The organism is Streptomyces sp. NPDC050085 (assembly GCF_044460595.1).
Taxonomy (GTDB): Bacteria; Actinomycetota; Actinomycetes; order Streptomycetales; family Streptomycetaceae; genus Streptomyces.
The window spans coordinates 455104-567546 of sequence record NZ_JBITJZ010000003.1 but is presented as its reverse complement, the minus strand read 5'-3'; the positions used below and the strand labels follow the sequence as shown (position 1 = coordinate 567546).

The following is a 112443-nucleotide window of genomic DNA, read 5'->3' as shown; positions in this document are numbered from 1 at the left end:
TGTTCCTGGAGCCGCGCGATGCGCTCCTCAAGCCCGTCGTAGGCTCGCGACAGGGCATTGGCCTTGCGCTTGTTCCGCGTCGTGCAATCAGAACGAGTCAGCTTGTGCAGACGCTCCAGAAGCGGTCCCGCGTCGCGTACGTAGCGGCGCACGGCGGAGTCCGTCCACTCGCCGGTGCCGTACCCGTGAAAGCGCAGGTGCAGCTCGACGAGGCGCGAGACATCCTTCACGAGCTCGTTGGAGTACTTGAGCGCCGTCATGCGCTTCTTCGTCATCTTGGCGCCGACCACCTCGTGGTGGTGGAAGGAGACCCGGCCGTCCTTCTCGAAGCGGCGGGTGCGCGGCTTGCCGATGTCGTGCAGCAGCGCCGCGAGACGCAGCGTCAGATCGGGGCCGTCCGTCTCCAGCGCCATGGCCTGCTCGAGCACGATCAGCGTGTGGTCGTACACGTCCTTGTGCCGGTGGTGCTCGTCGCGCTCGAGACGCAGGGCGGGCAGCTCGGGCAGGACGTGGTCGGCCAGGCCGGTGTCGACGAGCAGAGTGAGGCCCTTGCGCGGGTGCGCGGAGAGGATCAGCTTGTTCAGCTCGTCCCGGACGCGCTCGGCGGAGACGATCTCGATGCGGCCCGCCATCGCCTTCATCGCCGCGACGACCTCAGGGGCCACCTCGAAGTCGAGCTGCGCGGCGAAGCGGGCGGCCCGCATCATCCGCAGCGGGTCGTCGGAGAAGGAGTCCTCGGGCGTACCGGGCGTGCGCAGGATCCGCGCGGCCAGGTCGTCGAGACCTCCGTGCGGGTCGATGAAGTCCTTCTCAGGGAGAGCGACGGCCATCGCGTTCACCGTGAAGTCACGGCGGACGAGGTCTTCCTCGATGGAATTGCCGTACGACACCTCGGGCTTGCGCGAGGTGCGGTCGTACGCCTCGGAGCGATAGGTCGTGACCTCGATCTCGAAGGTCTGGTCGACGCCCTCGACGCGACCGTTCTTCTGGCAGCCGACGGTGCCGAACGCGATCCCGACCTCCCAGACGGCGTCGGCCCAGGGACGGACGATCTTCAGTACGTCCTCGGGGCGGGCATCGGTGGTGAAGTCCAGGTCGTTGCCGAGCCGGCCGAGCAATGCGTCCCGGACCGAACCACCGACCAGGGCGAGGGAGAACCCGGCCTCCTGGAATCGGCGGGCGAGGTCGTCGGCGACAGGCGAAACCCGCAGCAGCTCGCTGACGGCGCGGCGCTGCACCTCGCTCAGGGCACTGGCATTGTCTTCATTGGCGTTCGGCACAACAGGAAAGGGTACGTGGCTCGGGTGGCCCGAACCGAACCGTTTCCCGGGGCCGTGACAAGACCGCCGGAGCGGCCCCCTACCCTGGCTCCACGATCTTGTGGGAGCGGACCGTGGCACTCAGCCACAGTGCTCCTCGTTACCATGCGTGGACACATCTGCGACCACTGACGACGACGAGGGACGGACGAGCGCGTGGCCGAGGCGGCAGACTTTCCCGGGATGAGCCCCTCACCTGCCCGCCGACTGCTGCGGCGCACCGGAACCCTGCTCGCCGCGGCGCCGCTCCTGGCTGCGCTGCCCTTGCTGCCCGGCACCGCCCCCGCGTCGGCGGCGACCCCGACGACCGCCACCGCCGACGCGACCGGTACGAGCACGGTCGACGTGACGGTGAACCAGCTTTCGCCCACTGTGCCGACGGAGCAGGACACGCTCACGGTCCGCGGCAAGATCACCAACAACGGCCGGCAAGCGATCACGGACGCCCATGTCGGCCTGCGGGTCGGCATCTCCTACGCCGGACGCTCGGCGATCGACGCCGCCGCGAAGAGCAGTACGGGCGGCTCCCCGGAGGGCACGGAGGTCGCGAGCAAGTACGCGCAGAAGGTCGCGAAGCTCGCCCCCGGTGCGACCCAGGACTTCACGCTGTCGGTGCCGGTCGAGGAACTGCATCTCAACGCCGACGGCGTCTACCAGATCAGCGTCGCCCTCAAGGGCGAGACGGCCGCCCTGCCGTACCCGACGACGCTCGGCATCCAGCGGACCTTCCTGCCCTGGCAGCCCGACGACGCGGACACCCGGACGAAGACCACCGTTCTGTGGCCGCTGATCTCCGACACCCATCTCACCGCGGAAACGGGAACGGACGAGCAGCAGACGCCCGTCTTCGACGACGACAGTCTGGCCCAGCAGATCGGTCCCGGCGGCCGTCTCCAGCAGATGCTGGAGCTCGGCAGCGGCCTCGACATCACCTGGGTGATCGACCCCGATCTGCTCGCCTCGGTCGACGCGATGACGGAGACGTACAAGATCAAGGATGCGGACGGGACGTTCACGTCCGGCAAGAACCAGGCGATCGCCAAGGAGTGGCTGGGCGAGCTGCAGAACGCCGTGCAGGGCCAGAAGGTGGTCACACTGCCGTTCGCCGACCCGGACCTGGCCTCGCTCGCGCACAACGGCACGAAGGTGACCGGGTCGCTCGGGCACCTCAAGGACGCCACGGACGCCGCCGTCGCGGCCGTCGACACGATCCTTCACGTGAAGGCGGACACGTCCTACGCGTGGCCCGCCGAGGGCGCCGTGGACAAGGACATCGTCAAGGTCGCCACTTCCGCGGGCGCGAACAAGATCATCGCGCGCAGTGACTCCCTCCAGGACGACCTCGCCTACACGCCGTCCGCTGCCCGTCCCATCGGTGGCGGCGCCACGGCCGTGGTCGCCGACGCCCGCCTGTCGACCGCGTTCCAGGGGGACATGGCACGCGCCGAGACCTCGACGCTCGCCGTCCAGAAGTTCCTCGCCCAGAGCCTGATGCTCAACCTGCAGACCGACAAGCAGCGCAGCGTCGTCGTCGCCCCGCAGCGCACCCCCACCACCAGCCAGGCCCACTCCATGGCCCAGGCCGTGCGGGCGCTGCAGGACGGCACCTGGTCGCAGTCCCAGAGCTTGTCGGCCGCCGCCTCCTCGAAGCCGGACCCGGGCGCGACCACCCAGGTTCCGTCCGCACGCTCGTACCCCGCGTCCCTGCGCAGGCAGGAGCTGTCGAGGCCCGCGTTCGAGGAGATCCAGGAAACCCAGCGCTCCCTGGAGAACTTCAAGGTCGTCCTCAGCGACCCGTCCCGGGTGGTGACGCCGTTCGGCCGCGCGATGGACCGGGAGATGTCCACGTCCTGGCGTTCCAAGGCGGCGGCCTCCCAGTCGTTCCGTGACGGCGTCTCGTCGTACCTCTCCGAACTCAGCGGCCAGGTCTCGCTGATCCCGAAGTCCGGCGTCAGACTCTCGGGCCGCAGCGCGACGATCCCGGTGTCCGTGCAGAACAACCTGTGGCAGGACGTCGACCACCTCGTCCTGCGCCTCACCTCGGCCAACGGCACCCGCCTCAAGATCGGCGACGGGGCCTCCGAGGACAAGCTCGTGAAGATCGCCAGCGGGCACAGCCAGTCCGTGAAGTTCACGACCACGGCCAAGGCGACCGGCCCGGTCACCGTCTACGCCCAGCTGTTCACCGCGGACAACCAGCCCTATGGCAAGAAGATCGCCTTCAAGGTGGACGCCACGGAGATCACGCCGACCGTGATGCTCGTCATCGGCGGCGGCGTCCTGCTGCTCGTCCTGGCCGGGTTCCGGATGTACACCCAGCGCAAGCGTGCCGCCGCCCAGCAGGCGCAGGACGGCCCGCAGGAGGATTCCGCCGCGGCCGTACAGGACGCGCCGGAATCCGACTCGGTGCCCACCGCGCGGGCAGACGTTCCGCAGCAGCCGAGTGACCCGACGGCTGACACCTCTTCCGAAAGCACGGCCCCGTCGGGCACGGGTGAGAGAGTGGACCGTTGAGCGATGTCGTGGCCGGTGGGCCGGGGACGATGAGGTGGGGTAACCATGAACGCGCCGTACGACGGTGACCGTGGCCAGGGCCAGGGCGGCTCTGCCTCGGGCGATGGCCACCCGTACGCCGGCTCCTACGGGGCCGACGGTCAGGTACCGCCGCCCCAGCCCGCCCCCGACGCGTATCCACAGGACGCGTACCTCCAGGACGCCTACGACCAGGATCCGTACCGGGCGCACGACCTCGCCGCCCAGGACCCGGTGACCGAGGCGCTGTACGACCGCGCGGCGCACCCGCCGCCGCCCCCCGGCACGTACCAGGCGCAACCGCTGTACGCGCCGCCGCCCACGAACCAGTACCAGCCCGACCCCCGCGTGTGGGCGCAGACGCCCGCGCCGGAGCCCGAGGGCCCCACTCAGTACCTGCCGTACGGCGACGACGCGCGCACGACCCAGTTCGTGGGCGTCGACGACCTGGTGACGCAGGCCGCCGAGGAGCGTCACGAGCCGGACGCCTTCGCCCACCTCTTCCGGGACCAGCAGCCCGGCTACACCGGAGGCCGTGCACCGGCGCAGCCGCCGGTCGACGACGCGACCCGGGTCCTCGGCCAGGCAGCGGTGCCGGTGCCCCCGCCGGCAGCGGCTCCCGCGCCCGCCCCGAAGAAGGGCGGCCGCGCGGCGGGCCTCATGAAGTCGAGTGCGGTGATGGCCGCGGGCACGCTGGTCTCCCGGCTGACCGGCTTCGTCCGCACCATGGTGATCACCGCGGCGCTCGGCGCCGGACTCCTCGGTGACACCTGGACGGTCGCGTACACGCTGCCGACGATGATCTACATCCTGACCGTCGGCGGCGGCCTCAACTCGGTGTTCGTACCGCAGCTCGTCCGCTCCATGAAGGAGGACGAGGACGGCGGCGAGGCCTACGCCAACCGGCTGCTCACCCTCGTGATGGTCGCCCTCGCGGTGATCGTCGCGATCGTCGTCTTCGCGGCACCCCTGCTGATCAAGCTGATGTCGGACACGGTCTCCAGCAATCCGGCCGCCGACAACGTGGGCGTCACCTTCGCCCGCTACTGCCTGCCCACGATCTTCTTCATGGGTGTGCACGTGGTCATGGGCCAGATCCTGAACGCCCGTGGGAAGTTCGGCGCGATGATGTGGACCCCGGTCCTGAACAACATCGTCATGATCTTCACGTTCGGCATGTTCATCTGGGTCTACGGCACCGCGGCCGAGAGCAGGATGGGCGTCACGACCATCCCGCCGGACGGCGTCCGCATGCTCGGCCTCGGCACCCTGCTCGGCCTGATGGTCCAGGCGCTGGCGATGATCCCGTACCTGCGCGAGACCGGCTTCCGCTTCCGCCTCCGCTTCGACTGGAAGGGCCACGGCCTCGGCAAGGCCGTGAAGCTCGCGAAGTGGACCGTCCTGTTCGTCCTCGCCAACCAGGCCGGTGTCATCGTCGTCACCCAGCTCGCCACCGCGGCGGGCGAGGCCTCCCCGGTCAAGGGCACGGGCATCCTGGGCTACTCGAACGCCCAGCTGATCTGGGGCATGCCGCAGGCCATCATCACGGTCTCCGTCATGGCCGCGATGCTGCCGCGCATCTCGCGCGCCGCCCACGACGGCGACCCCGGCGCGGTCCGCGACGACATCTCCTCGGGCCTGCGCACCTCGGCGGTCGCGATCGTCCCGGTGGCCTTCATGTTCGTGGCACTCGGCGTCCCGATGTGCACCCTGCTCTTCGGCTCCAGCGGCATCGAGGCCGCCCAGTCCATGGGCTACATCCTCATGGCGTTCGGTCTCGGCCTCATCCCGTTCTCCGTGCAGTACGTGGTGCTGCGCGGCTTCTACGCGTACGAGGACACCCGGACGCCCTTCTACAACACGGTCATCGTCGCCGCCGTCAACGCCGCCGCCTCGGCCCTGTGCTACGTCATCCTGCCCGCCCGGTGGGCAGTCGTCGGCATGGCCTTCTCGTACGGTCTCGCGTACGCGATCGGGGTCGGTGTCGCGTGGCGACGCCTGGGCAAGCGGCTCGGTGGCGACCTGGACGGCCCGAACGTCGTGCGTACGTACGCCCGCCTCTGCCTCGCGTCCGTTCCCGCCACGATCATCGGCGGCGGAATCGGGTACGCGCTCACCAAGGCACTCGGCCACGGCGCGTTCGGGTCGATCGCGGCGCTGGTCGTCGGTGGCGCCGTACTGCTCGGCGTCTTCTACGTGGCCGCGCGCAAGATGCGCATCGAAGAGCTGAATTCGATGGTCGGAATGGTGCGCGGACGCCTCGGCCGCTGACTCGGCCGGAAGTGCGCACAACCATCGGCGACCACCGCGTGTCGTGCATAGCGCGAGACTGTGGGCACAATTGGGTTTGGCGTCGCAGTGAATGCAACGGATGGGGAGGCAGGAACGACGGTGGCGGAACGGAGCACGGCTGCCGTCGACGTGGCCGACAACGGCGGTGACGAACCGCTGGCCGCCAAGGCGGACAAGGCGGAGCAGGCCACGGCCGACGGGGTGGCCAAGACCGGGGAGCGGGACACCACGGCAGCTGAAGAGAGCGCGGACACGGCGGAGACGGGCACGCACATGAGCCCCGGCGCGGCCTCGCCGCCCGAGCTGCACAGCGGCCACAAGCTCGCCAGACGCTATCGACTCGAAGAGTGCGTCACCCGTCTGGACGGTTTCAGCAGCTGGCGTGCGGTCGACGAGAAGCTCCGTCGCGCCGTCGGCGTGCACCTCCTGCCTGCCGACCACGCACGGGCCCGCTCGGTGCTCGCCGCGGCCCGCTCGTCGGCGCTGCTCGGCGACCCCCGCTTCGTGCAGGTCCTGGACGCGGTGGAGGAGAACGACCTCGTCTACGTCGTCCACGAGTGGCTGCCCGACGCGACCGAACTCACGGCCCTGCTCGCCGTGAACACCCTGGAGACGCACGACGCGTACCAGATGGTCAACCAGGTCTCGCACGCCATGGCGGCCGCCCATCGCGAGGGTCTCGCGCATCTGCGGCTCACGCCGAGCGCCGTACTGCGCACCTCCACCGGACAGTGGCGCATCCGCGGCCTCGCCGTGAACGCGGCACTGCGCGGCATCACGTCCGACACTCCGCAGCGCAGCGACGCCGAGGCGATCGGGGCACTGCTGTATGCCTCCCTGACGCAGCGCTGGCCGTACGAAAACGACGCATACGGCCTGTCCGGGCTGCCCAAGGACGTCGGCCTCATCGCCCCGGACCAGGTCCGCGCCGGCGTGCACCGCGGCCTCGCAGAGCTCGCCATGCGCGCTCTCGCCAACCACGGAGCGACCGCTTCCCGCCAGGAACCGCCGTGCACCACGCCGGAGGACCTGGTGAAGGCCATCGGCGAGATGCCCAAGATCCGCCCGCCGGAGCCCGCGTTCACCGCGCCTCCGGAGTACCAGCGGACCACGTACCAGCAGGGGACGTACGGCCGCCCGGCTGTGCCCGGCGCCACCCAGCCCGTGCCCACGCCGCCGGCCCCGCTGCAGGGCCGCACCGGGAAGGCCCTCAAGTGGGCCGTCTCGGCGTTGCTGATCGCCGCCCTGGGCCTCGGCAGCTGGCAGCTCGCGGACGCCCTCATGGACCGCGGCAGCTCCGGCAGTTCCGAGACGACGCACACGAAGGACGGCGGCGGCAAGGACGCCAAGAAGCCGACGAAACCGTTGACCATCGAGGGCGCCAAGGAATACGTCGCCAAGGGCGACGCTCAGGCGCCCGGTGACGTGCAGAAGACGTACGACGGCGACAGCGCTTCGTACTGGCGGACCAACTCGTTCTACGACGGCCCTGAGATGGTCATAAAGCCCGGCGTCGGCATCGTCTACGACCTCGGCTCCGAGCAGGAGGTGTCGTCCGCCTCGATAAAGCTCCGTTACGGCGGTGACCACACCACCGTCTCGTTGTACGCGTCGGACTCGCTCAGCCCTGCTTCGGTCGACGGCCTGAAGCGGATCGGTGCCAAGGACCAGACCACCACCACGACGGCGACCTTCAAGGCCGATGAGCCGGTGAAGACGAGGTATGTGCTCGTCTGGCTGACCGCACTGCCCCACGCGGGCAAGGATGGGTACAGCGACGCTGGCTTCAAGCAGGGCATCACGGATGTGAAGTTCACCGGCTGACGACGCGTAACGGGACGGAGCTCGCAGGGGGAGGGGGTTCGGCAGTGGACGACGCCTACGGCGGAGTGAGCGATCAGGACCTCCTCGCCCGCCATGTCGAGGGCGACAAGGACGCCTTCGGCGAGATCGTGCGGCGCCACCGGGACCGGCTCTGGGCCGTGGCCCTGAGGACGCTCGGAGACCGGGAGGAAGCCGCCGACGCGGTGCAGGATGCCCTCGTCTCCGCCTACCGCGCCGCACACACCTTCCGCGGCCAGTCCGCCGTGACGACCTGGCTGCACCGCATCACCGTCAACGCGTGCCTGGACCGGGCCCGCAAGATGGCCTCGCGCAAGACCGCTCCCGTGGACGACACCGAGCGCTTCGACCAGCTTCTGGAGCCACACGAATCGGCTGCCGCCCCCGCGGAGCGCAACGACCTCCATCGGGAACTCCTGGAAGCCCTGGGATCGCTGCCGCCCGACCAACGGGCCGCTCTCGTCCTCGTCGACATGCAGGGCTACCCGGTCGCCGAGGCGGCCCGGATCCTCGACGTTCCCACCGGAACCGTCAAAAGCCGCTGCGCCCGTGGCAGAGCCAGACTTCTCCCTCTCCTGACACATCTCCGTACGGAGAGCGGTGACCAGGGAAGTGGCGAGAACCCGCCCCCTGGACGGAACCGGACGCAGGGGACATCCGTCCCACCCGCAGCGGGGCCTCGGGACGAGGCAGGACCAAATGATTCGGCTGCGGTGAAGGGCGGAGGTGGGCGAGCGTGACATCCACGACCGACACGGCAGAACATCCAGAGGTCACCGAGATCTCCGACCTCGCCGAAGGCCTGCTGCCCCCCTCCCGTACGTCCGACGTCCGGCGGCACATCGACGACTGTGTCCTGTGTGCCGACGTCTACGCCTCGGTGGAGGAGATCCGCGGCATGCTCGGCGCTCTGCCGGACCCCGTGCCGATGCCCGAGGACCTCGTCGGCAGGATCGACGCTGCACTGGCCGCCGAAGCGGAAGCCGCAGCCGATCCCGTTTCACGTGAAACATCGACCGCCGCCGAGCCCGAATCGGCTCCGCGTTCCTCGGATCGACCCGCTGGACATCCCCGTGCCGCCGCCGGTCCGGGACGCAAGGCGCGACGCTCCCGGCGCCGCACAGGCGCCGCACTCGGCGCGGTCCTGACCGCGGCCGCACTCGGCGTGGGAGCACTGCTCCTGCAGAACGGCGGCGGTTCCTCTACTGCGGGTCACACCTCGGCCAGTGGGGCGACGGACACCCTCGCCGAGGGTTCGCTGGGCTCGAAGGTGTCCGAGCTGCTCACCAAGCAGGGGGAGAACGTCGCACCGCCCACCTCCGAGGAGCCGTCGTTCGGCACCAAGGAAAGCGGCCCCAAGACGCCGAACACGGTCCCGACGATCCCGAAGCAAGCCGTCTCCGTGCCGCCCTGCATCCAGCTGGGAACCCACCGGGTCGAGAAGCCGCTCGCGGCCACGGAAGGCACGTACGAAGGAAAGAACGCCTACCTCGTCGTGCTGCCGCACAAGACCGACCCCGCGCATCGCGTCACGGCCTTCATCGTGGACTCCGCCTGTGTGAAACAGGCGTCCTCCGCGGGCAAGCTGCTGTACACCCACGACTACGACCGCGGCTGACACCTGCCGCGAGGGGCACCCGAACGCACTCCCGACGTGCGACCGGACACGTCGGGAATGCACGCCCCGTAGGATCCGTTGGGTGGGGTGAGAGTCCTGAGAAGAGGCTCCCCCGGCAGTACGCAGCAGTCCCGCAGAGACGAGGAATCAAGCCGTGAGCGACGTCCGTAACGTGATCATCATCGGCTCCGGGCCCGCCGGCTACACGGCGGCGCTCTACACCGCGCGCGCGTCGCTGAAGCCGCTTGTGTTCGAAGGCGCCGTCACCGCCGGTGGTGCGCTCATGAACACTACCGAGGTGGAGAACTTCCCCGGCTTCCAGGACGGCATCATGGGCCCCGAGCTCATGGACAACATGCGCGGCCAGGCCGAGCGCTTCGGCGCCGAGCTCGTCCCCGACGACGTCGTGGCCGTCGACCTCACCGGCGAGATCAAGACCGTGACGGACACCGCGGGCACCGTGCACCGCGCGAAGGCCGTCATCGTCACCACCGGCTCCCAGCACCGCAAGCTCGGCCTGCCGAACGAGGACGCGCTCTCCGGCCGCGGTGTCTCGTGGTGCGCGACGTGCGACGGCTTCTTCTTCAAGGACCAGGACATCGCCGTGATCGGTGGTGGCGATACCGCGATGGAGGAGGCGACCTTCCTCTCGCGCTTCGCCAAGTCCGTGACGATCGTGCACCGTCGCGACACCCTGCGCGCCTCCAAGGCAATGCAGGAGCGTGCCTTCGCCGACCCGAAGATCAAGTTCGTATGGGACAGCGAGGTCGCCGAGGTCAAGGGTGAGCAGAAGCTCGCCGGTCTGACCCTGCGCAACCTGAAGACGGGCGAGACGTCCGAGCTGCCGGTGACGGGCCTGTTCATCGCGATCGGCCATGACCCGCGCACGGAGCTCTTCAAGGGCCAGCTCGAGCTGGACGACGAGGGGTACCTGAAGGTGCAGGCCCCGTCGACGCGCACGAACCTGACCGGTGTGTTCGGCGCCGGCGACGTCGTGGACCACACCTACCGCCAGGCCATCACGGCCGCCGGCACGGGCTGCTCCGCGGCTCTCGACGCCGAGCGCTTCCTGGCTGCGCTCGCCGACAGTGAGGCGGCCGAGCCCGAGAAGACGCCGACCGCCAGCGTCTGACCCTCAACTTCCACTCCCACCCCCACCCAAGAAAAGAGGAGCCCGCTGTGGCCGGCAACCTGAAGAACGTGACGGATGCCTCCTTCGACGAGGACGTCCTGAAGAGCGACAAGCCCGTCCTGGTCGACTTCTGGGCCGCTTGGTGCGGTCCGTGCCGCCAGATCGCGCCGTCGCTCGAGGCCATCGCTGCCGAGTACGGCGACAAGATCGAGATCGTCAAGCTGAACATCGACGAGAACCCGGACACGGCCGCCAAGTACGGCGTCATGTCCATCCCGACCCTGAACGTCTACCAGGGTGGCGAGGTCGCCAAGACCATCGTCGGTGCCAAGCCCAAGGCCGCCATCGTGCGCGACCTCGAGGACTTCATCGCCGAGTAGTTCACGACGCCGTTTCACGGAGGCAGAAGCTGTTTCACGTGAAACAGCGACGGGCCAACCCCCTCGGGGTTGGCCCGTCGGCGTTTCCGGGGCTCATCACAACGGCCGCAGCGCCGGCTCCTTCTGCACGGCGCCCAGCAGCCGGTCCAACGCCAGCTCGACGTCCTCTTTCCACGACAGCGTCGTCCGCAGTTCCAGACGCAGCCGCGGGTACGCAGGATGGGGTCGGACCGTCTTGAAGCCGACGGCCAGCAGATGGTCCGCCGGGAGCAGACACGCGGGTTCCTTCCACTGAGCGTCCCCGAAAGCTTCGATGGCCTTGAAGCCCCGGCGCAGCAGATCCTTGGCGACGGTCTGCACGATGACGCGCCCGAGCCCCTGGCTCTGATAACCGGGCATGATCCAGGCCGTCATCAACTGCACGGCATCGGGGGACACGGGGCTCGTGGGAAACGCGATGGACCGAGGTACGTACGCAGGGGGTGCGTACAGCACGAAACCGACCGGGACATCATCGACGTAGACGACGCGACCGCAGGATCCCCACTCCAGCAGAACCGCGGAGATCCAGGCTTCCTTCTCCAGTTCCGGAGTGCCGGCTCTCAGCGCGGCCTCACCACTGACTGGGTCAAGCTCCCAGAAGACACACGACCGGCAACGGTTGGGAAGGTCCGGAAGGTTGTCCAGCGTGAGCGGTACGAGCCGACGCCCCATGAAGGCAGTTCCTCGCTTCCTTCGCCCGCCGCGACGCGGGCGGCCGTCAGAGCGCTCCGTTCCCTGAGCAGACTGCCGACGAAGCCGCCGACCGCGCCCAGTCCGAGACCTGCGGTCATCAGTCCGGTGCGACTCACCGATCGCATGACCCCCGCCTCCCCTATGAGGTGTCGCCGGGTGGATGCGCTCTTCCCGCTCGCATCGTAACCAGGAAGCGATTCCATCGATACCGTAGGAAAGCAAAGAGCGGGCCGTGTTCCGGTACACACCGGACACAGCCCGCTTTTCGGTCTTCGTAGGACGGTCAGTCCTGTTCGTCGTCCTCGCTCGCCTCAGGGAGGGTGTTCTGCAGAACCGGTCCCTCGCCCGGTGCAAGCGTGCCGATGATGCGTTCCAGATCGTCCATCGACGCGAACTCGACGACGATCTTTCCCTTCTTCTGGCCGAGGTCGACCTTCACCCGCGTCTCGAACCGGTCCGAGAGCCTCGTCGCGAGGTCGCTCAGCGCGGGAGAGACACGCGTGCCTGCCCGCGGCCCCTTGGCTCGCGTCGTGCTCGTGGGCCGCGAGCCCATGAGGGTCACGATCTCCTCGACGGCCCGCACCGAAAGCCCTTCGGCCACAATGCGGTGAGCCAGGCGGTCCTGCTCCTCCGAGTCCTCGACGGAGAGCAGCGCACGGGCGTGGCCCGCGGACAACACACCCGCCGCAACTCGCCTCTGCACCGCAGGCGAGAGCTTCAGCAGACGCAGCGTGTTGGACACCTGCGGGCGGGACCGGCCGATGCGGTCCGCCAGCTGGTCGTGCGTACAGTTGAAGTCCTTGAGCAACTGGTCGTAGGCGGCGGCCTCTTCCAGCGGGTTCAGCTGCGCACGGTGCAGGTTCTCCAGGAGTGCGTCGAGAAGGAGCTTCTCGTCCTCCGTGGCCCGCACAATGGCCGGGATGCGCTCGAGTCCCGCCTCCCGGCAGGCCCTCCAGCGCCGCTCGCCCATGATGAGTTCGTAGCGCCCGGTGCCCACCTGCCGTACGACGACGGGCTGCAGCAGGCCGACTTCCCTGATGGACGTGATGAGCTCAGCGAGAGCGTCCTCGTCGAACACATCGCGCGGCTGGCGCGGGTTGGGCGAGATGGCGTCGAGCGGCACCTCTGCGAAGTACGCTCCGGCGGAACGGTCGAGGCCGTCCACCGCGCTGCTCGTCGGCTCCTCGGTTTCCCGTGAAACATTGGCCTGCGAAAGCGATGCCACCTTCGCCGCGGCCACTCCACGTTCCGCTGTCAGCACCGGCACTGCCGTGGGAGAAGTCGAAGCTCCTCCTGCCGCAGCCGTAGGCGCCGACTTTTCCGGGGTGGGGGCAGCCGGGATCAGCGCGCCGAGACCGCGGCCCAGTCCCCTCCGTCGCTCGCTCACTGAATACCCTCCGGCGTGCTCTGCTGGTCAAGTTGCGTACCCATGTGGGCTTGCTGGGCGTCGTAGTGGATCCCTACTCCGCGCAGCGCCATCTCGCGTGCCGCCTCGAGGTAGGAGAGGGCACCGCTCGACCCTGGATCGTAGGTCAGAACGGTCTGCCCATAGCTCGGTGCCTCCGAGATACGCACCGACCGCGGAATGCTCGTCCTCAGTACCTCGTCGCCGAAGTGGCTGCGGACCTCGTCGGCAACCTGGGAGGCGAGCCGCGTGCGCCCGTCGTACATCGTCAGGAGGATCGTTGAGACGTGCAGGTTCGGGTTGAGGTGCCCCCGGACGAGATCAACGTTCCTCAGGAGCTGGCCGAGCCCCTCCAGTGCGTAGTACTCGCACTGGATCGGGATCAGCACTTCCGCCCCCGCGACGAGGGCGTTGACCGTCAGAAGTCCGAGCGACGGCGGGCAGTCGATGAGGATGTAGTCCAGCGGCTGCTCGTAGGCCTGGATGGCACGCTGCAGCCGGCTCTCCCGTGCGACGAGAGAGACCAGCTCGATCTCCGCACCAGCGAGGTCGATGGTGGCAGGCGCACAGAAGAGGCCTTCGACATCCGGGACCGGCTGGACCACTTCGGAGAGTGGCCTGCTGTCGACCAACACGTCGTAGATGGAGGGCACTTCGGCGTGATGATCGATACCCAGAGCCGTGGAGGCGTTGCCCTGCGGGTCCAGGTCGATCACCAGGACGCGCGCGCCGTGCAGCGCGAGCGAGGCAGCCAGGTTGACCGTGGTTGTGGTCTTGCCGACCCCGCCCTTCTGGTTGGCCACCACCATGACGCGCGTCTGCTCCGGACGCGGCAGGCCTTCGCCCGCGCGACCGAGAGCTTCCACTGCCAATTGGGCAGCGCGACCGATGGGTGTGTCGTCCATCGGGGTCGGTGTTTCACGTGAAACATCCTCCCCCGCCGACTCGGTGCGGGGACCGGGGACCGGATCGGTCATCGGTCCCGCGATGTTGGCGTCGGACCGCAAGGATTCACTCTCCTCGACTTCAGGCTCGCAATGAACAGAGCCTCCCATGCCTTCGGGGTCGAGAACCAGCGAGGCCCGGTCTTCTGTGGACGAATCCCCTTCTGTGGACAACTCCGTGCCCGAATCGAGGGATCCGAGAGGTCTACGGTCGCGGGGAGCGGCCGCTGCGCGGCCGCGACTGATGATGCCATGCAGCAGTGAGCGACGTTTCACGTGAAACACGATGCACCGCAGCCCGGTGCGCTCTCGTGCGACACCCCGAGATGCGTACGTTTGACAGCTTGTGTGGAGTACCGCTGGTCGTCAGGACGGATCAGCGGTACTCATCACGAACAGCTGCGAGACGATCAGCGACGGCGCCGGACCCGTCCCGTGCGCGCGGCCTTGGCTCGCTTGGCCGCGAACCGCACACCGCCGGGGCTCTCCCCGACCTCTACACGCACCACGGTGGACAGGGGATCGACCACGCCCTCCCCGACATGCAGCACCGAGGTCTCGACTGCGCCGAGCTTGCTCAGAGCCGCACCGGCGCCCTTGATCTCTTCCTCGGCTGTGTCGCCCTTCAGCGCCAACATCTCGCCGTACGGCCGCAGCAGAGGGACTCCCCACGCGGCCAGGCGGTCCAGCGGAGCCACGGCGCGGGCGGTGACGACATGGACGGGCTGGAGCTTGCCCAGGACTTCCTCGGCACGCCCGCGCACCACCGTCACATGATCGAGGCCCAGCAGTTCGACGACCTCGGTCAGAAAGTTCGTACGGCGGAGCAGCGGCTCAAGAAGCGTGATCTTGAGGTCCGGGCGGACCAAGGCCAGCGGGATACCGGGCAGACCGGCACCGGAACCGACGTCGCACACGGTGACGCCCTCCGGGACCACCTCGGAGAGCACGGCGCAGTTGAGGATGTGTCGTTCCCACAGACGGGGCACCTCGCGGGGGCCGATGAGGCCGCGCTGCACTCCCGCGTCAGCGAGGAGCTCCGCGTACCGGACAGCATCCGGGAAGCGCTCGCCGAATACCGTCCGGGCCTGCTCCGGAGCCGGGGGGAGTTCTGCTGCCTCCGTCACGAGGACCGTCCTTCCGTACCGCACTACCGCACTGGGTGGCTGCTGACTAACAGGCTGACAAAGATCGGCCCCGCCTGCGAACAGACGGGGCCGGAAAGCGACGTACCGCTCAGGCAGGAAGCACGACGACGAAGCGCTGCGGCTCCTCGCCCTCGGACTCGCTGCGCAGACCGGCGGCCTTGACCGCGTCGTGCACGACCTTGCGCTCGAAGGGCGTCATCGGCTTCATCTTGACCGGCTCACCGGTGCTCTTCACCTCGGCCGCGGCCTTGGCGCCCTGCTCGGTGAGCTCGGCACGCTTCTTGGCCCGGTACCCGGCGATGTCCAGCATCAGACGGCTGCGGTCGCCCGTCTCACGGTGCACGGCCAGGCGGGTCAGCTCCTGGAGGGCCTCGAGGACCTCTCCGTCACGGCCGACCAGCTTCTGCAGATCGCGGCTGTTCGCATCACTGACGATGGACACGGCGGCGCGGTCGGCCTCGACGTCCATGTCGATGTCACCGTCGAGGTCGGCGATGTCCAGCAGACCCTCGAGGTAGTCCGCAGCGATCTCACCCTCCTGCTCGAGGCGGGTCAGGGTGTCGCCACCCTCAGGAGCGGCGGAGGTGGTGCCTTCCGTCACGGGATGGACTCCTTCTTACGTCGAGGCTTACTTCTTGGACGAGGACTTGGAGCGCGGAGGCTGGCCCTTGCGCTGACCGGACCGGGCCTTGCTCCGGCCGTTCGAACCGCCGGCGGGCTTGGCTCCGGTCTGCTTGGCCTTCGGGGCCTCGTCCTCGGGGGCGTCCTTCTTCTCCAGCGAGGGCTTCGCCGGGGAGGAGTCGGACTTGGCGGCAGGGGTGGCGCTGGTCCCCGACTGGCGCTGCGACTTGGACTGCCGCTTGGGCTGCTGTCGCTTCGGGGTACCGGCGGACGTGCCGTCCTCGTCCAGGACCTCGGTGGCCGCCGAGCTCTTCACGACGGATCCGTCGGTCTGCGCCGCGAGACCGGCCTTGCTCAGGCCGTTGATGAACTTGCGCTCGTAGTCGTTGCGGTCGCGGCCCTTGGAGACGATGGCCTTGACGATGTTCTTCTCACGCTTGGTGCGCGTGGCGCTGTGCGAGACGACGTGCTTCTGCAGGCCCTCGAGCATCTTCTCCTGGGCCTTGCTGCCCGGAGTGGGGTTCCGGCTGATCACGTACATCTGCTGGCCCATGGTCCACACGTTGGTGGTCAGCCAGTAGACGAGAACACCGACGGGGAAGTTGATGCCCATGAACAGGAAGATGACCGGGAAGACGTACATCAGCATCTTCTGCTGCTGCATGAACGGCGTCTTCACCGTCAGGTCGACGTTCTTGGTCATCAGCTGACGCTGCGTGTAGAACTGCGACGCCGACATCAGAATGATCATGACCGCGGTGACCACGCGGACGTCCGTCAGGGAGGCGCCCATCGCCTGGACCTCGGCGGCGCTGTCCATGAACTTGGAGGCCAGCGGGGCACCGAAGATGTGCGCCTTCTGCGCGCTGTCCAGCAGCGACTGGTCGATGACGCCGATCTTCTTGCCATCGGCGATGCCGGCGAGCACGTGGTACAGAGCGAAGAAGAACGGCGACTGCACGAGGATGGGAAGGCACGAGGAGAGCGGGTTGGTACCCGTCTCCTTGTACAGCTTCATCATCTCTTCGGACTGACGCTGCTTGTCGTTCTTGTAGCGCTCCTGGATCGCCTTCATCTGAGGCTGGAGCAGCTGCATGTTCCGCGTCGACTTGATCTGCTTCACGAAGAGCGGGATCAGGCAGATGCGGATCAGCACCACCAGGGACACGATCGACAGACCCCAGGCCCATCCGGTGTCAGGCCCGAAGATGGCGCCGAAGACCTTGTGGAACTGGACGATGACCCAGGACACCGGGGTCGTGAGAAACGCGAAGACGCCAGAAATCGCGTTGACGATATCGGAAATCATGTCCCTGATCAGGCTCCTTGGGCATTGGGCGAAGTCGCTGCGGACGGGTTGTCCTGGGCAGAGGGGCTGTCGCCCTCAACGACGGGGGCCGCTTTCTTGTCCCCGCGCACGGCGTCGCGCAGCATCTCGTGCCAGCGCGGACGCTTGCGTGGCGGAACGTGGTCGACACCGCCGAGCGACCACGGGTTGCACCGAAGGATGCGCCAGGCGGTGAGGGCTGTTCCCTTGATCGCACCGTGCCGGTCGATGGCCGTGAAGCCGTAGTGGGAACACGATGGGTAGTACTTGCACACCGGACCGAGCAGTGGACTGATGGTCCACTGGTAGATCTTGATCAGAGCGAGCAGTGGGTACTTCATCGCGCGCCCCCTCCCAGCAGCCGCTGAAGGGCGGCATCCAGGTCTCGGGCCAGCTGTGCGTGGGTGGCGTCGCCCGCTCCGGGCAACGCGCGTACGACTACCAGGCTACCTGGGGGCAACAAGGCCACCCGGTCGCGCATGAGGTGTCGAAGTCTGCGCTTCACCGCGTTCCGTACGACGGCTCCACCCACGGCCTTGCTCACGACGAAACCCGCACGCGACGGGGAGACGCTCTCCCCAAGCGCGTGCGGGTCCGGTGAACCGCTACGTAGATGGACGACGAGAAGCGGGCGGCCGGCCCGGCGTCCTCGGCGTACCGCGGTCGCGAAGTCCTCGCGCCGCCTCAGCCGATGCTCGGTAGGCAGCACGTCATGACCTGATTACGAGATCAGGCGGACAGGCTGGCGCGACCCTTGCCACGACGGTTGGCGAGAATCGCACGACCGGCGCGGGTCCGCATGCGAAGGCGGAAACCGTGGGTCTTGGCGCGACGACGGTTGTTCGGCTGGAAGGTGCGCTTGCTCACTCGGGGGCTCCAGAAAAAATCGGGTGGTGGCGGGACATCGCCTGGCTGTCACCGTGCGCCCACGAGTAGCTCGCAATACGCCCGAGTGCACCGCTACACAGACCACGAAGAACTCGCAGGCCATGACCTTGCCCATCGGAGGCAGGCGGCAGCAGCCATCGACAACTCGACCTGGTTACGGTACGCGCGGCTACGCCATCCGGTCAAACCAGCGTCACGCGGGAGACACTGTCCACAGGCTGGGGACAACAACTTGAACCGCAGCGGTCGCGCTGACTACCGTGGCTGAACTCCGATTCGTTCCCTTCCCACCACCCCACCCGATTTTCTTCCCGACCCGTCCCAGAACCACACGTTCGTGGGACCAGCGAGAGAGCGTGCCCTGTGGCTGACGTACCTGCCGATCTTGCCGCAGTGTGGCCACGAGTTCTGGAGCAACTCCTCGGGGAAGGTCGCGGGCAGGGCGTCGAGACGAAGGACGAGCACTGGATCCGGCGCTGTCAGCCCCTGGCCCTGGTGGCCGACACGGCTCTTCTCGCGGTGCCCAACGAATTCGCGAAGGGCGTACTCGAGGGCCGGCTCGCCCCGGTCGTCAGCGAGACCCTGAGCCGCGAGTGCGGGCGCCCCATCCGGATCGCGATCACGGTCGACGACTCCGTGGGCGAGACCCCCGCGCCTCCCGCGCCGCCGGTCCAGCAGCACCGCTACGAGGACACCGAGCCGCCCGCCGCTCCCGGCCAGTCGCACGACACGTACGAGAAGCGCGACACGTACGACGGCTACGACGGGTACGAGCGCCGCGGTCCTGACGAGCACGGCCAGGGCCCGCGCGGTGAGCAGCCGCAGGGACCCCGTGGCGACCAGCTGCCGACCGCGCGCCCCGCCTACCCGGACTACCAGCGCCCCGAGCCGGGCGCCTGGCCGCGGCCGCAGCAGGACGAGTACGGCTGGCAGCAGCCCCGGCTCGGCTTCCCCGAGCGCGACCCGTACGCGACGCCGCACCAGCAGCCGCAGCACGACTACCGGCAGCAGGAACGGTCGCCCTACGAGCAGCAGCCGTACGAGCCCGAGCGCGGCCGCTACGACCAGCAGCCGGAACGCTCGCCCTACGAGCAGAAGTCCGCGGAGCGGCCCTCCTATGAAGAGCGGTCTTCGTACGAGGAGCGCCCTCCTTACGAAGACCGGGGTCCCTACGACCCGTCGCACGAGCGTCAGCAGCGACGTGAGCCGGGTGAGCCCCCGATGGGCGGCGGCCGCCCCGGGCAGGACGGCGGCGACCGCGGTCGTGGTGTGCCCAGCGGCGCTCCCGGCCCTCTGGCCGCGCAGCCCGCGCCGGCGACCGGCCCCGGAGAGCCCACCGCGCGGCTGAACCCCAAGTACCTCTTCGACACGTTCGTCATCGGCGCGTCGAACCGCTTCGCGCACGCGGCCGCTGTCGCTGTCGCCGAGGCACCGGCCAAGGCCTACAACCCTCTGTTCATCTATGGGGAGTCGGGCCTCGGCAAGACGCACCTGCTGCACGCCATCGGGCACTACGCGCGCAGTCTGTATCCGGGCACGCGCGTGCGGTACGTGAGCTCCGAAGAGTTCACCAACGAGTTCATCAACTCCATCCGCGACGGCAAGGGCGACAGCTTCCGCAAGCGGTACCGCGAGATGGACATCCTTCTTGTCGACGACATCCAGTTCCTCGCGGACAAGGAGTCGACGCAGGAGGAGTTCTTCCACACCTTCAACACGCTCCACAACGCCAACAAGCAGATCGTGCTCTCCAGCGACCGGCCGCCCAAGCAGCTGGTGACGCTGGAGGACCGGCTGCGCAACCGGTTCGAGTGGGGCCTGATCACGGACGTCCAGCCGCCCGAGCTGGAGACCCGTATCGCGATCCTTCGTAAGAAGGCAGTGCAGGAGCAGCTCAACGCTCCGCCGGAGGTGCTCGAGTTCATCGCGTCCCGCATCTCGCGCAACATCCGCGAGCTGGAAGGGGCGTTGATCCGGGTCACGGCGTTCGCGTCGCTGAACCGGCAGCCCGTGGACCTGGGACTGACGGAGATCGTCCTCAAGGACCTGATCCCCGGTGGCGAGGACGCGTCCCCGGAGATCACCGCGCCGGCCATCATGGCGGCGACGGCGGACTACTTCGGCCTGACGGTGGAGGACCTCTGCGGATCCTCGCGCAGCCGCGTCCTGGTGACGGCCCGCCAGATCGCGATGTACCTGTGCCGCGAGCTGACGGACCTCTCCCTGCCCAAGATCGGCGCCCAGTTCGGCGGCCGCGACCACACCACCGTGATGCACGCGGACCGCAAGATCCGCGCTCTGATGGCCGAGCGGCGCTCGATCTACAACCAGGTCACCGAGCTCACGAACCGCATCAAGAACGGCTGACACAGGCGCAGTTACGTCCCTGAAGGGCGCCCCGGGAACGTCTCCCCGGGGCGCCCTTCTACGTATGCGCGCACGTTCGTACGGAGCCGGTGTTCGATTTCAGGGCGCGTTACGGGTGTTCTCCACAGATGTGCCAGGTTTCTGCGGTCCACACCCTGGGGACCGGGAAGTTGTCCAGACGGCGTCCACAGAGCGCCCTGGTGACAGGGCATCAGACCTGGTCAGGCGGCTGTGGATTCGTGGACAGACGCTCTCCACACCCTGTGGACAGATTTTTCTTCCACAGGGTGTGCATTTCGTTGTCCACCGTCGACCCACAGGATGACAGCTGTTGTGCACAGCGATCGGGAGCTTCTCCACACCGCTGTCCACTGTTCGGCAACGCGACGCGCCTCGTCACCGGGACGAGTGAAAGGCGTCACACCAAGGGGGTCGGTTGGGCTGTGGGGAACGTGGGTAAAGCTGGGGACGGCGCTGGGGAGAAGTGCCCCGAGGCTGTGCATCGGGTGTGCAGAACTTTTCGCCGTCCACAGAAACCACCGGTTGTCCACCGGCTCGGCCCACAGGTGCAGTGGACAAAAAGCCGCCTCTGACCTGCGATTTAGCGGTTATCCACGGTTTCCACAGCCCCTACTACTACTCCCAACTAGAGAGAGCTGGGAATTCGTTTCGAAGACGGGGCTGTGCACAACTCGCTCTCGGCACCTCGACCGCGCCCCGGCACGACTTGACCGAGGCGGGCAACGACTGTCAGTGCGGTGCGTCAGACTGTTCCCCGGTGTTCTCCCCAGCTGTGGGCCGAGCGACACCGACGTCTGACGACGAAGACCGAGACCAGTGCAGGGCGAGAGCAGCCAGCAACACGCAGGAGGCGGCTTACGGTGAAGATCCGGGTGGAACGCGACGTACTCGCGGAGGCAGTGGCCTGGGCGGCGCGCAGCCTCCCGGCACGACCGCCTGCGCCCGTCCTCGCGGGCCTTCTGCTGAAGGCCGAGGAGGGCGCACTCAGCCTGTCGAGCTTCGACTACGAGGTCTCGGCACGCGTCTCTGTGGACGCGGAGGTCGACGAAGAGGGCACGGTGCTCGTCTCCGGCCGCCTTCTCGCCGACATCTGCCGCGCCCTCCCCAACCGTCCGGTGGAGATCTCCACAGACGGTGTACGAGCGACCGTGGTCTGTGGCTCCTCGCGGTTCACACTCCACACCCTGCCTGTGGAGGAGTACCCGGCACTGCCGCAGATGCCGACCGCCACGGGCACCGTCCCGGGCGAGGTGTTCGCCTCTGCCGCTCAGCAGGTGGCCATCGCCGCCGGCCGCGACGACACGCTGCCCGTCCTCACCGGTGTGCGCATCGAGATCGAGGGCGACACGGTGACGCTGGCGTCCACCGACCGCTACCGCTTCGCCGTGCGCGAGTTCCTGTGGAAGCCGGAGGACCCGGAGGCCTCCGCGGTCGCCCTGGTGCCCGCCAAGACGCTCCTGGACACCGCCAAGGCCCTCACGAGCGGCGACACGGTGACGCTGGCGCTGTCCGGCTCCGGTGCCGGTGAAGGCCTCATCGGCTTCGAGGGCGCCGGTCGCCGTACGACCACCCGCCTCCTCGAGGGCGACCTGCCGAAGTACCGCACGCTGTTCCCGACGGAGTTCAACTCCGTGGCCGTCATCGAGACCGCTCCCTTCGTGGAGGCCGTCAAGCGTGTGGCCCTCGTCGCCGAGCGGAACACCCCGGTGCGGCTCAGCTTCGAGCAGGGCGTGCTCATCCTGGAGGCCGGTTCCAGCGACGACGCACAGGCTGTGGAAAGGGTCGACGCGAACCTGGAGGGCGACGACATCTCGATCGCCTTCAACCCGACCTTCCTGCTGGACGGCCTGAGCGCGATCGACTCCCCGGTCGCGCAGCTGTCGTTCACGACGTCCACCAAGCCCGCGCTGCTCAGCGGCAAGCCGGCCGTGGACGCCGAGGCGGACGACGCGTACAAGTACCTGATCATGCCGGTGCGTCTTTCGGGCTGAGGCAGCCGACGGGCAGGCCGCTCGGGGTTCGCCTGAGCGGCTTTGCCCACAGGTGTGCGTGACGGTCCGGGTTTAGGCTCGGATACAGGTACGAGATCCACATGCAGGCGTGTTTCGTACCGCTCTCGCACCACCTCACGCCCCGTCGCAACGTAAGGAACCACTGATGGAGCTCGGTCTCGTCGGCCTCGGCAAGATGGGCGGCAACATGCGCGAGCGCATCCGCCGCGCAGGCCACACCGTCATCGGCTACGACCGCAATCCGGACCTCGCGGACGTCCACAGCCTCGAAGAACTTGTGGGCAAGCTCAAGGGTCCGCGCGTGGTGTGGGTGATGGTGCCCGCCGGTGCCGCGACCCAGTCCACGGTCGACGAGCTGGCCGAGCTGCTCCAGCCCGGCGACATCGTCGTCGACGGTGGGAACTCGCGCTGGACGGACGACGAGAAGCACGCCGCGGAGCTGGCGGCCAAGGGCATCGGCTTCGTCGACTGCGGCGTCTCCGGCGGCGTCTGGGGCCTGGAGAACGGCTACGCGCTGATGTACGGCGGCTCCGCCGAGGACGTCGCCAAGGTCCAGCCGGTCTTCGACGCCCTGAAGCCGGAGGGCGACTTCGGTTCCGTGCACGCGGGCAAGGTCGGCGCCGGGCACTTCGCGAAGATGGTTCACAACGGCATCGAGTACGCGATGATGCAGGCCTACGCCGAGGGCTGGGAGCTCCTGGAGGCCGTGGACTCGGTGACCGACGTGCGCGAGGTCTTCCGCTCCTGGCAGGAGGGCACGGTCATCCGCTCCTGGCTCCTCGACCTGGCGGTCAACGCCCTGGACGAAGACGAGCACCTGGACAAGCTGCGCGGCTTCGCGCAGGACTCGGGTGAGGGTCGCTGGACCGTGGAAGCCGCCATCGACAACGCGGTCCCGCTGCCGGCGATCACCGCGTCGCTGTTCGCACGCTTCGCCTCGCGCCAGGAGGACTCGCCGCAGATGAAGATGATCGCGGCCCTGCGCAACCAGTTCGGCGGCCACGCCGTCGAGAAGAAGTGACTCGCGGCAAGAAGTAATCCACAGCTGTAGACAACTGCTGTTCAGAACGTTGGGGGAGGTCGGCCCACGACCATGCATGTCACGCATCTGTCGCTGGCCGACTTCCGCTCGTACGCCCGGGCCGAGGTCCCTCTCGACCCGGGCGTCACCGCGTTCGTGGGCCCCAACGGGCAGGGCAAGACGAACCTCGTCGAGGCCGTCGGCTACCTCGCCACCCTGGGCAGCCACCGCGTCTCCTCGGACGCGCCTCTGGTGCGCATGGGCGCCGAGCGCGCGGTCATCCGCGCCCAGGTGCGCCAGGGCGAGCGCCAGCAGCTCGTCGAGCTTGAGCTCAACCCCGGCCGGGCCAATCGCGCCCGTATCAACAGGTCGTCGCAGGTCAGGCCGCGTGACGTGCTGGGCATCGTGCGGACCGTGCTGTTCGCCCCCGAGGACCTCGCCCTCGTCAAGGGCGACCCCGGCGAGCGCAGGCGCTTCCTCGACGAGCTGATCACCGCCCGCTCCCCGCGCATGGCCGGTGTGCGCTCCGACTACGACCGTGTCCTCAAGCAGCGCAATACGCTCCTGAAGTCCGCGGCACTGGCGAGGCGCCACGGCGGCCGCTCCATGGACCTGTCCACCCTCGACGTCTGGGATCAGCACCTCGCGCGCGTGGGCGCGGAGCTGCTGGCCCAGAGGCTCGATCTGGTCGCGACGCTGCAGCCGCTGGCCGACAAGGCGTACGAGCAGCTGGCACCCGGCGGCGGGCCGATCGCCCTGGACTACAAGCCGTCCTCGCCCGAAATCGTCGGCCACGCGCGCGAGGAGCTCTACGAGCAGTTGCTGGCCGCCCTCGAAGGCGCGCGCAAGCAGGAGATCGAGCGGGGCGTCACCCTCGTAGGACCGCACCGGGACGAACTGCTGCTGAAACTCGGTCAGTTGCCCGCCAAGGGCTACGCGAGCCATGGCGAATCCTGGTCGTACGCGCTGGCGCTGCGGCTCGCCTCGTACGACCTGCTGCGGGCCGAGGGGAACGAGCCGGTGCTCGTCCTCGACGACGTCTTCGCCGAACTGGACGCCCGTCGCCGGGAGCGGCTCGCCGAGCTCGTGGCCCCGGGTGAGCAGGTGCTGGTGACGGCCGCGGTCGACGACGACGTACCGGATCTGCTGACCGGGACGCGGTACGCGGTCACCGAGGGGACGGTGGAGCGGCTGTGAGCGGCGACGGCGCGCCCGCGGGAGGAGCCGGAGAAACCGGGGGATCGCGGGAACCAAAAGCGGAGAACGAGCCTTCTGGAGTCGACCTCGCCCGTGTCGCCCTACGTGCGGCGAAAGAAGCTGCACGCGCGCGTGGTGCGGCGGCCCAGCAGAAGAAGCAGGCTCGGCGTGGCAACGGCCTGCGCTCGGGGGCGCGCGCCGACGGGCGCGACCCGATGGGGCTCGGCCCCGCCATCAACCGGCTGATCACCGAGCGCGGCTGGGAGACGCCCGCCGCCGTCGGTGGCGTGATGGGGCGCTGGCCGCAGATCGTCGGCGAGGATCTCGCCAAGCACTGTGTGCCGCAGAAGTACGACGAGGACGAGCGCGTCCTCGTCGTGCAGTGCGATTCGACGGCGTGGGCGACACAGGTCCGGATGCTTGCTCCGCAGCTGGTCAGGCGCCTCAACGAGGATCTCGGGCACGGCACCGTGCGCCGCATCGACATCAAGAACCCCGGTGGTGGCCCGCGCCGCTACGGCCCCTTGCGCGCCCCGGGAAGCACGGGTCACGACGACACCTACGGGTGAGACCGCGCCCACGGTAGCGGGGGGTTGACACCCCGAAGCGCTGAGTGCCGCTGTGAGCCTCCTGGAGCCCCGTTCCGAATAGGGGGAGTCGGCCGAGACCGGTTCAGGGCGGCACGTGCGGACTCAGGTACCGGCAAACCCCCATCACTGTCGGCGCTACCGGTACACTGGAAGCTAATCCCGCCCCACTTGTGGGACGCACTGAGCAACGCTGACTAGGGCTTACCGAACCAACACGCCGCAGCCGCTCCGGTCACCAACCGGGAGCTTGGCCTGTGCTGTGCCAGAAAGGGCGCTTCGTGGCCGATTCCGGCAACCCCAACGAGAACATTCCGTCCACCGACGCAGACGCGCACGCCAACGTAGGGGCCACAGACGCCTCCTACGACGCGAGCGCGATCACCGTCCTCGAAGGGCTGGACGCGGTCCGCAAGCGACCCGGCATGTACATCGGTTCGACCGGTGAGCGTGGCCTGCACCACATGGTGCAGGAGGTCGTGGACAACTCCGTCGACGAGGCCCTGGCCGGGCATGCGGACACGATCGACGTCACGATCCTGCCCGACGGCGGCGTCCGCGTCATCGACAACGGCCGCGGCATCCCTGTCGGCATCATCCCCTCCGAGGGCAAGCCGGCCGTCGAGGTCGTGCTGACCGTCCTGCACGCGGGCGGCAAGTTCGGCGGCGGCGGCTACGCCGTGTCCGGTGGTCTGCACGGCGTGGGTGTCTCCGTCGTGAACGCGCTGTCCACGAAGGTCTCCGTCGAGATCAAGACGGACGGCTACCGCTGGACGCAGGACTACAAGATGGGCGCCCCGACCGCGCCACTCGCCCAGCACGAGGCCACGGACGAGACCGGTACCTCGGTCACCTTCTGGGCCGACGGCGACATCTTCGAGACCACCGAGTACTCCTTCGAGACGCTGTCGCGGCGCTTCCAGGAGATGGCCTTCCTCAACAAGGGCCTGACGATCAAGCTCACGGACGAGCGCGAGTCGGCCAAGGCGGTCGCGGGTGCCGACACCGCGGACACCTCGGACGACAACGAAGCGCGCACGGTGACGTACCACTACGAAGGCGGCATCGTCGACTTCGTGAAGTACCTCAACTCCCGTAAGGGCGAGGTCGTTCACCCCTCCGTGATCGACATCGAGGCCGAGGACAAGGAGAAGCTCCTTTCCGTCGAGGTCGCGATGCAGTGGAACACGAGCTACAGCGAGGGCGTCTACTCCTTCGCCAACACGATCCACACGCACGAGGGCGGCACCCACGAGGAAGGCTTCCGCGCGGCGCTGACCGGTCTCATCAACCGGTACGCGCGCGACAAGAAGCTGCTGCGCGAGAAGGACGACAACCTCACGGGTGACGACATCCGCGAGGGTCTGACCGCGATCATCTCGGTCAAGCTCGGTGAGCCGCAGTTCGAGGGCCAGACCAAGACCAAGCTGGGCAACACCGAGGCGAAGACCTTCGTCCAGAAGGTCGTGCACGAGCACCTCACGGACTGGCTCGACCGGAACCCGAACGAGGCCGCGGACATCATCCGCAAGTCGATCCAGGCGGCCACCGCGCGCGTGGCGGCCCGCAAGGCGCGCGACCTGACGCGCCGCAAGGGCCTGCTGGAGTCCGCGTCCCTGCCGGGCAAGCTCTCCGACTGCCAGTCGAACGACCCCACCAAGTGCGAGATCTTCATCGTCGAGGGTGACTCCGCCGGCGGCTCGGCCAAGTCCGGCCGGAACCCGCAGTACCAGGCGATTCTCCCGATCCGAGGCAAGATCCTCAACGTCGAGAAGGCGCGGATCGACAAGATCCTGCAGAACCAGGAGATCCAGGCACTGATCTCCGCCTTCGGCACCGGAGTCCACGAGGACTTCGACATCGAGAAGCTCCGCTATCACAAGATCATCCTGATGGCGGACGCCGACGTCGACGGTCAGCACATCAACACGCTGCTCCTGACCTTCCTGTTCCGCTTCATGCGGCCGCTGGTCGAAGCCGGCCACGTCTACCTGTCGCGCCCGCCGCTCTACAAGATCAAGTGGGGTCGTGAGGACTTCGAGTACGCGTACTCGGACCGTGAGCGCGACGCCCTGATCGAGCTGGGCAGGCAGGCCGGCAAGCGCATCAAGGACGACTCGGTCCAGCGCTTCAAGGGTCTCGGTGAGATGAACGCCGAAGAGCTGCGCATCACGACCATGGACCAGGAGCACCGCGTCCTCGGCCTGGTCACGCTCGACGATGCCGCGCAGGCCGACGACCTGTTCTCGGTCCTCATGGGTGAGGACGTCGAGGCCCGCCGTTCGTTCATCCAGCGCAACGCCAAGGACGTCCGCTTCCTCGACATCTGAGTCGGTCTCAGCTGACCGCCACAGAAAGGATCTTCACCAGCAATGGCCGACGAGAACACCCCCGGTACGACTGGCACCCCTGAAGAGGGCAGCGACGTCGTGATGCGGATCGAGCCCGTCGGGCTCGAGACGGAGATGCAGCGCTCGTACCTCGACTACGCGATGTCCGTCATCGTGTCCCGCGCGCTGCCCGACGTACGGGACGGTCTCAAGCCCGTCCACCGTCGTGTCCTGTACGCCATGTACGACGGCGGCTACCGGCCCGAGAAGGGCTTCTACAAGTGTGCCCGCGTCGTCGGCGACGTCATGGGCAACTACCACCCCCACGGCGACTCCTCGATCTACGACGCCCTGGTGCGCCTCGCCCAGCCGTGGTCGATGCGCATGCCGTTGGTCGACTCCAACGGAAACTTCGGCTCTCCGGGCAACGACCCGGCGGCCGCCATGCGCTACACCGAGTGCAAGATGGCGCCGCTGTCCATGGAGATGGTCCGGGACATCGACGAGGAGACCGTCGACTTCACGGACAACTACGACGGCCGCTCCCAGGAGCCGACCGTCCTGCCCGCCCGCTTCCCGAACCTGCTGATCAACGGCTCGGCCGGGATCGCGGTCGGCATGGCCACCAACATCCCGCCGCACAACCTGCGCGAGGTCGCGGCCGGCGCCCAGTGGTACCTGGAGAACCCGGAGGCCTCGCACGAGGAGCTCCTGGACGCCCTCATCGAGCGCATCAAGGGCCCCGACTTCCCGACGGGCGCCCTTGTAGTGGGCCGTAAGGGCATCGAGGAGGCGTACCGCACGGGCCGCGGCTCCATCACGATGCGCGCGGTCGTCGCGGTCGAGGAGATCCAGAACCGCCAGTGCCTGGTGGTCACGGAACTGCCCTACCAGGTGAACCCCGACAACCTGGCGCAGAAGATCGCCGACCTCGTGAAGGACGGCAAGGTCGGCGGCATCGCGGACGTCCGCGACGAGACGTCGTCCCGCACGGGCCAGCGCCTGGTCATCGTCCTGAAGCGCGACGCGGTCGCCAAGGTCGTCCTGAACAACCTGTACAAGCACACCGACCTGCAGACGAACTTCGGCGCCAACATGCTGGCGCTCGTCGACGGCGTGCCGCGCACGCTGTCCCTGGACGCGTTCATCCGCCACTGGGTGACGCACCAGGTCGAGGTCATCGTCCGCCGGACGAAGTTCCGCCTGCGCAAGGCCGAGGAGCGCGCCCACATCCTGCGCGGCCTCCTGAAGGCCCTGGACGCCATCGACGAGGTCATCGCCCTCATCCGGCGCAGCGAGACCGTGGACGTCGCGCGAGAGGGCCTCATGGGCCTTCTGACGATCGACGAGATCCAGGCCAACGCCATCCTCGAGATGCAGCTGCGCCGGCTCGCCGCCCTGGAGCGCCAGAAGATCGTCGCCGAGCACGACGAGCTGCAGCAGAAGATCAACGAGTACAACGCGATCCTGGCCTCGCCCGAGCGGCAGCGCCAGATCATCAGCGAGGAACTGCAGCAGATCGTCGACAAGTTCGGCGACGACCGCCGCACCAAGCTGGTGCCCTTCGAAGGCGACATGTCCATCGAGGACCTCATCGCCGAAGAGGACATCGTCGTCACCATCTCGCGCGGCGGCTACGTCAAGCGCACCAAGACCGACGACTACCGCTCCCAGAAGCGCGGCGGCAAGGGCGTACGCGGCACGAAGCTCAAGGAAGACGACATCGTCGACCACTTCTTCGTGTCCACGACGCACCATTGGCTGCTCTTCTTCACCAATAAGGGACGCGTCTACCGCGCCAAGGCGTACGAGCTTCCGGACGCGGGCCGTGACGCGCGCGGCCAGCACGTGGCGAACCTGCTCGCCTTCCAGCCGGACGAGGCGATCGCCGAGATCCTCGCGATCCGCGACTACGACGCGGCGCCTTACCTGGTCCTCGCCACCAAGGCGGGCCTCGTCAAGAAGACGTCCCTGAAGGACTACGACTCGCCGCGCTCCGGCGGTGTCATCGCCATCAACCTCCGCGAAGCGGCGGACGGTTCGGACGACGAGCTGATCGGCGCCGAGCTGGTCTCGGCCGAGGACGATCTGCTGCTCATCAGCAAGAAGGCGCAATCGATCCGATTCACCGCTACGGACGATGCACTGCGCCCGATGGGCCGTGCCACCTCGGGTGTCAAGGGCATGAGTTTCCGCGAGGGCGACGAACTGCTCTCGATGAATGTCGTCCGGCCCGGTACGTTCGTCTTCACCGCCACCGACGGTGGGTACGCGAAGCGGACCGCCGTCGACGAGTACCGCGTCCAGGGTCGCGGTGGCCTCGGCATCAAGGCCGCCAAGATCGTGGAGGACCGTGGTTCGCTCGTCGGCGCGCTGGTGGTCGAGGAGACGGATGAGATCCTCGCCATCACGTTGTCCGGCGGTGTGATTCGTACGCGAGTCAACGAGGTCAGGGAGACGGGCCGTGACACCATGGGCGTCCAACTGATCAACCTGGGCAAGCGCGATGCCGTCGTCGGTATCGCTCGTAATGCCGAGGCCGGCCGTGAGGCCGAGGAAGTCGACGGTGACGCCGCGGACGCGGACGACATCGTGACCGACGAATCGGACCAGAGCGAGACGGCCGTCGGAACGGACGAGGGCGAGCAGTCCTCGGCCGAGTAGCGCGAGGAGAGAGTCATCGTGAGCGGAGCCACGGGCGCAGGCTCTACCGGAACATCCACCGGTACGGAAACCGAGGGCGGCCGTGGCCCCGCTCATGACTCGAAGGACTCGCACGAGTCTCATGGATCCCAGGGGGGAACTGTGACGGACACCCGAGGTCCGCAGACCCAGCAGTACGCGGCCGGTGGCGGTGCCCTGCCCGGGGAGCGGCAGCAGCCGCAGCAACCGGCTCAGCCGTACCACCCGCCGCAGGCCTACCAGAACGCGCCGACCGGCGCGGTCCGCAGGCCGCGCACCGGTGCGCGCACCACTCCGCGCACCCGCAAGGCCCGCCTGCGCGTGGCCAAGGCTGACCCGTGGTCGGTGATGAAGGTCAGCTTCCTGCTCTCCATCGCGCTCGGTATCTGCACGATCATCGCGGCCGCGGTGCTGTGGATGGTCATGGACGCCATGGGCGTCTTCTCCACGGTCGGCGGCACGATCTCCGAGGCCACGGGCTCGAACGAGTCCAACGGCTTCGATCTCCAGTCGTTCCTGTCGCTCCCGCGCGTGCTGATGTTCACGACGGTCATCGCGGTCATCGACGTCGTCCTGGCGACGGCGCTCGCGACGCTCGGCGCGTTCATCTACAACCTCTCCGCGGGCTTCGTCGGCGGTATCGAGCTCACGCTCGCCGAGGACGAGTAAGCGCGCTTCAAGCGGCTGAGGGCCCTTCGTGGGCGGCTGTCGGGCGGGCCGGGACTATCGATTTTGGGACTGGCCGCCTGGTGCGCTAATCTTCAGAGGTCAGCGCGCGGGACACACTCCGCAAAGCGCGGCGGGGCTATAGCTCAGTTGGTTAGAGCGCATCCCTGATAAGGATGAGGCCACAGGTTCAAATCCTGTTAGCCCCACATCATGAGGACCCTCAAGCGGAGCGCTTGGGGGTCTTCTGCTGTCTGTACGCACACCAGCGCATGGCACGCCGAAAAGGGCCCTCTCAGCCGAAGGTGATGGCTGGGGCCTCGTCGGACTCTCTGCGGTGCTGTTGCGGTTGTGGTGGTGCGGTGGGGTGGTGCGGTCTGCCCGGGTGGGCCGGGTCGAGGTGCACCGGTGACACAGGCGGCGTATCAGCAGCCGCCTCTTCTTCTCGCACTGTTCTGGGTCGTCCTACTGGTGCTGCGTATTGCTCGTGACTACGACTACGTATGTGCTGCGCACTGCGCACTGCGCTACTTCGTACCGCGCTGCTTCGTGCGCTACTTCGTGCTGCGTTGCTGTGCACTGCGGTGCTGCTGTTCCTGCTGTTCCTGCGTGGTGCCCTGCTCGTGGAGCTGCAGCTGGAAGCTGCTGGAGCTGGAGCTGGAGCTGGAGCTGGTCGGTTGGTGTGCCGGCCGTGGGCTACGGATGGGCCGTGAGTGCTTCGGCCGTCAGTTCCGTGTCGCTGTCGGACTGCTCGTCGGCCGGCGGACGGTTGCGGCCGCTGGGGGAGGATCCGTGGGCCTCGGCGCGGATGCGCTGCTTCATCGTCGGCGGCAGCGACCTCTTGAAGGCCCAGAAGGGGCGGGCCGATGTGGCGGCGGGGGCACTCGCCGCGGTGCTGTGCGTCGCCTCCTCCGCCTGCTGGACGGGAGCGGCCGCGGCGGCCGGGGAGACGAGGCCGAGTGCGGAGAAGAGCGCGATGAAGGCAGAGATGACGACGGTCCACAGCGTCATGACCCGGTTCTTGGTCATGGTCCCTCACTTTCAGGTTGGGCGATTTGCGTACTTTCCTCATGATGTGTATGCGGGGCGGAGAGTGGGGGACCCGAGTCCGTGGCGCGTCGATCTTCAGATGAACACCACTCGGATGGGTGCAGGACGCCCTTTTCGGCGCGTGAAGCGGCGAATCTCACGCTCTGGGGAGAGGTGGGGTGCTCCACGGACTCCGGTCGTCCGGTTCTACTGCGGTGTCCCGGGCGGGAGTTGGGGTGGATCCAGGTCACCGATCGGTATCGGTCGGTGTGTATAGTCGGGCGCCAGAGGTCCCCTACGTCAAGGAAAGACGAGGTCGCGCGGTGAAGAAGCTTCTCCTGGTCGCACTGGCCGCCATCGGCGGGCTCCTCGTGTACCGCCAGATCCAGGCGGATCGCGCCGAGCAGGATCTGTGGACGGAGGCGACCGACTCCGTGCCCACGGGTTCGTGAGTATCCACACCAGTCTTTTTCACAGGCCCCGGTCGCAGCAGCGGCCGGGGCTTTGTGCTGCCCGGACATGCGGCCGGACGTACGGCCCGGACGTACGGCCACGCGTTGCGGGCGGCGAGGGCCGGCGGTATTCACGGATGCGACGCCCTTGCCGCGGCGGCCAACCCGTAGCGGGAGTGGCGCGATTCAGGCGCACGGCGGACAGTGAGCGGACCGAAACGGCAGGATGACCCCTCATGGGGAGACTCATGAGGCGGCTGGTGACGGGGTGGCGGGGCCGGGGCGGGTCCGCGGCCTGTGCGGGTGTGGGCGCGGTGGGCGCGATGCTCGCGGTGATCGCTCTGCCGGGTGCCGCGGTGGCGGCCGGGGTCTCCGATCCGTACGTCTACGCCAAGGGCGCACAGACGGTGAGCGGGGCGCAGGACAGCACTGAGGCGCCGTTGCTCAGGACGGGTGGGACGTATCGCAGTTCCCTCGGGACAGGGGTGAAGGGCGCCGCGTACTACAAGGTCGAGCTGGACCGTGCGGCCAACGCGTACGTCTCGGTGGTGGCAGTGCCGCCGCTCGGGCCGCGGGTCAAGGTGGCGTACTCGGACGGCGTGACCGTGACCCTTCAGGATCGCAACGGCAACCGCTGCGACTCGGAACACGCGACGTTCAGGTCCGGTGCGTATCCGCAGCCGGTCGCGGCCGTGGCGGAGCGTCTCGTACGGCCGGGCGGAATGCGGTGTCAGGCGGCCGGTACGTACTACGTGCTGGTCGAGCGGAAGACCGACGCCGAGTCCACGCAGGAGGTCTGGGGACTCGAACTGCACGTGGCCACCGAGCCGGGCCTGGTGTCCGCGGCGCCCACCGAAGGGCCGACCGCCTGGCCGTCGGCGTCGGTCGAGCCGCCGTCCGGGAAGGCGGTGCCGCGCACGGGAGGCACGGGCTTCAACGATGCCGAGGCGCTGCCGGCCGGGGCGTGGAAGGACGGGATCCGGCCGGGGCAGAGCCGCTTCTACCGGGTTCCGGTGGACTGGGGGCAGCAGCTCTTCGTGGATGCCGAGTTGGGCAGTGCGGCGGGTGATGTGACGCGGCGGGGGTTCGTGACGGGGGCGCTCGACCTCGAGCTGTACAACCCTGCGCGGGCGTCGGTCGTGGCGAAGGAGGCGTCGTACGCGGGCGATCCCACGTCGGCGGCGTTCGACCCGCTGCCGCCCGTGGCGTACGAGAACCGCTACTTGATGCGGGCCGACCAGTCGGCGATGCGGCTGGCCGGTTGGTACTACCTCAAGGTCACGCTCAATCCCGCGATGGCGCAGAAGTTCGGGGACAAGGAGTCGGGGGTGACGCTGCGGGTGACCGTCGGCGGGGCCGCGCGACAAGCCCCCGACTATGTGCGGGATCCGGGCGATTTCCAGGTGACGGCTGCGGACCGGGAGGCCGCGCAGCAGGGGGAGGGCGGGGCCGTGTGGGCCGAGGGCCCGGGGGCCGGTGAGGGTTCGGGCGGGGATGCTGGCGCGGAGGGTGCCGCGGCCGGTGGTGCCGGTTCCGGAGGGGGCTCTGCCGGTGATGGTCCGGGCGGCACGGGTTCGGCCTCGCCGTCCTCGCCCGCCGCTTCTTCTTCGTCTACGTCGTCGGGGAGCGGCGGGATGATGCTGCTCGGGCTGGCCGGGGTCGGGACGGGCGCCGCGTTGGTGTTGTGGCTCGGGGTGTGGCGGGTGGTGGCGGTGCGGCGGGTGAGGGCGGGGAGTTGAAGCTGGGAGCTGGGAGCCCGCGAGGTGAGGGAGGGGAGCTGAGGCGGGGAGCTGAGGCAGGGAGGTCAGGGCCGGGCGGGCCTCATGCCTGGGTCAGGGCCCAGATGCCCACCGCGAAGCAGAGCGCGGCTATGAACAGGACCGGGACCGTCACCTTCGGGGGCGGTCCCGGTCGGCGTCGGGAGAGCTGGCGGCCGCGGCGCGGATTCTCGTCGGCTCGACGTGGAACCTCTCGGGCGCGAGCGGTGTACAGAGAGTGACGGTCTTCTTCGTGCGGGACCACGGTGGTCACCGCGTGGGCCGGGTGAGGGGATGGGGAGAGGGCATGAGCAGCAGGTGCATGAGGGGCAGCGGTGTGAGGGACAGCGGTGTGAGGGACCGGCGTATGGGGCGCGGGGGTATGAGTGGCAGGAGTGTGGGGGAGCTGGTCCGGGGCGGGCGTCGGTTCTGGTTCTTGCCGTTGGGGTGGTGCCGGCAGCGAGGTGTCGGGGCGCATCGACGGCATGGGGGGTACTGGGGGAACCGGTGGTGGCGAGAGGCGGTCGCCGGGGAGCACCGGCGGCGGGAGGTGGAAGCTGCCCGTCTCCGACATAGGGGCGCGAGCGGGTTCCGACGGCGGCTGAGGTGGCCGGGGCGGTGTCGGTTCGGGCCTGCGCTCGGGTCGGAGTTCGCAGGCGGACACGGGCTCGGGCGCGGGCGCGGGATCAGGCCGGTGTTCGGGTGCGGACGTGGGGGCGGCCGGCGTCGTGCCGGAGGCATGCTTGCCCTGCGCGGCATGCAGGGGGCGTGCCCTGCGGCCGCGGACGGCGGGGCCGTTCGGGCCGAACCCGGGCGGGAGCGGGCCGAGTTGGTCGAAGACCTCGATCAGTTCGTCGTCGGGGCCCGGCTCCGGCAGGAGCTCGGCGGCGGAGAGAAGAGCCTTGCGGGCGCCGGTCGCCGTGCGGAAGCGGGCCTCGGGATCGGGCTGGAGCAGTCCGGCGAGGACGCTCCACAGCGGGCCGGGCACGCCGGTCGGGGCGCTGGGCGTGCCGTGCTCGGCGAAGTGCTCGATGAGGGCCTGGGCATCGGGCCGGGCGCCTTCGAGGAGATACAGCGCGACGAGACCCGTGGCGAAGAGGTCCGCGGGGAAGTCCGGTTCGGCGCCCATGGCCTGCTCGGGTGCGAAGTAACCGGGCGTTCCCACCACGTAGTTGGTTTCCGTGAGGCGCGGCTCGCCCTTGCGCATCGCGATGCCGAAGTCGGAGACCCGCAGATGGGGCAGGCCGGTACCGGTGGCCTCGAGGAGGATGTTGGCGGGCTTGATGTCGCGGTGCACCACGCCCTCGGCGTGCACGGCGGTGAGTCCCGACAGGAGCTGGTCGAGCAGTACGCAGACGAACTGCGGTGGCAGGGGGCCGTAGTCGCCGATCAGGTGGACGAGCGAGCCGCCGCCGACCAGGTCCATGGTGAACAGGACCTTGTCGTCGTCCGCGGCCCAGCTGGCCGGGGCCAGGACGTGCGGATGGTCGATGCGCAGCGCCTGTTCCCGCACGAAGCGCAGCAGGGTGTGGGCGTCGCTCTGCTGCAGGACCTTGGCCGCCACATAGCGGCGGCGGCGATGGTCCCAGGCTCGCCAGACCGCGCCCACTCCCCCGCGGCCGATCGGATCGGCCAGTTCGTACCGGCCGGCGAAGACCTCACCCATGGTTGTGCGCCGCTCCCCTCTCGGGCCTGCGATGCGGAAGGCTGCCTCGGAGGCCGCACGAGGACCTCCGGCTTGCCCCGCGGCCGCCGCCGTCGGTGGCGGTCACGGGGCCGGTTCCAGAGCTGTGCCTGGTCGGGGTCAGCTCTGGTGTGCCTGGTAGTGGGCGACCGCGTCGGAGGTGCGCCCCGCGCCGTACACCCGGAGGAACTCTGCCAGTTCCGGGTGGGTGGGGGCGAGGGAGTCGGCGGCATCGATGATGTCGCCGGCCGCCGAGACGGAGCGCAGCAGCGACTGGATCTCACGCACCACGCGCTTCACGGTGGGCGCGCCCGAACCGGACGCGGTCTGGCCGGAGTTGGTGAGCACCGAGCCGCCCTGCGACTTCTTGATCTCGTCCATGCGCTCGGTGGCCTCGGCGGCGCTGACACTGCCGTCGGCGACCTGACCGGCCAGATCCTGCAGAAGCTGGACGCGCTGCACCACCGCGGGGTTGCCGATCTTGGCTCGCTGGCCGCTCATCAGCTGGGACAGCATGGGCGCGGAGAGCCCGAGGACACCCGCGAGGCGGGCCTGGTTCAGACCGAGGTCCTCGATCAGGCGACGGAAGAGCGCCCCCAGCGGCTCCCCGTACCAGTTCCGCTGGAGCTCCCGGGCTCTTGCGGTAGCTTCCTGTTGTGCGGCGTCCATTGCGTCTCCCCATCGCTTCCCCAAGTACGGTGCTTCGCTGCCGCGAAGCACGTGGGGCATCTTACGGAGAGTGGTCGCCCGCCGGGACCCCCAATCCTTTTGCGGGATCTGGGGGGTGACCCGGTACTCTGGTCTGCGTTGCTCACCCGGAGTTCGAATGCTCCGGTGGGATGCATCGTTTTCGGGGCCTTAGCTCAGTTGGTAGAGCGCTGTCTTTGCATGGCAGATGTCAGGGGTTCGACTCCCCTAGGCTCCACAGCCCGAAGCCCCTCGGACCAGGTTCTGTCCTGGTCCGAGGGGCTTCGTCGTGCGCGGGCGTGCGCGGTGTGCGCGGTGTGCGCAGCGCTCAGATGCGGTCCTCCGGGTCGAGCTCGGCCTCTGCCTCGGCCTGCTTCGCCTGGACCTCCGGGTCGAGGGCGTCCTGGCTGCCGTCGACCGACGAGAGCGGGGAGCTGTCCGGGACCTCGGTGGCGGCCGGGGGTTCGACCAGCCAGTCCGGGTTGGCCTGCTTGTCCCACCACTTCCACGCGGCGAAGGCGCCGCCGGCCAGGATGCCGAGCACGGCCAGGCCCTTGGCGAGACGGCCTGCGCGGGCCCGGCGCTCGTGCTTGCGGGCCAGCCTCTGGATCTCCTTCGGGGAGACCTGGCCGCGCAGCGCGGCGAGCGCGGCGACGCTGCGGGCCGTCGCTTCCTCGCGAACCGGCCCGGCCGCGGCGACGGCGTGCTCGATGCGCGGCTTCGAGTAGTCGGCGGCCTGCCGGGCCGCGTGGCGGGTGCGGACCGCTGCCTCGTGTGCGGCGTGGTCGACCTTCGGCGGGACATGGCTGCGGGCCTGCTCAAGACGCGGGGCGAGGTGCGCGCCGTACTGGGCGCGTGCCTGCTGGGCGGCCTGCGAGACCTTGGGGCCGAGGACGACGCGCGCCTCGTGCGCGTACTGCGTCGCACGGTCCTTGGCCGTCTCTGCGTAGGGCGCCACCACTTCCGCGGCGTGCAGCACGCTGTCCTTCGCCGAGCCGGTCGCGGCGCGCACGCTGTCGATGCGGGTCACGGGATCCTCCTCCTCGGTGGCGTACAGGCTTTTCACCTTTCCACCCTTTTGCGGATCATGCCTGCCGGAAGCGCCAATGCGGTGGTAAGGCTTGTTAAGGATTGGTAGGGCTGAATAAGGATCGGTACGAGGCCTGGCGACGACAATGCCACGGATCGTGGCGGGGCGCGCCTCCTCGGTGCCGAGTAGACCGGTTTTCGGTGGCTGAAACCCCGTGCCGCAACCGGACCGTGCGAGGATCGGGGCGGCACAGAAGTCAACGGAAGGCAGATCGTGGCCGAGCAGCTGTACGCCACCCTCAAGACCAACCAGGGCGACATCGAGGTCAGGCTCCTGCCGAACCACGCGCCGAAGACGGTCAAGAACTTCGTGGAGCTCGCCAAGGGTGAGCGTGAGTGGACCAACCCGGAGACCGGCGAGAAGTCCACGGCCCCGCTCTACGACGGCACGGTCTTCCACCGGGTGATCAGCGGCTTCATGATCCAGGGCGGCGACCCGCTGGGCAACGGCACGGGCGGGCCGGGCTACCAGTTCGAGGACGAGTTCCACCCCGACCTGGCCTTCACCAAGCCGTACCTGCTCGCCATGGCCAACGCGGGGCCGGGGACGAACGGCTCGCAGTTCTTCATCACCGTCTCGCCGACGGCCTGGCTGACCCGCAAGCACACGATCTTCGGCGAGGTCGTCGACGAGGCGGGTCAGAAGGTCGTGGACGCGATCGCGGCCACGCAGACGAACCCGCGCACCGACCGTCCCGTCAACGACGTGGTCATCGAGTCCGTGGTCGTCGAGACCCGATAGCTCCGGGGCCCGGTCAAGGGAACCTTTTCGCCCCGCTCGTCCGTAAAGATGGGCGGGGCGATGCGTTGCCGCGCGGCGCCGACGTACGCGTACGAGACCGCTCTCTTCGAGGGGACGACCGCCATGGACCAGGCGCCCGGCAGCCCGCAGGAACCGCAGGACGCGCAGGGCCTGCCCGGCTGCTACCGGCATCCGGACCGGGAGACCGGCGTGCGCTGCACCCGCTGCGAGCGGCCCGTCTGCCCCGAGTGCATGGTCAGCGCCTCGGTCGGGTTCCAGTGCCCCGAGTGCGTGCGCAGCGGGTCGGGGACCGGGCACGCGCCCAGTGCCAATCGGCCTCGGACCATGGCCGGCGGCGCGGTCGCCGCGGATCCGCGTCTGGTGACGAAGGTCCTCATCGGGGTCTGTCTGGCCGTGTACCTGGTGCAGCTGTCGGTCGGGGACACGTTCACGGACCGGTTCGACATGCTCGGCCTCGCCTGGGTGCCGGGATTCGACACTCCGCAGGGGGTCGCGGAGGGGCAGTGGTACCGGCTGCTGACCGCGATGTTCCTGCACGGCAGCTACATCCACATCGCGTTCAACATGCTCAGCCTGTGGTGGATCGGCGGTCCGCTGGAGGCGGCGCTCGGCCGTGCCCGTTATCTCGCGCTCTACTTCGTCTCCGGGCTCGCGGGCAGCGCCCTGTCGTATCTGCTCGCCGCCTCGAACCAGCCCTCGCTCGGCGCTTCCGGCGCGATCTTCGGGCTGTTCGGCGCGACGGCCATCCTGATGCGACGGCTCAACTACGACCTGCGGCCCGTCATCGCGCTGCTCGTGATCAACCTGATCTTCACGTTCAATCCGGCCTTCAACATCGCTTGGCAGGCTCACATCGGCGGTCTCGCCGGCGGCCTCGTCGTCGGATACGCCATGGTCCACGCCCCCCGAGAGCGGCGCTCGCTCATCCAGTACGGGGCCTGTGCCCTGGTCTTGGTCGCTGTGATCGTCACGGTCGTCGTCAGGACCTCGCAGCTCACTTGAGCCCGGTTATCCACCGATGTTGGCCCCTGTTGTCCACAGCACGTGCCGGATCTTGTGCATGCTGTGCGGAACGACCGCGCCCCTCGCCTCTGACCTGGGATTTTCCCAGGAGGGGCAAGGGGCGAACGTGTGCTCGACAGGTGCTGGATTAGTCACACCGGCGTCAACAGCCTAAGGGTTATCCACAGATCGTAGAGTTATCCCCACTGTGGACAACGGGTGTGGATAACTCAGTGGATAGCTTGGGGCAGAGCTACTTCCACTGTGTGGAGACACCGAAGCCGGCGGCGATGAAGCCGAAGCCCACGACGATGTTCCAGTTGCCGAGGGAGTCGATCGGCAATGAGCCGTCGGTCACGTAGAAGACCACGATCCAGGCGAGCCCGATGACGAACATCGCGAGCATCACCGGGGCCACCCAACCGCGGTTGGTCAGCTTGATGTTTGCCGCCTGCTTCGACGCCGGAGGCGGCGTGTAGTCGGCCTTCTTGCGGATACGTGACTTCGGCACGAGGGTCTCTCCTGTCGATGCGCTGCGTGGCCGCGCAGGGGACGTGGGCTGGCTGGTCCGGAGCAGCGTACAAGGGGAAGTTCTGAGGGCTTCTCACGCTCCCCCGGGCGTCCGTTAGCGTAGTGCTTCCGCGGCCGTGAAGGAGATAAGGGTACGTTGAGCAATTTCCGGCCCGTACGCGTGCTCACCGTGGGTGTTTTCGCCCTCGCGGGGCTCATCTTCTTCACCAGTTTCAATACGGCCAAGGGCACCAATATCCGCACGGATGCGTCCCTTTTGAAGCTCTCCGACCTCATTCAGGAGCGCAGCCGCAAGAACAAGGAACTGGAAGAGGCCAACGGCGGGGCCCGTGACGACGTAGAGGCGCTCGCCGAGCGGGACGACGGGTCCACGAAGGCCGAGGACGAGAAGCTCGACGGCCTGGAGCAGGCGTCCGGGACGAAGAAGCTCAAGGGCGAGGGCGTCTCCGTGACCCTCGACGACGCCCCGCCGAACGCCACCGCCAAGCTCCCCGGCTACCCCGAGCCGCAGCCCAACGACCTGGTCATCCACCAGCAGGACCTGCAGGCCGTCGTGAACGCCCTGTGGCACGGCGGCGCCAAGGGCATCAAGGTCATGGACCAGCGGCTGATCTCGACCTCCGCCGTGCGCTGCGTCGGGAACACCCTGATCCTGCAGGGACGCGTCTACTCGCCCCCGTACAAGATCACCGCGGTCGGCGACCCGGAGAAGATGAAGCAGGCCGTCGCGGCCTCTCCGGAGATCCAGAACTACATGCTCTACGTCAATGCGTACGGGCTCGGCTGGAAAGTCGAGGACGACGGGGCGGTGACTCTTCCCGGCTACTCGGGCACAGTGGATCTCCACTACGCGAAGCCCGTCGAGTAGCGGGGTAGCTGCCCCTGGGGGACCGGTGTCGGTGCGAGTCGTCGTCAGGACGTTCAGCGAGCTGTGCATCACCGTGGGCGCCGTGATCGTGCTGTTCGTCGTGTATGTGCTGTTCTGGACCGGTGTGAAGGCCGACAGCGCGATGAACCAGCAGATCGACGACCTTCAGGACCAGTGGGCGAAGCGGCCGGTCGCCACCGCGTCCCCGGCGCCCCGTCCGGGTGCGACGGACTCCGCGCCGCCGAAGCCGGCCGCGTACAAGGACGGTGACCCGTTCGCCGTGATGTACATCCCGCGGCTTGGTTTCACGTGGAACAAGCCGGTCCTCGAGGACACGAAGGTCGGGACCCTCAAGAAGGGGCTCGGGCACTACGCGGGCACCGCGCAGCTCGGGCAGAAGGGGAACTTCGCGGTGGCCGGGCACCGTCGCACCTACGGCGACCCCTTCAAGGACTTCCCGAAGCTGCGCCCCGGTGACCAGGTGGTTCTCACCGACGGGACGACCTGGTTCACGTACGTCATCGACACCAAGCCGTACAAGACGCTGCCCAGCGACATCGGCGTCATCGATCCCGTGCCGCGCAAGTCCGGTTTCAAGGAGCCCGGCCGCTATCTGACGCTCACCACGTGCGAGCCGGAGTGGGGGCACAGCCACAGGCTGATCGTCTGGGGGCATCTGGATGCCACTCAGCCTGTGGAGGCCGGGAAACCTGAGGCGTTGCCCCGTTAGTCTGGTGCTCGTACGCAGACGGGTGTGGCGGGTATGGAGGGAGCGACCGGCATGTACGGCTGGATCTGGCGGCATCTGCCGGGCAACGCGTGGGTGAGGGCCGCGACTTCGATCGTGCTCGTCCTCGCCGTCGTCTACGTCCTCTTCCAGTACATCTTCCCGTGGGCCGAGCCTCTGCTGCCCTTCAATGATGTGACGGTGGACGGCCAGTGAGCTCGCGCAAGACCCGGATTCTCGTCGTCGACAACTACGACAGCTTCGTCTTCAACCTGGTCCAGTACCTGTACCAGTTGGGCGCGGAGTGCGAGGTGCTGCGCAACGACGAGGTGACCACCGCGCACGCGCAGGACGGCTTCGACGGGGTTCTCCTGTCACCCGGTCCGGGCGCTCCCGAGCAGGCCGGTGTGTGCATCGAGATGGTGCGGCACTGCGCGGCGACCGGAGTGCCGGTCTTCGGCGTCTGCCTCGGCATGCAGTCGATGCAGGTCGCGTACGGCGGTGTGGTGGACCGGGCGCCTGAGCTGCTGCACGGCAAGACCTCGCTGGTGCGGCACGAGGGCAAGGGCGTCTTCGCCGGACTTCCCGACCCGTTCACCGCGACCCGGTACCACTCGCTGGCCGCCGAGCCGGGGACGGTGCCGGACGAGCTCGAGATCACGGCCCGGACCGAGGACGGCATCATCATGGGGCTCCGCCACCGTGAACTGCCCGTCGAGGGCGTCCAGTTCCACCCCGAGTCCGTCCTGACCGAGCACGGGCACCTGATGCTGGCCAACTGGCTCGCCGAGTGCGGGGACGCGGAGGCGGTCGGGCGCTCGGCCGGTCTTGCCCCGGTCGTGGGCAGGGCCTCGGCGTGACCACGCTGCGCCCGGAGCGGGAGGGATCCGGAGGGTTCGAGGAGGCTGTGAACGGCCTCGACGACCCTCTGAACGACCCGTTGCCGGGGCAGCATCCCTCGCCCTGGTTCCGGACGGCCGAGGGCGCCCAGGAGCCCGTACAGCAACAGGCACAACAGCAGGCACAACAGCAGGCACAGCAGCAGTCCCCGCAGCCGCAGCGCGTCGAGCCCGAGCCCGAGTGGTACGACCCCGAGGGGTACGCCCAGGACTGGTACGGCGGGACGGCCGACCAGCCGGCACAGGAGCCCGTACGCGAACCCGTACGCGAACCCGTACGGGACGACGAGACCGTGGCCCTGCGCACGGCCGACACCCGGCGAATAGCCGAGCCCGAGCCCCCTTCCGAGGCGGAGGCGGACGACGAACCCGAACCCGTCGCCACCGGCGGCCGGGCCGCGCGCAGGAAGGCCGCCAAGAAGGGCGGCAGGCGGCGTGCGGGAAGCCCCCGGACGGAGGCCCGGGAAGGCCAGGAGGACGACGGCAAGCCGCTGACGCGCGTCGAGGCACGGCAGGCCGCACGCGCCGCCAAGCCCACGGCAGGGGTCATCGCCAGCCGTGCGATCGGCGAAGTCTTCATCACCCTCGGGGTGTTGATGCTGCTCTTCGTCACCTACCAGCTGTGGTGGTCGAACATCCGGGCCAACCAGCTGGCGGGCAACGCCCGGCACCACCTCGAGGACGACTGGGCGAGCGGCAAGGGAAAGCCGGATTCGTTCGAACCGGGGCAGGGTTTCGCGATCCTGTACATACCGAAGCTCGATGTCGTCGTGCCGATCGCCGAGGGCATCAGCAAGCCGAAGGTCCTCGACAAGGGCATGGTCGGGCACTACGACAAGAGCAGCATTCCGACCGCGATGCCCGAGGCGAAGACGGGGAACTTCGCGCTCGCCGGGCACCGCAACACCCATGGCGAGCCGTTCCGTTACATCAACCGTCTCGAGCCGGGCGATCCGATCGTGGTCGAGACGCAGGACACGTACTACGTGTACAAGATGGCGAGCGTGCTGCGGCAGACGTCGCCGAAGAACACGGCGGTGCTCAACCCGATACCAGTGGGCTCCGGATTCACCAAGGCGGGGCGTTACATCACCCTTACGACGTGCACGCCGGAATTCACCAGTACGTATCGAATGATCGTCTGGGGCAAGATGGTCGAGGAGCGGCCGCGCAGCAAGGGCAAGCCGGACGCGCTCGTCGAGTAGGCGCCGCACCAACCGGCTGCGGCACCACGGGCACAGGGACGGGACAACGGGCAGTGGCAGCGAGGACCGACCATGCGGAAGAGGCCGAGACGAAGGCCCCCGCACCCCCGCCGCGCCGCGGCCGCATCGCGGCAGCGATCAGCGTTTTCGGCGAACTGCTCATCACGGTCGGGCTGTTGCTCGGCCTCTTCGTCGTCTACTCGCTGTGGTGGACGAACGTCGTCGCCGACCGCACGGCCAGCAAGCAGGGGAACAAGGTCCGCGACCACTGGGCGCAGGACACCGGACCCGGCGCCCTGGACACCAAGGACGGCATCGGGTTCCTGCACGTACCGTCGATGAACAAGGGTGAGGTCCTGGTCGAGAAGGGCACGTCGACGAGCGTCCTGAACGACGGTGTCGCCGGCTACTACACGGACCCCGTGAAGGCGGCCCTGCCGACCACCGGCAAGCCGGGCAACTTCACGCTGGCCGCCCACCGGGACGGCCACGGCGCCAAGTTCCACAACATCGACAAGATCAAGAAGGGCGACACGATCGTCTACGAGACCAAGGACGACTGGTACGTCTACAAGGTCTACGACATCCTCCCGGAGACCTCGAAGTACAACGTGGACGTCCTCGACCAGGTCCCCAAGGAGTCGGGCAAGAAGAAGCCCGGGCACTACATCACGCTGACGACGTGCACGCCGGTCTACACGTCGCGCTACCGGTACGTCGTGTGGGGCGAGCTGGACCGGGTCGAGAAGGTCGACAGTGCGCGGACGCCGCCGAAGGAACTGCGGTAGGAACTGCGGTAGGACGCCGAGGATCCGAGGAAACGACAGAGCCCCGGCCCCCTCTTCGGGGGCCGGGGCTCTGTCACGTACGGACGGGGGCGGCCGTCACTGGCCGCCGATGAGGCCGCCGTTGTCCTGGCCGCCGTCGCCGTTCCCGCCGCCGATGGTGGTGAGCACCACCTGCGTGTTGGCCGGGTCGGACGGGGTGTTGGGTGCCGGGGTCTGTGCCATGACCCGGGCGTTGTCGCCCTGGTCGCCGTTGACCTGGATGTTGGTGAAGCCCTTGTCCTGCAGCATCTGCCGGGCGTCCTTCAGCTTCTGGCCCATCACGCCCGGCACCGGGGTCTGCGTCGGCGTCTCCGCCGCCTTGGCGACCTTCAGGGTCACCGTGGAGTCCGGCTGGGCCTGCGTGTTGGCCGGCAGGCTTTGAGAGAAGACCTTGCCCGCCTCGACTGTGGTGTTCTCCTCCTCGGTGCAGGTGCCCTTGAGACCGGCCTCTTCGAGCTTGGCCTTGGCGTCGTCGCAGGAGAGCGTGCCGTCAGCGACCTGCGGGACGGTGATGAGTTCCTTCTCCTTGGCGACGGTCAGGGTGATCTGCGTGCCCTTCTCGACCTTGCCGCTGTCCGGGTCCTGCTTGGTGACCGTGCCCGGCGTCCGGTCGGACTCCTCGGTCTCCTTGGTGACGTTGTCGAAGCCCTTGTCGTGCAGCTCGGAGACGGCCTCGTCGTACTTCAGGCCCTTGACGTCCGGCACCGTGATCTTCGGCGCACCCGTCGACATGTTGACGGTGATCGTGCCGTTCTTGTCGATCTGGCCGGAGGCCGGGTCCTGCTTGCAGACCTTGCCCTTGGGCTGGTCCTCGCATTCCATCGGGTCGCCCTTGACGACCTTCAGGTCGACGTTGCCCGCCTTCTGCTCGGCGTCCTGGAACGTCTCGCCCACCAGCGCCGGCACGTCGACCTTGTCGCTGCCGCCTCCGCCGCCGCTGGAGATCCACTTGCCGATCAGGACGGCGCCGACCAGGACCAGGATGCCGGCGAGCACGAGCAGCACCGTCGAGGTGCGGTTCTTGCCCTGCTTGCGGCGGTCGGGCCGGTCGTCGTAGCCGTAGCCGCCGTCGTCCGGGTTGACCGGGGGCAGCATCGACGTGGGGGCCGCGCCGTTCTGCGGGCGCAGCATCGCCGTCTGCTGGTCGTCCCCGTATCCGTTGGTCCCGCCGTAGCCGACCGCGCCCATGGCGGCGGTCGCGGCGACCGGCTGCCCGTCGAGGCACGCCTCGATGTCGGCGCGCATCTCGTCGGCCGACTGGTAGCGGTAGTCCGGGTCCTTGGTGAGGGCCTTCAGGACGATGGCGTCCATCTCGGGCGTGATCTCGCCGTCGAAGACGCTCGGGGCCTGGGGCTCTTCCCGTACGTGCTGGTACGCGACCGCGACCGGGGAGTCGCCGACGAACGGCGGCCGGACCGTCAGCAGCTCGTAGAGCAGGCAGCCGGTCGAATAGAGGTCGGAACGGGCGTCGACCTGCTCGCCCTTCGCCTGCTCGGGCGAGAGGTACTGGGCCGTGCCGATGACCGCCGCGGTCTGCGTCATCGTCATGCCGGCGTCGCCCATGGCGCGGGCGATGCCGAAGTCCATGACCTTCACCTGGCCGGTGCGGGTCAGCATGACGTTGGCCGGCTTGATGTCGCGGTGGACGATGCCCGCCCGGTGCGAGTACTCCAGGGCCTGGAGGATGCCGACGGTCATCTCCATGGCACGCTCCGGCAGGAGCTTGCGGCCGGAGTGCAGCAGCTCGCGGAGCGTGGATCCGTCGACGTACTCCATCACGATGTACGGGATGGAGATGTTGTCGACGTAGTCCTCGCCCGTGTCGTACACCGCCACGATCGCGGGATGGTTGAGCGAGGCGGCCGACTGGGCCTCCCGGCGGAACCGGGCCTGGAACGACGGGTCGCGCGCGAGGTCCACCCGCAGCGTCTTCACCGCCACGGTGCGGCCGAGCCGGGTGTCATGCGCGAGGTAGACCTCCGCCATGCCACCACGGCCGAGCACCTGGCCCAGCTCGTACCGGCCGCCGAGGCGACGCGGCTCTTCCATGGTTACCTACCAGCCCTCTCCGTCGGTCCCGACCGTCCCGTGCGGGGTCGGGCGGTGTGCTGTCCGGGCATACCGTACCCGGCTTGCCCGACGTGACCTGGCCGCCACCGTGACCCGTGACAGGACCGGTATCACCACGTGCGCCCATGTGAAGAACAGGTGACCGGACTCACATCGTCCGGCGAACTCCCGTCCCCCGCCTGCTTGCTGCTGACGACTACTTGCTGTTGATGACGGCCTTCATCACGTCCGTCGCGATCGGGGCGGCGAGGCCACCGCCGGAGATGTCCCCGCGGTCGGCGTCACTGTCCTCGACGACGACGGCCACGGCGACCGGGGTTCCCGTGCTCGTCTTCGCGTACGAGACGAACCAGGCGTACGGGGTGCCCTCGTTGTTCACGCCGTTCTGCGCGGTACCGGTCTTGCCGCCGACGGTGACGCCGGGGATCTGCGCCTTCTGGCCCGTGCCGGTCTTGACGACCGTCTCCATCATCGACTGGAGCGCCTGCGCGTTCTTCGGCGAGAGCGGCTGGCTCATCTCCTTGGGCTCGGTCTTCTCGATCGTGTCGAGGTTCGCGGCCTTCAGTTCGTCGACCATGTACGGCTGCATGAGCTTGCCGTCGTTCGCGATCGCGGAGGCGACCATGGCCATCTGCAGCGGGGTCGCGGCGGTGTCGTACTGGCCGATCGAGGACAGGGCCGTCTGCGACGGGTTCATGTCCTTGTCGAAGCGCGACGCGTTCGAGCGGACCGGGACGAACTGCTCCTCGTTGAAGCCGAACTTCTCGGCCTCCTCGCGCATGGTGTCGACGCCCATGTCCTGGCCGAGCTTGCCGAAGACGGAGTTGCAGGAGACGCGCAGGGCCTCACGCAGCGGCACGTTCTTGCACTGGATGGTGCCCTCGTTCCTCAGGGGCGTCGTCGTGCCCTTCATGATGAACGGCACCGGCGAGTCCGTCGCGGCGTCCGGGTCGGTCACCTTCCCGCTCTCCAGGGCGGCCGCGGCCGTGACCAGCTTGAACGTGGAGCCCGGCGGATAGGTCTCGCGCAGCGCCCGGTTCAGGAGCGGCTTGTCCTTGTCCTTGTCGAGCTGCTGGAAGGTCTTGCTGTCCTTGGTGGAGTTGCCGGCGAAGACCGAGGGGTCGTACGACGGCGTGGACGCGAGCGCGAGGATCTTGCCGGTGGAGGGCTCGATGGCGGCCACGGCGCCCTTGCCGCGGTTCTTCAGGCCGTCGTACGCGGCCTTCTGCGCGGCCGCGTTGAGCGTCGTGACGACGTTGCCGCCCTGCTTCTTCTTGCCGGTGATCATGTCGAGCGTGCGGCGGAAGAAGAGCCGGTCGTCGTTGCCGGTGAGGATGCCGTCTTCGATGGACTCGAGCTGGGTGGCGCCGACGATCTGCGAGGCGTAACCGGTGACGGGCGACCACATGGGCCCGTTCTTCCAGGTCCGCTTGTACTTCAGGTCGGTGCCGGAGGTCGCGGCCGAGCCGGTGATCGAGTTGCCGTCCACGATGATGTTGCCGCGCGGCTGGGCGTAGCGCTCGATGGTGACGCGGCGGTTCTTCTCGTTCGACTGCAGCGAGTCCGCCTGGACGTACTGGAGCCAGTTGTCGCGGATGAGCAGCGCGAGGACGAGCAGACCACAGAAGATCGCGATGCGGCGCAGGGGCTTGTTCACGGTCGGACCACCTGGGTCATCTCGGCGTCGGGGCTGGGGGCGGGCGAGGGCGCGGGGCGTCGGGCCGTGTCGCTGATGCGGATCAGGATGCCGATGAGCGCCCAGTTCGCGATGACGGAGGAACCGCCGTACGCGAGGAACGGCATCGTCATACCGGTCAGCGGGATGAGGCCCATGACACCGCCGGCGACGACGAACACCTGGATGGCGAAGGCGCCGGACAGGCCGACCGCGAGCAGCTTGCCGAACGGGTCGCGGGCGGCGAGCGCGGTGCGCACACCCCGCTCGACGATCAGCCCGTAGATGAGCAGGATCGCCATGACGCCGGCCAGACCCATTTCCTCGCCGTACGTGGCGAGGACGAAGTCGGAGTTGGCGGCGAAGCCGATCAGGTCGGAGTTGCCCTGCCCGAGCCCGGTGCCGAGGACGCCGCCGGAGCCGAACGCCATCAGGGACTGGGCGATCTGGTCGGACCCGGTGGACTGGATGACCGCGTCCGAGAACGGGTTCAGCCAGGCGTCCACACGCTGCTGTACGTGCGGCTCGAAGCTCGCGACGCCGACCGCGCCGACCGCGGACATCAGCAGACCGAAGACGATCCAGCTGGTCCGCTCGGTGGCGACGTACAGCATCACGACGAACATGCCGAAGAACAGCAGCGACGTACCGAGGTCCGTCTCGAAGACGAGGATCAGGATCGACATCGCCCAGACGACGATGATCGGGCCGAGGTCACGCCCGCGCGGGAGGTAAAGACCCATGAAACGGCGGCTGGCCAGCGCCAGCGCGTCCCGCTTCACCATCAGATATCCGGCGAAGAAGATCGCGATGACGATCTTCGCGAACTCACCGGGCTGGATGGAGAAGCCGCCGACGTGGATCCAGATCTTCGCGCCGTAGATGTTCATGCCGAGTCCGGGCACGAGCGGCAGCAGCAGCAGGATGATCGAGCCGACCATCGAGATGTACGTGTAGCGCTGCAGGATGCGGTGGTCCTTGAGCAGCATCAGGACGCCGACGAACAGCGCGATGCCGATCGCCGAGTACATCAGCTGCTTGGGGGCGTCCGGGCTGAAGCCGCCGTACGCCACCTTCGCCAGCCGCTGCAGCCTGTCCGACTGGTCGAGCCGCCAGATGACGACCAGGCCGAGCCCGTTGAGCAGCGTGGCAAGCGGCAGGAGCAGCGGGTCCGCGTACGCCGCGAACTTCCGTACGACGAGGTGGGCGACGCCCGCGAGCAGGCCGAGGCCGAGCCCGTAGCCGAGCAGGCCCGCGGGCAGCGAGCCGTCGATGGCCAGGCCCACATTGGCGTACGCGAACACGGGGATGACCACGGCGAACGCGAGCAGTGCCAGCTCGGTGTTGCGCCGGCTGGGCGCGCCGATGGCGCCGATGGTCGACGTATGGGTCGTGGAAGAACTACTACTCATGGCGTGCTGAGGCCCCCAACGGCTTCTACTGCTGTGCGCACGCCTTGGCCAGCTGCTGCTCTTCCTCGGAGAGAGTGGGGCCAGGGGTGGGCGTGGGAGAGGTCTTAGAGGACTGAGAGGGAGGTGTCTTGCCGGACGGCGAGTTCGAGGCGTTCGGCGTGGGCGTCTCGGCACGGTACGACGTCTTCGTCGCGGTGCCGCCGGTGGTCGTGCCGCCGGCTTCGCCCTCACCCGTCTTCGCGTTCTTCTCGTTCTCGGCCTTCTGCTGATCGGCCTGCTTCTTGCACGCTTCGGCCTGCGCCGACAGCTCGACGATCTTGTCCTGGGCGGCCGCGAGGTCGCCTTCGGCGATGGTCGACTCGACCTGCTTCTGCTGGTACGGAGGCAGGTACTTGAGCTCGATCTCCGGGTGGTCCTTCTCGACCTTGGACAGGCTCACCCAGGCGAGATCCTGGTTGATGCCGCGGTAGAGCGCCACGTGTTCCTCGTTCGCTCCGACGTAGTACTGCGTCTGCGTCCAGCGGTAACCGCCGTACAGGCCGCCGCCGATGACGGCCAGCGCGAGCGCGGAGTAGAGGGATCTCTTGATCCACTTCCGGCCGCGGCCCGGCTTGACGAAGTCCTCGTCGCCGTACGCGCCGAAGCCCCCCTCGGGTGCGTAGGCGTCGGTGGCGCCGCTGCCGGGCGGGCCGAACTCGCCGCCACCGCCACCGCCAGCGCCCTGTCCGGGGACGGGCCGGCCCAGGCTGGAGGCGCGTCCGGCCGGGGTGTCCATGCTGCCGTTGTCGTGCAGCTGGTGCTGGTTCTCGGCGACCGCGCCCACGATGACCGGGGCATCGGAGATCTGTCCCGCGAGGGTGTCGCCGCTGTCGATGTCCAGGACGTCGGCCACGATCACCGTGACGTTGTCCGGGCCGCCGCCGCGCAGCGCCAGCTGGATCAGGTCCTGGACCGTCTCCTGGGGGCCCTGGTAGCTGGCGAGGGTCTCCTCCATCGTCTGGTGCGAGACGACGCCGGACAGACCGTCCGAGCAGATCAAGTACCGGTCGCCGGCGCGGACTTCACGGATGGAGAGGTCGGGCTCGACGTGGTCGCCGCTGCCGAGCGCCCGCATGAGGAGCGACCGCTGCGGGTGCGTCGTGGCCTCTTCCTCGGTGATGCGGCCCTCGTCGACGAGGCGCTGCACCCACGTGTGGTCCTGCGTGATCTGCGTCAGTACGCCGTCACGCAGCAGGTACGCACGCGAGTCGCCCACGTGTACGAGGCCGAGGCGCTGGCCGGTCCACAGCAGGGCGGTGAGGGTCGTCCCCATGCCCTCGAGCTGCGGATCCTCCTCGACCATCATGCGGAGCTGGTCGTTGGCCCGCTGCACGGCCGTGCCGAGCGAGGTCAGGATGTCGGATCCCGGCACGTCGTCGTCGAGCGCGACGATCGTCGAGATCACCTCGGACGAGGCGACCTCACCGGCGGCCTGGCCGCCCATGCCGTCGGCGATCGCGAGCAGCCGCGGACCGGCGTAGCCCGAGTCCTCGTTGCCCTCGCGGATCATGCCTTTGTGCGATCCGGCGGCGAAGCGCAGTGACAGACTCATGCGCACCTGCCCCGTCGATTCCGACTCCGGGTACATCCGCACCGTGCCCACCCTCCGGTCGGGAGCGCGCCGGTGTCCTGCCTCAGGACCACCGCGTCGGCTCGCTCGCTCCGCTCATTCATGATGTAGCACTACTTCCGCAGCTCGATGACGGTCTTGCCGATGCGGATCGGTGCGCCCAGCGGGACCGGTGTCGGGGTCGTGAGGCGGGTCCGGTCGAGATACGTGCCGTTCGTGGACCCGAGATCCTCGACGATCCACTGGCCGTCCCGGTCCGGATAGATCCTGGCGTGCCTGCTCGACGCGTAGTCGTCGTCGAGGACGATCGTGCTGTCGTGCGCGCGGCCGAGGGTGATGGTCTGCCCCTGCAGCGCCACCGTGGTCCCCGTGAGGGTGCCCTCGGAGACGACCAGCTTGGACGGGGCGCCGCGGCGCTGACGCCCGCCGCCCGACTGCTGCTGCTGGCGCTGCGGCGGCGGCGCCGACTGGCGGGCGGCCTGCTGCGGGCGCCCGCTGTCACGGCGCGCGCCGCGCTGCGTGACGCGCGTACCGAACAGGTCGCTGCGGATGACCTGGACGGCCACGATCACGAACAGCCACAGAACGGCCAGGAAACCCAGCCGCATGACCGTCAGGGTCAGCTCTGACATTGCCCCCGCTTCACCCTTCGGCTTGCCGGTAAACGATGGTGGTTTGGCCCACGACGATCCGCGAGCCGTCGCGGAGCGTAGCGCGGGTCGTGTGCTGCCCGTCCACCACGATCCCGTTGGTGGAACCCAGATCCTGGATCGTCGAGGGCGTTCCGGTCCGGATCTCGCAGTGCCGGCGCGATACGCCGGGGTCATCGATCCGCACGTCGGCCTCGGTGGACCGGCCGAGCACGAGGGTGGGGCGGGAGATCTGGTGGCGGGTGCCGTTGATCTCGATCCAGTGGCGTACGCGGGCGCCCGGCATCGGGCCCGCGCCGGGGCGCTGGGCCGCGGGCGCGGGAGCCTGGGCCGGGCGGCCCGGAGGCGGCGCGGCCGGCATCGGCGGCAGGCCGGGCGAGGGCGCCGCCGCGGGCGGGTAGCCGTAGCCACCCGGTGCCGGGTTGGGCCGGGGCGCCGTGGGGCGCTGCTGCTCGGGCCGGTCCTGGCTGCTGGACGACGCGAGGGTGCGGCTGCGCACGCGGTACAGACCCGTGTCCAGGTCCTCCGCCTTCTCCAGGTGGACCTTGATGGGGCCCATGAAGGTGTAGCGCTGCTGCTTCGCGTAGTCGCGCACCATGCCGGACAGCTCGTCGCCGAGCTGGCCCGAGTAGGGGCTCAGGCGCTCGTAGTCGGGCGCGCTCAGCTCCACGATGAAGTCATTGGGGACGACGGTCCGCTCGCGGTTCCAGATCGTCGCGTTGTTGTCGCACTCGCGCTGCAGCGCGCCCGCGATCTCGACCGGCTGCACCTCGGACTTGAAGACCTTGGCGAAGGTGCCGTTGACCAGACCCTCGAGGCGCTGCTCGAACTTCTTCAGGACTCCCATGGGGCACCTCCTCCTTTGTAGCCGTCCTGCTCGACCTGCTTGCCGTTGTACGTCCTGTTGTACGTCCTGCTGCCCTACGTCCTGCTGCCGTACGTCCTGTTGCCGTACGCCCTGTTGTACGTGCTGTTGTGCGGGCTGCTGTACGTGGTCCTGTCCGCGGTCCCGTACCCACTGCCTTCTTGGTACTGCTTACTGATCGTATCCACGCGCCGGGAAATCGGCTGGTTCCCCCTGTCAGCCCGGTCCATGAGTGTCGACACTCACAACCCGTCCTGACAGGGATCGTAGAGCGGGCCCTCGGACAGTGTCCCGTACGCGGCTGTGGAGCGGTCGGGCTCCGGCCGAGCCCGCGCCGACTTCGTCCCCGGGCCCTGCTGCGTACGTCCATGACGTCCATGAAGACGCGAACGAACGGCTCCGGGTGCCGTGCAGGTGCCCGCGGAAACGGATGTGAATCCACCCTCTCCAGCGTGCTAATCTTCTGGATGTCGGCAGGCGCTCACCCCGAAAGGGCGAGGGAGCCGGGTGACACACCCAATGCGCGGGTGGCGGAATAGGCAGACGCGCTGGATTCAGGTTCCAGTGCCCGCAAGGGCGTGGGGGTTCAACTCCCCCCTCGCGCACAGCGAAAAGCCCCGCAGGTCTTCGGATCTGCGGGGCTTTTGCGTTGCCGTGGTCGTGGTCGTGGTCGTTGTCGTGGCCGCGGTCAGTGAGAACAGGGCGCCGCAGGCCGATGGCCTGCGGCGCCCTGTGGGTTATGTCACCTTCATGCCGCGTGCCGGGCGGCGATCTCCTTGCCCTTCTGCTCGGCGTCGACGAGCGCCTGCTCGCGGGAGGCCTCGTAGAGCGGGACGAGCTCGGCCATGGCCGGGTTCTGAGGGGCCATCGTCAGCTCCGGGACGATGAAGTCGAGGTCCAGGGCGAGGGTGTCGCGCAGGGTCGCCTCCAGGTAGTTCTGCACGTACTCCATGCCCTCGCGCGGGGTGCCCGGCGCGTAGGAGCCGCCGCGGCTGGCGACGACGGTGACCGGGGTGCCCTTGGCGGGCGGTACCTCTACGCCGGCGGTGCGGCCGAACAGGATCACGTTGTCCAGCCACGCCTTCAGCGTCGACGGGATCGAGTAGTTGTACATGGGGGCGCCGATGAGGACGGCGTCCGCCTGCTCCAGCTCCTCTATGAGCTTCACGCGCTCGGCGAAGGCCGCGGCCTGCTCGGGCGTGTGCGTGGCCGGATCGGTGAAGCCGGCGAGGTGGGTGTCGGCGGTGATGTGCGGCACCGGGTCGGCGGCCAGGTCGCGGTAGACCACCGTGCCCTCGGGGTGCTGTGCCAGCCAGGCCTTGCGGAAGGCGTCCGTGACGGGGCGCGAGGCGGAGGCGGGGCCGGAGAAGACGGACGAGTCGAGGTGCAGCAGCGTGGCCATGGTGTTCTCCCGTGGGGATTCGGGTGATTCAGGTGATTCAGGTGATTCGAGTGGCTCAGGTGGCTCAGGTGGAGATTGATTCGAGTGCCTGGGTGCAGTTGAGTACGTGACTATTAATAGCACAGGTACTTACTTTTTTTCATCCCCATACGGGATTGCAGTACCTGGGTACCCTGGACACATGGCGGGCAACGGGCAAGAGACGAGCGGTACGGGTGTGGCCGCGGGTGCCGCGGGTGCTTCTGAGGCGTGCACCGGGGTCGACATCGGGATGACCCGCGTCTTCGGACTCCTCGGCAAGCGCTGGACCGGGCTCGTCGTGGCCGTGCTGATGCAGGGGCCGGTGCACTTCTCCGATCTGCGCAGGGCCATCCCCGGGATCAGCGAGCGCATGCTCTCCGACCGCCTCACCGAACTCGGCGCCGCCGGGCTCGTGCTGCGTGAGGTCGACGCGGGGCCGCCGTTGCGCGTCTCGTACCGGCTGACCACGGCAGGCTCGGCGCTGCAGCCGTCGTTGCAGGAGCTCGGGGCGTGGGCGGAGAAGTATTTGGGGGCCGAGGGCGGGACGTGCCCGGAGGAGTTCCGGAAGTAGGTCCTGTCTCTGCCTCCATCTCTGCCTCCATCTCTGCCTCGATCTCTGCCTCCGTTCTGTTCCTGTCGGTGGGCCTGGTTGTCCACAGGCGGTTGGTTGTCCACAGGCTCTGACGGGTTTTTCCGTGCGGGAGTACGGTCGTGACCGATCGAGCGAGGTGTGGGTACGCGGTCCCGTGAGGGACGGGGGAGGCGATCGGCGATGAGCGACGCGGTGGACGCGGTGGTGGAGATTCCTCGGCAGGGCGGGGCGCGGCTGCCCCGGGTGGACGGGTTCGCGGCGTGGGGCGGCGCGGGCGGTTCCGGGGGTGTCCGGGAGTCGGGCGGGCGGGAGTCGGGCCGGCGGGAGTCGCCGAAGGCCGCCGGAAAGGCGCTGCGGCAGGGCGTGCCGCGGTCCTCGCACGCCGAGTTCGAGCCGAGCCAGGACCGGCCCGACGCGGTGTGGGCCGTCGAGGATTCCAACCGGGGCCGCATACCCGAGCTGACCCCGATCCGGGTCGGGCGGATGGCCGCGACGCCCTTCGCCTTCCTGCGCGGCTCCGCGGGCCTGATGGCGCACGACCTCGCGCACACACCACTGACCGGCATCGGCGCCCAGATCTGCGGCGACGCGCACGCGGCCAACTTCGGTCTGTACGCCGATGCGCGCGGCGGCCTCGTCATCGATCTGAACGACTTCGACGAGACCGTGCACGGCCCCTGGGAATGGGACCTCAAGCGGCTCGCGACCTCGCTGGTGCTCGCCGGACGCGAGGCGGGGGCGGACGAGGACACGTGCCGGGCGGCGGCGCACGACGCGGCCGGTGCCTATCGGCGCACGATGCGGCTGCTCGCGAAGCTGCCCGCGCTCGACGCGTGGAACGCGATCGCGGACGAGGAGCTCGTCTCCCACACCGACGCCCATGACCTGCTCGGCACCCTGGAGCGGGTCTCGGAGAAGGCGCGGAACAACACGAGCGGGCGCTTCGCCGCCAGGTCCACGGTGGCTCTCAAGGACGGGGGACGCCGGTTCGTGGCCGCGCCGCCGGTGCTGCGGGAGATACCCGACGAGGAGGCCGCGGGCGTCGCCGCGTCGCTGGGCGCGTATCTGGAGACCCTGGCGCAGGACCGGCTGCCCCTGCTCGCGCGGTACGCGATCCACGACGTGGCGTTCCGGGTCGTCGGCACCGGCAGCGTCGGCACTCGCTCGTACGTCGTGCTGCTCCTCGACCATCGGGGCGAGGCGCTCGTACTGCAGGTGAAGGAGGCGCGGCCGTCCGTGCTGCTGCCGCACCTGCGGGCCGCGGGCTTCGACGTGCCCCCGGTCACGCACGAGGGGCGGCGCGTGGTGCTCGGGCAGAAGCGGATGCAGGTGGTCAGCGACATCCTGCTCGGCTGGACGACCGTGGCCGAACGGCCTTTCCAGGTACGGCAGTTCAGGAACCGCAAGGGCAGCGTGGACCCGGCCGCCCTCGCCGCCGACCAGCTCGACGACTACGCCCGGATGACCGGCGCCCTGCTCGCCCGCGCCCACGCCCACAGCGCGGACCCGCGCCGGGTCGCGGGCTACTGCGGAAAGAGCGAGGAACTGGACGAGGCCGTGGCGTCCTTCGCGGCGACGTACGCGGACCGCACGGAGGCGGATCACGGGGAGCTGGTGCGGGCTGTGCGGGAGGGGAGGGTTGCGGCGGAGATGGGGGTGTGAGGGCCTGAGATGCGGGGGCCGGGGCCGTGGGTGGGTTGTGCCCTAGGCTGGTCGGGTGACGACCCCGGAGACTGACGATGTGGCAGGGCAGCCGGAGGAGCAGCCTCGGGAGCGGCTCAAGGACCGCCTGAAGGAGCGCCTCGAGCAGGCCGGTGCGCGGGCGCAGGCGCGGCCCGAGGAGCGCCTCGAGCGGGCTGTGCGCGCCGCTGAGCAGGCGCTGATCGAGTTCGAGATCGCGGTCGAGACGTTCCGGGTCGAGGTGGAGAACTTCTCGCGGCTGCACCACCAGAAGCTCGGGCCGATGTACACGCGGCTCGACGAGCTGGAGGCGCTGATCGCGGAGGCGACCGCGGCGCGCACCGGCGATCCGGAGGACCGGCGCAAGGCGGACGAGGCGCGGGCGCAGGTGATGCCGATGCCGGGCGTCGAGGAGCTGTTCCACGGGTGGATGGACGGGGACGGGCTGTTCCCTGAGGCCGCCGCGATGCTCACCGAGCAGCAGGTGCGCCCGCCGCAGCGGGTGCGGCCCAGCGACGAGGTCCGCAAGCTCTACCGCGAGCTGGCCCGCAAGGCGCACCCGGACCTGGCGCAGGACGAGGACGAGCGGGCCCGGCGCGACGAGTTCATCTCGCGGGTGAACGCGGCGTACGGCCGTGGCGACGAGACGTTGCTGCGCGAGCTGGCCGAGGAGTGGGCCGCGGGCCCGGTGCCCCCCGAGCGGCAGCCCTCGCCGAGCGAGGAGCTGTACGCCCGCCTTGAGTGGCTGGCGCAGCGCAAGGAGCTGTTGACGGCGGTGGCGCAGGAGCTGGAGGAGAGCGCGATCGGCTCGATGCTGCGGATGGCGCCGGAGGATCCGGACGCGCTGCTCGACGAGATCGCCGAGCAGCTGATCGCGCAGGTCGCCGAGCGGGAGGCCGAGCTGGAGCGGCTGACGGCGGCCTGAGAGTGACCTGGACTCGCCTGACAGCGGCCTGGCGGCGGCCTGACAGTGACCTGGACTCGGCCTGACCGGGATCTGACTGCGCGACCTGACCGCGGGGCGTGCGCGGGCAGACCCGGCCTTCGGCCCTGGGGGTGGGGCGGGGTCGGGTAGCGTCGGGGGCATGGTTTTTGGATCCGGTGTGCCCACGGTCGGTGTCGACGAGCTCAAAGAGGACGACTTCCTCCTCGACGTCCGTGAGGACGACGAGTGGCAGGCGGGTCACGCCGCGGGCGCGCTGCACATTCCGATGAGCGAATTCGTCGCCCGCTTCGGGGAGTTGACCGAGGCGGCGCCGGACGGCGCCCGCGTCAACGTGGTGTGCCGGGTCGGCGGCCGCTCCGCCCAGGTGACCAATTACCTGGTGCAGCAGGGCATCGACGCGGTGAACGTCGCGGGCGGCATGCAGGCGTGGGAAGCGGCCGACCGGCCCGTCGTCGACGACAACGGGCAGCCGGGCGCCGTGGTCTGACGGCCGCTTCAGCCCAGGGGGTGGGCGGCGAGCAGATCGCCGAGGACCTCCTCGTGGGCGGCGGCCGGGCCGAGCGAGAGCTCCAGGTGCTTGGCCCAGGCGTGGTAGCGGTGCAGCGGGTAGTCCGTGTCCGCGCCGAAACCGCCGTGCAGGTGCTGGGCGGTCTGCACGATGCGGCGTACGCCGTCGGACGCCCAGGTCTTGGCGACCGCCACGTCTCCGGTCACGGGGAGCGCCCCGCCCGCGTTGCTGCTGATGCGCCAGGCGGCCTGCCACAGGGTGGCCTCCATCGCGCGCAGATCGATGTAGCGGTCGGCGGCCTGCACGGCGACCGCCTGGAACGTGGCGATGGGGTACCCGAACTGCTCGCGCTTGCTCGCGTAGTCCCCGGTCATCTTCAACACGCCCTCGCCGAGGCCGAGCGCCAGCGCGCAGGTACCGGTGGCGAGCAGATGATGCAGCAGCGGCCAGGCCGCGGCGTCGTCGATGACGGTGTGGGGGGCCACGCGAACGCCGTCGAGTCGCAGTTCGCCGAGCCGCTCGCCGGTCGTGGAGAACTGCTCGCCGATCGTGCGGCCGGGCAGCTCCGTGGCCGCCCCCGGCAGCAGCGCGAGCACGGTCGTGCCGTCCGCGGTGTGGGCGGGGACGAGGACGCGGTCCGCGGTCAGGGCCCAGGGGACCGCTGTCTGTACGCCGTCCAGGACCCAGCCGCCGTCGCCCGCGCCGCCCGCGTCGCGCCGCGCGGTGACGGCGAGATCGGCCGCGTCGTGTCCGGTGCGGCCGGCCGAGGCCGCGGTCAGCGCGAGCTCGCCGCGCCCCGCACGAGGCAGGATCTCCTGCCTCAACTCCTCGCTCCCGTACGCCTGGACGGTCGCGGCGACCGCACTGTGCTCGAGCAGCGGGACCCGGGCAAGGACCTTCGCCGATTCGCGCAGCACCAGGCAGAGCGCGATGGCGTCCAGACCCGCGCCGCCGTGCTCCGGGGCGATCAGCAGGCTCAGCAGATCGGCGTCGGCGATCTTGCCCCACAGTGTGCGGTCGAAGTCGTCGGCCACGGCGCCGGAGGTGAGCGCGGGGCTGGGCACCCCGTCGGGCGCGACCGCTGCGAACACCGCCTTCGCCGCCTCGACGGCCGCCTGCTGCTCCTCGGAGAAGGTGAAGTCCACCGGGCTGTCCTCCCGTTCCCTCTGGCTGAGCCTGTTCCGCCGGTGTCCGACCGCCGGTGCCTGACCGCCGGTGTCCGACCGCCGGTGCCTGACCGGCGGTATCGGACCGTCGGTGTCTGACCCGCGGTATCTGACGGGCCGTCAAGATAGAACAGGTTCTACGAGAAGGGAACAGGCGGTTCACCTCCGCCGGGTGCTGCGGCAGGGCTGGTGCGCGGTGCGCGGTACATCGTGCGCGGTGCGCGGTACATCGTGCGCGGTGCGCGGTGCGCGGTACATCGTGCGCGGTGCGCGGTGCCCGGGCGGCTCAGCGGTCGAAGTCCAACTCCACCTTCTCCGTGGTCGGATGGGACTGACAGGCCAGCACATAGCCCGCCTCCGTCTCCTCCGGCTCCAGCGCGAAGTTCCGGTCCATGCGGATCGAGCCGGAGACGAGGAAGGCGCGGCACGTGCCGCAGACGCCGCCCTTGCAGGCGTACGGCGCGTCCGCGCGGTTGCGCAGCACCGTCTCCAGGAGGGACTCGCCGTCCTGGACCGGCCAGGTCCCGGAGCGGCCGTCGAGCTGCGCGGTCACCGTGCTGTGCGCGGGAGTCGACGCCAAGGGCGTACGCGCCGGGGCCGGTCCGTCGTCCACGTGGAAGATCTCCTCGTGGATCCGCGCCCGGCTCACGCCCAGGCCGCGCAGCGCCCGCTCGGCGCTCTGCACCAGACCCAGCGGCCCGCACAGGAACCAGCCCGCGACCGAGTCCATGGCGAGCAGCGCGGGCAGCAGCGCCGCGAGCCGCTCCTCGTCGAGCCGGCCCGACGCCAGGCCCGCCTGCTGCTCCTCCCGGGAGAGCACGGTGACCAGCTGGAACCGGTCCGGGTAGCGGTCCTTCAGGTCGGCGACCTCCTCCAGGAACATCGTCGAGGCGGTGGTGCGGTCGCTGCGTATCAGACAGAACCGCGCCTGCGGCTCCCGCTCGAGGAGCGTCGTGGCGATCGACAGGACCGGGGTGATGCCGCTGCCACCCACCACCGCCGCGTAGTGCCCGGGTGCCGGGTCGAGGGTGAAGCGCCCGGCCGGGGTCATCACCTCCAGCTCGTCACCGACGGCGATCTCCTTGTGCGCGTACGTCGAGAACGCGCCGCCGTCGACGAGCCGGACGCCGACCCGCAGCGCGTGCGGTGCCTCACCGGCCGGGGCCGGGGAGCAGATCGAGTACGTACGGCGGATCTCCGCCCCGTCCGAGGCCTCCGCAGCCCCCGCACCGGCCGCCCCGCCGTGCGTTCCTGAGGCAACCGTCGTGCGGCGCAGGGCCAGGTGCTGGCCGGGCGTGTAGCGGTACGCCTCGCGCAGCTCCTCCGGTACGGCGAAGGTGAGGGCCACGGAGTCGTCGGTGAGCCGGTCGACGGCCGTGACGCGGAGCCGGTGGAAGCGGGCCCTGGCAGCTGCTGCCATCACAACTCCTTGAAGTGGTCGAAGGGTTCACGGCACGACAGGCAGCGGCGCAGCGCCTTGCAGGCGGTGGAGGAGAAGCGGCTGAGCAGCTCTGTGTCGGTGGATCCGCAGTGCGGGCACGCGATCGGGTCCTCGGGGCCGAGGCCGGGGCCCGGGCCGGTGGTGAGCCGGGTCGGGCCGAGGGCGATGCCGACCGGCCCGGCGGGCGCGCGGGTCTCGCGGGGCGGCGCTATGCCGAACTCCCGCAGTTTGCGGCGGCCTTCGTGGGTGATGTCGTCCGTCGACCAGGCGGGGCTGAGTACGGTCCGCACGGTGACCTCGGGGACGCCGTGCTCGTGCAGGACCCGCTCGATGGAGCTCGCCATGGTCTCGATCGCGGGGCACCCGGTGTACGTGGGGCTGAGCTCGACCTCGACGCGGCCGGGTCCCCGGGCGTGCACGGCGCGCAGAACGCCCAGCTCCTCCAGGGTCAGCACGGGCAGCTCGGGGTCGGGCACCGAGCCGGCCAGCCTGCGCAACTCGGCCTCGAGGGGCGTCTCCTGGTCGTGGACCGCGTCGTGGACCGCGTCGTGGACGGCTTCGTGTGCGGCTTCGTGGGCGGTGCTCACCATGTCGCCCCCGGGTGGCTGCGGTGCAGGTGCTGCATCTCGGCGAGCATCCGGCCGAACGACTCGGTGTGCAGGCCCTCACGCCCCGCCCCGGCACGCCAGGCACCGGTCTGCGGGCCTTCGGGGACGGTGAGCGTGGCCTGTCGCAGGACGGCGCCGACCGTGGCCGTCCAACTGACCTGTATGTCCTGCCAGTCGACCTCGACCCCGGGGACCGGCTGGAACATCTCCCCGGTGAAGCGCCACAGCGCGTCCACCGCGTGCTGCATCCGCGTGCGGCTCTCCTCGGTGCCGTCACCGAGGCGCAGCGTCCACTGCCGGGCGTGGTCCTGGTGGTAGGCGACCTCCTTGACAGCCTTGGCGGCGAGCGGCGCGAACTCGCTGTCGCCGTCCGCCAGTTGCCCGTACAGCAGGTGCTGGTAGGTGGAGAAGTAGAGCTGGCGGGCGATGGTGTGCGCGAAGTCCCCGTTCGGCTGCTCGACCAGCTGCAGGTTGCGGAAGGCGCGCTCCTCGCGCAGGTACGCCAGCTCGTCCTCGTCGCCGACCATGGAGAGCAGGACGCGGGCCTGGCCGAGCAGGTCGAGCGCGATGTTCGCCAGGGCGACCTCCTCCTCCAGGACCGGGGCGTGGCCGGCCCACTCCCCCAGGCGGTGGGAGAGCACCAGGGCGTCGTCGCCGAGGGCGATGGCGGCGGTGGTGAGCGCTTCGCGGGGCATGGTCACAGGTGTCACAGGTGTCACAGGTGCTTCACCCCTTCCGGGATCTCGTAGAACGTCGGGTGCCGGTAGGGCTTGTCGGCGGCCGGCTCGAAGAACGGGTCCTTCTCGTCCGGCGACGAGGCGGTGATCGCCGTGGACGGCACGACCCACAGGGAGACGCCCTCGCCGCGGCGCGTGTACAGATCCCGCGCGTTGCGCAGGGCCAACTCCGCGTCCGGGGCGTGCAGGCTGCCCGCGTGGGTGTGGGAGAGGCCGCGGCGGGAGCGTACGAAGACCTCCCACAGGGGCCAGTCCGCGCTGGTCCGGTTCTCGCTCATGCCGCCCTGCCTTCTCGCGTCCGTGCCGTGTCCGTCGTGGCGTGCTTGGCCGCGTGGGCCGCGGCGGCCTCACGCACCCAGGCGCCCTCGTCGTGGGCGCGCCTGCGCTGGGTGATCCGCTGTTCGTTGCACGGGCCGTTGCCCTTGAGGACGTCCTTGAACTCCGCCCAGTCGATCGGGCCGAAGTCGTGCTGCCCCCGCTCCTCGTTCCACTTCAACTCCGGGTCGGGGAGCGTCAGTCCGAGGGATGCGGCCTGCGGGACGCAGATGTCGACGAAGCGCTGCCTCAGCTCGTCGTTCGAGTGGCGCTTGATCTTCCACTCCATGGACTGCGCGGAGTGCGCGGACTCGTCGTCGGGCGGGCCGAACATCATCAGGGACGGCCACCACCAGCGGTCCACCGCGTCCTGCGCCATCGCGTGCTGGGCCTCGGTGCCCCGGCTCAGGGCGAGCAACAGCTCGTACCCCTGGCGCTGGTGGAAGGACTCCTCCTTGCAGATGCGGACCATGGCGCGCGCGTACGGACCGTACGAGCAGCGGCACAGCGGCACCTGGTTCGTGATCGCCGCGCCGTCCACCAGCCAGCCGATCGCGCCGACGTCGGCCCAGGTCAGCGTCGGGTAGTTGAAGATCGAGGAGTACTTCTGGCGGCCGCTGTGGAGCTTGTCGAGCAGCTCGTCGCGGCCGGTGCCGAGGGTCTCCGCCGCGCTGTACAGATACAGCCCGTGCCCGGCCTCGTCCTGCACCTTCGCCATCAGGATCGCCTTGCGGCGCAGGGAGGGCGCGCGCGTGATCCAGTTGGCCTCGGGCTGCATGCCGATGATCTCGGAGTGGGCGTGCTGGGCGATCTGGCGCACCAGCGTCGCCCGGTAGGCGTCGGGCATCCAGTCGCGGGGCTCGATGCGCTCGTCCGCCGCCACGGCGGCGTCGAACGCGGCCTGGAACGTCCCTGTCGTCTCTGCCGCCGTCTGGTGCGGCGCTGCTGTCGCCATTCCCGGTCCCCCTCGACCTTGGGCTCCCGACCGATCGTTCGGTTCGTCGGATTCAATGGTGGGACGCGGCGCCGTAGGGTGTCAACCCTGAGCCGCCGAGCCTGTGGATAACCTCGGGCGGCTGTGCCGATCGGCCGCTCCCCAGTACCGTTCCGGTGCGTCGCACGCGCCGGGCGCGACGGCGCGGAATCGGTTCGCCCGCGGGCGGCCGTGCGGCACGGACCAGGGGAACGTACGGACCGGGGAACGGGGAACACCGATGGAGACGGAAGCAGGCGCCGCGGGCGGGGCCGCCCGGCGCACGCCGAAGGAGGCGGGCGCGCTGCCGCCCGATCCACCGGACGCCCCGCCGACGCCGCCGGCCCCGCCGTCCGCGCCGTCCGTGCCGTCCGTGCCGTCCGGGCCGTCGGATGCCGTCGAGTCGCCCGCGGGACCGCCCGTGCGCCGGGGCATCGGGGCGCTCTCCCCGCGCTACCAGGTGGTCGCCGCACTGGCCCTCGCGGCCGTCGCCGCCGTCACCTGTGCCCACGTCCTCATGGTGTTCCTGCACGTCGCACCGGCGAACACGGTGTCCAAGCAGCACTCGGCCGCGATCGACGACTGGATCTACCCGGAGTTCGAGCAGAACTGGAAGCTGTTCGCCCCGAACCCGCTCCAGTCGAACATCGCCGTCGAGGTCCGTGCCGAGGTGCGCGACTCGGGCGGCGAGCGGCGCACGACGGGCTGGTACGACCTGTCCGCGCGGGACGCCGCCGACATCGACGGGAACCTGCTGCCCAGCCACACCCAGCAGAACGAGCTGCGCCGTGCCTGGGACATCTACCAGTCCACGCACGACCTCCAGAACCGGCCCAGCGGACTGCGCGGGACGCTGTCCGAGCAGTACCTGCGGCGCATCCTCGTCCTGCGCCTCGACCGGCTCGGCGTGGCCGGCAAGGGCGACGTCGTCGAGCGCGTCCAGGTCCGCTCCCGCACGACCATGGTGGAGCCTCCGAAGTGGAGTGACGAGAAGGTGAGCCAGAAGCCGGTCTACCGGCAGGTGCCCTGGTGGACGGTGACGTCGCGCGACGCCCCGCTCGACAGCGGCACGCACCTGCGGGTGCAGTCCGCGACGGGCGGTGTCCGATGAGCCGTACGCACGTGAGCCGTACGCACGTGGAGCCGACCCGCGTCGAGAAGATGCTGAGCGCGGGCCTGGAGCGCATCACCGCCTCTCCGCTCGGCCGCTACCAGAGCGCCGTGATCCGGATCGGCTTCTCCGCGACCTGGCTGCTGTTCCTGCTGCGCGAGTTCCCGCACCGCCAGGAGCTGTACGGGCCCGACGGGCCCTGGAGCTGGAACCTGGCGCAGCAGCTCATCTCGGACAACCACGCCTTCACCGCCCTGATGTGGTCCGACGGGCAGGCGTGGTTCGAGCTCGTCTACGCCGTGGCCGTGCTGGCCTCCGTGCTGCTCATGCTGGGCTGGCACACCCGCGCCATGTCGGTCCTGTTCATGGTCGGCGTGCTCTCGCTGCAGAACCGCAGCATCTTCGTGGGCGACGGCGGCGACAACGTCATCCACCTCATGTCGATCTACCTGGTCTTCACCCGCTGCGGACAGGTGTGGTCACTGGACGCGCGGCGCGCCGCACGCGCGCGTGCCCGGCAGGTGCCCGCCGACCGCGGTGGCATCGTCGTGTGGTGGGTCATCGGTCTCGCCCTGTCGGCGCTCACGTTCACCGGCGACGTGAGTGGCGGCTGGCTGACCCTCTTCTGGGGGCTGTGGGCCGCCCAGGCCGTGTGGTGGCTCGTCGACCGCCGCGCCGAGGGCGGCCAGCTGAGGCTGCTGTGCGACATCGTCGGCAACGTGGTGCACAACGCCGCCCTGCTGGTGATCATGGTCGAGGCGTGCCTGATCTACGCGACCGCCGGCTGGTACAAGATCCAGGGCAGTCGCTGGCAGGACGGCACCGCGGTCTACTACCCGCTGCACCTGGACTACTTCTCGCCGTGGCCCGTTCTCGGTGACCTGTTGACCGCGGTCGGGCCGATGGTGCTGCTCGTGACGTACGGGACGGTCGCCGTGCAGGTCGCCTTCCCGTTCACGGTCTTCAACCGGCGCGTGAAGAACGTCCTGTTGGTGTGCATGATGCTCGAGCACGCGGTCATCGCCGTCGTGCTCGGACTGCCCTTCTTCTCGCTCGCGATGATCGCCGCCGACGCGGTGTTCCTGCCGACGTCCTTCCTGTTGCGCATCGGCGGCTGGGCGGCACGCGCGCGTGGTCGCGTTCTCGGTGGCCGTACGCAGGAGGCGGTGGTGCCCGGACCGCGGCCGGAGCAGGAGGCCGAACCGCTGGCGGCCGAGGTACCCACGGCCCGCACGTAGGCTTCCTGCCATGAGCGGGACGAGCACGGACGACGGCGTGGACGGCGGCTTCGCGGGACCGGAGGAGGCCGTACGCGCCTGGCGGCGGCGGGCCGACGCGGCCGTGCTGCTCGACGGGTTCCACGCCCTCAAGCACGCCGTGCGCTTCGGCGCCGAGGTCCCCGTCGCCCTCGCCGTGGACCGGGCGGCCGTGCTCGACCTGGCCGCCGACCTCGCCCCCGACGTCGTACGGGAGCTGGACGCGCGCCTGGTGGAGGTGGCCGAGGACGTGCTGCGGGCGCTCGTGCCGCGGCTGCACCCGACCGGGGTCGCCGCGCTCGCGGGCCGCCCCGCACGCGACCGGAACCTGGCCGCCCTGGCCCGTACGGGACGCACGGCTCCGGTCGTCGTCCTCGACAACCCGCGCAACCTCGGCAACGCGGGCGCCGTCATCCGCCTCGCCGCCGGATTCGGCGCGACCGGCGTCGTCACGACGGGCAGCCTCGACCCCTGGCACCCCACCGTCGTGCGGGGCGGGGCCGGGCTGCACTTCGCGACCGCCGTGGAGCGGCTCGCCGTCGAGGAGCTGCCGAGCGGGCCGCTGTACGCGCTCGACCCCGAGGGCGCGGACATCCGCGGCCTCAAGCTGCCCGACGACGCGCTGCTCGCCTTCGGGTCCGAGCGCAGCGGCCTGTCCGCCGAACTACGCGCGCGTGCCGACCAGTTGGTGTCCCTGCCGATGCGGCCCCAGGTCTCCAGCTACAACCTGGCGACCAGCGTCGGCATGACCCTCTTCCACTGGAGCGCGCACAGCACGTACGCGCCCTAGGGCCTGTCCGGGGACGTCAGGAGACTTCAGGAGGCCTCCCGGCGGACCTCCACCACCCGGAAGCGGTTCGCCACGAAGGCGCTGTCGCACAGCGCCGCGTTCGCCGCGGGGTTGCCGCCCGAGCCGTGGAAGTCGGAGAACGCCGCCGTCTGGTTCACGTACACCCCGCCCGTGAGGTTGAGCGAGAGCTGGGCGCACTCCTCCAGGCAGACCTCCTCGACGGCCCGGGTGACCTCTTCGGAGGTGGTGTACGCGCCGACGGTCATCGCACCCTTCTCGCGCACCGTGCGCCGCAGCAGCTCCACCGCGTCCTGCGTGGAGTCGACGGCCACGGCGAAGGAGACGGGGCCGAAGCACTCGCTCATGTAGGCGGCCTCGGCGTCGGGCTTGGCGCCGTCCAGCTTCACGATCACCGGGGTGCGCACCACGGCGTCGGGGAACTCCGGGTTGCTGATCTCCCTCGAGGGCAGGGCGACTTCACCGAGCCCGGCCGCGGCCTCCAGGCGGGCCTTCACGTCCGGGTTCACCAGCGCTCCGAGCAGTCCGTTCGCCCGGGCGTCGTCGCCGAGCAGGCCGCCCACCGCGCGCGCGAGGTCCGCGACGACCTCGTCGTACGACTTGGGGCCCTGGTCGGTGGTGATGCCCTCGCGCGGCACCAGCAGGTTCTGCGGGGTCGTGCACATCTGGCCGCTGTACAGGGACAGCGAGAACGCCAGGTTCGCCAGCATGCCCTTGTAGTTGCCGGTCGAGTCGATGACGACCGTGTTCACGCCGGCCTTCTCCGTGTAGACCTGCGCCTGCCGGGCGTGCGCCTCCAGCCAGTCGCCGAAGGCCGTCGAGCCCGTGTAGTCGATGATCCTGACTTCGGGGCGCACCGCCAGGGTCTTGGCGATGCCCTCGCCGGGCCGCTCGGCCGCGAGCGCCACCAGGTTCGCGTCGAAGCCCGCCTCCGCGAGGACCTCGCGGGCCACCTGCACGGTGAGCGCGAGCGGCAGCACCGCGCGCGGGTGGGGCTTCACCAGGACCGGGTTGCCCGTCGCCAGGGAGGCGAACAGGCCCGGGTACCCGTTCCATGTCGGGAACGTGTTGCAGCCGATCAGCAGCGCGATGCCGCGCCCGACCGGGGTGAACTCCTTGTCCAGGACCAGCGGATCGCGCTTGCCCTGGGGCTTGGACCACTGGGCCGCACCGGGCGTGCGCACCTGCTCCGCGTACGCGTACGCCACGGCCTCCAGGCCGCGGTCCTGCGCGTGCGGGCCGCCCGCCTGGAACGCCATCATGAAGGCCTGGCCGCTGGTGTGCATGACCGCGTGCGCGAACTCGTGCGTGCGCGCGCTGATCCGCGCCAGGATCTCCAGGCACACCGCCGCGCGCACCTCCGCGCCCGCGTCCCGCCACGCGCGCATGCCCGCGCGCATGGCCGGCAGCAGGACGTCGATGTCGGCGTGCGGATAGGTGATCCCCAACTCGATGCCGTACGGGGAGACTTCACCGCCCACGAAGTCGTCCGTGCCCGGCTGGCCGAGGTCGAGGCGGGAGCCCAGCAGCGCGTCGAAGGCCGCTTTGCCGTCGGCGAGACTCAGGCTCCCGTCCTCCCCGTACGCCTTGGGGTGCTCGGGGTGCGGGGACCAGTACGCGCGCGCGCGGATCGCCTCCAGCGCCTGGTCGAGGGTCGGCCGGTGCTGGGTGATCAGGTCGTGCGCAGTGCTTTCGGCGGCGGCCATGGCGGACCAACTCCTCCTGGGCCACGGCTCTTCGTCGAGCCGCGAGCTGGGCAGGGACAGGCAGACAGAGTTAGAGTAACCGAACGATCGGTCGGGACAAGAGGGTGCGTGAAACCTGTGGAAAACCGGCCTAAAGAGACCCGGAGGGCCGGAGCGGGGTCACGTGCGGAAGGATCTCGCGCATGACAGCACATGACCGCCTCGTAGGCGTGGTGGGCACCGGCACCATGGGCCAGGGCATCGCCCAGGTCGCCCTCGTCGCCGGGCATCCCGTCCGGCTGTACGACGCCGTGCCCGGACGCGCGGAGTCGGCCGCGGAGTCGATCGCCGGGCGCCTCGACCGGCTCGTCGAGAAGGGCCGGATGACCGCGCAGGAGCGCGCGGCCGCCGTGGCCCGTCTCGCGCCCGCGGGGACGCTCGCCGACCTCGCGGACGCGACCCTCGTCGTCGAGGCCGTCCTCGAGCAACTGGACGTCAAGCAGCAGCTGTTCCGCGACCTGGAGGACGTCGTCGCGGACGACTGTCTGCTCGCGACCAACACCTCGTCCCTGTCGGTGACCGCGATCGGCGGGGCGCTGCGCCTGCCGGGACGCTTCGTCGGGCTGCACTTCTTCAACCCGGCACCCCTGCTGCCCCTGGTGGAGGTCGTCTCCGGATCCGCGACCGACGTCACCGCGGCCACGCGCGCGTACGAGACCGCCCGCGCCTGGGGGAAGACCCCGGTGGCCTGCGCCGACACCCCTGGCTTCCTGGTCAACCGCATCGCACGGCCCTTCTACGCGGAGGCGTTCGCCGTGTACGAGGAGCAGGGTGCCGATCCGGCCACCATCGACGCCGTGCTGCGCGAGAGCGGCGGCTTCAGGATGGGCGCCTTCGAGCTGACCGACCTCATCGGGCAGGACGTCAACGAGGCCGTGACGCGCTCCGTGTGGGAGGGCTTCTACCAGGACGTGAAGTTCCGGCCCTCGCTGGCCCAGCGCCGCCTGGTCGAGGCGGGACACCTGGGCCGCAAGTCGGGCCGGGGCTGGTACGCGTACGGAGACGGCGAGGAGCGTCCTGAACCGCACACCGCGGGACCCTGCGAGCCGCCCGCGCGCGTGACGGTCGAGGGTGACCTGGAGTCCGCGGGCGAGCTGATCGCGATGATGCGCGAGGCGGGCATCGAGGTGACCCTGGAGAGCGAGGACAACGGCACGCGCATCGTGCTGCCCAGCGGCGGACAGCTGGCGCAGGCGGACGGTCAGACGTCCGTCGAGTTCAGGGACGTCGTCTACTTCGATCTCGCGCTCGACTACCGTGCGGCGACCCGCATCGCGCTGGCCACCTGCCAGGACGGGAACCCGCGCACCCTGAGCGAGGCCGTCGGACTCTTCCAGGCGCTGGGCAAGAAGGTCAGCGTCATCGGTGACGTGCCCGGCATGATCGTCGCCCGCACGGTGGCCCGGCTCATCGACCTGGCGTACGACGCCCTCACGCGCGGGGTGGCCACCCAGGAGGACATCGACACCGCCATGCGGCTGGGCGTCAACTACCCACTGGGACCGCTGGAATGGAGCCGCAAGCTCGGCCGGAGCTGGGCCTGCGGCCTGCTCGAGGAGCTGCACGAGCGGGACCCTTCAGGACGCTTCGCGCCGTCCTTCGCCCTCCTGCGGCACTCGTACACCCCCAAGAAGTGGGAGAGCTCCGAATGACCACCGCACGCCGTGACACGACCGGGCGCCGCGACACGTACACGCCCGACACCCTGCTCGCCGTCGCGGTGACCGTCTTCAACGAGCGCGGCTACGACGGCACGTCCATGGAGCACCTCTCCAAGGCGGCCGGCATCTCCAAGTCGTCGATCTACCACCATGTGACGGGCAAGGAGGAGCTGCTGCGCCGTGCCGTGAGCCGCGCGCTGGACGGTCTCTTCGGGATCCTCGAGGAGGAACCCGCGCGCGTGGGGCGTGCGATCGAGCGCCTGGAGTACGTCACGCGGCGCATGGTCGAGGTGCTCACCGGTGAACTGCCGTACGTGACCCTGCTGTTGCGGGTGCGCGGGAACACCGACACCGAGCGCTGGGCCATGGAGCGGCGCAGGGACTTCGACCACCAGGTCGCCGCGCTCCTGAAGGCGGCCGCCGCCGACGGGGACGTACGCGGTGACGTGGAGGTGCGCCTGGCCACGCGCCTCGTCTTCGGGATGATCAACTCCATCGTGGAGTGGTACCGGCCCGACGGCGGCGGCCTGCGGGACCGCGAAGTGGCCGACGCGGTCGTGGAGTTGGTCTTCTCCGGGCTGCGCAAGGGCGCCTGACGGCGAGCAGCCTGACAGCGGGCAGCCTGACAGTGGGCAGTCCGGCAGCGGGCGGCCCGATCGGGCGCCGGGCGGTCAGGCCTCCGGCGCGCTCGCGTCCAGGGTCTCCTCCTCGAAGACCAGCAGCGTGCGCGTGCTGAGCACCTCGGGGATGGCCTGGAGTTTGGTGAGGACGAGCTCGCGCAGGGCGCGGTTGTCCTGGGTGTGCACCAGGATCAGCACGTCGAAATCTCCGCTGACCAGTGCGATGTGCGAGGCCTCCGGCATCCGGCGCAGCTGGTCGCGGACCGTGCGCCAGGAGTTCTGGACGATCTTGAGCGTGATGTACGCGGACGCGCCCTGGCCCGCTCTCTCGTGGTTGACGCGGGCACCGAAACCGCGGATCACGCCGTCGTCGATGAGGCGGTTGATACGCGCGTAGGCGTTCGCCCGTGACACGTGGACGCGCTCGGCGACGGAGCGTATCGACGCGCGACCGTCCTTCTGGAGCATCTGCAGGATGTCGCGGTCGATGGCGTCCAGCGGCCGTACCGCGGGGTCGGCACCGTCCGGGTCCCGGCCGCCGCCGGAGCCGTCGGCCATTTGTTCAGATGCCATGTGCCCCCGCCTCCTTACCATGGACGTACTGCGTTCATCTCAGGCTGTGGAGAACCGTTTGTCCACAGCCTGGAGGGGCCTGTAGCCAAAATGTGCCGACGACCGAACAATCGGTAGGTGAGGCGGGTCACACCCGACGCGCCCGCGAAGCCGCTCCCACGAGGAGGTGTCGTCATGACGGTCATGGAGCAGCGGGACGCCCGCGGCCCCGGGGCGCCGACCCCGCCGCCCGCCTGGCAGCCCCGCACGGACCCCGCGCCGCTGCTGCCCGACGCGCAGCCGTACCGGGTCCTGGGCACCGACGCCGCCGCGCAGGCCGATCCCGGTCTGCTGCGCCGGCTGTACGCGGAGGTGGTGCGCGGCCGGCGGTACAACGCGCAGGCGACCGCCCTGACCAAGCAGGGCCGCCTCGCCGTCTACCCCTCGACGACCGGCCAGGAGGCGAGCGAGATAGCCGCCGCCATGGTCCTGCAGGAGCAGGACTGGCTCTTTCCCAGCTACCGCGACACCCTCGCCGCCGTGGCCCGCGGCCTCGACCCCGTCGAGGCCCTCACGCTGCTGCGCGGCGACCGGCACACCGGGTACGACCCGCGCGAGCACCGCATCGCGCCCCTGTGCACGCCGCTCGCGACCCAACTGCCGCACGCCGTGGGCCTCGCCCACGCGGCACGGCTCAAGGGCGACGACGTGGTGGCGCTCGCCATGGTCGGCGACGGCGGCACCAGCGAGGGCGACTTCCACGAGGCGCTGAACTTCGCGGCGGTGTGGCAGGCGCCGGTCGTCTTCCTCGTACAGAACAACGGGTTCGCCATCTCCGTGCCGCTGGCCAAGCAGACCGCGGCGCCGTCCCTGGCCCACAAGGCCGTCGGGTACGGGATGCCGGGCCGCCTGGTCGACGGGAACGACGCGGTGGCCATGCACGAGGTGCTGAGCGAGGCCGTGTCCCGCGCGCGCGAGGGCGGTGGTCCGACGCTGGTCGAGGCGATCACGTACCGGATGGACGCGCACACGAACGCCGACGACGCGACCCGCTACCGCAGCGACGCCGAGGTCGAGACGTGGCGCGCACACGACCCGATCCTGCTCCTGGAGCGGGAGTTGACGAGCCGCGGGCTGATCGACGAGGCGGGGATGCAGGCCGTGCGCGACGACGCGGAGACGATGGCGGCGGCCCTGCGCGAGCGGATGAACCAGGACGCGGTGCTCGACCCGATGGACCTGTTCAGCCACGTGTACGCCGAGCAGACCTCCCAACTGCGCGAGCAGGCGGACCAGTTGCGGGCCGAGCTCGACGCCGAGGCGGAGATGGCGCAGATGTCCGAAGGAGGCCGGGCATGACCACGGTCGCCGACCAGCCGGTGAAGGCGGTCACCAAGCCCGCCACCATGGCGCAGGCCCTCGGGCGCGCGCTGCGCGACGCCATGGCCGATGACCCGTCCGTGCACGTCATGGGCGAGGACGTGGGCACGCTCGGCGGAGTCTTCCGGATCACCGACGGGCTCGCCAAGGAGTTCGGCGAGGACCGCTGCACGGACACGCCGCTCGCCGAGGCCGGCATCCTCGGCACCGCGGTCGGCATGGCGATGTACGGGCTGCGGCCGGTCGTCGAGATGCAGTTCGACGCGTTCGCGTACCCCGCCTTCGAGCAGCTGATCTCGCACGTGGCGCGGATGCGCAACCGTACGCGCGGGGCGATGCCGCTGCCGATCACCATCCGTGTGCCGTACGGGGGCGGGATCGGCGGCGTCGAGCACCACAGCGACTCGTCCGAGGCGTACTACATGGCGACGCCGGGCCTCACCGTCGTCACCCCCGCGACCGTCGCGGACGCGTACGGGCTGCTGCGGCAGTCCATCGCCTGCGACGACCCGGTCGTCTTCCTGGAGCCCAAGAGGCTCTACTGGGCGAAGGATTCCTGGAACCCGGAGCGGCCCGCGGACGTTGAGCCCATAGGCACCGCAATGGTCCGCCGCCCGGGGACCAGTGCCACGCTGATCACGTACGGACCGTCGGTGCCCGTCTGCCTGGAGGCGGCCGAGGCGGCCCGTGCGGAGGGCTGGGACCTCGAAGTGGTCGACCTGCGCTCGCTGGTGCCGTTCGACGACGCGACGGTCGCCGCGTCCGTACGCCGCACCGGACGCGCGGTCGTCGTGCACGAGTCGGGCGGCTTCGGCGGGCCCGGCGGGGAGATCGCCGCGCGCGTCACCGAGCGCTGCTTCCACCACCTGGAGGCGCCGGTGCTGCGGGTGGCCGGGTTCGACATCCCGTACCCGCCGCCGATGCTGGAGCGGCACCATCTGCCGGGTGTGGACCGGGTGTTGGACGCGGTCGCACGCCTCCAGTGGGACCAGTGACGGGGACGGGAGCGGGCTGATGGCACAGGTGTTGGAGTTCAAGCTGCCCGACCTCGGCGAGGGGCTCACCGAGGCGGAGATCGTGCGGTGGCTGGTGTCGGTCGGTGACGTGGTCGCCATCGACCAGCCGGTCGTCGAGGTGGAGACCGCCAAGGCGATGGTCGAGGTGCCCTGTCCGTACGGAGGTGTGGTCACCGCGCGTTTCGGCGAGGAGGGGGCCGAACTGCCGGTCGGCGCGCCCCTGTTGACCGTGGCGGTCGGTGCCGTGGAGGCCCCGGCGGACGGTGACGCGGCCCCGGAGCCCGAGGGCTCGGGGAACGTGCTGGTGGGATACGGGACGGCCGCGCCCCCGGCCCGACGGCGGCGGGTACGGACCGGCTCCGCCGGGGCTGCGGGATCGACGCCTGGGGTGCCCGATGCGGGGTCCTCCGCGGCGGCCCGCCGTTCCGCGAGCAGCGCGCCCGCGGCGCCCGCGGCGTCGCACGGGGAGGCCTCGTTGGCGGCCCGCCGTTCCGCGAGTGCCGCGGCCGCGTCGACGGTGGTCGCGGACGAGGTGGCCACGCGGCAGGCTCCTGCGCACCCGGCGGCCTCCACGGCAGCCACGGCTTCCACGGCAGCCACGGCTTCCACGACAGCCGCGGCCGGGCCTGCCACGGTGTCGGCCGGTGCTCACCCCGGGTCCGCCACCGTGACGGCACCCGCAGCGAGCGGACCCGTGCCCGTCGTCTCGCCGATCGTGCGCAAGCTGGCCCGCGATCACGGCCTGGATCTGAGGGAGTTGACCGGCTCAGGGCACGACGGACTGGTCCTTCGGGTGGACGTGGAGCGGGCCATCGCCGCCCGGGCCGAGGCCGCAGCCCCAGCCCCAGCCCCAGCCCCCGCGCCTGAACCGGAGCGGGCCGGGCACGGCCACCGCACGCCCCTGCGCGGCATCCGCGGCGCCGTCGCCGACAAGCTCTCGCGCAGCCGGCGCGAGATACCCGACGCGACCTGCTGGGTGGACGCGGACGCCACGGAACTCATGCACGCGCGCGTAGCGATGAATTCCGCGACCGGTCCCTCCGCCGGGCCGAAGATCTCCGTTCTCGCGCTGCTCGCGCGGATCTGCACGGCGGCGCTCGCCCGCTACCCGGAGCTGAACGCCACGGTGGACACGGAGCACCGCGAGATCGTCCGCTTCGACGAGGTGCACCTCGGATTCGCGGCGCAGACCGAGCGCGGGCTCGTCGTGCCGGTCGTCCGGGACGCCCACGCGCGCGGGGCCGAGTCGCTCAGCGCCGAGTTCGCCCGGCTCACCGAGTCCGCGCGGACCGGGACGCTGACGCCCGGGGAACTCACGGGCGGCACCTTCACGTTGAACAACTACGGGGTGTTCGGGGTCGACGGCTCCACGCCGATCATCAACCATCCCGAGGCGGCCATGCTCGGCGTCGGCCGGATCACGCCCAAACCATGGGTGCACGAAGGGGAGTTGGCGGTCCGCCAGGTCGTCCAGCTCTCGCTCACCTTCGACCACCGGGTGTGCGACGGCGGCACGGCGGGCGGCTTCCTGCGGTACGTCGCGGACTGCGTGGAACAGCCGGCGGTGCTGCTGCGCACCCTGTGACGGCGGGGGCGGCCGGGAAACCGGGACACCCGCCGCTTCCCTGAGGGTGGCAATGATCGTCGGTGCGCCCATACTCGGGGGATGACCGCAGCCACCGGGCCCGCTCCGGACGCCCCGGCGCACGGCGCGCCCGCGTCCGCCGCCTCCGCGTACGACGCGCTCGTCCTCGCGGGCGGCGCCGCGCGGCGGCTCGGCGGTGCGGACAAGCCCGGAGTGCGGGTCGGCGGGCGCGCGCTGCTCGACCGGGTCCTCGCGGCCTGTGCCGGTGCCCGCGCCACGGTCGTGGTCGCCGAGCCCCGCCCCACCGTGCGCGCCGTCGGCTGGGCGCGCGAGGAGCCGCCGGGCGGTGGGCCGCTCGCCGCGCTGGACGCGGGAGTTCAGGCCCTGGAAGCGGGGGCGAAGGAGGCGGAGAGCGTCGTCGTGCTCTCCGCCGACCTGCCGTTCCTGGGGGAGCGCACGGTCCGGCTGCTGCTCGACGCGCTCGCCGCCTCGCCGGAGGCCGAGGGCGCGCTGCTCGCCGACGGTGAGGGACGCGACCAGCCGCTGGTCGCCGCGTACCGGACGGCCGCGTTGCGCCGGGTCCTCGACGACCTGCGCGCCGAGCACGGTGCGCTCACCGGGCTGCCCCTGCGCCTGCTGGTGCGCAGCCTGACCCTCACTCGGATCACTGACCCCGTCGCGTCGTTCGACTGCGACACCTGGGACGACATCGCCGTAGCCCGGTCACGTATCAGGGAGCATGGACGAGTGCTTGATGAATGGATCACCGCAGCCAAGGACGAACTGGGCATCGACCTGGACGTCGACACCGGCGTCCTGCTCGATCTCGCCCGCGATGCCGCGCACGGTGTCGCCCGCCCCGCGGCCCCGCTGACGACGTTCCTCGTCGGATACGCGGCGGCGCGGGCGGGCGGCGGCCCCGAAGCGGTCAGGGAGGCCGCGGCGAAGGCCGCGGCACTGGCCAACCGGTGGGCCGAGGAGGACGCGGCCCAGGCGCAGTCCGGCGACGCGGGACGAGACGCGCCGTGAGCGGCCTGGACGGGCGGGCGGCGCAGGCCGCTCCCATGGACGACCCCTTGGACGACCCCTTGGACGGCGACGTCGACGAGGCGCTCGCGCTGGCCAATGACAACCGGGGCGGATTCACCGCGGCCACCGGCACGGCCACCACCGCAGCCACATCGGCCCGCGCCGACGGTGCCGCCGCCGCTGCCCCCGGCCCCCGCCGGACACCGGGCGACTTCCGGTCCCCGGCCCCCGGCGGGACGACCGCCGCGGCCGACGAGCACCACCACGCGACTTCCTGGCCGACGGCCCGCCGCACCGCCCACCAGGCGGGCCGCCACGCGGCCCAGCACCGGGCGACCGCCCGACAGGCCCCCGCGGACGAGCAACTTCCGCTTGTCGACGACCTGTTGACGACCCTCTCGGATTCGGGCGCCCTGCCCCGTGGCGCCGCCCGTCTCCCCCTCGACCGGGCGCTCGGCCTGATCCTCGCCGCGCCCCTCACCGCCCTCACCGACCTGCCCTCCTTCGACACGTCCGCGATGGACGGCTGGGTCGTGGCGGGCCCCGGCCCCTGGGACGTACGCGAGAAGGGGATCCTCGCCGGGCACAAGGAGCCCGCACGGCTGGCCGACGGCGAGGCGGCGCCCGTCGCCACCGGCGCCCGGATCCCGCCGGACACCACCGCGGTGATCCGCAGCGAGCACGGACGCCTCGACGACAAGGGCCAGTTGCATCCGCTGCGCGACGTCGCGCACGGCCAGGACATCCGGCCGCGCGGTCAGGAGTGCCGCAGCGGCGACCTGCTGCTGCCCACCGGCAGCCTGGTCACCCCCGCCGTTCTCGGCCTTGCGGCCGCCGCGGGCTACGACGAACTGGTCGTCGTCCCCCGCCCGAAGGCCGAAGTCCTGGTCCTGGGCGACGAGTTGCTCACCTCCGGGCTGCCGCGCGACGGACTGATCCGTGACGCGCTCGGCCCGATGCTGCCGCACTGGCTGCGTGCGCTCGGCGTCGAGGTGACTGCCGTGCGCCGCATCGGCGACGATGCGAAGGCCCTGCTCAAGGCGGTACGCGGATCCAAGGCCGACCTCGTCGTGACGACCGGCGGCACCGCGTCGGGCCCCGTCGACCATGTCCATCCCACGCTGCGCGCCCTGGACGCCGACCTGTTGGTGGACGGCGTCAAGGTCCGTCCCGGACACCCGATGCTGCTCGCCCGGATCGCCGACGGGCGGCACCTCGTCGGCCTGCCCGGCAATCCGTTGGCCGCCGTCTCCGGCCTGCTCACGCTCGCCGAGCCGCTGCTGCGGGCGCTCTCGGGCCGTCCGCAGGAAGAGGAACCGTACGGGGCTCCGCTCCAGTCGTCCGTCCAGGGCCACCCGCACGACACCCGGCTCGTGCCCGTCGTCCTGCGTCAGGACAGTGGCAGCGGGCACGAGTGGGCGGTGCCGCTGCACTACAACGGCCCGGCGATGCTGCGCGGGATCGCCGCCGCGGACGGGCTCGCGGTCGTGCCGCCCGGCGGGGCGAATGAAGGCCAGGAGGTCGAGATCCTCGACCTGCCGTGGTCCGCGGGGCCAGGCGTCGGGCCGGGTCTCAACTCGCCGGGAAACGAAGGGTGTTTCACGTGAAACTGGCCGGCCATGACGCCATGGCGCGTCAGGCGGACGAGAAAACCGCGACATACCGGGTGAAACTTCCCCGGCGCATTGTGGAGCGCCCGCTGCGCCAGGTCGCCCGCCGGGTTCTGATGGCCCTCAGCGTGCTCGTCCTCACCGCGCTGCTCGTGTGGTTCGACCGCAACGGATACAACGACAACTCCGACGGCAACGTCGACCTCCTCGACGCCTTCTACTACGCGACCGTCACCCTCTCCACGACCGGGTACGGGGACATCGTCCCGGTCAGTGACGGCGCGCGGCTCACCAACATCTTCGTCATCACGCCGCTGCGTGTGCTCTTCCTGATCATCCTGGTCGGCACCACGCTCGAAGTCCTCACCGAACGGACCCGGGAGGAATGGCGCCTGAACCGCTGGAGGTCCAACTTGCGTGACCACACCGTCGTCATCGGCTTCGGCACCAAGGGCCGCAGCGCGGTGGAGACCGTCTGTGCGACTGGCCTGAAGCCGGATCAGGTCGTGGTGGTCGACCCCAGCGCCAAGGTCATCGAGGCGGCCAACGCCCATGGATTCGCCGGGGTCATGGGCGATGCGACCCGTAGTGATGTCCTGCTGCGTGCCGAGGTGCAGCGAGCCCGGAAGATCATCATCGCCACGCAGCGCGACGACACGGCGGTCCTGGTGACGCTCACCGCGCGGCAGTTGAACCGGGGGGCGAAGATCGTCGCGGCCGTGCGCGAGGAGGAGAACGCGCCGTTGCTGCGTCAGTCCGGTGCCGATGCCGTCATCACCAGCGCGAGCGCGGCGGGTCGCCTCCTCGGCCTGTCGGTGCTCAGCCCGCACGCGGGCATGGTCATGGAGGACCTCATCCAGCAGGGCAGTGGGCTGGATCTGGTCGAGCGGCCGGTGATAAAGGCCGAGGTCGGTCTGAAGCCGAAGGAGACGGAGGATCTGGTCGTCAGTGTCGTACGAGGGCATCGCGTGCTCGGATACGACGACAAGGCGCTCGGTGCGCTGCAGTTGACGGACCGCCTGATCACGATCGTCCGAGCCTCGCCGACCACACAGGTGGCGCCGGACGCGAAGCCGTTGCCGCGGGATTGAGCGGGCTGGGGCGCGGCCCTGCTTGAACGGTGACCCGGCGCTTGTGTTTCTGACCGGGGTCGGGCTGGGCCTCTGTTTGAACGGTTGCCCGGCGCTTGTGTCTTCGACCGGGGTCGGGCTGGGCCCTTGTTGTATCGCGCACCCGGCGCTGGGGGGCCGCCTTGCCCACCCTGCCGCCCCAGGCGGCAGACTGCCCAAGGCGGGGCGGGGTGACCGGATGCCCAGGGGCGGGGGCGCCCCGCAGCCGAAGGCGGGGCGGGCGCAGCCCGGACCGGTGGTGCGGTCCCACCGGGGGGCAGACGCTCGGCGGCGGGAGGGGACGTGTCGGGGTGCCCCCGCAGGACACCGCAGGGACCGTACCCGGGATGCCGCGCCGTAGGCGCACACGTGACGGTGACCGGAGCCCGGCCGAGGAGGTACCCCGACACGGCCCCGCCCCACGACGAGAGCGACGGCGCACCGAACCCGGCCAGATTTCAGCAGCCCGGCCCCGCCCCACGACGAAAGCAACGGCGCACCGAACCCGGCCAGATTTCAGCAGACCGGCCCCGCCCCACGATCAGACCGGCGGCGCATCGAACCCGGCCAGATCCACGGGAGTAGCCTCGCCGGCATGTATGCGATCACGATTCCGGAACCCGGTGGACCCGAGGCGCTCGTGTGGGCGGAGGTTCCCGACCCCGTGCCCGGTGAGGGCGAGGTCCTCGTCGAGGTGGTCTCCAGCGCCGTCAACCGTGCCGATCTGCTGCAACGCCAGGGCTTCTACAGCCCGCCGCCCGGCAGCTCCCCCTACCCGGGCCTGGAGTGCGCGGGCCGCATCGCCGCGCTCGGCCCCGGCGTCTCCGGCTGGTCCGTGGGCGATGAGGTGTGCGCGCTGCTCGTGGGCGGCGGATACGCCGAGAAGGTAGCGGTGCCCGCCGGGCAGTTGCTGCCGGTGCCCAAGGGCATCGACCTGGCCACGGCCGCCGCACTGCCCGAGGTGACCTGCACCGTCTGGTCGAACGTCTTCATGATCGCCCATCTGCGTCCGGGTGAGACGTTCCTCGTGCACGGCGGCTCCAGCGGCATCGGCACCATGGCGGTCCAGCTCGCGAAGGCCGTCGGCGCGAAGGTCGCCGTCACCGCGGGCACCAAGGAGAAGCTGGACTTCTGCGCCGAGCTCGGCGCGGACATCCTGATCAACTACCGCGAGCAGGACTTCGTCGAGGAGATCCGCGAGCAGACGGCGGGCGGCGGCGCCGACGTCATCCTCGACAACATGGGCGCCAAGTACCTGAACCGCAACGTGGACGCCCTCGCCACGAACGGCCGTCTCGCCATCATCGGCATGCAGGGCGGCATCCAGGGCGAGCTGAACATCGCCACGCTGCTCGGCAAGCGCGGCGCGATCACCGCGACCACGCTGCGGGCCCGCCCGCTGGCGGAGAAGGCGGCGGTCGTCGCGGCGGTGCGCGAGCACGTGTGGCCGCTGATCGACGGCGGTCACGTGCGGCCGATCGTGGACCGGACGCTGCCGATGAGCGACGCCGCGCAGGGGCACCGGGTCCTCGAGGAGTCGGGCCACATCGGCAAGGTGCTGCTCAAGAACGCGTAACCCGAAGGCCCACCGGCGACGGCGTCAGCGGCGCAGCCTCAGCGCCAGGAACCCGATCCCGACCCCGGTCAGCAGCAGCCCCGCCCCCAGCGGCAGGATGTTCATGACCGACCCGGGCCCCGTCGTCCCGCGCGCGATCACGCTCTGGCGCGCGGCGGCGGGGCGCTCGGACCGTCGCGGGGCCGCCGTCGCGCTCGGTTCCACGGGCGGCGGCACCGGCGGCAACGCCTGTTCGGAGAGGCTCGGGGTGGGCAGCGGTCGCCCCGGCGGGGTGCGGCCCACCCCCGCGCGACTGCCGGCGAGCGAGGCACTCGGCGAGGGCTCCACGGCGTACGAGACGGAGGCCGGGGCGAACAGGACCAGCGGAAGCAGAACGAGCGCGAGCAGGACCAGCAGACGCAGGACGCGCGGCAGCGGCAGGCGCGGCAGCGGAACCGTGAGCGAGCGTCCGGCCAGCGCTGGAACCCGCTGCCCCTGCCGCCCCATGCCGCACCCCTTCCGCCCGACTCTCGTCCGACTTCCACCCGACGCTTGCGATAAGCCTTGCATAGCGCCATAAAACGGGCACGCCGGATATCGGGCTCACCGGGTGCGGTGGATCAGCCCATAACGGGGGCACCACCGAGTAGTGACAGCTCGGTGCGAGAGAATGGCGGCATGGAGATGCCGAGGAACGAACGGTCGCCGGAGAACCCGCAGATCCTGGTCGTGGGCCAGGACGGAATGGCTCTGGGCGGCGGCGGAGACGACGATTCCCGCGAGGTCCCGGTGACGGAGATGGTGGAACAGCCCGCCAAGGTGATGCGGATCGGCAGCATGATCAAGCAGCTGCTGGAAGAAGTGCGTGCGGCCCCCCTGGACGAGGCGAGCCGGCAGCGGCTCAAGGAGATCCACGCCAGCTCGGTGAAGGAGCTGGAGGACGGGCTCGCGCCCGAGCTCGTGGAGGAACTGGAGCGGCTCTCGCTCCCCTTCAACGACGACGCCACCCCTTCGGACGCCGAACTGCGCATCGCGCAGGCCCAGTTGGTCGGCTGGCTGGAGGGACTCTTCCACGGGATCCAGACGACGCTGTTCGCTCAGCAGATGGCGGCGCGCGCCCAGTTGGAGCAGATGCGCCGTGCGCTCCCGCCGGGTGTCGGCGGCGGCGACGAGGACGAGGACCCGCGCGCGGGCGGCCGCTCGGGCGGCCCGTACCTGTAGGCACGTAGGCGCAGGCGACACAGAAAGGGCCCGGCAGTGATGCCGGGCCCTTCCTTCATGCGCGTACGTCACACGCGCACGTCACACGCGTACGTCACAACCGATTACAACGGATTGCCCGTCGAGACCTGCAGCTGGATCTTCACGTCGTTCGGGTCGATCTCGGTGCCCGCGGCCGGGCTCTGGCTCATGACGGAGCCCTCGCCGAACGTGTTCTCGTCGACCGGCTTCTCCGTGGGAATCCAGCCCGCGGCCCGGAAGCAGGCCTTCACCGAGTCGATGTTCTTGAGGTAGAAGTCCGGGACGATGATCTTGTTCTCGTCGTCGGAACCCTGCGACGGCTCCGTGCACTCGTCCGTCGCGATCGTCTTCGAGGTGTCGGGCCCCTTGTGCCCGGCGACCACCGACGAGGTCGGCTTGTCGGTGCTGCCGCCACCGCCGCCCTTGTCGTCGTTCCCGTTCAGCGTCAGGGCCGTGATCAGCCCGCCGATCGCGACGAGCGCGACGGCGATCGAGCCGATGATCACGGCCTTGTTCTTCTTGTCCGGCTTCTGCTGGGACGACGTGTACTGAGAGGTCGGCTGCGTCGTCGCCTGCGGCGCCAGGTTGTACGGCGGCGGCGTCTGCTGCGCCTGCGACGCGTACGGGGAGGTGGGCGGCGGAGTCTGGTAACCGCTCTGCATGTTCTGCTGCGGATAGCCGTACGCGGCCTGCGGCTGCGGCGTCGGCGTCCCGTACGGGTTCGGCGTCGGCGTCGGCTGGTACGGCGACTGGACCGGACCCGGCGTCGGCATCCCGTTCTGGTCGACCGGCGGGAAGACGGCGGAGCCCACGCCCGCACCGCTCGACGTCTGCGCACCCGGCACGATGCTCGGCGCGACGGAAGGACCGCCGGCCAGCGACTGGGCCACCCGCAGGCACTCGTCCCGCATCGACTCGGCGCTCGGGAAACGCTCGTTCGGGTTCTTCTTCAGCGCACGGGCGACGAGCGCGTCGACGGCGGGCGGCAGCGCGCGGTTGATCGAGGAGGGCGCGACCGGCTCCTCCTGGACGTGCGCGTACGCCAGGGCCAGCGGCGCGTCCGCCTCGAACGGGACCCGCCCGGTGATCAGTTGGAAGAACATGATGCCGACGGAGTACAGGTCGCTTCGCGCGTCCACGCCCCGGCCGAGCGCCTGCTCCGGCGACAGGTACTGCGGCGTACCGACGACCATGCCGGTCTGCGTCATCGACGTGACGCCCGACTGCATGGCGCGGGCGATGCCGAAGTCCATGACCTTCACGACGCCGCGCTTGGTCATCATCACGTTGCCGGGCTTGATGTCGCGGTGGACCAGGCCCATCTCGTGGCTGATCTCGAGGGCCGCGAGCACATCGGCGGTGATCTTCAGCGCCTTGTCGACGGGCATCGCGCCGTACTGCCGTATGTCGTCGTCGAGCACGGAGCCGAGCGGGCGGCCCTCCACGAACTCCATGACGATGTACGGGGTGATGGACCCGTCGATCTGGTCCTCGCCGGAGTCGAAGACCGAGACGATGTTGGTGTGCGTGAGCTTGGCCACCGACTGGGCCTCGCGCTTGAAGCGCTGACGGAACGAATCCTCGCGGCCGAGTTCCGTGTGCAAAGTCTTGATGGCGACCGGACGGTCGAGCCGGGTGTCGTGCGCCAGGTACACCTCGGCCATGCCGCCCTGGCCGAGCAGGTCGCGCAGCTGGTACCGGTCATTGGCCACGGCGCGTCCCACGTGCCGCCCGGCGGCACTGTCTCCGGTCATGTCTCTACGTCCCCCATAGGCGCCCCGACGTCGGCGCGGCCGGTGATCGATTCAGCTATTACCGGCCAAGTCTGCCCGAGGGCCGGGACACGTCAAGCTCGATGCCCGTTCCGTGACCGTACGGGCAAGAAGAGTCGCGCAAGTGTTACGGGAAACGCTCATGGACGGGTCACGGGGTCGGCACAGAAATTGCGCGCACGATTTGCAAGGCGTGCACGGCAACGGGTTTGATGTCCGGTCCATCTCGGAACGGGGCCGCGGCCGAAGCCTGTAGCGTGGCCCGACGGAGACGTATTCACAACCGCGCGTACTCCGGATTCGGGAAGCGCGGGAATGCAGGATTCCGGCGGCCCAGACAGGCCCAGGCAGACCCAGGCAGACCCAGGCAGGCCCAGGCAGGCATGGACAGAAACGACGGCGAGGACTGATGGACCAGCAGCAGCGCGCTCAGGGCCCGTCCGACCCCGAGGCGACTGGCGGCGGAATGTCAGATGCGCCGGAGATGTGGGGCAATGGCGGGCTGGTCGGGGACGGCCGTTATCGGCTGACCCGCAGACTCGGCCGGGGCGGCATGGCCGAGGTGTTCGCGGCCGAGGACGTCCGGCTCGGGCGCACCGTCGCCGTCAAGCTGCTCCGCTCCGACCTCGCCGAGGACCCGGTCTCCAAGGCCCGCTTCACGCGCGAGGCCCAGTCGGTGGCCGGCCTGAACCACCACGCGGTCGTCGCGGTCTACGACTCGGGCGAGGACTACGTGAACGGCTCGACCGTTCCGTACATCGTCATGGAGATCGTCGAGGGCCGCACCATCCGCGACCTCCTCCTCAACGCCGAGGCGCCGGGCCCCGAGCAGGCCCTGATCATCGTCTCCGGCGTGCTCGAGGCGCTCGCGTACTCGCACCAGCACGGCATCGTGCACCGCGACATCAAGCCCGCGAACGTGATCATCACGAACACGGGCGCGGTCAAGGTCATGGACTTCGGCATCGCCCGTGCCCTGCACGGCGCGCAGTCGACGATGACGCAGACCGGCATGGTCATGGGCACGCCCCAGTACCTCTCGCCCGAGCAGGCGCTCGGCAAGGCCGTCGACCACCGCTCCGACCTGTACGCGACCGGCTGCCTGCTCTACGAACTCCTCGCGCTGCGGCCCCCGTTCACCGGTGAGACGCCGCTCTCCGTCGTCTACCAGCACGTCCAGGACATGCCGGTGCCGCCGTCCGAGGTCTCGGACGCGACGCCGCCGGAGCTCGACGGGCTCGTCATGCGCTCGCTCGCCAAGGACCCGGACGACCGGTTCCAGACGGCCGAGGAGATGCGCGGGCTGGTCCAGTACGGCCTGCAGATGCTGTACGAGCAGGGCGGCCACACCGGCACCTGGAACACCGGGCCTGTCGCCATGCACGAGGGCGGCAACACCCCCGCCATGGGGATGGGCATGGCCGGCACCACCGCGCTGCCGCACCCCGGTGACGGCGGCACGGCCGCGCAGCCGATGCTGCGTCCGCCGGGCGGCGACGACGGCGGGTTCGACGGCACCGGGCACGGCGGCGGTGGCGGCGGTGGCCGCGGCAAGCTGTGGATCGTGGCCGTGCTCGCGGTGATCGCGATCGCGGTGGGCGTCGCCTGGGCGCTCAGCGGCAACGACAACAAGGACAAGAACCCGGGGACCAAGCAGTCCCCGTCCGTCTCGCAGTCCGAGCAGTCGGAGGAGCCGTCGGAGCCGACGGACGAGGAGACGACGCAGGGCCAGACCCAGGACGAGGGCGGCAGCACCACGGGCGGCCAGGGCTCCTACTCGCCGACGCAGCAGCCCAGCACGGACAACCCGACGCCGACGCAGTCGGAGACGGGCCAGCCGACGGGCGAGCCGACGGACACGGGCGAGCCGACGGACACCGGTGAGCCGACGGACGAGCCGACGGACGAGCCCACGGACCAGCCGACCGACACGGGAGACCCGGGGAACGGCGGGAACACCGGAGACCCCGCCACCGACGGCGGCGCCAACGGCGGCGGCAACTAGCCCCTGGCCCTGGGCCTCAGGCCCCTAGCCCCGCCGGGCCTCCAGGCCCGCGGGCCTGCGCGGAGCGGAACCGCCCCGCAGTTCGTGCACCGTCACGAACTGCGGGTCCACGCGCAGATAGACCGGGTCGAAGAGCTCGCCGTCCGCGTAGTGCGGGGTGGGTCCGAAGAGTTCGAGTTCGGCGGTGGTCGGCTCGATCTGCTCGCACGTGCCGACGCACTGCACCGACCACTGGCCCTCCGAGGCCGAGGCCGAGGACGACGGCGAGGCCTCGCCGAGGTTGTCGGCCCCGTACGCGACGACGCTGCCCACGCAGGCCAGGTGATAGCCGTATCCGCGGTGCATGCGCAGCAGCAGCCGGCCGTCGGCCACGATGTGGCGGGCGGAGGCGAGGAAGGGCAGGGCGCGCATGCTGGTCGCCACTCGGCCGTAGGGCACACGGGCGAGCAGTTCGAAGCCGCGCTCTAGGTCCTGCGGCTGCATCGGGGAGGCCATGTCACCACTGTGCGATGCCGACAGTGCGCCGGAAAAGGGGACCCCGCCCCCAGCGTGGAGGCCATAGGTCCCGGATCAGCGAGGGGCGTACGAGGGCGTCAGTGGTGCCGCTCGGCGTCCATGCGCGCCACGAACGCGGCGGCCTGGGAGCGGCGCTCCATCCCCAGCTTGGACAGCAGGCTCGACACATAGTTCTTGATCGTCTTCTCGGCGAGATGCAGGCGCTCGCCGATCGCGCGGTTGGTCAGGCCCTCGCCGATCAGGTCGAGGATCTTGCGCTCCTGGTCGGTCAGGCCCGCGAGCCGGTCGTCGTCCTTGGTGCGCCCGCCGTCGCGCAGCCGCTCGAGCACGCGCGCGGTGGCCACCGGGTCGAGCAGCGACTTGCCCGCCGCCACGTCCCGCACGGCGGTCAGCAGCTCATTGCCGCGGATCGCCTTCAGTACGTAACCGGAGGCACCGGCCATGATCGCGTCGAAGAGGGCCTCGTCGTCCGCGAACGACGTGAGCATCAGGCACTTGATCGATTCGTCCTGGGAGCGGATCTCGCGGCACACCTCGACCCCGCTGCCGTCCGGCAGGCGCACGTCGAGGACGGCGACGTCGGGCCTGGTCGCGGGGATGCGGACCAGGGCGTCGGCGGCCGTGCCGGCCTCGCCGACGACCTCGATGTCGTCCTCCATCGCGAGCAGCTCATGGACTCCGCGGCGCACCACTTCGTGGTCGTCGAGGAGAAATACCGTAATTTTTCCGTCTTCGCGCACGGATTCAGTCTCACACACGAACTCTTGCCACGCCCTAGATGACCGACGGGTGACCGGGATAACGTGCCGGTGTTCCGGCCCCCTGCCAGGCTGAGACCAGGGATCAGTCGCACAGCTGTGACCTGCGGTGCTTCACCTCTCTTGCGAGTACTTGGAAATCCAAGCATCGACTTACTTGGAAATCCAAGCAAAATCGCAGGTCAGATGGGGTTTCGCAGATGTGTGACCCACTGGGTAACGTGCTGGGTGAAGGGGTGCTTGCCGGAGCACATGTCACGCCGCGTCCGGACCGTGCACCCACCCCGTGCAGGGACGGACCAGGCGAGCCGAGCCGACTGGCCATCCGGCAATCCCGGGGGCCGGACCGACGGAGGAGCACACGTGACCGTAGACAGTGCCGAGAGCACTGCGGCTGCCCAGAAGGCACGGCCCCCGCGCAAGCGGGCCGCCGCGAAGAAGTCTGCGAAGACCGGACCGAAGACCGAGCTGGTCCAGCTGCTGACGCCCGAGGGCAAGCGGGTCAAGGACCCCACGTACGACAAGTACGTCAGTGACATCACCGACGACGACCTGCGCGGTCTGTACCGCGACATGGTGATGGCCCGTCGCTTCGACGCCGAGGCCGTCACGCTGCAGCGCCAGGGCGAGCTGGGCCTGTGGCCCTCGCTGCTCGGCCAGGAGGCCGCCCAGGTCGGCTCCGGCCGGGCCACTCGCGAGGACGACTACGTCTTCCCGACCTACCGCGAGCACGGCGTCGCCTGGTGCCGCGGGGTCGACCCGACGAATCTGCTCGGCATGTTCCGCGGTGTGAACCACGGAGGCTGGGACCCCAACAGCAACAACTTCCACCTGTACACGATCGTCATCGGCTCGCAGACGCTGCACGCCACCGGCTACGCGATGGGCGTCGCCAAGGACGGTGCGGACTCGGCCGTGATCGCGTACTTCGGTGACGGCGCCTCCAGCCAGGGCGACGTCCTGGAGGCCTTCAACTTCGGGGCGGTCTACAACGCCCCGGTGGTCTTCTTCTGCCAGAACAACCAGTGGGCGATCTCCGAGCCGACCGAGCGCCAGATGCGCGTACCGCTGTACCAGCGCGCGCAGGGCTTCGGCTTCCCCGGCGTGCGCGTGGACGGCAACGACGTGCTGGCCACCCTCGCCGTGACCCGCTGGGCGCTCGAGCGGGCGCGCAACGGCGAGGGTCCGACCCTGGTCGAGGCGTTCACGTACCGCATGGGTGCGCACACCACCTCCGACGACCCGACGAAGTACCGGGCCGACGAGGAGCGCCAGTCGTGGGAGGCGAAGGACCCGATCCTGCGCCTGCGCACGTACCTGGAGTCCCAAACCGACACGGATGAGGGATTCTTCGCGGAACTCGACGCCGAGAGCGAGACGTTGGGCAAGCGAGTGCGCGACGCCGTGCGGTCCATGCCCGACCCGGGCCACCTGGCGATCTTCGACAACGTGTACGCGGACGGGCACGCGCTCGTCGACGAGGAGCGCGCACAGTTCGCCGCCTACCAGGCGTCGTTCGCGGACGGGGAGGCCTGAGCACCATGGCTGTACAGAAACTTCCGATCGCCAAGGCGATCAACGAGTCGCTGCGCACCGCGCTGGAGACCGACCCCAAGGTCCTCGTCATGGGTGAGGACGTCGGCAAGCTCGGCGGCGTCTTCCGCGTCACCGACGGACTGCAGAAGGACTTCGGCGAGGACCGGGTCATCGACACCCCGCTCGCGGAGTCCGGCATCGTCGGCACCGCGATCGGCCTCGCGCTGCGCGGCTACCGCCCGGTCGTGGAGATCCAGTTCGACGGCTTCGTCTTCCCCGCGTACGACCAGATCGTCACGCAGCTCGCGAAGATGCACGCCCGCGCGCTCGGCAAGGTCAAGACGCCCGTCGTCATCCGCATCCCGTACGGCGGCGGCATCGGCGCGGTCGAGCACCACAGCGAGTCGCCCGAGGCGCTGTTCGCGCACGTGCCGGGCCTGAAGGTGGTCTCTCCGTCGAACTCGTCGGACGCCTACTGGATGCTCCAGCAGGCCATCCAGAGCGACGACCCGGTGATCTTCTTCGAGCCGAAGCGGCGCTACTGGGACAAGGGCGAGGTCGACACCGAGGCCGTCCCCCGCGATCTGCACAAGGCCGTCGTGGCGCGCGAGGGCAGCGACCTGACGCTCGTCGCGTACGGGCCGATGGTGAAGGTCTGTCTGGAGGCGGCGGCCGCCGCCGCCGAGGAGGGCAAGTCCCTCGAGGTCCTCGACCTGCGGTCGATCTCGCCGATGGACTTCGACGCCGTACAGAAGTCGGTGGAGAAGACGCGCAGGCTCGTCATCGTGCACGAGGCGCCGGTCTTCCTCGGCTCCGGTGCGGAGCTCGCGGCCCGGATCACCGAGCGGTGCTTCTACCACCTGGAGGCGCCCGTGCTGCGGGTCGGCGGGTACCACGCGCCGTATCCGCCGGCGCGCCTGGAGGAGGAGTACCTGCCGGGCCTCGACCGGGTGCTCGACGCTGTCGACCGCTCGCTGGCGTACTGAGGAGGCCGGACATCATGGTGCGCGAATTCAAGATGCCCGACGTGGGCGAGGGCCTCACCGAGGCCGAGATCCTCAAGTGGTACGTGCAGCCCGGTGACTCCGTCACCGACGGGCAGGTCGTGTGCGAGGTGGAGACGGCGAAGGCGGCCGTCGAGCTGCCGATCCCGTTCGACGGCGTCGTCCAGGAGCTGCGGTTCCCCGAGGGCACGACGGTCGACGTCGGCCAGGTGATCATCTCGGTCAGCACGGCCGGGGACGCCGCCGCCGAGGCCCCGGCCGCCGAGCCGGAGCCCGTGGTGGAGCCGGAGACTGAGCCCGCTGAGCCCGCTGAGCCGCAGGGCCGCACGCCCGTGCTCGTCGGGTACGGCGTCGCCGAGTCGTCGACCAAGCGGCGGGCCCGCAAGGGCGCCGAGTCCTTCAACACCGCTGACACCGTCGTCGCCAATGGCTCCGCGGCGTCGGCGCTCGCCGAGCAGCGGCCGCTCGCCAAGCCCCCGGTGCGCAAGCTCGCCAAGGACCTCGGCGTCGACCTCGCGGCGGTGACCCCGTCGAACGCGGACGGGATCATCACGCGCGAGGACGTGCACGCGGCGGTGGCCGCGTCCGCACCGGCAGCCCCCGAGGTCCCGGCGCAGGCCCCGGCGCCCGCGGCACCCGTCGCGGCCCCCGCGGTGACCTCGTACGACGCGGTGCGCGAGACCCGTATCCCCGTCAAGGGCGTGCGCAGGGCGACGGCGCAGGCGATGGTGAGCTCCAAGTTCAGCGCGCCGCACGTCACGGAGTTCGTGACGGTCGACGTGACGCGGACGATGAAGCTCGTCGAGGAGCTCAAGGCCGACAAGGACATGGCAGGTCTGCGGGTCAATCCGCTGCTGCTCGTCTCCAAGGCGCTGCTCGTCGCCATCAAGCGGAACCCCGAGGTGAGCGCCGCCTGGGACGAGGGACACGACGGAAAAGCCGAGATCGTCCAGAAGCACTACGTGAACCTGGGCATCGCCGCGGCCACCCCGCGCGGGCTGATCGTGCCGAACATCAAGGACGCCCACGCCAAGACGCTGCCCGAACTGGCGGCCGCGCTGGGCGAGTTGGTGACGACCGCCCGTGAGGGCAAGACGTCCCCGGCAGCGATGCAGGGCGGCACGGTCACCATCACGAACGTCGGCGTCTTCGGCGTCGACACCGGTACGCCCATCCTGAACCCGGGAGAGTCGGCGATCCTCGCCTTCGGGGCCATCAAGCTCCAGCCCTGGGTCCACAAGGGCAAGGTGAAGCCGCGCCAGGTGACGACCCTGGCCCTCTCCTTCGACCACCGTTTGGTGGACGGGGAGTTGGGGTCCAAGGTGCTGGCGGACGTGGCGGCGGTACTCGAGCGGCCGAAGCGCCTGATCACCTGGAGCTAGCCGAAACGGCTTGAGCCAAAAGGGCGCCCCCTGTCGCAGGGGGCGCCCTTACTGCTGCACAGGCCTACTTCTTGAACGCGTAATCCATGAGCTTCTTCGCGTCCGACGCCCGCGCGTTGATCGACGTCGACTTCAGCACCGTGCCGATCACCGTCTTGCCGTTGCGCGTCGCCGCGAACACCAGGCAGTAGCCGGCCTCGGGGCCCGAGCCGGTCTTCACGCCGATGGCGCCGGAGTACGTACCGAGCAGGGTGTTCGTGTTCGACCACGACATGTAGCGGTAGCCGCCGGACTTCGTCGTGACCTTCTGCTTCGTCGACTTCGTCTTCACGACCGCGCGGAACGTGGAGTTCTTCATCGCGGACGACGCGATCTTCGTGAGGTCGCGCGGCGTCGAGTAGTTCGAGCCGTTGCCGATGCCGTCGAAGGAGTCGAAGTGGGTGTTCTTCAGGCCCAGGTCCTTGGCGGACTTGTTCATCTTGCCGATGAAGGACTTCACGCGGGCGGCGCGCGTGGAGCCCGTGCCGAACTTGTCGGCCAGCGCGTACGCGGCATCGCACCCGGAGGGGAGCATCAGGCCGTACAGGAGCTGGCGGACGGTGACCTTGTCGCCGACGATCAGACGGGCCGACGAGGCGTTGTTCCTGACGATGTAGTCGCTGTACGCCTTCTGGACCGTGACCTTGGAGTCCAGGTTCAGGTTCTTCGTGGCCAGCACCACCTTGGCCGTCATGATCTTGGTGGTGGAGCCGGTGGACCGCTTGGTGTCCGCGGCCTTGGTGTACAGGCTCTTGCCCGTCCCGTTGTTCATCACGAAGCCGCCCTTGGCGGCGATCGAGGGCACGGCCGGTGCGGCGGCCTGCGCGGAGGTGGCGAACACTCCGCCGGCGAGCACGGCTCCCGTGGCGAGAACAGCGATGCCCGATATGCGAGTTTTCAAGTGAAACGCTCCAAATGCACCTGAAGTGCGGCCACTTGAGGCGGGCCGCGCACGTAATGAGACAGCTGAAACCTGTGGGAGGTTGCACAGGAGTGGCCGTCCGAATCGCGGACGGCGATCGGCTTGCGTACGTGTTGTATCTATGATGTGCGCATGCCCGCGACCGTCACCGAAAAACGCCCCACCGAAAAGCGCCCGCCCGCTGCCGAACGCGTCTACGCGCACGTCAAGCGCGGCGTCCTCGAACGCCGCTACGAGGGCGGGACGTTGCTCACCGAGGGCGAGCTCGCCGAGGCCGTCGGGGTCTCCCGCACCCCGGTGCGCGAGGCGCTGCTCAAGCTCGAGGTCGAGGGGCTGCTGCGGCTCTACCCGAAGAAGGGCGCCCTCGTCCTGCCCGTCTCCGCGCAGGAGATCGCGGACGTCGTGGAGACCCGGCTGCTCGTCGAGGAGCACGCGGTGCGCAAGGCGGTGCCCGTGCGGCCCGAGCTCGTCGCACGCCTGGCGGAGCTGCTCGCGCGCCAGCACGCGCAGGCCGAGGCGGGGGAGTTCCTCGACGCCGCGGCCACCGACCGCTGCTTCCACGCGGAGATCGTGCGCAGCGGGGGCAACGAGATCCTGTCCCGCCTCTACGACCAGCTGCGCGACCGGCAGTTGAGGATGGGCGTCGCCGTGATGCACTCCCACCCGGACCGCATCGCGAAGACCCTCGCCGAGCACGCGGAGATCCTCGACGCGCTGCGCTCGGGCGACGTGGAGGCGGCGGTCGCCGTCGTGAAGCGGCACGTGGGCTGGTTCCAGAACCTGGCGCGGGGTGACGTGCGATGAGCTCCACCTCGGTGCGGCTGCCCGGTGATCCGCCCGGCGGCCGGCGGGCCGTCACGGTCTGGTCCATAGGCGTCGCGGTCTACTTCGTCGCCGTCATCTTCCGTACGTCGCTGGGGGTGGCCGGCCTCGACGCGGTCGAGCGCTTCCACATCAACGCATCCGCCCTGTCGACGTTCTCGATCCTCCAGCTGCTCGTGTACGCGGGCATGCAGATACCCGTCGGCCTGATGGTCGACCGGCTCGGCACGAAGAAGGTGCTCACGCTCGGCGTGGTCCTGTTCACCATCGGACAGCTGGGCTTCGCGTTCTCCTCCTCGTACGGGATGGCGCTGGCCTCGCGCGCGCTGCTCGGCTGCGGTGACGCGATGACGTTCATCAGCGTGCTGCGGCTCGGCACGCGCTGGTTCCCGGCGCGGCGCGGCCCGCTCGTCGCCCAGCTCGCAGGGCTCGTCGGCATGGCGGGCAACCTCATCTCCACGCTCGTCCTCGCCCGGCTACTGCACGGCGTCGGCTGGGAAGCGGCGTTCGCGGGCAGCGCGCTGCTCGGCGTGCTCGTCCTGGTCCTGATGCTGCTGTTCCTCAAGGACCACCCGGAGGGCTTCGAGCCGCCGCCGATGCCGTCCTCGCACAAGGGCGCCGCCTACATCCGCGCCCAGATAGCCGCCTCCTGGCAGGAGCCGGGGACCCGGCTCGGCCTGTGGGTGCACTTCACGACGCAGTTCCCCGCGATGGTCTTCCTGCTCCTGTGGGGCCTGCCGTTCCTCGTCGAGGCGCAGGGCCTGTCGCGCGGCACCGCGGGCGAACTGCTCACCCTCGTCGTGCTCGCCAACATGGTCGTCGGCCTGGTCTACGGGCAGATCGTGGCCCGGCACCACACGGCGCGGCTGCCGCTGGCGCTCGGCACGGTCGGCATGACGGCCCTGCTGTGGGCGGCGCCCATCGTCTGGCCGGGGCGCTCGCCGATGTGGCTGCTCGTGCTGATGTGCGTGGTGCTCGGGGCCTGCGGTCCCGCGTCGATGATCGGCTTCGACTTCGCGCGTCCGGCGAACCCGCCGGAGCGGCAGGGGACGGGCTCGGGCATCGTGAACATGGGCGGGTTCGTCGCCTCGATGACGACGCTGCTCGCGGTGGGCGTCCTGCTGGACGCCACCGGCGACAGCTACCGGGTCGCGTTCTCCGCGGTGTTCGTGCTGCAGGCGCTCGGGGTGAGCCAGATCCTGCGCCTTCGGGGGCGGGCGGCCCGTGCGGAGCGGGAGCGGCTCGTCGCTTCCCGGGTTGCTTCGGTGCACGTTCCGGCTTGAGCCGGGCGGGGCCGGGGCGGGGCGGGGGCCGGGCTGAGCGCCCGCCCCCGGCAACGCCCGGGCTACGGCGTGACGGTGAGGTTCCTGAGGATCGCTTCGGCGAGGTCCTGGTCGCCCTCGGCCTTGATCCGGTCGGCCACCTCGGCGGGCTGCACCCGGCCGCACGACAGGCGTACGTAGGTCTCCCAGTCCATGGCCAGCGTGACCGCGGGGCCGAGCGAGGGGGCGCCGTCGATCGTGCCCCTGCCGTCGGCGTCGACGCGGACCGTGCGCAGGAACTCGACGGGGCCGTGCACGTCGATGACGACCGCCGAGTTCGCCGGGGCGCCCGCGTCCTTCGCGACGGTCTTCGGCAGGGCCGCGAGGAGCATGTCGCGGGTGACGTACGCGCCCGGGGACGCGAGGTTGCCCGGCTTGTTGAGGGCGCGGCGCAGGTCCTGCTCGTGCACCCAGATGTCGAACGCCCGCCTGCGCATGGCGAATTCGAGGGTCTCCTCGACACCGCGCGGGCCGCGCACGGCGGTGTCGGGCTCGCGCGTCTCGTTCCGCAGCTGACGCGAGCGGCGGATGATCGTGTACTCCAGCTCGGAGACCATTTCGGGCGCCGTGTGGTGGCGGCGGACGTCGACCTGCATCTCGGTGTAGCGCTGCGCCTCGGTCTTCACGTGGTAGAGGTCGCGGGGCAGCGTGTGGATCGGGCGGGGGTCGCCGAGCATCTCGCAGTCCCCGCCGATGACGTGCGACACGATGTCGCGGACCGACCAGCCGGGGCAGGGTGTCGCGCGGTTCCACTCACCCTCGACAAGCGGTGTGACCAGCTCGGATATCGCTTCCACGGAGTGGGTCCAGGCATCGGCGTAGGACTGAAGGCTGGGGTGGAGACTCACGGAACGGGACCCCTCGACGAGCGGTGAACGGGTAAGGAAAGCGGGCACCAGTGGGATTGGGTTGTTAAGAAGTTACGCTGCCCGAGGGCACCCCGGCAGTGCTTTCGTGTGACGATCGTAGGCCTGTTGTTGACGTCAGCCGACGGCTCGAATGCCAGGACGGTGGTAGTGTGCGCGCCTCCCTCATCCAGATCGCAGTAAACGACGACAAAACGGCAGATGCGGCGGCTGAATCGGTCAACGAGCGCCGGGAGCGCGTCAGTTCGCTGGTGCGAGAACAGGCCGGATCCGCGGATCTCGTCGTGCTCCCCGAGCTGTGGACGACCGGGGCGTTCGCCTACGAGCTGTTCGCCGAGGAGGCCGAGCCGCTGGAGGGGCCGACGTACGAGGCGATGGCCAAGGCCGCGCGGGACGCGGGCGTGTGGCTGCACGCGGGCTCGATCCCCGAGCGCGACCCGGAGGGCCCCCTCTACAACACGTCCCTCGTCTTCTCCCCCGACGGCGAACTCGCCGCGGCCTACCGCAAGATCCACCGCTTCGGGTTCGACAAGGGCGAGGCCGTGCTGATGAGCGCGGGCGAGGAGCTGGTGACGGTCCGGCTGCCGGAGACGACGCTGGGCATCAGCACCTGCTACGACCTGCGCTTCCCCGAGCTGTACCGGGGTCTCGTCGACCGCGGGGCGCAGACCCTGGTCGTGTCGGCCGGCTGGCCCGAGCGGCGGCGTGCGCACTGGACGCTGCTGGCGCAGGCGCGGGCCGTGGAGAACCAGGCGTACGTGCTGGCCTGCGGAAGTGCCGGGACCCATGCGGGAGTCGAGCAGGCGGGGCACAGCATCGTGGTCGACCCGTGGGGCGAGGTGCTTGCCGAGGCGGGGCCCGGGGAGGAAGTGCTGCGGGTGGAGTTCGACCCGGCGAAGGTCCTGGCCACGCGGGAGCAGTTCCCGGCGCTGAAGGACCGGCTGCTGGGTCTGGCCCCACCGCGCGGGTAGGGCCTGACCCAGCAGGAACCGGCCGGACTCAGCCCTGCGGCAGGACCGGGGGCTTCAGGACCGGCAGCGGCATCGGCTTGGGGAGCTCGGGCTTGGGGAGCTCGATCGGCTTGGCCAGGCCGTCCGTCTTCGCGGCGTCACGGATGACGGCGGCGTGCGCGACGGTGACGTCGGCGACCTGCGTGCCGAGCACGGAGGCGTGGATGCCGGTGACGTAACCGCTGGTCGCCTTCGGGTCCATCTTGTAGTGGCCGTCCTTGCCGAGCGTCGGCATCCCGTTCTCGTCCGTGGTCACCTGCTCGTTGGTGGTGGCCAGGGCGACCGGGTCCTGCGAGTAGTCCTTCGGGATGCGCGCGCCGAGGTTCGAGGCCCACACGTCCGGGATGCTGACGACCTTCTGGCCGAGGACGGAGATGTAGCCGCTGGCGGCACCGCCGGTGAACGCGACCGGCTTCTTCGGCTGCGAGAGCGCCGAGACCATGATGCCGTCGACGTGCACGCCGAACGGGGACAGCTGCGTGCCGCCCTTCGGGTTCGAGATGTACGGGAGGCCGACGTCGACGGCGCCGCCGCCCGCGTCCGCGTAGGCCGTGCCGGGTGCGGGCACGTTGGCGCCGCCCGCGCGCGAGGACGGCACCTCGTTGCCGAGGGCCCGCGAGAACAGGGCCGAGACCCGGCCGATGCCGAAGCCGCCCGGGGCGAGGTCGACGATCTTGTTGCCGCCGTTCTGCTGCTTGGGCGCCTTGGCCGAGGCCGGGTAGTGCGACTCGAACAGGGCGGTGTCGAGGATGCCGCCGACGCCCTTGACCCGGACCACCCAGGCGTTGGACTGGACGGGCGACGGGGTCTCGAGGACCGTGCCCCAGTTGTCGACCTGGCGGGTGACGGGGACGCCGTCGTCGGCCAGCGAGGTCCCGGCGACGGAGAGCGCCGTGGCGGTGGCGAGGGCGAGGGTGAGAGCGGTGCGGGTCTTGCGGGTCATGGCCGTGTGTTCCTAACGCTGCGTGTCGGCCAGGCCCATCCCGGCCACTGTCCGTAGCGGACCATCACGATCCGTGCCCCGCACCCGCTGAATGGCCAACCGGGTCAGTCGCCGCCCCCGGCCGCTTCTAATCCACGTCTCCGCGCTCCTTCTCCGCGAGGTGGATCACGCACACCGCGACCGCGATGAGCAGCGCCGGATCGGCGTCCTCGCGGATCACGTTCACGGCGTACGTGTCGCGCACGCGCAGCCAGCGCCGGGAGATCTCGGCGAGCAGCTCACCGTCGTACTCGACGGCGAACTCGCGGTCCAGGATCTTGCCGCTGACGTCGAGTTCCGTGCCGTCGACCAGCTCGACGCGGTAGTGGTTGCGCAGCAGCGAGAGCCGCTTGCGCTTGATCTTGGCGAGCTGTTCGTCCCCGCGCTCGATCACCATCGTGTCGCGCAGCGCGAACATCTTCTGGTGGATGTCGATGAGGACGCGTCCGTCGGGGCCCTTCAGCTCGAAGGTGTCCCGCAGGTGCATCGCCTTGCCGTCGACCAGGAACGCCTTGCGGCCGTTCTGGTCCTCGATCCAGTAGTCCTCGCCCATGGCGAAGAGGCGTTCTCGAACTTCGTAGCGCATACGTCGATGAGTGCCCGGAAGCCGCCGCGCGGATCCTTTTGGTGTCCGGCCGGGTGAATTCGGCGCGAAGTCGGTGCACGTGCGCCCCGCCGGGTGAGTGGATGCGGTGAACCGTCACGCATCGTGCCCGGAGGTTACGCCCCGTGAGATCCCCCCGTCGACTCCTCGCCGCGGCGCTCGCGGCCCTCCCGCTGCTGCTCGCACCCCAGGCGGTCGCCGCGTCCGCGGAGCCCGGACCCCGCTACCACGAGTACGTCGCGCTCGGCGATTCGTGGAGCGCCGACGTCACCCCGCTCGGCATCCAGTCCGACCAGGCGCCCAGCGGCTGCGCCCAGTCGTCGTGGAACTATCCGCGCCAGGTCGCCGCGGCGCTGAAGGTGAAGACCTTCAAGGACGCCACGTGCGGCGCCGCGACCTCCGACAACGTACGGGCCGAGCAGGACGTCACCTACGTACGCGGACTGCTCGACGGCGTCAACAAGCCGCAGATCAGCCGGATCACCAAGACCACCGACCTGGTCACCTTCGGCTTCGGCGGCAATGACATCGGGCTCGCGGGCGCGGCCGGCGGCTGCTTCAACCTGCTGCCGTCCCTCGAACTGCTCCCCGGCCTGAAGCTGCCCGCGCCGCTCGGCGGGGACTGCAAGTCGGGCTGGGTGAAGCCCGACGGGACCGATCTGATGTCGCAGCGGATCGCGGGCGCCGAGAAGAAGATCGTGCGGGCCGTCGAGGACGTGAAGGCGGCCGCCGCCCCCGGCGCGACCGTGCTCGTCGTCGACTACCTCGCCGGGGTCCCCGTCGACCACGGCTGCTACCCCTACGTACAGGCGCAGGACGGCGACCTGATGTGGCTCGGCGCGAAGCTCAAGGAGCTCAACGGGATGCTGAAGCGGGCCGCGAAGCAGGCGGGCGCCGGGTTCGCCGACACGTACAGCGGCAGCGTCGGGCACGACGTGTGCCAGTGGCCGGGCACCAAGTGGGTCGAGGGCTTCGTGCCGTTGAGCGCGGACCCGCCGGGGCTCGCCGTGCCGCTGCACCCGAACCGGCTCGGCGCCGGCCACCAGGCCAGGAGCGTCCTCGCCGCGCTGAAGCGCTGACGGGACCCGGGTCCCGTATGCAGTAACCCGGCGCGCAGCCCGGCACCGGCCGCCGTCTCCTGGGAGCATGACCACGGACGACGCCGAACTCGCCGCGCTGCGCGCCCGCGTGAGCGAACTGGAGGGGGCGCGGCCCGCCCGGCACCGGGGCCGCAGCGCGCTCGCCGTCGTCCTGATCGTCCTCGCCGCCGTCCTCACCCCGCTGAGCGCGGTCGCGGTGTGGTCGGACTCCTTCATCGGCGACACCGACCGGTACGTCGACACGATGGCGCCGCTGGCCTCCGACCCGGACGTGCAGAACGCCGTCGCGAACCGGGTCACCACGGCCGTCATGCAGCAGCTCGACGTCGAGGACCTGCTGACCGGCGTCGCCCCCGACGACCGGCCGCGCCTGGAGAAGGCGCTCGGCGCGGCGAGCGGGCCGATCACCAGCGGGCTCACGTCGTTCGTGCACGGCGCCGCCGAGAAGTTCGTGACGAGCCCGGCCTTCGCCACCGTGTGGACGAACCTGAACCGCGCCGCGCACGCCGCCGTCGACAAGGCCCTCACCGGCAGCGGCGGCGGCGCCGTGAAGGTCGACGACGGCATGGTCACCCTCGACCTCGGACCCGTCGTGGACCGGGTCAAACAGGAACTGGTCGACCAGGGGCTCACCGTCGCCGGGAAGATCCCCGAGGTGCACACCAGCATCACGCTGATGCAGTCCACGGGCACCCTCGCCAAGGCCCGCACCGGCTTCCGGCTGCTCCAACTCCTGTCCTGGGTCCTGCCGTTGCTCGTGGTCGCGCTGGTCGTCGGGGCCGTGTTCCTCGCCGCGCGCAGGCGCCGGGCCCTGATCGCCGCGGCCCTCGCGGTCGCCGCGGGCGCACTCGTCCTCGGCCTCGCCCTGTGGCTGGGCCGCGCCTTCTACCTCGACGCACTCCCCGCGCAGGTCAGCCGCCCCGCGGCGGGTGCCGTCTACGACACCCTCGTGCGCTTCCTGCGGACCGGAGTCCGGGTCGTCGCCGTGCTCGGCGCGGTGGTCGCCCTCGCGGCCTGGCTGAGCGGGCCAGGACGGTGGGCGGGCGCGGTGCGCGGCGCGTGGACCGGGGCGATCGGCTCCGTCCGCGAGGCGGCCGGCGTCGGCACCCTCGGCCCCGTCGGGCCCTGGGTGCACCGGATGCGGACCTGGCTGAACTGGACGGTGGCCGCCGTCGCCGCCGCCGTGCTGCTCGTCTGGAACTACCCGACGGGCGCGGTCGTCGCCTGGATCGCGGTGGGCGCCGTGTGCGCGCTCGCGGTGATCGAGTTCCTCGACGCCCCTACGCTTGCGGAGGCGTCCGGAGACGACGCGCCACGGGCTGCTCGTGCGCGATGACGTAACCGGCGGCGATCCCCGCGCAGACGATCGTGAACAGCACGATCAGCCAGGACAGCAGGGTGAACACCAGGCCCAGCGGCCCGAATTGGGCCAGTGAACGGTCCAGGGTGCGCGGGACGTAGACGCGGGACGCGACGGTCAGGCCGACCACGCCGACGGCCGTGAGCACCGCGCCCGGCAGCAGCGGCAGCCACGACACCCGCCCGCCGAGCAGCAGGTGCTGCGTCCACCACCACAGGGCTGTGCTCGTGAGCAGGGTCAGCGGAACGCCCAGCCACAGGCCGACGCCGAACCCGTCCCGCAGCATGCCCTGGGCGACGGCCGAGACCAGCCACACCGCGAGCCAGGCGAGCCACCGCCAGGCCACGATCGAGAACCTGCCGGGTGACAGGTGCCAGGCCCGCTCGCAGACCCGTTGCAGGGCCCGGCTGCACGCGGTCGCCGAGACCAGCAGCACGAGGACGCCGATGAACCCGGTGGCGTTGCGGGTGGCCGCGTCGTGGGAGCCGTACACCTGCCTGACCTGGTCGAGGGAGGCGCCGTCGAGGCCGAGCGAGTCGCGCAGCGAGGAGACGAGCTGCTCGCGCACGGACGCCGGGGTGAACGCGGCCACGACGAACAGCACCGGCAGCGCCGTCAGGAACGTCTGCGCGGCGAGCCGGGTCGCCGAGTCCAGCAGGTGCACGGCGACCAGCTGCCGGGTCATGCGCGTGACGAACGGAAACTCTTCCTGGATCTGTTGCGCGCGTGCCGTGGCCCAGCGCGTCACCCGGGCCAGTGTGCTGGTCGTGCTGGTCTCGCTCATGCCGGCCACACAAGCGCATGCGCCGCCCGGCCGGGTGGTGGCCGGGCGGCGCGTTGGGCCGTACGAGTACGGGTACCCGGTGGTGAGTCCTAGGCCCCGGTCCCCGGGGCGGTGGTGTCCATCGAGTACGTGAGGAACACGGTCTTCGCGCCGTGCCGGTCGTACACGCCCCGCGCCCGGTAGTTGTTCTCGGCGGTCCGCCACCGCACGTTCGGCCAGCCCTCGGCGACGGCGATCCGCCGCAGCTCGGCGAAGAGGGCGTCCACGGCGCCGGAGCCACGGTGCTCCGGGTCGACGAACAGGTCGTCGAGGAAGCCGCGGGTGCCGCTGAGCGGCGAGTCCTCGGCCCGGTAGTGCGCGAACCCGACCGGGGTGCCGTCCTCGGCGCGGGCGATCAGACACCGGGCGGTCCGGTCCGGGTCGTGGATCCAGGCCCAGGCGCGGTCGATCTCGGCGCCGGTCAGCTCGACCTCGTAGAACTTCCCGTACGCGGCGAAGAGTTGACGCCAGACGAGGTGATCGCGGGGTTCGGCGGCGGAGACGGAGACGGTGGCTGTGTCGATCATGACGGGGACCCTAGGCGTGCATCGCACTAGCGTCAACTCTGCTACGTACTAGTGCAATTGGCTGTCCCGAACCTCTTCCGGTACTCCGACGGGCTCAGCCCCGTCAGCTGCTTCAGCCGCGCCCGCAGGTTCGCCGCACTGCCGAGCCCGCTCCGGTCGGCCACGACATCCAGCCGCTGCTCGCCCCGCTCGATGAGCCGGCAGGCCAGGGTCACGCGCTCCCCGAGCAACCAGGCCAGCGGCGTCGTGCCCAGTTCGGTGCGGAAGCGGCGGTGCAGCGTGGCGGGGCTGACGGCGGCGCGCTCGGCGAGGCCGGCCACCGTCAGGGGCCGGTCGAGATGCTCCTGGGCCCAGGCGAGCACGGGGGCGAGCGACGCGTCCGGCACGTCAGGCACCGGCCGCTCCACGAACTGCCGCTGCCCGCCGTCGCGATGGGCCGCGAAGACCAGGCGCCGGGAGACCGAGTTGGCGATCTCGGCGCCGTGGTCGCGGCGCACCAGGTGCAGGCCGAGGTCCAGGGCGGAGGCGCTGCCCGCCGCGGTGAGGACGTCGCCCTCGTCGACGAAGAGCACGTCCGGTTCCAGCAGCACCTTCGGATGCAGCGCGCGGAACTCGTCCGCCCAGCGCCAGTGCGTGGTGGCCCGCCGTCCGTCCAGGAGTCCGGCCTCGGCGAGCGCGAACGCGCCCGTGCAGAAGCTGACGATCCGGGCCCCGCGCGCATGCGCCCGCCGGACGGCGTCGAGCACGGGCGCGGTCCGCGGCACGGCGTTGTCGGGACGCCCCGGCACCAGCAGGGTGTCGGCGGCATCGGCCGCGTCGAGACCGGCGGCGGCGCCCAGCGTGAAGAAGCCGTGGTTCATCCGGATGCCGGGCGCGGGCGCGCACAGCGTCAGCTCGTACAGGGGAGCGGCCCGCCCCAGCTCGGGCCGCGGCAGCCCGAACAGTTCGGTGGCGACGCCGACTTCGAAGGGGTTGACGCCTTCGTCGACGAGCACGACGACGTGATGGGGGCGGTGCGAGGATCCTTGCGGCATGTGCGATTCCTAGCACTCACCGCGGACCCCGCGCCGGGCACAGCATGAGGGACATGGAACCCGTGCACCTCGCCAAGGCCCTGACCACCTTCGACGACCTGTGGAGCCCCCGCATCGTCACCACCGTCAACGACTACGACGTACGTCTCGCCAAGGCGGAGGGCGAGCACGTGTGGCACGTCCACGAGGACACCGACGAGTTCTTCCTCGTCGTCGAGGGCGAGCTGACGATCGCCCTGCGGGAGCCGGAGGGGGAACGCGCGGTGGTGCTCCCCCGCGGCGCGCTCTTCACGGTCCCCCGGGGCACCTGGCACAAGCCCCACGCGGCCGCCGGCACGGCGATCCTCGTCCTGGAACCGACGGGGACGTCGTCGACGGGGGATGCGCACGATCCGGTACCGGGGCACGTGGACTCGACCACCGGGCACGCGTGGCACTCTTGAATCATGAACGACTCCGCGCCCGCCCGCCGTGCCCGTGTCCGCGCCCCCGAGCTGATCGGGAAAGGCGGCTGGCTGAACACGGGAGGCAAGGAGTACACCCTTGCCGACCTGCGCGGGCGCATCGTCGTTCTCGACTTCTGGAAGTTCACCACGGAGCACTGAACTTCTGGAGATACTCAATTGGTGCACCAAGACACAATCTGTGATCTGTACCTGCGCCTGTCCCTTGACCGGGATGGCAAGACCGCAATCGAACGGCAGGAAGCCGACTGCCGTGCATGGGCCGAACGCAACGGACTGACAGTCCGCAAGGTCCACATCGACCGAGGCCGCTCCGGTTACAAGTCCGTTGAGCGCAAGGGATTCGACGCCGCTCTCGCAGCAGTCACGGCCGGTGTCGTCGGCACGCTGATCGTCTGGAAGCTAGACCGGCTGTCACGCAAGGGCATCGGCCAAGTCGGCCAAGTCCTGGACGACATCGAGAAGGCGGGCGGCCGTCTCGTCTCCGTCATCGACGGACTCGACACCTCAAACGACTCCGCCCGCATGGTCGTTGCCATGCTCGCCGAACTGGCGCGGACGGAATCCAAGAACCTGGGCACGCGCGTCAGTCATGCGAAGCGCTATCTGCGCGGCAAGGGCCAGTGGATCGGCGGGCAGCCGCCTTACGGGCTCCTGGTCGACCCAACGACCAAGAAGCTGACCCACGATCCGGAGCATGCCGTCTACGCCCGACTGATAGCCGATGAGGCGCTGGCAGGTAAGTCACTCGTGAACATCGCAAGGATGCTCAACGAGTACGAAGTTCTGTCACCCCGCGGTGGCCAGTGGAATGCTGCAAGCATCATGCAGCTCCTCCGCTCTCCGGCGTTCGCGGGTCTCATGCCCGAGACCGAGACCGTGGAGTCGAACGACGGGGAGCGTAAGTACACGAGTCGTGTCTTCCCCTACCGGGACCCGGAGACGATGGACACCGTGGAGATCGGCGAAGGCATCATCACCGTCGGGGAACGGGAGAAGATCATTCGTCAGCTTGAGGCGCGGACATTCGTACACGCCGGCAAGCGTCGCCCGAAGCCTGAGGGAACGGCACTGCTCACTGGGCTGATCTTCTGCGGAGTGCCGGGGTGTGGGCGACGGATGCACCGCGTGGGCAACAGTTACCAGTGCATGGCACGCCGTGCGGGAAACCAGTGCCCGGGTGCTTCGGCACTCGCTGACCGTGTGGACGACTACGTGGCCGAGCGCTTCTTGACGAAGCTTCCCGCTCTTGAGCCGGACGACCCCTTGGTCGTCGCCATCGCCGACCGTTGGGTGCACCGCACGGACCCGGAGACATTCGCCAAGCGGGATGCGATCAGGGCGGAGATCGACGACGAGGAAGCGAGACTGGCCGATCTCGAAGACGCCCGCTATGTACGCGGCGAGTTCAAGGGTGCGGCAGCCGTGGAGCGATACAACCGACTGGCTGAGCGGCTCAAGGAACGCATGGATGGCCTACGCGCTGATCTCGCGAAGTTGCCGATGCCCTCGGTGGATGTGAGTCCGATGCTCGATGGCGAACTCCTCCGAGAGGCCTGGCAGGCGTCTCAGGACGGGGACCGCAGAGGACGACTGTCGCTGGCCATCGACCGCGTGGAAGTCACCAAGGGCAAGCGGGGCCAACGGTTCGTTCCAGAGCAGCGAGTACGGATCGAGTGGGCCACCCTGGATGACGAACCGCCCTTGTGAGCCCAAGTGAGCACGTTGTCGGCCCGTCACTGGGCAACTCGGTGGCGGGCCGTTCGCGATTCGTGGACCTGGGGAGGTTCCCTTCGGCCCACGCCAGACTCCGCGCACTGGGCGAACAGCAAGGCAGGGGATGACGGAGTGACGATTACCGTCACTTTTTTGGAACACATAGAAAAAATACAGAGAAAGAGAGAAAAGGGTCACTGCCGTCACCCCGCCACCCCCAGGGGGGTGCTCCCCACCCCACCGCTCCCTGAACGTCTGGGAGGGAAAACTCCAGCATGGTCAATTGGGGTGTTCTGGGGAGGGGGCTCCCGACTGGGGACCTCACCACTCGACGTCGCTGCCTACCGCACCGTTAGCTTGTGCGGATGACGCTCGCTGATGACCGACAGTTCCCCGCCGCGCTTGCTGCCGCGATGGTCAGCCCGTTCGACTACGCAGGTGGCAACGGGGTCGACTTCGAGCCCTTCACAGCCTTCCTGTCCGCTGAGGAGACCACTGACTGGTTCCGGGCATGGACGGGAAACAGCGAACTGGACGGGAAGGGCTTCCGCGTGTTCGGCCAGGACGGCTCAGGTGGCTACGCAGCCTTCTGGCTGGTGCGGCAGGGGGCACGCCTCGCCGACCAACCCGTTGTCTTCCTCGGGTCCGAAGGGGAGACCGGCGTCATCGCACGTGACTTGGGTAGCTTCCTATGGTTGCTGGCCGCCGGCTTCGGGCCTTGGGAGGCGGCTACTTCATACGAGCCGGGGTGGACTCCACGCCAAAATCACGACCTGACGGCCATTGCAGAGCGGTTCGCACCCAACCAGCGTCAGCCGGCCAGGACCGTGATCGGACAGGCCGCAGCGGAGTTCCCCCACTTTGACGACACCATCATGGAACTCTGTCGCTGAACTGGCCTGCCGGTGTGGTTCGTTGCTCTGAGTGATGATCGGCAGGGCGTCCATCAAACGATGGTTTGTGAGACGCCGCTCCCGTCGCCCTATTCACCCCGGATTCGCGTTCAAAACCCGTCTCAGAACTTGCTTCAAACCCTAGAGATTATGAGACGAGTTATGAGACTCTCGGGTCATGGTGAAGAACACGGGACACCTCATCGGATACGCGCGGGTCAGCACGGACGACCAGGAGGCGCAGCTTCAGCTTGACGCCCTTGAAGAGGCAGGCTGCGCACGGGTCTTCACGGACAAGGCGAGCGGCAAGAACACCGGCCGCCAAGAGCTTGCCGCCGTGTTGGACTACCTGCGCCCCGGCGACAGCCTGTGCGTGTGGAAGCTCGATCGATTCGCCCGCTCGCTGATCGACCTGGTGACCATGGTCGACCGCCTCGCAGCGCGCGGGATCGGCTTCAAGGTCCTCACGGGCGCTCTGGCGAACATCGACCCCAACACGGCGGACGGTCGTCTCATGCTCCAAGTCGTGGGCGCCATGGCGGAGTTCGAGCGATCCCTGATCAAGGACCGCACTCGCGCCGGTCTGGACGCTGCCCGTGCACAGGGGCGGACTGGCGGCCGCCCGACTGTGATGGACGCTGACAAGCTCGCTGCCGCCAAGGCACGCAAGACTCAGGGCGAGAGCGTCACGGCCATTGCGAAGGCGCTCAAGGTGTCCCGCGCGACGCTGTACCGGGCGTTGAGCGACTCCGAGTAGTCCGGCCCGACTTTAGAGGCGGCCCTTGTGCGATGGTGGATGACCCTTTTCATGTCGGCAGCGAGGGGCAGTCCGCAGTCCGGGGCCCGAGTGGAGAGGGTCCGCTGCCACACCCCTGCACATCGCCGTGAGATTGCGCGCAGGTAGCTGCGGCGCTGTCTTCAATGCTCCTGATGGGGCCGAGTCATGCCGCTGTCGGTCGTGACCACTGCCGAGTCCGAAGGCTGCACTTCGACCCGGAGCATCGGCCATGGCGTAGCGTCCTGAGCGACTCCGCCGATAAGGAGCATGCGGCGAACGTAGGCGCCCACAAGGAACCCGCGTTCGGCGAGCTGACTGATGTACTGCTGAATCGCCTTCTCTGCGTCACGGTTCTCACGGACACTTGCGAGATCCCCAGCTATGTCCAGGTAGTCCCGCAGCAGATCCATGAACTCGACGATCAGATCTTCGTCATCGTCATGCAGGCCATCAGGAAGCGCGTACTCAAAGGTGACGCACTCCTTGACCATGTTCCAGAGCGGGTTGCCCCGCGTGATCAGCTTCAGCAGCTTGGGCTGCGGGAACATCGGATCGGGTACCAGCCTCATCCGGCCTGCCTCCGCGTGCGTCACCGACCGTACCCATGCTTCGTGGTCTGCTTTGATCTGTCGCAGCCGCTCCACGGTGAAGTGCCCCGGTTGGTCATCCACTCGCTTGTGATCCTTGCTGCACAGCAGGATCAGGTTCGCGTGCCCATTGATCAGCTCTGACGCCAAGCCGCCTGCCCGAGGGCCACCCATCGACTGCGCGATGATGTGTGCTTCCTCGCCGAAGACGGAGGGGTCATCCGAGTCAGTCCCAGGTGTGATCACCTGCTCTTTGCAGATGGCGCACCGTCCACCAGCCTGAACCCAGAGGATCTTTCGAGTCTTCTCCGAGACGCCCATGATTGAACGTAGCAAGGAAGGCCGGTGCGGCGTGACTGCCCGTCGGATTCCGACGGTTCAGCCGAGGTAGGGTCCTTCCCGCTGCTCTAGATAGTGGGTCAGTCGTAGCCGCTGGGTGTTGTGCATGGGTAGCGCGTCGAGTTCGCCCGGCCCTACGAAGCAGAGTTCGGTGCTCTCGTCCGAGATGGCCAGACTGCCACCGATCACCCGCGCCGTGAAGCAGACGTTGAACTGCCGGCGGACCTCTCCGTCGCTGTACGCGATGACATGCCGGGGGTCCGTGTACGTGCCTACAAGGCCTGTGATCTCGACGTCCAGGCCCGTCTCTTCCTTGACCTCTCGGACGGCCGTACCGGGCAACGAGTCCCCCATGTCCATGCCGCCCCCGGGAAGCGCCCACAGGTCGTTGTCCCGGCGCCGCTGGAGCAGGATGCGCCCCTGGTCGTCCGTGACAACCGCAGAGGCAGCAACAACCAGGCTGTTGGGCTTCGGCGCGTTCGGGTCGTCGTAGTACTCGGTCCGTGCCATGCGGTCACCCTTCCACGGGGCGGGCTGTCTCCCATACGGCGTTGAAGCTCTCCGTGTAGGTGTCGAACATGCCCCCGCTGCCACTGCGCCGGAGGTGCCACACGGGCGCCCCGTAGGCGTTCACGCCCCACACGTGAGCATTGACCAGCACCTGGTCGTCGGCTCGGTACACGCTGTTGTAGAGCGTCGTGGCGTGGGTCCGCAGCTCGATGCCAGGTACCCCCAGCAAGGGCCGGTAGTGCATGAGCGCCAGACGACAACGGCTCTCGATGCCGTGCCCGAACTTCTCCTCCTGGCCGCGCTGTTGGACATGCGAACTATCAGCATCACCAAGGGCAATCCGCACCGCACACCCTTCGGCAGCACGCTCTCTCAGCAAATCGTTCAGTCGCGGGTACGCCTCATGAAGGAAGACGGCGGCGTACACCAACACGTCGATCCGCTCCCGCGCTGCACTGAGGAGATCCACGTACACAGACGCAGGCAAATCCGCGCGCTGGTCGTACAGCGCCACCAGCTCCGGACTGACAGCCCGCGCGGCACGGGCCTGCCTCAACGAGGGCCAAAGTGCGTGCACGTCTTCCCCCAGGATCTCAGCGGCCTTGAGCGCCGTTAGCCGCCGTGGAGTGCGACCGAGATTGACCCATCGTTCAACGGACTTGGGATCGACTCCCGCCGCCTCAGCCAAGCCCGCGTGCGTCCATCCCCCGGACGCCAGGACGGCCCGTAAGCGCTCGTTCGACATGACCAGTCTCACCCCCAACTCACGCACATCGCTAGGGACGTTCTACCCGCCCTGGGACGTCCCGAAGTGGGGAATGTACGAGGTTCCTCCGTCCCGGCTACCGGCGAGAGGCTCGCCAGACCACACGCGAGGGGACAGCGACGATGGCGAGCACCACCGAGACCTCTGACGCAAGAAACTGGGAGTACACGACTTACGCCCCTTCTGGCGAGACGTGCCCAGCGTGCATGCAGCCGATCAAGGCGCTTGAGCGGGTGCGGCGCGGCACGCTAGAGCGCCCGCCAGGCTCGACCGTGGTGATCTATCGCCACGCCGGCAGGTGCCCGGGGGCAATCCAGTGAGTGCGCAGACTGTCACTGAACCCCCGTTGATGACGATTCGGGTGTCACGTGACGGTGGCCGCACGTTCGGCCCTGAGCTGACCGTACGTCGCTCGAAAGGTCTGCCACCACTGGCCTCCTCTGCATGGCCCCCATGCCAGTGCTCCCGGTGCCATCCTGCCCGTCGCTGACAAGGCCCAGCCAGTCGGATGAGGGCAAGCGAGGCAGCCGGACAGGGCCCATGCGGCTGCGCCACACGTGAGTGATCGTGCGTTCATCCCGGGATGGCACCCTGGACTGTATGAACGCTGCCTCTCCTGCCCCGCGACGTGCCCGTGTCCGTGCCCCCGAGCTGATCGGCAAAGGAGGCTGGCTGAACACGGGCGGCAAGAATCTGACGCTCGCGGACCTACGAGGTAAGTGTGCTGTTGTAGATTTCTGGACGTTCTGCTGCATCAACTGCCTGCACGTCCTCGACGAGCTGCGTGAGCTCGAGGAGAAGCACCGGGACACCCTCGTGATCATCGGTGTGCACTCGCCGAAGTTCGTGCACGAGGCCGAGCACGCGGCGGTCGTCGACGCCGTCGAGCGGTACGGGGTGGAGCACCCGGTGCTCGACGACCCGGAGCTCGCCACCTGGAAGCAGTACGCGGTACGGGCCTGGCCGACGCTCGTGGTGATCGACCCCGAGGGGTACGTCGTCGCGCAGCACGCCGGTGAGGGGCATGCGCACGCCATCGCCGCGCTGGTCGAGGAGCTGGAGGCCGAGCACGGGGCGAAGGGGACGCTGCGGCGCGGGGACGGGCCGTACGTGGCGCCCGAGCCGGTGGCGAGCGACCTGCGGTTCCCGGGCAAGGCGATCCTGCTGCCGTCCGGGAACTTCCTGGTCAGCGACACCACCCGGCACCAGCTCGTGGAGCTGGCCGCCGACGGGGAGAGCGTCGTACGGCGCATCGGCAGCGGGGAGCGCGGCTTCGGGCCCGATTCCTTCAACGAGCCGCAGGGGCTCGCGCTGCTCGACGAGAACACCGTGGTCGTCGCCGACACCGTGAACCACGCGCTGCGGGCGCTCGACCTGCGCACGGGCGCCGTCTCGACCCTCGCCGGGACCGGGAAGCAGTGGTGGCAGGGGACGCCGACCAGCGGTCCCGCCCTCGAGGTGGATCTGTCGTCGCCGTGGGACGTGGCCGTGTTCGGGGAGAAGGTGTGGATCGCCATGGCCGGTGTGCACCAGCTGTGGACGTACGACCCGGCGACCCGGACCGTCGAGGTCGCGGCCGGGACCACGAACGAGGGGCTCGTCGACGGGCCGGGCGCCGAGGCCTGGTTCGCGCAGCCGTCCGGGCTCGCCGCCACCGAGGAGCGGCTGTGGGTCGCCGACTCGGAGACCAGCGCGCTGCGGTACGTGGACCTGGACGGGGCCGTGCACACCGCCGTCGGCACCGGCCTCTTCGACTTCGGGCACCGGGACGGGGATGCCGAACAGGCCCTGTTCCAGCACCCGTTGGGCGTCACCGCGCTGCCGGACGGCTCGGTCGCGGTCTCGGACACGTACAACCACGCGCTGCGCCGCTTCGACCCGGCGACCGGTCAAGTGACCACGCTGGCCACGGACTTGAGGGAGCCGAGCGATGCCGTGCTCGTCGCGGGTTCCGGCTCCGGCTCTGGTTCCGGTTCGGGTTCCGGTTCCGGTTCCGGAGACATTGTCGTCGTCGAGTCCGCGCGGCACCGGCTGACCCGGCTGCGGCTGCCCGAGGAGGCCCTGCGCGTCGAGTCCGTCGCCCACCGCACGCAGCGCGCCGCCACCGAAGTGGCGGGCGGCAAGCTGCAGTTGGACGTCATCTTCCAGGCGCCCGCCGGGCAGAAGCTCGACACCCGGTACGGGCCCTCGACGCGGCTGCTCGTCTCGTCGACGCCGCCCGAGCTGCTCGTGGCCGGGGACGGCGCGGGCACGGACCTCGCCCGCGAGCTGGTCCTGAACCCGGACGTGCCGGAGGGCGTGCTGCACGTCTCCGCCATGGCCGCGTCCTGCGACGACGACCAGGGCAACGAGTATCCGGCGTGCCACGTCCACCAGCAGGACTGGGGCGTCCCGGTCCGCGTCGCCGAGGGCGGGGCTGACCGGCTGCCGCTGGTGCTCGCGGGCATGGACGAACAGGGCTGACAGGGCTGACAGAGCTGACAGCGCTGACAGGGACTCAGAAGTCGTACGGCTTCTTCGTGTTCCAGGACAGCACCTCGATGCCGTCGGCGCGCTTGCCCGCGTACTCCACCTCGCCGGGCGTCTTCAGCGTGACGCTGGCGGCCGAGTCGTCGGAGTTGTTCATGTACAGCGACAGCCGGATCGACGTGAAGTAGTCGTCCTCGGCCTTGGTCTCCTGGAAGACGGGGAGCGCCGAGTAGACCGTGCCGCCGGGCTTGACGAGGATCGGCTGCGCGGGCTGCTCGTCCTTCTTGGACAGCGGCACGTCGCCGTTGGCCTCGCCCGGGGTGACGACGGGGAACTTCTGCACGGTGCAGGCGCTGCCGGACTTGTTCACCGCGGTGATCAGCAGGTGGTCGCCCTGCTGCTCGGGGAACCTGCGCGTGAGCGTGTACGACAGCGAGCCCACCTTGCACTCGGGGGCCGACGCGTTCGTGGTGCCGCCGCTCTGCTTGCCCGCCGACGTGCCGGTGCCCTTGCCCGAGCCCTTGCTCGTACCGGTGCCGGTGCTGGTACCCGTGCTGTTCTTGCCGGCGCCGGCCTGGGTGGCGCCGTTGCCCGTGTCCGACGTACCGGTCTGGGCGGTGGCCGTCGGCGACGACGTGGCGCCGGCGCCCTCGTCCTTGGTGCCGCTCCCGTCGCTGCCGCCGCAGGCGGTCAGGGTCAGGCCGAGCACGACGGTGGCGGCGGCGAGGACGGTCGTACGGGTCTTGGTCGTGCGGGTCATGGTGGTGCTCCCCCGGTTCTGTGCGGCCACCTGGTCCGGCGGGCCGCTGTGATCACTACAGTGCCCGGTCCCGTCGCCGTCCTGTCGCTCCCGCGCTAGCGCTCCGTCGCCGTTCTGCTGTCGGCCGCCGTGAGCTGGGCCTTTGCCTCCCGTACGCCCTGTTCGAAGCCGCGCCTCAGCGCGTCGTCGTGGGCCTCGCGCAGACAGGCACGGGCCTCGTCGGTGTCACCGAGCGCGAGCAGTGCGGCGCCGCGCGAGACGCGGAGCAGGATCTGCCGCAGCGGTGCGAGCCCTTCGGCGGAGGCGCCCGGCAGGGCGAGACCCCGGTCCGTGCACGCGAGCACGGCGTCGTGGTCGGCCAGGGCGAGGAGCTGCCGGGCCCGGTGCTCCAGGGCGAGCAGCTCGGTCAGGACGTCGTCGGCATCTCGGGCCAGGGCGGCGGCGCGCGCCACATGGGCGAGCGACGCGGTGCTCGGCGCTCCGTCGCGGTCCAGGGCGATGGCGAGGTTGACCAGGGCGGTCGCCTCGCTGGACGGATCGCCCGCGCGGGCGGCGAGCGCCGGGGCGAGCTCCAGGTGCTCGAGGGCCTGGGCGAGCCGGCCCTCCTCGGTGAGCACCCAGCCGAACAGGGCCCGCAGCCGCGCCTCCGCGTCGGGGTCGCCGAGCCGCACGGCCGCGCCGAGTCCCTGTTCGAGGAGGGGGACCCAGTCGTCGCGCACGTATCCGACGATGGACGGCCACTGCAGGACGACGAGCCGCCAGGCCCGGTCGTCGAGGCCCGCGGCGAGGGCGGCGCCCGCGGCGGCGGAGAGGTTCTCGCGCTGGGCCGCGTACCAGCGCAGGGCGCCCGCCCGGTCGGGCAGCGGCGGTCCGCCCAGGTCGGGGCGGGCGTCCGGGGGCAGGACGCAGCAGGGCCGGTCGTCGGGTTCGGCGACGGCGGCGGCGCGCAGGGCGGTGCGCACGTAGTGGTCGAGGAGCCGGACGAGCGCCTCGTCCCCGGTGTCCGTGGCGCCCCCGTCCCCGCCCCCGTCTCCGTCCCCGTCGTCGGCGGCGTCGTCGTCGGCAGCGAGGCCACGCGCGTAGAGGCGTACGAGATCGTGCATCGCGTACCGGCCGGGCGACGGCTCGGTCAGCAGGTGGGCGGCGGTGAGCCGGTCCAGGGCCGTGGCCGCGTCGGCGGGGGAGGTCGCGGTGAGGGCGGCGGCCGCGTACCGGTCGAGGTCGGGTCCCGGGAGGCGGCCG

At 69.8% G+C, this 112443-nt stretch carries 104 protein-coding genes and 3 tRNA genes (2 of these 107 cut by a window edge); 60 read left to right on the top strand and 47 right to left on the bottom strand.

Annotated features, from left to right (window positions below; all coding sequences use genetic code 11):
- Positions 1–1280 carry the 5' portion of a CCA tRNA nucleotidyltransferase gene (locus ACIBUY_RS15015; RefSeq protein ID WP_365560322.1) on the bottom strand. Its footprint begins 193 nt before the window's first position, so only the first 1280 of its 1473 coding nucleotides appear in the window; it begins with the start codon at positions 1278–1280; the stop codon falls past the left edge of the window.
- 222 nt (positions 1281–1502) lie between these two features.
- On the opposite strand from ACIBUY_RS15015, the gene ACIBUY_RS15010 reads away from it, so the two are divergent.
- From ACIBUY_RS15010 to trxA, 7 genes are all read left to right on the top strand, one after another.
- Positions 1503–3833: a DUF6049 family protein gene (locus tag ACIBUY_RS15010; protein ID WP_399152778.1), complete on the top strand. Its 2331-nt coding sequence runs from the start codon at positions 1503–1505 to the stop codon at positions 3831–3833.
- A 45-nt stretch (positions 3834–3878) separates the two neighbouring features.
- Positions 3879–6122 carry a murein biosynthesis integral membrane protein MurJ gene (gene murJ / locus ACIBUY_RS15005; protein ID WP_399152777.1) on the top strand — a complete coding sequence of 748 codons (2244 nt, stop codon included), beginning with the start codon at positions 3879–3881 and terminating at the stop codon, positions 6120–6122.
- 120 nt (positions 6123–6242) lie between these two features.
- Positions 6243–7967: a protein kinase family protein gene (locus ACIBUY_RS15000; protein ID WP_365560313.1), complete on the top strand. Its 1725-nt coding sequence runs from the start codon at positions 6243–6245 to the stop codon at positions 7965–7967.
- 44 nt (positions 7968–8011) lie between these two features.
- A complete protein-coding gene (gene sigM, locus ACIBUY_RS14995; RefSeq protein ID WP_365560310.1) occupies positions 8012–8725 on the top strand; it encodes an RNA polymerase sigma factor SigM in 714 nt (237 codons plus the stop codon).
- Entirely contained in the window at positions 8722–9603 is an 882-nt protein-coding gene (locus tag ACIBUY_RS14990) for a hypothetical protein (RefSeq protein WP_365560307.1), read from the top strand. Before sigM ends, ACIBUY_RS14990 begins: the two co-directional genes overlap by 4 nt.
- Positions 9604–9757: 154 nt before the next feature.
- Positions 9758–10735, top strand: coding sequence for a thioredoxin-disulfide reductase (gene trxB, locus ACIBUY_RS14985; RefSeq protein ID WP_365560305.1), 978 nt, complete (start codon positions 9758–9760; stop codon positions 10733–10735).
- 47 nt (positions 10736–10782) lie between these two features.
- On the top strand, positions 10783–11115 hold the full coding sequence (gene trxA / locus ACIBUY_RS14980) for a thioredoxin (RefSeq protein ID WP_365560303.1): 333 nt from the start codon (positions 10783–10785) through the stop codon (positions 11113–11115).
- A 96-nt stretch (positions 11116–11211) separates the two neighbouring features.
- Here the strand turns inward: trxA and ACIBUY_RS14975 are convergent, their stop codons facing one another.
- The 9 genes from ACIBUY_RS14975 to rpmH all read right to left on the bottom strand — a co-directional run bounded on the left by ACIBUY_RS14975 (position 11212) and on the right by rpmH (position 18162).
- Positions 11212–11829 (bottom strand): GNAT family N-acetyltransferase, encoded by a 618-nt coding sequence (locus ACIBUY_RS14975; protein WP_365560301.1) that lies wholly within the window; start codon positions 11827–11829, stop codon positions 11212–11214.
- Between the two features lie 304 nt (positions 11830–12133).
- Positions 12134–13237, bottom strand: a complete 1104-nt coding sequence (locus tag ACIBUY_RS14970; RefSeq protein WP_399152776.1) for a ParB/RepB/Spo0J family partition protein — start codon at positions 13235–13237, stop codon at positions 12134–12136.
- Positions 13234–14310 carry a ParA family protein gene (locus ACIBUY_RS14965; protein ID WP_365561204.1) on the bottom strand — a complete coding sequence of 359 codons (1077 nt, stop codon included), beginning with the start codon at positions 14308–14310 and terminating at the stop codon, positions 13234–13236. Before ACIBUY_RS14965 ends, ACIBUY_RS14970 begins: the two co-directional genes overlap by 4 nt.
- 299 nt (positions 14311–14609) lie before the next feature.
- Positions 14610–15326 (bottom strand): 16S rRNA (guanine(527)-N(7))-methyltransferase RsmG, encoded by a 717-nt coding sequence (rsmG, locus tag ACIBUY_RS14960; RefSeq protein WP_365560297.1) that lies wholly within the window; start codon positions 15324–15326, stop codon positions 14610–14612.
- Positions 15327–15435: 109 nt separating this feature from the next.
- Entirely contained in the window at positions 15436–15948 is a 513-nt protein-coding gene (locus ACIBUY_RS14955) for a R3H domain-containing nucleic acid-binding protein (protein WP_365560294.1), read from the bottom strand.
- A 27-nt stretch (positions 15949–15975) separates the two neighbouring features.
- Positions 15976–17277 carry a membrane protein insertase YidC gene (yidC, locus tag ACIBUY_RS14950; protein WP_399152775.1) on the bottom strand — a complete coding sequence of 434 codons (1302 nt, stop codon included), beginning with the start codon at positions 17275–17277 and terminating at the stop codon, positions 15976–15978.
- An 8-nt stretch (positions 17278–17285) separates the two neighbouring features.
- Positions 17286–17636, bottom strand: a complete 351-nt coding sequence (yidD, locus tag ACIBUY_RS14945; RefSeq protein WP_365560289.1) for a membrane protein insertion efficiency factor YidD — start codon at positions 17634–17636, stop codon at positions 17286–17288.
- Complete coding sequence (gene rnpA / locus ACIBUY_RS14940; RefSeq protein ID WP_365560287.1) at positions 17633–18004, bottom strand: ribonuclease P protein component; 372 nt, start codon at positions 18002–18004, stop codon at positions 17633–17635. Before rnpA ends, yidD begins: the two co-directional genes overlap by 4 nt.
- 20 nt (positions 18005–18024) lie before the next feature.
- Positions 18025–18162, bottom strand: a complete 138-nt coding sequence (rpmH, locus tag ACIBUY_RS14935; protein WP_006381191.1) for a 50S ribosomal protein L34 — start codon at positions 18160–18162, stop codon at positions 18025–18027.
- 384 nt (positions 18163–18546) lie between these two features.
- Here rpmH and dnaA point away from each other — a divergent pair, with 384 nt between their 5' ends.
- From dnaA to ACIBUY_RS14890, 9 genes are all read left to right on the top strand, one after another.
- Positions 18547–20550, top strand: coding sequence for a chromosomal replication initiator protein DnaA (dnaA, locus tag ACIBUY_RS14930; RefSeq protein WP_399152774.1), 2004 nt, complete (start codon positions 18547–18549; stop codon positions 20548–20550).
- Between the two features lie 881 nt (positions 20551–21431).
- Positions 21432–22562, top strand: a complete 1131-nt coding sequence (gene dnaN, locus ACIBUY_RS14925) for a DNA polymerase III subunit beta (RefSeq protein ID WP_365560281.1) — start codon at positions 21432–21434, stop codon at positions 22560–22562.
- A gap of 166 nt (positions 22563–22728) precedes the next feature.
- Entirely contained in the window at positions 22729–23604 is an 876-nt protein-coding gene (gnd, locus tag ACIBUY_RS14920; RefSeq protein ID WP_365560279.1) for a phosphogluconate dehydrogenase (NAD(+)-dependent, decarboxylating), read from the top strand.
- 72 nt (positions 23605–23676) lie between these two features.
- On the top strand, positions 23677–24801 hold the full coding sequence (recF, locus tag ACIBUY_RS14915) for a DNA replication/repair protein RecF (RefSeq protein WP_399152773.1): 1125 nt from the start codon (positions 23677–23679) through the stop codon (positions 24799–24801).
- On the top strand, positions 24798–25370 hold the full coding sequence (locus ACIBUY_RS14910; protein ID WP_365560275.1) for a DUF721 domain-containing protein: 573 nt from the start codon (positions 24798–24800) through the stop codon (positions 25368–25370). The genes recF and ACIBUY_RS14910 overlap by 4 nt, the downstream gene beginning before the upstream one ends.
- A 275-nt stretch (positions 25371–25645) precedes the next feature.
- Positions 25646–27718 carry a DNA topoisomerase (ATP-hydrolyzing) subunit B gene (gene gyrB / locus ACIBUY_RS14905; RefSeq protein WP_365560272.1) on the top strand — a complete coding sequence of 691 codons (2073 nt, stop codon included), beginning with the start codon at positions 25646–25648 and terminating at the stop codon, positions 27716–27718.
- Between the two features lie 42 nt (positions 27719–27760).
- Positions 27761–30382 (top strand): DNA gyrase subunit A, encoded by a 2622-nt coding sequence (gene gyrA / locus ACIBUY_RS14900; RefSeq protein WP_365560270.1) that lies wholly within the window; start codon positions 27761–27763, stop codon positions 30380–30382.
- Positions 30383–30400: 18 nt separating this feature from the next.
- Positions 30401–31069: a DUF3566 domain-containing protein gene (locus ACIBUY_RS14895; protein WP_365560267.1), complete on the top strand. Its 669-nt coding sequence runs from the start codon at positions 30401–30403 to the stop codon at positions 31067–31069.
- A 132-nt stretch (positions 31070–31201) separates the two neighbouring features.
- A tRNA-Ile gene (locus ACIBUY_RS14890) sits at positions 31202–31275 on the top strand.
- Between the two features lie 487 nt (positions 31276–31762).
- On the opposite strand, the gene ACIBUY_RS14885 is transcribed toward ACIBUY_RS14890, so the two are convergent.
- Positions 31763–32095, bottom strand: coding sequence for a DUF6344 domain-containing protein (locus ACIBUY_RS14885; protein ID WP_365560265.1), 333 nt, complete (start codon positions 32093–32095; stop codon positions 31763–31765).
- 323 nt (positions 32096–32418) lie between these two features.
- Between ACIBUY_RS14885 and ACIBUY_RS14880 the strand changes: the two genes are divergently transcribed.
- The gene (locus ACIBUY_RS14880; RefSeq protein ID WP_003999697.1) at positions 32419–32547 is read left to right on the top strand and encodes a DLW-39 family protein; all 129 of its coding nucleotides are present in this window, start codon (positions 32419–32421) and stop codon (positions 32545–32547) included.
- A 248-nt stretch (positions 32548–32795) separates the two neighbouring features.
- A complete protein-coding gene (locus ACIBUY_RS14875; protein ID WP_399152772.1) occupies positions 32796–34286 on the top strand; it encodes a hypothetical protein in 1491 nt (496 codons plus the stop codon).
- A gap of 82 nt (positions 34287–34368) precedes the next feature.
- On the opposite strand, the gene ACIBUY_RS14870 is transcribed toward ACIBUY_RS14875, so the two are convergent.
- Positions 34369–35970 (bottom strand): protein kinase, encoded by a 1602-nt coding sequence (locus ACIBUY_RS14870; RefSeq protein WP_399152771.1) that lies wholly within the window; start codon positions 35968–35970, stop codon positions 34369–34371.
- 138 nt (positions 35971–36108) lie between these two features.
- Complete coding sequence (locus ACIBUY_RS14865; RefSeq protein WP_365560257.1) at positions 36109–36657, bottom strand: helix-turn-helix domain-containing protein; 549 nt, start codon at positions 36655–36657, stop codon at positions 36109–36111.
- 183 nt (positions 36658–36840) lie between these two features.
- Between ACIBUY_RS14865 and ACIBUY_RS14860 the strand changes: the two genes are divergently transcribed.
- A tRNA-Ala gene (locus ACIBUY_RS14860) sits at positions 36841–36913 on the top strand.
- Between the two features lie 90 nt (positions 36914–37003).
- Here ACIBUY_RS14860 and ACIBUY_RS14855 read toward each other — a convergent pair.
- Positions 37004–37705, bottom strand: coding sequence for a DUF5324 family protein (locus ACIBUY_RS14855; RefSeq protein ID WP_365561201.1), 702 nt, complete (start codon positions 37703–37705; stop codon positions 37004–37006).
- A 273-nt stretch (positions 37706–37978) separates the two neighbouring features.
- On the opposite strand from ACIBUY_RS14855, the gene ACIBUY_RS14850 reads away from it, so the two are divergent.
- Positions 37979–38506, top strand: a complete 528-nt coding sequence (locus tag ACIBUY_RS14850; protein ID WP_365560255.1) for a peptidylprolyl isomerase — start codon at positions 37979–37981, stop codon at positions 38504–38506.
- A 123-nt stretch (positions 38507–38629) separates the two neighbouring features.
- Positions 38630–39529 (top strand): rhomboid family intramembrane serine protease, encoded by a 900-nt coding sequence (locus tag ACIBUY_RS14845; protein WP_365561198.1) that lies wholly within the window; start codon positions 38630–38632, stop codon positions 39527–39529.
- Positions 39530–39782: 253 nt separating this feature from the next.
- Here ACIBUY_RS14845 and crgA read toward each other — a convergent pair whose 3' ends face one another.
- Positions 39783–40040, bottom strand: a complete 258-nt coding sequence (gene crgA / locus ACIBUY_RS14840; RefSeq protein WP_365560253.1) for a cell division protein CrgA — start codon at positions 40038–40040, stop codon at positions 39783–39785.
- Between the two features lie 156 nt (positions 40041–40196).
- On the opposite strand from crgA, the gene ACIBUY_RS14835 reads away from it, so the two are divergent.
- The 6 genes from ACIBUY_RS14835 to ACIBUY_RS14810 are packed head-to-tail and all read left to right on the top strand — an operon-like array spanning position 40197 to position 44547.
- On the top strand, positions 40197–40928 hold the full coding sequence (locus tag ACIBUY_RS14835) for a DUF881 domain-containing protein (RefSeq protein ID WP_365560252.1): 732 nt from the start codon (positions 40197–40199) through the stop codon (positions 40926–40928).
- Positions 40929–40953: 25 nt separating this feature from the next.
- Positions 40954–41658, top strand: coding sequence for a class E sortase (locus ACIBUY_RS14830; protein ID WP_365560249.1), 705 nt, complete (start codon positions 40954–40956; stop codon positions 41656–41658).
- Positions 41659–41691: 33 nt separating this feature from the next.
- Complete coding sequence (locus ACIBUY_RS14825; protein ID WP_399152882.1) at positions 41692–41871, top strand: hypothetical protein; 180 nt, start codon at positions 41692–41694, stop codon at positions 41869–41871.
- Entirely contained in the window at positions 41868–42515 is a 648-nt protein-coding gene (locus tag ACIBUY_RS14820; RefSeq protein WP_399152770.1) for an aminodeoxychorismate/anthranilate synthase component II, read from the top strand. Before ACIBUY_RS14825 ends, ACIBUY_RS14820 begins: the two co-directional genes overlap by 4 nt.
- Positions 42512–43759: a class E sortase gene (locus tag ACIBUY_RS14815; RefSeq protein ID WP_399152769.1), complete on the top strand. Its 1248-nt coding sequence runs from the start codon at positions 42512–42514 to the stop codon at positions 43757–43759. The genes ACIBUY_RS14820 and ACIBUY_RS14815 overlap by 4 nt, the downstream gene beginning before the upstream one ends.
- Before the next feature lie 53 nt (positions 43760–43812).
- Positions 43813–44547: a class E sortase gene (locus tag ACIBUY_RS14810; protein WP_399152768.1), complete on the top strand. Its 735-nt coding sequence runs from the start codon at positions 43813–43815 to the stop codon at positions 44545–44547.
- Positions 44548–44643: 96 nt separating this feature from the next.
- On the opposite strand, the gene pknB is transcribed toward ACIBUY_RS14810, so the two are convergent.
- The 7 genes from pknB to ACIBUY_RS14775 all read right to left on the bottom strand — a co-directional run bounded on the left by pknB (position 44644) and on the right by ACIBUY_RS14775 (position 53055).
- Positions 44644–46635: a Stk1 family PASTA domain-containing Ser/Thr kinase gene (pknB, locus tag ACIBUY_RS14805; protein ID WP_365560238.1), complete on the bottom strand. Its 1992-nt coding sequence runs from the start codon at positions 46633–46635 to the stop codon at positions 44644–44646.
- Between the two features lie 217 nt (positions 46636–46852).
- Entirely contained in the window at positions 46853–48313 is a 1461-nt protein-coding gene (locus tag ACIBUY_RS14800) for a penicillin-binding protein 2 (RefSeq protein WP_365560235.1), read from the bottom strand.
- A complete protein-coding gene (locus tag ACIBUY_RS14795; RefSeq protein WP_365560233.1) occupies positions 48310–49743 on the bottom strand; it encodes an FtsW/RodA/SpoVE family cell cycle protein in 1434 nt (477 codons plus the stop codon). Before ACIBUY_RS14795 ends, ACIBUY_RS14800 begins: the two co-directional genes overlap by 4 nt.
- A gap of 25 nt (positions 49744–49768) precedes the next feature.
- A complete protein-coding gene (locus ACIBUY_RS14790) occupies positions 49769–51334 on the bottom strand; it encodes a Stp1/IreP family PP2C-type Ser/Thr phosphatase (RefSeq protein WP_399152767.1) in 1566 nt (521 codons plus the stop codon).
- Positions 51335–51465: 131 nt separating this feature from the next.
- Positions 51466–51984, bottom strand: a complete 519-nt coding sequence (locus ACIBUY_RS14785) for an FHA domain-containing protein (RefSeq protein WP_365560229.1) — start codon at positions 51982–51984, stop codon at positions 51466–51468.
- 10 nt (positions 51985–51994) lie between these two features.
- Positions 51995–52849, bottom strand: a complete 855-nt coding sequence (locus ACIBUY_RS14780; protein WP_365560227.1) for a DUF3662 and FHA domain-containing protein — start codon at positions 52847–52849, stop codon at positions 51995–51997.
- Between the two features lie 74 nt (positions 52850–52923).
- Positions 52924–53055 (bottom strand): hypothetical protein, encoded by a 132-nt coding sequence (locus ACIBUY_RS14775; RefSeq protein WP_365560225.1) that lies wholly within the window; start codon positions 53053–53055, stop codon positions 52924–52926.
- A 333-nt stretch (positions 53056–53388) separates the two neighbouring features.
- Between ACIBUY_RS14775 and ACIBUY_RS14770 the strand changes: the two genes are divergently transcribed.
- Positions 53389–53472: transfer RNA gene (locus ACIBUY_RS14770), tRNA-Leu, on the top strand.
- A gap of 143 nt (positions 53473–53615) precedes the next feature.
- Here the strand turns inward: ACIBUY_RS14770 and ACIBUY_RS14765 are convergent.
- Positions 53616–54269, bottom strand: coding sequence for an FMN-dependent NADH-azoreductase (locus ACIBUY_RS14765; protein WP_399152766.1), 654 nt, complete (start codon positions 54267–54269; stop codon positions 53616–53618).
- Between the two features lie 181 nt (positions 54270–54450).
- Here ACIBUY_RS14765 and ACIBUY_RS14760 point away from each other — a divergent pair, with 181 nt between their 5' ends.
- The 4 genes from ACIBUY_RS14760 to ACIBUY_RS14745 all read left to right on the top strand — a co-directional run bounded on the left by ACIBUY_RS14760 (position 54451) and on the right by ACIBUY_RS14745 (position 57995).
- On the top strand, positions 54451–54861 hold the full coding sequence (locus ACIBUY_RS14760) for a winged helix-turn-helix transcriptional regulator (protein WP_399152765.1): 411 nt from the start codon (positions 54451–54453) through the stop codon (positions 54859–54861).
- A 201-nt stretch (positions 54862–55062) separates the two neighbouring features.
- Positions 55063–56544: a DUF2252 domain-containing protein gene (locus tag ACIBUY_RS14755; RefSeq protein ID WP_399152764.1), complete on the top strand. Its 1482-nt coding sequence runs from the start codon at positions 55063–55065 to the stop codon at positions 56542–56544.
- A 55-nt stretch (positions 56545–56599) separates the two neighbouring features.
- Positions 56600–57487 (top strand): hypothetical protein, encoded by an 888-nt coding sequence (locus ACIBUY_RS14750; protein ID WP_399152763.1) that lies wholly within the window; start codon positions 56600–56602, stop codon positions 57485–57487.
- Positions 57488–57647: 160 nt separating this feature from the next.
- The gene (locus ACIBUY_RS14745) at positions 57648–57995 is read left to right on the top strand and encodes a rhodanese-like domain-containing protein (protein ID WP_399152762.1); all 348 of its coding nucleotides are present in this window, start codon (positions 57648–57650) and stop codon (positions 57993–57995) included.
- An 8-nt stretch (positions 57996–58003) separates the two neighbouring features.
- Here the strand turns inward: ACIBUY_RS14745 and ACIBUY_RS14740 are convergent, their stop codons facing one another.
- The 6 genes from ACIBUY_RS14740 to paaA all read right to left on the bottom strand — a co-directional run bounded on the left by ACIBUY_RS14740 (position 58004) and on the right by paaA (position 63238).
- Entirely contained in the window at positions 58004–59161 is a 1158-nt protein-coding gene (locus tag ACIBUY_RS14740; RefSeq protein WP_399152761.1) for an acyl-CoA dehydrogenase family protein, read from the bottom strand.
- 307 nt (positions 59162–59468) lie between these two features.
- Positions 59469–60602, bottom strand: a complete 1134-nt coding sequence (locus ACIBUY_RS14735; RefSeq protein ID WP_399152760.1) for a 2Fe-2S iron-sulfur cluster-binding protein — start codon at positions 60600–60602, stop codon at positions 59469–59471.
- Positions 60602–61213, bottom strand: coding sequence for a 1,2-phenylacetyl-CoA epoxidase subunit PaaD (gene paaD / locus ACIBUY_RS14730; protein ID WP_399152759.1), 612 nt, complete (start codon positions 61211–61213; stop codon positions 60602–60604). The genes ACIBUY_RS14735 and paaD overlap by 1 nt, the downstream gene beginning before the upstream one ends.
- Positions 61207–61926, bottom strand: a complete 720-nt coding sequence (gene paaC, locus ACIBUY_RS14725) for a 1,2-phenylacetyl-CoA epoxidase subunit PaaC (protein WP_399152758.1) — start codon at positions 61924–61926, stop codon at positions 61207–61209. The genes paaD and paaC overlap by 7 nt, the downstream gene beginning before the upstream one ends.
- A gap of 20 nt (positions 61927–61946) precedes the next feature.
- Positions 61947–62246, bottom strand: coding sequence for a 1,2-phenylacetyl-CoA epoxidase subunit PaaB (paaB, locus tag ACIBUY_RS14720; RefSeq protein WP_365560205.1), 300 nt, complete (start codon positions 62244–62246; stop codon positions 61947–61949).
- Positions 62243–63238, bottom strand: coding sequence for a 1,2-phenylacetyl-CoA epoxidase subunit PaaA (gene paaA / locus ACIBUY_RS14715; RefSeq protein WP_365560203.1), 996 nt, complete (start codon positions 63236–63238; stop codon positions 62243–62245). The genes paaB and paaA overlap by 4 nt, the downstream gene beginning before the upstream one ends.
- A 259-nt stretch (positions 63239–63497) precedes the next feature.
- Here paaA and ACIBUY_RS14710 point away from each other — a divergent pair, with 259 nt between their 5' ends.
- The 3 genes from ACIBUY_RS14710 to ACIBUY_RS14700 are packed head-to-tail and all read left to right on the top strand — an operon-like array spanning position 63498 to position 66413.
- A complete protein-coding gene (locus tag ACIBUY_RS14710) occupies positions 63498–64367 on the top strand; it encodes a DUF5819 family protein (RefSeq protein ID WP_365560201.1) in 870 nt (289 codons plus the stop codon).
- Positions 64364–65605, top strand: coding sequence for an HTTM domain-containing protein (locus ACIBUY_RS14705; RefSeq protein WP_399152757.1), 1242 nt, complete (start codon positions 64364–64366; stop codon positions 65603–65605). Before ACIBUY_RS14710 ends, ACIBUY_RS14705 begins: the two co-directional genes overlap by 4 nt.
- A 10-nt stretch (positions 65606–65615) precedes the next feature.
- The gene (locus tag ACIBUY_RS14700; protein ID WP_365560196.1) at positions 65616–66413 is read left to right on the top strand and encodes a TrmH family RNA methyltransferase; all 798 of its coding nucleotides are present in this window, start codon (positions 65616–65618) and stop codon (positions 66411–66413) included.
- Positions 66414–66439: 26 nt separating this feature from the next.
- Here ACIBUY_RS14700 and paaN read toward each other — a convergent pair whose 3' ends face one another.
- Positions 66440–68137 carry a phenylacetic acid degradation protein PaaN gene (gene paaN, locus ACIBUY_RS14695; RefSeq protein ID WP_399152756.1) on the bottom strand — a complete coding sequence of 566 codons (1698 nt, stop codon included), beginning with the start codon at positions 68135–68137 and terminating at the stop codon, positions 66440–66442.
- A gap of 182 nt (positions 68138–68319) precedes the next feature.
- Between paaN and ACIBUY_RS14690 the strand changes: the two genes are divergently transcribed.
- Together ACIBUY_RS14690 and ACIBUY_RS14685 are read left to right on the top strand one after the other, a co-directional pair.
- A complete protein-coding gene (locus ACIBUY_RS14690) occupies positions 68320–69828 on the top strand; it encodes a 3-hydroxyacyl-CoA dehydrogenase (RefSeq protein ID WP_399152755.1) in 1509 nt (502 codons plus the stop codon).
- Complete coding sequence (locus ACIBUY_RS14685) at positions 69825–70433, top strand: TetR/AcrR family transcriptional regulator (RefSeq protein ID WP_365560190.1); 609 nt, start codon at positions 69825–69827, stop codon at positions 70431–70433. The genes ACIBUY_RS14690 and ACIBUY_RS14685 overlap by 4 nt, the downstream gene beginning before the upstream one ends.
- A gap of 75 nt (positions 70434–70508) precedes the next feature.
- On the opposite strand, the gene ACIBUY_RS14680 is transcribed toward ACIBUY_RS14685, so the two are convergent.
- Positions 70509–71030 (bottom strand): Lrp/AsnC family transcriptional regulator, encoded by a 522-nt coding sequence (locus ACIBUY_RS14680; RefSeq protein WP_399152754.1) that lies wholly within the window; start codon positions 71028–71030, stop codon positions 70509–70511.
- 174 nt (positions 71031–71204) lie between these two features.
- On the opposite strand from ACIBUY_RS14680, the gene pdhA (ACIBUY_RS14675) reads away from it, so the two are divergent.
- From pdhA (ACIBUY_RS14675) to ACIBUY_RS14645, 7 genes are all read left to right on the top strand, one after another.
- Positions 71205–72368 (top strand): pyruvate dehydrogenase (acetyl-transferring) E1 component subunit alpha, encoded by a 1164-nt coding sequence (gene pdhA, locus ACIBUY_RS14675; protein ID WP_399152753.1) that lies wholly within the window; start codon positions 71205–71207, stop codon positions 72366–72368.
- The gene (locus tag ACIBUY_RS14670; RefSeq protein WP_399152752.1) at positions 72365–73384 is read left to right on the top strand and encodes an alpha-ketoacid dehydrogenase subunit beta; all 1020 of its coding nucleotides are present in this window, start codon (positions 72365–72367) and stop codon (positions 73382–73384) included. Before pdhA (ACIBUY_RS14675) ends, ACIBUY_RS14670 begins: the two co-directional genes overlap by 4 nt.
- Positions 73385–73403: 19 nt before the next feature.
- Entirely contained in the window at positions 73404–74990 is a 1587-nt protein-coding gene (locus ACIBUY_RS14665; protein ID WP_399152751.1) for a dihydrolipoamide acetyltransferase family protein, read from the top strand.
- 81 nt (positions 74991–75071) lie between these two features.
- The gene (locus ACIBUY_RS14660; protein WP_399152750.1) at positions 75072–76019 is read left to right on the top strand and encodes a DUF6457 domain-containing protein; all 948 of its coding nucleotides are present in this window, start codon (positions 75072–75074) and stop codon (positions 76017–76019) included.
- 35 nt (positions 76020–76054) lie between these two features.
- Entirely contained in the window at positions 76055–77626 is a 1572-nt protein-coding gene (locus ACIBUY_RS14655; protein WP_399152874.1) for a molybdopterin molybdotransferase MoeA, read from the top strand.
- The gene (locus ACIBUY_RS14650) at positions 77623–78720 is read left to right on the top strand and encodes an NAD-binding protein (protein WP_365560177.1); all 1098 of its coding nucleotides are present in this window, start codon (positions 77623–77625) and stop codon (positions 78718–78720) included. The genes ACIBUY_RS14655 and ACIBUY_RS14650 overlap by 4 nt, the downstream gene beginning before the upstream one ends.
- A 613-nt stretch (positions 78721–79333) precedes the next feature.
- The gene (locus tag ACIBUY_RS14645) at positions 79334–80314 is read left to right on the top strand and encodes an NAD(P)H-quinone oxidoreductase (RefSeq protein ID WP_399152749.1); all 981 of its coding nucleotides are present in this window, start codon (positions 79334–79336) and stop codon (positions 80312–80314) included.
- A 24-nt stretch (positions 80315–80338) separates the two neighbouring features.
- Here ACIBUY_RS14645 and ACIBUY_RS14640 read toward each other — a convergent pair whose 3' ends face one another.
- On the bottom strand, positions 80339–80800 hold the full coding sequence (locus ACIBUY_RS14640; protein ID WP_399152748.1) for a hypothetical protein: 462 nt from the start codon (positions 80798–80800) through the stop codon (positions 80339–80341).
- Positions 80801–80971: 171 nt separating this feature from the next.
- Between ACIBUY_RS14640 and ACIBUY_RS14635 the strand changes: the two genes are divergently transcribed.
- Positions 80972–81514, top strand: a complete 543-nt coding sequence (locus ACIBUY_RS14635; RefSeq protein ID WP_365560171.1) for a bacterial proteasome activator family protein — start codon at positions 80972–80974, stop codon at positions 81512–81514.
- 104 nt (positions 81515–81618) lie between these two features.
- On the opposite strand, the gene ACIBUY_RS14630 is transcribed toward ACIBUY_RS14635, so the two are convergent.
- Positions 81619–83289: a protein kinase gene (locus tag ACIBUY_RS14630; RefSeq protein WP_399152747.1), complete on the bottom strand. Its 1671-nt coding sequence runs from the start codon at positions 83287–83289 to the stop codon at positions 81619–81621.
- A gap of 427 nt (positions 83290–83716) precedes the next feature.
- On the opposite strand from ACIBUY_RS14630, the gene ACIBUY_RS14625 reads away from it, so the two are divergent.
- Positions 83717–85312, top strand: a complete 1596-nt coding sequence (locus ACIBUY_RS14625; protein ID WP_399152746.1) for a protein kinase — start codon at positions 83717–83719, stop codon at positions 85310–85312.
- A gap of 24 nt (positions 85313–85336) precedes the next feature.
- On the opposite strand, the gene ACIBUY_RS14620 is transcribed toward ACIBUY_RS14625, so the two are convergent.
- Positions 85337–85807 carry a pyridoxamine 5'-phosphate oxidase family protein gene (locus ACIBUY_RS14620; RefSeq protein ID WP_399152745.1) on the bottom strand — a complete coding sequence of 157 codons (471 nt, stop codon included), beginning with the start codon at positions 85805–85807 and terminating at the stop codon, positions 85337–85339.
- Positions 85808–85905: 98 nt separating this feature from the next.
- Entirely contained in the window at positions 85906–86568 is a 663-nt protein-coding gene (locus ACIBUY_RS14615; protein ID WP_365560160.1) for a response regulator transcription factor, read from the bottom strand.
- A 270-nt stretch (positions 86569–86838) separates the two neighbouring features.
- On the opposite strand from ACIBUY_RS14615, the gene pdhA (ACIBUY_RS14610) reads away from it, so the two are divergent.
- The 3 genes from pdhA (ACIBUY_RS14610) to ACIBUY_RS14600 are packed head-to-tail and all read left to right on the top strand — an operon-like array spanning position 86839 to position 90508.
- On the top strand, positions 86839–88122 hold the full coding sequence (gene pdhA, locus ACIBUY_RS14610) for a pyruvate dehydrogenase (acetyl-transferring) E1 component subunit alpha (protein WP_399152744.1): 1284 nt from the start codon (positions 86839–86841) through the stop codon (positions 88120–88122).
- Between the two features lie 5 nt (positions 88123–88127).
- On the top strand, positions 88128–89108 hold the full coding sequence (locus ACIBUY_RS14605; protein ID WP_365560155.1) for an alpha-ketoacid dehydrogenase subunit beta: 981 nt from the start codon (positions 88128–88130) through the stop codon (positions 89106–89108).
- A 14-nt stretch (positions 89109–89122) separates the two neighbouring features.
- A complete protein-coding gene (locus ACIBUY_RS14600) occupies positions 89123–90508 on the top strand; it encodes a dihydrolipoamide acetyltransferase family protein (protein ID WP_399152743.1) in 1386 nt (461 codons plus the stop codon).
- Positions 90509–90572: 64 nt separating this feature from the next.
- Here the strand turns inward: ACIBUY_RS14600 and ACIBUY_RS14595 are convergent, their stop codons facing one another.
- On the bottom strand, positions 90573–91448 hold the full coding sequence (locus ACIBUY_RS14595) for a D-alanyl-D-alanine carboxypeptidase (protein WP_365560149.1): 876 nt from the start codon (positions 91446–91448) through the stop codon (positions 90573–90575).
- Positions 91449–91601: 153 nt separating this feature from the next.
- On the opposite strand from ACIBUY_RS14595, the gene ACIBUY_RS14590 reads away from it, so the two are divergent.
- Both ACIBUY_RS14590 and ACIBUY_RS14585 read left to right on the top strand, forming a co-directional pair.
- Complete coding sequence (locus tag ACIBUY_RS14590; RefSeq protein WP_365560146.1) at positions 91602–92273, top strand: GntR family transcriptional regulator; 672 nt, start codon at positions 91602–91604, stop codon at positions 92271–92273.
- Positions 92270–93574, top strand: coding sequence for a nitrate/nitrite transporter (locus tag ACIBUY_RS14585; protein WP_399152742.1), 1305 nt, complete (start codon positions 92270–92272; stop codon positions 93572–93574). Before ACIBUY_RS14590 ends, ACIBUY_RS14585 begins: the two co-directional genes overlap by 4 nt.
- A 62-nt stretch (positions 93575–93636) precedes the next feature.
- Here ACIBUY_RS14585 and ACIBUY_RS14580 read toward each other — a convergent pair whose 3' ends face one another.
- Positions 93637–94461, bottom strand: a complete 825-nt coding sequence (locus tag ACIBUY_RS14580; RefSeq protein ID WP_399152741.1) for a maleylpyruvate isomerase family mycothiol-dependent enzyme — start codon at positions 94459–94461, stop codon at positions 93637–93639.
- Positions 94462–94631: 170 nt separating this feature from the next.
- On the opposite strand from ACIBUY_RS14580, the gene ACIBUY_RS14575 reads away from it, so the two are divergent.
- Positions 94632–95450: a carbon-nitrogen family hydrolase gene (locus ACIBUY_RS14575; protein ID WP_365560087.1), complete on the top strand. Its 819-nt coding sequence runs from the start codon at positions 94632–94634 to the stop codon at positions 95448–95450.
- A 28-nt stretch (positions 95451–95478) separates the two neighbouring features.
- Here the strand turns inward: ACIBUY_RS14575 and ACIBUY_RS14570 are convergent, their stop codons facing one another.
- Positions 95479–96432 carry a hypothetical protein gene (locus tag ACIBUY_RS14570; protein ID WP_365560085.1) on the bottom strand — a complete coding sequence of 318 codons (954 nt, stop codon included), beginning with the start codon at positions 96430–96432 and terminating at the stop codon, positions 95479–95481.
- Between the two features lie 127 nt (positions 96433–96559).
- Positions 96560–97057 (bottom strand): LURP-one-related family protein, encoded by a 498-nt coding sequence (locus ACIBUY_RS14565; RefSeq protein WP_365560082.1) that lies wholly within the window; start codon positions 97055–97057, stop codon positions 96560–96562.
- A gap of 143 nt (positions 97058–97200) precedes the next feature.
- On the opposite strand from ACIBUY_RS14565, the gene ACIBUY_RS14560 reads away from it, so the two are divergent.
- Together ACIBUY_RS14560 and ACIBUY_RS14555 are read left to right on the top strand one after the other, a co-directional pair.
- Positions 97201–98154 carry an SGNH/GDSL hydrolase family protein gene (locus ACIBUY_RS14560; protein WP_365560080.1) on the top strand — a complete coding sequence of 318 codons (954 nt, stop codon included), beginning with the start codon at positions 97201–97203 and terminating at the stop codon, positions 98152–98154.
- A gap of 67 nt (positions 98155–98221) precedes the next feature.
- On the top strand, positions 98222–99511 hold the full coding sequence (locus ACIBUY_RS14555) for a hypothetical protein (RefSeq protein ID WP_399152740.1): 1290 nt from the start codon (positions 98222–98224) through the stop codon (positions 99509–99511).
- On the opposite strand, the gene ACIBUY_RS14550 is transcribed toward ACIBUY_RS14555, so the two are convergent.
- The 3 genes from ACIBUY_RS14550 to ACIBUY_RS14540 form a co-directional block, all read right to left on the bottom strand.
- The gene (locus ACIBUY_RS14550) at positions 99456–100319 is read right to left on the bottom strand and encodes a YhjD/YihY/BrkB family envelope integrity protein (protein ID WP_399152739.1); all 864 of its coding nucleotides are present in this window, start codon (positions 100317–100319) and stop codon (positions 99456–99458) included. The two genes, ACIBUY_RS14555 and ACIBUY_RS14550, sit on opposite strands and share 56 nt — an antisense overlap.
- 89 nt (positions 100320–100408) lie before the next feature.
- Entirely contained in the window at positions 100409–100885 is a 477-nt protein-coding gene (locus ACIBUY_RS14545; protein WP_399152738.1) for a GNAT family N-acetyltransferase, read from the bottom strand.
- A 41-nt stretch (positions 100886–100926) separates the two neighbouring features.
- Entirely contained in the window at positions 100927–101919 is a 993-nt protein-coding gene (locus ACIBUY_RS14540) for a helix-turn-helix domain-containing protein (RefSeq protein WP_399152737.1), read from the bottom strand.
- 53 nt (positions 101920–101972) lie between these two features.
- Here ACIBUY_RS14540 and ACIBUY_RS14535 point away from each other — a divergent pair, with 53 nt between their 5' ends.
- From ACIBUY_RS14535 to ACIBUY_RS14515, 5 genes are all read left to right on the top strand, one after another.
- Entirely contained in the window at positions 101973–102362 is a 390-nt protein-coding gene (locus tag ACIBUY_RS14535) for a cupin domain-containing protein (protein WP_399152736.1), read from the top strand.
- Between the two features lie 3 nt (positions 102363–102365).
- Positions 102366–102524 carry a hypothetical protein gene (locus ACIBUY_RS14530; protein WP_399152881.1) on the top strand — a complete coding sequence of 53 codons (159 nt, stop codon included), beginning with the start codon at positions 102366–102368 and terminating at the stop codon, positions 102522–102524.
- Between the two features lie 21 nt (positions 102525–102545).
- Positions 102546–104093: a recombinase family protein gene (locus tag ACIBUY_RS14525; protein WP_399152735.1), complete on the top strand. Its 1548-nt coding sequence runs from the start codon at positions 102546–102548 to the stop codon at positions 104091–104093.
- Positions 104094–104464: 371 nt separating this feature from the next.
- Positions 104465–104992, top strand: coding sequence for an SMI1/KNR4 family protein (locus tag ACIBUY_RS14520; RefSeq protein ID WP_399152734.1), 528 nt, complete (start codon positions 104465–104467; stop codon positions 104990–104992).
- Between the two features lie 178 nt (positions 104993–105170).
- Entirely contained in the window at positions 105171–105749 is a 579-nt protein-coding gene (locus tag ACIBUY_RS14515; RefSeq protein ID WP_399152733.1) for a recombinase family protein, read from the top strand.
- Positions 105750–105910: 161 nt separating this feature from the next.
- Here the strand turns inward: ACIBUY_RS14515 and ACIBUY_RS14510 are convergent, their stop codons facing one another.
- Genes ACIBUY_RS14510 through ACIBUY_RS14500 form a run of 3 tightly spaced genes read right to left on the bottom strand, consistent with a single transcriptional unit; the run spans position 105911 to position 107951 of the window.
- Positions 105911–106678, bottom strand: a complete 768-nt coding sequence (locus ACIBUY_RS14510) for an HNH endonuclease signature motif containing protein (RefSeq protein ID WP_399152732.1) — start codon at positions 106676–106678, stop codon at positions 105911–105913.
- Between the two features lie 57 nt (positions 106679–106735).
- Positions 106736–107206: an NUDIX domain-containing protein gene (locus ACIBUY_RS14505; RefSeq protein ID WP_399152731.1), complete on the bottom strand. Its 471-nt coding sequence runs from the start codon at positions 107204–107206 to the stop codon at positions 106736–106738.
- A 4-nt stretch (positions 107207–107210) separates the two neighbouring features.
- The gene (locus ACIBUY_RS14500) at positions 107211–107951 is read right to left on the bottom strand and encodes an XRE family transcriptional regulator (protein WP_399152730.1); all 741 of its coding nucleotides are present in this window, start codon (positions 107949–107951) and stop codon (positions 107211–107213) included.
- A gap of 621 nt (positions 107952–108572) precedes the next feature.
- Between ACIBUY_RS14500 and ACIBUY_RS14495 the strand changes: the two genes are divergently transcribed.
- A complete protein-coding gene (locus tag ACIBUY_RS14495) occupies positions 108573–110435 on the top strand; it encodes an NHL domain-containing thioredoxin family protein (RefSeq protein WP_399152729.1) in 1863 nt (620 codons plus the stop codon).
- A gap of 34 nt (positions 110436–110469) precedes the next feature.
- Here ACIBUY_RS14495 and ACIBUY_RS14490 read toward each other — a convergent pair whose 3' ends face one another.
- On the bottom strand, positions 110470–111201 hold the full coding sequence (locus ACIBUY_RS14490; RefSeq protein WP_399152728.1) for a DUF4232 domain-containing protein: 732 nt from the start codon (positions 111199–111201) through the stop codon (positions 110470–110472).
- 95 nt (positions 111202–111296) lie between these two features.
- On the bottom strand, positions 111297–112443 hold the 3' portion of the coding sequence (locus ACIBUY_RS14485) for an AfsR/SARP family transcriptional regulator (RefSeq protein WP_399152727.1). 1589 nt of this gene lie beyond the right edge of the window; only the last 1147 of its 2736 coding nucleotides appear in the window; the start codon falls outside the window, past its right edge; its stop codon occupies positions 111297–111299.

Bases quoted from the DNA above. Each gene is read 5' to 3' on its own strand.
- ACIBUY_RS14540 (WP_399152737.1), bottom strand. From the start codon at position 101,919: ATGCCGCAAGGATCCTCGCACCGCCCCCATCACGTCGTCGTGCTCGTC.
- ACIBUY_RS14590 (WP_365560146.1), top strand. From the start codon at position 91,602: ATGCCCGCGACCGTCACCGAAAAACGCCCCACCGAAAAGCGCCCGCCC.
- ACIBUY_RS14685 (WP_365560190.1), top strand. From the start codon at position 69,825: ATGACCACCGCACGCCGTGACACGACCGGGCGCCGCGACACGTACACG.
- pdhA (WP_399152744.1), top strand. From the start codon at position 86,839: ATGTCACGCCGCGTCCGGACCGTGCACCCACCCCGTGCAGGGACGGAC.
- recF (WP_399152773.1), top strand. From the start codon at position 23,677: ATGCATGTCACGCATCTGTCGCTGGCCGACTTCCGCTCGTACGCCCGG.
- gnd (WP_365560279.1), top strand. From the start codon at position 22,729: ATGGAGCTCGGTCTCGTCGGCCTCGGCAAGATGGGCGGCAACATGCGC.
- ACIBUY_RS14555 (WP_399152740.1), top strand. From the start codon at position 98,222: ATGACCACGGACGACGCCGAACTCGCCGCGCTGCGCGCCCGCGTGAGC.
- ACIBUY_RS14865 (WP_365560257.1), bottom strand. From the start codon at position 36,657: ATGGACGCCGCACAACAGGAAGCTACCGCAAGAGCCCGGGAGCTCCAG.
- ACIBUY_RS14755 (WP_399152764.1), top strand. From the start codon at position 55,063: ATGAGCGACGCGGTGGACGCGGTGGTGGAGATTCCTCGGCAGGGCGGG.
- ACIBUY_RS14870 (WP_399152771.1), bottom strand. From the start codon at position 35,970: ATGGGTGAGGTCTTCGCCGGCCGGTACGAACTGGCCGATCCGATCGGC.
- pdhA (WP_399152753.1), top strand. From the start codon at position 71,205: ATGACGGTCATGGAGCAGCGGGACGCCCGCGGCCCCGGGGCGCCGACC.
- paaB (WP_365560205.1), bottom strand. From the start codon at position 62,246: ATGAGCGAGAACCGGACCAGCGCGGACTGGCCCCTGTGGGAGGTCTTC.
- ACIBUY_RS14630 (WP_399152747.1), bottom strand. From the start codon at position 83,289: ATGACCGGAGACAGTGCCGCCGGGCGGCACGTGGGACGCGCCGTGGCC.
- ACIBUY_RS14655 (WP_399152874.1), top strand. From the start codon at position 76,055: ATGGACGACCCCTTGGACGACCCCTTGGACGGCGACGTCGACGAGGCG.
- gyrA (WP_365560270.1), top strand. From the start codon at position 27,761: ATGGCCGACGAGAACACCCCCGGTACGACTGGCACCCCTGAAGAGGGC.
- ACIBUY_RS14495 (WP_399152729.1), top strand. From the start codon at position 108,573: ATGAACGCTGCCTCTCCTGCCCCGCGACGTGCCCGTGTCCGTGCCCCC.
- ACIBUY_RS14510 (WP_399152732.1), bottom strand. From the start codon at position 106,678: ATGGGCGTCTCGGAGAAGACTCGAAAGATCCTCTGGGTTCAGGCTGGT.
- paaN (WP_399152756.1), bottom strand. From the start codon at position 68,137: ATGGCCGCCGCCGAAAGCACTGCGCACGACCTGATCACCCAGCACCGG.
- ACIBUY_RS14645 (WP_399152749.1), top strand. From the start codon at position 79,334: ATGTATGCGATCACGATTCCGGAACCCGGTGGACCCGAGGCGCTCGTG.
- ACIBUY_RS14965 (WP_365561204.1), bottom strand. From the start codon at position 14,310: ATGGGAGGCTCTGTTCATTGCGAGCCTGAAGTCGAGGAGAGTGAATCC.
- paaD (WP_399152759.1), bottom strand. From the start codon at position 61,213: ATGGTGAGCACCGCCCACGAAGCCGCACACGAAGCCGTCCACGACGCG.
- ACIBUY_RS14670 (WP_399152752.1), top strand. From the start codon at position 72,365: ATGACCACGGTCGCCGACCAGCCGGTGAAGGCGGTCACCAAGCCCGCC.
- ACIBUY_RS14765 (WP_399152766.1), bottom strand. From the start codon at position 54,269: ATGGCCACGCTGCTGCACCTCGACTCGTCCGTCTTCTCCGGCCCCGCC.
- ACIBUY_RS14705 (WP_399152757.1), top strand. From the start codon at position 64,364: ATGAGCCGTACGCACGTGAGCCGTACGCACGTGGAGCCGACCCGCGTC.
- ACIBUY_RS14680 (WP_399152754.1), bottom strand. From the start codon at position 71,030: ATGGCATCTGAACAAATGGCCGACGGCTCCGGCGGCGGCCGGGACCCG.
- ACIBUY_RS15010 (WP_399152778.1), top strand. From the start codon at position 1,503: ATGAGCCCCTCACCTGCCCGCCGACTGCTGCGGCGCACCGGAACCCTG.
- ACIBUY_RS14635 (WP_365560171.1), top strand. From the start codon at position 80,972: ATGGAGATGCCGAGGAACGAACGGTCGCCGGAGAACCCGCAGATCCTG.
- ACIBUY_RS14785 (WP_365560229.1), bottom strand. From the start codon at position 51,984: ATGTCAGAGCTGACCCTGACGGTCATGCGGCTGGGTTTCCTGGCCGTT.
- ACIBUY_RS14665 (WP_399152751.1), top strand. From the start codon at position 73,404: ATGGCACAGGTGTTGGAGTTCAAGCTGCCCGACCTCGGCGAGGGGCTC.
- ACIBUY_RS14500 (WP_399152730.1), bottom strand. From the start codon at position 107,951: ATGTCGAACGAGCGCTTACGGGCCGTCCTGGCGTCCGGGGGATGGACG.
- murJ (WP_399152777.1), top strand. From the start codon at position 3,879: ATGAACGCGCCGTACGACGGTGACCGTGGCCAGGGCCAGGGCGGCTCT.
- ACIBUY_RS14505 (WP_399152731.1), bottom strand. From the start codon at position 107,206: ATGGCACGGACCGAGTACTACGACGACCCGAACGCGCCGAAGCCCAAC.
- paaC (WP_399152758.1), bottom strand. From the start codon at position 61,926: ATGCCCCGCGAAGCGCTCACCACCGCCGCCATCGCCCTCGGCGACGAC.
- ACIBUY_RS14600 (WP_399152743.1), top strand. From the start codon at position 89,123: ATGGTGCGCGAATTCAAGATGCCCGACGTGGGCGAGGGCCTCACCGAG.
- ACIBUY_RS14975 (WP_365560301.1), bottom strand. From the start codon at position 11,829: ATGGGGCGTCGGCTCGTACCGCTCACGCTGGACAACCTTCCGGACCTT.
- ACIBUY_RS14535 (WP_399152736.1), top strand. From the start codon at position 101,973: ATGGAACCCGTGCACCTCGCCAAGGCCCTGACCACCTTCGACGACCTG.
- ACIBUY_RS14570 (WP_365560085.1), bottom strand. From the start codon at position 96,432: ATGACCCGCAAGACCCGCACCGCTCTCACCCTCGCCCTCGCCACCGCC.
- ACIBUY_RS14490 (WP_399152728.1), bottom strand. From the start codon at position 111,201: ATGACCCGCACGACCAAGACCCGTACGACCGTCCTCGCCGCCGCCACC.
- ACIBUY_RS14545 (WP_399152738.1), bottom strand. From the start codon at position 100,885: ATGATCGACACAGCCACCGTCTCCGTCTCCGCCGCCGAACCCCGCGAT.
- ACIBUY_RS14790 (WP_399152767.1), bottom strand. From the start codon at position 51,334: ATGAGTCTGTCACTGCGCTTCGCCGCCGGATCGCACAAAGGCATGATC.
- ACIBUY_RS14700 (WP_365560196.1), top strand. From the start codon at position 65,616: ATGAGCGGGACGAGCACGGACGACGGCGTGGACGGCGGCTTCGCGGGA.
- ACIBUY_RS14520 (WP_399152734.1), top strand. From the start codon at position 104,465: ATGACGCTCGCTGATGACCGACAGTTCCCCGCCGCGCTTGCTGCCGCG.
- ACIBUY_RS14885 (WP_365560265.1), bottom strand. From the start codon at position 32,095: ATGACCAAGAACCGGGTCATGACGCTGTGGACCGTCGTCATCTCTGCC.
- ACIBUY_RS14745 (WP_399152762.1), top strand. From the start codon at position 57,648: ATGGTTTTTGGATCCGGTGTGCCCACGGTCGGTGTCGACGAGCTCAAA.
- ACIBUY_RS14780 (WP_365560227.1), bottom strand. From the start codon at position 52,849: ATGGGAGTCCTGAAGAAGTTCGAGCAGCGCCTCGAGGGTCTGGTCAAC.
- ACIBUY_RS14845 (WP_365561198.1), top strand. From the start codon at position 38,630: ATGGACCAGGCGCCCGGCAGCCCGCAGGAACCGCAGGACGCGCAGGGC.
- yidC (WP_399152775.1), bottom strand. From the start codon at position 17,277: ATGATTTCCGATATCGTCAACGCGATTTCTGGCGTCTTCGCGTTTCTC.
- ACIBUY_RS14795 (WP_365560233.1), bottom strand. From the start codon at position 49,743: ATGAGTAGTAGTTCTTCCACGACCCATACGTCGACCATCGGCGCCATC.
- ACIBUY_RS14640 (WP_399152748.1), bottom strand. From the start codon at position 80,800: ATGGGGCGGCAGGGGCAGCGGGTTCCAGCGCTGGCCGGACGCTCGCTC.
- ACIBUY_RS14825 (WP_399152882.1), top strand. From the start codon at position 41,692: ATGGAGGGAGCGACCGGCATGTACGGCTGGATCTGGCGGCATCTGCCG.
- ACIBUY_RS14515 (WP_399152733.1), top strand. From the start codon at position 105,171: ATGGTGAAGAACACGGGACACCTCATCGGATACGCGCGGGTCAGCACG.
- ACIBUY_RS14735 (WP_399152760.1), bottom strand. From the start codon at position 60,602: ATGGCAGCAGCTGCCAGGGCCCGCTTCCACCGGCTCCGCGTCACGGCC.
- ACIBUY_RS14875 (WP_399152772.1), top strand. From the start codon at position 32,796: ATGAGGCGGCTGGTGACGGGGTGGCGGGGCCGGGGCGGGTCCGCGGCC.
- ACIBUY_RS14625 (WP_399152746.1), top strand. From the start codon at position 83,717: ATGGACCAGCAGCAGCGCGCTCAGGGCCCGTCCGACCCCGAGGCGACT.
- ACIBUY_RS14550 (WP_399152739.1), bottom strand. From the start codon at position 100,319: ATGAGCGAGACCAGCACGACCAGCACACTGGCCCGGGTGACGCGCTGG.
- ACIBUY_RS14660 (WP_399152750.1), top strand. From the start codon at position 75,072: ATGACCGCAGCCACCGGGCCCGCTCCGGACGCCCCGGCGCACGGCGCG.
- ACIBUY_RS14565 (WP_365560082.1), bottom strand. From the start codon at position 97,057: ATGCGCTACGAAGTTCGAGAACGCCTCTTCGCCATGGGCGAGGACTAC.
- paaA (WP_365560203.1), bottom strand. From the start codon at position 63,238: ATGGCGACAGCAGCGCCGCACCAGACGGCGGCAGAGACGACAGGGACG.
- ACIBUY_RS14690 (WP_399152755.1), top strand. From the start codon at position 68,320: ATGACAGCACATGACCGCCTCGTAGGCGTGGTGGGCACCGGCACCATG.
- ACIBUY_RS14710 (WP_365560201.1), top strand. From the start codon at position 63,498: ATGGAGACGGAAGCAGGCGCCGCGGGCGGGGCCGCCCGGCGCACGCCG.
- ACIBUY_RS14585 (WP_399152742.1), top strand. From the start codon at position 92,270: ATGAGCTCCACCTCGGTGCGGCTGCCCGGTGATCCGCCCGGCGGCCGG.
- pknB (WP_365560238.1), bottom strand. From the start codon at position 46,635: ATGGAAGAGCCGCGTCGCCTCGGCGGCCGGTACGAGCTGGGCCAGGTG.
- yidD (WP_365560289.1), bottom strand. From the start codon at position 17,636: ATGAAGTACCCACTGCTCGCTCTGATCAAGATCTACCAGTGGACCATC.
- ACIBUY_RS14620 (WP_399152745.1), bottom strand. From the start codon at position 85,807: ATGGCCTCCCCGATGCAGCCGCAGGACCTAGAGCGCGGCTTCGAACTG.
- ACIBUY_RS14760 (WP_399152765.1), top strand. From the start codon at position 54,451: ATGGCGGGCAACGGGCAAGAGACGAGCGGTACGGGTGTGGCCGCGGGT.
- ACIBUY_RS14530 (WP_399152881.1), top strand. From the start codon at position 102,366: ATGAACGACTCCGCGCCCGCCCGCCGTGCCCGTGTCCGCGCCCCCGAG.
- ACIBUY_RS14605 (WP_365560155.1), top strand. From the start codon at position 88,128: ATGGCTGTACAGAAACTTCCGATCGCCAAGGCGATCAACGAGTCGCTG.